The organism is Nocardia sp. NBC_00511 (assembly GCF_045161165.1).
In the GTDB taxonomy this organism is placed as follows: Bacteria; Actinomycetota; Actinomycetes; order Mycobacteriales; family Mycobacteriaceae; genus Nocardia.
This window is the reverse complement of the sequence record NZ_CP107849.1, coordinates 8770799-8869918: the sequence shown is the minus strand read 5'-3', so window position 1 is coordinate 8869918 and position 99120 is coordinate 8770799. Positions and strand designations below refer to the sequence as shown.

General features: G+C 67.3%; 91 protein-coding genes, 1 tRNA gene, 2 pseudogenes and 1 riboswitch (1 of these 95 running past the window's edge). Of the genes and pseudogenes, 44 read left to right on the top strand and 50 right to left on the bottom strand.

The annotated features are described in order from the left end of the window. Positions 1 to 216: 216 nt before the first annotated feature. The gene (locus OG300_RS41330) at positions 217 to 633 is read right to left on the bottom strand and encodes a hypothetical protein (RefSeq protein ID WP_405490774.1); all 417 of its coding nucleotides are present in this window, start codon (positions 631 to 633) and stop codon (positions 217 to 219) included. A gap of 123 nt (positions 634 to 756) precedes the next feature. On the opposite strand from OG300_RS41330, the gene OG300_RS41325 reads away from it, so the two are divergent. Continuing rightward, the gene (locus OG300_RS41325; protein WP_405490772.1) at positions 757 to 963 is read left to right on the top strand and encodes a DUF397 domain-containing protein; all 207 of its coding nucleotides are present in this window, start codon (positions 757 to 759) and stop codon (positions 961 to 963) included. Between the two features lies 1 nt (position 964). On the opposite strand, the gene OG300_RS41320 is transcribed toward OG300_RS41325, so the two are convergent. Continuing rightward, positions 965 to 1888, bottom strand: a complete 924-nt coding sequence (locus OG300_RS41320) for an AraC family transcriptional regulator (RefSeq protein ID WP_405490770.1) — start codon at positions 1886 to 1888, stop codon at positions 965 to 967. Between the two features lie 119 nt (positions 1889 to 2007). On the opposite strand from OG300_RS41320, the gene OG300_RS41315 reads away from it, so the two are divergent. Continuing rightward, complete coding sequence (locus tag OG300_RS41315) at positions 2008 to 2727, top strand: NAD(P)H oxidoreductase (RefSeq protein WP_405490768.1); 720 nt, start codon at positions 2008 to 2010, stop codon at positions 2725 to 2727. Positions 2728 to 2730: 3 nt separating this feature from the next. Here OG300_RS41315 and OG300_RS41310 read toward each other — a convergent pair whose 3' ends face one another. After that, complete coding sequence (locus OG300_RS41310; protein WP_405490766.1) at positions 2731 to 3222, bottom strand: nucleoside deaminase; 492 nt, start codon at positions 3220 to 3222, stop codon at positions 2731 to 2733. A 185-nt stretch (positions 3223 to 3407) separates the two neighbouring features. Further along, complete coding sequence (locus OG300_RS41305; protein WP_405490764.1) at positions 3408 to 4244, bottom strand: phosphoribosylaminoimidazolesuccinocarboxamide synthase; 837 nt, start codon at positions 4242 to 4244, stop codon at positions 3408 to 3410. A 186-nt stretch (positions 4245 to 4430) separates the two neighbouring features. Between OG300_RS41305 and pepN the strand changes: the two genes are divergently transcribed. The 4 genes from pepN (at position 4431) to OG300_RS41285 (ending at position 8899) form a co-directional block, all read left to right on the top strand. Beyond that, positions 4431 to 7022 (top strand): aminopeptidase N, encoded by a 2592-nt coding sequence (pepN, locus tag OG300_RS41300; protein WP_405490762.1) that lies wholly within the window; start codon positions 4431 to 4433, stop codon positions 7020 to 7022. A 211-nt stretch (positions 7023 to 7233) separates the two neighbouring features. After that, positions 7234 to 7623 (top strand): hemophore-related protein, encoded by a 390-nt coding sequence (locus tag OG300_RS41295; RefSeq protein ID WP_405490760.1) that lies wholly within the window; start codon positions 7234 to 7236, stop codon positions 7621 to 7623. Between the two features lie 89 nt (positions 7624 to 7712). Then, positions 7713 to 8315 carry a ClpP family protease gene (locus tag OG300_RS41290; protein WP_405490758.1) on the top strand — a complete coding sequence of 201 codons (603 nt, stop codon included), beginning with the start codon at positions 7713 to 7715 and terminating at the stop codon, positions 8313 to 8315. Beyond that, on the top strand, positions 8312 to 8899 hold the full coding sequence (locus OG300_RS41285; RefSeq protein WP_405490756.1) for a ClpP family protease: 588 nt from the start codon (positions 8312 to 8314) through the stop codon (positions 8897 to 8899). The genes OG300_RS41290 and OG300_RS41285 overlap by 4 nt, the downstream gene beginning before the upstream one ends. Positions 8900 to 9188: 289 nt before the next feature. Here OG300_RS41285 and OG300_RS41280 read toward each other — a convergent pair whose 3' ends face one another. The 5 genes from OG300_RS41280 to OG300_RS41260 form a co-directional block, all read right to left on the bottom strand. Then, a complete protein-coding gene (locus OG300_RS41280; RefSeq protein WP_405490754.1) occupies positions 9189 to 9647 on the bottom strand; it encodes a helix-turn-helix domain-containing protein in 459 nt (152 codons plus the stop codon). A 242-nt stretch (positions 9648 to 9889) separates the two neighbouring features. Further along, entirely contained in the window at positions 9890 to 10333 is a 444-nt protein-coding gene (locus OG300_RS41275) for a DUF5130 domain-containing protein (protein WP_405490752.1), read from the bottom strand. A gap of 10 nt (positions 10334 to 10343) precedes the next feature. Then, complete coding sequence (locus tag OG300_RS41270; RefSeq protein ID WP_405490750.1) at positions 10344 to 10622, bottom strand: hypothetical protein; 279 nt, start codon at positions 10620 to 10622, stop codon at positions 10344 to 10346. Between the two features lie 77 nt (positions 10623 to 10699). Beyond that, entirely contained in the window at positions 10700 to 12289 is a 1590-nt protein-coding gene (locus OG300_RS41265) for a glycoside hydrolase family 13 protein (RefSeq protein WP_405490748.1), read from the bottom strand. 154 nt (positions 12290 to 12443) lie between these two features. After that, positions 12444 to 12857 (bottom strand): globin, encoded by a 414-nt coding sequence (locus OG300_RS41260; RefSeq protein ID WP_405490746.1) that lies wholly within the window; start codon positions 12855 to 12857, stop codon positions 12444 to 12446. A gap of 259 nt (positions 12858 to 13116) precedes the next feature. On the opposite strand from OG300_RS41260, the gene OG300_RS41255 reads away from it, so the two are divergent. Next, a complete protein-coding gene (locus tag OG300_RS41255; protein ID WP_405490744.1) occupies positions 13117 to 13851 on the top strand; it encodes an HNH endonuclease in 735 nt (244 codons plus the stop codon). Between the two features lie 38 nt (positions 13852 to 13889). Here OG300_RS41255 and OG300_RS41250 read toward each other — a convergent pair whose 3' ends face one another. Then, entirely contained in the window at positions 13890 to 14465 is a 576-nt protein-coding gene (locus tag OG300_RS41250; protein ID WP_405490742.1) for a helix-turn-helix domain-containing protein, read from the bottom strand. A 73-nt stretch (positions 14466 to 14538) separates the two neighbouring features. Between OG300_RS41250 and OG300_RS41245 the strand changes: the two genes are divergently transcribed. Continuing rightward, positions 14539 to 15387, top strand: coding sequence for an AzlC family ABC transporter permease (locus OG300_RS41245; RefSeq protein WP_405490740.1), 849 nt, complete (start codon positions 14539 to 14541; stop codon positions 15385 to 15387). A gap of 14 nt (positions 15388 to 15401) precedes the next feature. Continuing rightward, a complete protein-coding gene (locus OG300_RS41240; RefSeq protein WP_405498857.1) occupies positions 15402 to 15701 on the top strand; it encodes an AzlD domain-containing protein in 300 nt (99 codons plus the stop codon). 63 nt (positions 15702 to 15764) lie between these two features. Here the strand turns inward: OG300_RS41240 and OG300_RS41235 are convergent, their stop codons facing one another. The 7 genes from OG300_RS41235 to OG300_RS41205 form a co-directional block, all read right to left on the bottom strand. Further along, positions 15765 to 16439, bottom strand: a complete 675-nt coding sequence (locus tag OG300_RS41235) for a hypothetical protein (RefSeq protein ID WP_405490738.1) — start codon at positions 16437 to 16439, stop codon at positions 15765 to 15767. A 14-nt stretch (positions 16440 to 16453) separates the two neighbouring features. Beyond that, entirely contained in the window at positions 16454 to 16903 is a 450-nt protein-coding gene (locus OG300_RS41230) for an acyl-CoA thioesterase (RefSeq protein WP_405498856.1), read from the bottom strand. Positions 16904 to 16944: 41 nt separating this feature from the next. After that, a complete protein-coding gene (locus OG300_RS41225; RefSeq protein WP_405490736.1) occupies positions 16945 to 21849 on the bottom strand; it encodes an NAD-glutamate dehydrogenase in 4905 nt (1634 codons plus the stop codon). Between the two features lie 568 nt (positions 21850 to 22417). Next, positions 22418 to 24094, bottom strand: coding sequence for an energy-dependent translational throttle protein EttA (gene ettA, locus OG300_RS41220; protein ID WP_405490734.1), 1677 nt, complete (start codon positions 24092 to 24094; stop codon positions 22418 to 22420). A gap of 10 nt (positions 24095 to 24104) precedes the next feature. Beyond that, entirely contained in the window at positions 24105 to 24551 is a 447-nt protein-coding gene (locus OG300_RS41215) for a single-stranded DNA-binding protein (RefSeq protein WP_405490732.1), read from the bottom strand. A gap of 120 nt (positions 24552 to 24671) precedes the next feature. After that, positions 24672 to 25616, bottom strand: a complete 945-nt coding sequence (locus OG300_RS41210; protein ID WP_405498855.1) for a threonine/serine dehydratase — start codon at positions 25614 to 25616, stop codon at positions 24672 to 24674. A gap of 11 nt (positions 25617 to 25627) precedes the next feature. Continuing rightward, on the bottom strand, positions 25628 to 27667 hold the full coding sequence (locus OG300_RS41205; RefSeq protein ID WP_405490730.1) for a cytochrome c oxidase assembly protein: 2040 nt from the start codon (positions 27665 to 27667) through the stop codon (positions 25628 to 25630). Between the two features lie 200 nt (positions 27668 to 27867). On the opposite strand from OG300_RS41205, the gene OG300_RS41200 reads away from it, so the two are divergent. The 3 genes from OG300_RS41200 (at position 27868) to OG300_RS41190 (ending at position 31120) form a co-directional block, all read left to right on the top strand. Further along, positions 27868 to 27941, top strand: a tRNA-Arg gene (locus tag OG300_RS41200). 369 nt (positions 27942 to 28310) lie between these two features. Next, positions 28311 to 28814 (top strand): hypothetical protein, encoded by a 504-nt coding sequence (locus OG300_RS41195; RefSeq protein WP_405490728.1) that lies wholly within the window; start codon positions 28311 to 28313, stop codon positions 28812 to 28814. Positions 28815 to 29062: 248 nt separating this feature from the next. Continuing rightward, the gene (locus tag OG300_RS41190) at positions 29063 to 31120 is read left to right on the top strand and encodes a flavin monoamine oxidase family protein (RefSeq protein ID WP_405490726.1); all 2058 of its coding nucleotides are present in this window, start codon (positions 29063 to 29065) and stop codon (positions 31118 to 31120) included. Positions 31121 to 31369: 249 nt separating this feature from the next. Here OG300_RS41190 and OG300_RS41185 read toward each other — a convergent pair whose 3' ends face one another. The 6 genes from OG300_RS41185 to OG300_RS41160 form a co-directional block, all read right to left on the bottom strand. Next, positions 31370 to 31915 (bottom strand): YceI family protein, encoded by a 546-nt coding sequence (locus OG300_RS41185; protein ID WP_405490724.1) that lies wholly within the window; start codon positions 31913 to 31915, stop codon positions 31370 to 31372. A 184-nt stretch (positions 31916 to 32099) separates the two neighbouring features. Then, positions 32100 to 32585: a cupin domain-containing protein gene (locus OG300_RS41180; RefSeq protein ID WP_405490722.1), complete on the bottom strand. Its 486-nt coding sequence runs from the start codon at positions 32583 to 32585 to the stop codon at positions 32100 to 32102. 86 nt (positions 32586 to 32671) lie between these two features. Continuing rightward, complete coding sequence (locus OG300_RS41175; protein WP_405490720.1) at positions 32672 to 34129, bottom strand: MFS transporter; 1458 nt, start codon at positions 34127 to 34129, stop codon at positions 32672 to 32674. Between the two features lie 2 nt (positions 34130 to 34131). Beyond that, the gene (locus OG300_RS41170) at positions 34132 to 35808 is read right to left on the bottom strand and encodes an AMP-binding protein (protein ID WP_405490718.1); all 1677 of its coding nucleotides are present in this window, start codon (positions 35806 to 35808) and stop codon (positions 34132 to 34134) included. A 78-nt stretch (positions 35809 to 35886) separates the two neighbouring features. Further along, positions 35887 to 37347: a class I adenylate-forming enzyme family protein gene (locus OG300_RS41165; protein ID WP_405490716.1), complete on the bottom strand. Its 1461-nt coding sequence runs from the start codon at positions 37345 to 37347 to the stop codon at positions 35887 to 35889. Positions 37348 to 37525: 178 nt separating this feature from the next. Further along, a complete protein-coding gene (locus OG300_RS41160; protein ID WP_405490714.1) occupies positions 37526 to 38383 on the bottom strand; it encodes an LLM class flavin-dependent oxidoreductase in 858 nt (285 codons plus the stop codon). 241 nt (positions 38384 to 38624) lie between these two features. Here OG300_RS41160 and OG300_RS41155 point away from each other — a divergent pair, with 241 nt between their 5' ends. From OG300_RS41155 to OG300_RS41130, 6 genes are all read left to right on the top strand, one after another. Next, positions 38625 to 39050 carry a hypothetical protein gene (locus OG300_RS41155; protein ID WP_405490712.1) on the top strand — a complete coding sequence of 142 codons (426 nt, stop codon included), beginning with the start codon at positions 38625 to 38627 and terminating at the stop codon, positions 39048 to 39050. A gap of 59 nt (positions 39051 to 39109) precedes the next feature. Next, positions 39110 to 42391, top strand: coding sequence for a BTAD domain-containing putative transcriptional regulator (locus tag OG300_RS41150; protein ID WP_405490710.1), 3282 nt, complete (start codon positions 39110 to 39112; stop codon positions 42389 to 42391). A gap of 122 nt (positions 42392 to 42513) precedes the next feature. Further along, on the top strand, positions 42514 to 42672 hold the full coding sequence (locus OG300_RS41145) for a hypothetical protein (RefSeq protein ID WP_405490708.1): 159 nt from the start codon (positions 42514 to 42516) through the stop codon (positions 42670 to 42672). Positions 42673 to 42758: 86 nt separating this feature from the next. Then, positions 42759 to 43418: a hemerythrin domain-containing protein gene (locus OG300_RS41140; protein WP_405490706.1), complete on the top strand. Its 660-nt coding sequence runs from the start codon at positions 42759 to 42761 to the stop codon at positions 43416 to 43418. A 5-nt stretch (positions 43419 to 43423) separates the two neighbouring features. Continuing rightward, positions 43424 to 43978 (top strand): TetR/AcrR family transcriptional regulator, encoded by a 555-nt coding sequence (locus OG300_RS41135; RefSeq protein ID WP_405490704.1) that lies wholly within the window; start codon positions 43424 to 43426, stop codon positions 43976 to 43978. Between the two features lie 16 nt (positions 43979 to 43994). Beyond that, a complete protein-coding gene (locus OG300_RS41130) occupies positions 43995 to 44756 on the top strand; it encodes an LLM class flavin-dependent oxidoreductase (protein WP_405490702.1) in 762 nt (253 codons plus the stop codon). A 357-nt stretch (positions 44757 to 45113) separates the two neighbouring features. Here the strand turns inward: OG300_RS41130 and OG300_RS41125 are convergent, their stop codons facing one another. From OG300_RS41125 to OG300_RS41115, 3 genes are all read right to left on the bottom strand, one after another. After that, on the bottom strand, positions 45114 to 45518 hold the full coding sequence (locus OG300_RS41125) for a hypothetical protein (RefSeq protein ID WP_405490700.1): 405 nt from the start codon (positions 45516 to 45518) through the stop codon (positions 45114 to 45116). Between the two features lie 68 nt (positions 45519 to 45586). Then, complete coding sequence (locus OG300_RS41120) at positions 45587 to 46057, bottom strand: ricin-type beta-trefoil lectin domain protein (RefSeq protein ID WP_405490698.1); 471 nt, start codon at positions 46055 to 46057, stop codon at positions 45587 to 45589. Between the two features lie 719 nt (positions 46058 to 46776). Continuing rightward, positions 46777 to 47205 (bottom strand): Hsp20/alpha crystallin family protein, encoded by a 429-nt coding sequence (locus tag OG300_RS41115; protein WP_405490696.1) that lies wholly within the window; start codon positions 47203 to 47205, stop codon positions 46777 to 46779. Between the two features lie 153 nt (positions 47206 to 47358). Here OG300_RS41115 and OG300_RS41110 point away from each other — a divergent pair, with 153 nt between their 5' ends. Both OG300_RS41110 and OG300_RS41105 read left to right on the top strand, forming a co-directional pair. Further along, the gene (locus tag OG300_RS41110; protein WP_405490694.1) at positions 47359 to 47688 is read left to right on the top strand and encodes a MerR family transcriptional regulator; all 330 of its coding nucleotides are present in this window, start codon (positions 47359 to 47361) and stop codon (positions 47686 to 47688) included. A 39-nt stretch (positions 47689 to 47727) separates the two neighbouring features. Further along, positions 47728 to 48078, top strand: a complete 351-nt coding sequence (locus tag OG300_RS41105; RefSeq protein WP_405490692.1) for an STAS domain-containing protein — start codon at positions 47728 to 47730, stop codon at positions 48076 to 48078. Positions 48079 to 48167: 89 nt separating this feature from the next. Here OG300_RS41105 and OG300_RS41100 read toward each other — a convergent pair whose 3' ends face one another. Together OG300_RS41100 and OG300_RS41095 are read right to left on the bottom strand one after the other, a co-directional pair. After that, positions 48168 to 48497, bottom strand: a complete 330-nt coding sequence (locus tag OG300_RS41100) for an alpha/beta fold hydrolase (RefSeq protein WP_405490690.1) — start codon at positions 48495 to 48497, stop codon at positions 48168 to 48170. A 533-nt stretch (positions 48498 to 49030) separates the two neighbouring features. Continuing rightward, positions 49031 to 49978, bottom strand: a complete 948-nt coding sequence (locus OG300_RS41095) for an SGNH/GDSL hydrolase family protein (protein WP_405490688.1) — start codon at positions 49976 to 49978, stop codon at positions 49031 to 49033. 203 nt (positions 49979 to 50181) lie between these two features. Between OG300_RS41095 and OG300_RS41090 the strand changes: the two genes are divergently transcribed. Further along, on the top strand, positions 50182 to 51093 hold the full coding sequence (locus OG300_RS41090) for a D-alanyl-D-alanine carboxypeptidase family protein (protein ID WP_405490686.1): 912 nt from the start codon (positions 50182 to 50184) through the stop codon (positions 51091 to 51093). Positions 51094 to 51153: 60 nt separating this feature from the next. Here the strand turns inward: OG300_RS41090 and OG300_RS41085 are convergent, their stop codons facing one another. Then, positions 51154 to 51921 carry a hypothetical protein gene (locus tag OG300_RS41085; RefSeq protein WP_405490684.1) on the bottom strand — a complete coding sequence of 256 codons (768 nt, stop codon included), beginning with the start codon at positions 51919 to 51921 and terminating at the stop codon, positions 51154 to 51156. Between the two features lie 593 nt (positions 51922 to 52514). Between OG300_RS41085 and OG300_RS41080 the strand changes: the two genes are divergently transcribed. Both OG300_RS41080 and OG300_RS41075 read left to right on the top strand, forming a co-directional pair. Beyond that, complete coding sequence (locus OG300_RS41080) at positions 52515 to 53705, top strand: 4-hydroxybenzoate 3-monooxygenase (RefSeq protein ID WP_405490682.1); 1191 nt, start codon at positions 52515 to 52517, stop codon at positions 53703 to 53705. A gap of 18 nt (positions 53706 to 53723) precedes the next feature. After that, complete coding sequence (locus OG300_RS41075) at positions 53724 to 55400, top strand: methyltransferase (protein WP_405490680.1); 1677 nt, start codon at positions 53724 to 53726, stop codon at positions 55398 to 55400. A gap of 45 nt (positions 55401 to 55445) precedes the next feature. On the opposite strand, the gene OG300_RS41070 is transcribed toward OG300_RS41075, so the two are convergent. Then, positions 55446 to 55697, bottom strand: coding sequence for a hypothetical protein (locus OG300_RS41070; RefSeq protein WP_405490678.1), 252 nt, complete (start codon positions 55695 to 55697; stop codon positions 55446 to 55448). A gap of 61 nt (positions 55698 to 55758) precedes the next feature. Between OG300_RS41070 and OG300_RS41065 the strand changes: the two genes are divergently transcribed. Further along, the gene (locus tag OG300_RS41065; protein ID WP_405490676.1) at positions 55759 to 56373 is read left to right on the top strand and encodes a TetR family transcriptional regulator; all 615 of its coding nucleotides are present in this window, start codon (positions 55759 to 55761) and stop codon (positions 56371 to 56373) included. A gap of 15 nt (positions 56374 to 56388) precedes the next feature. Here OG300_RS41065 and OG300_RS41060 read toward each other — a convergent pair. Next, positions 56389 to 56589, bottom strand: a pseudogene (locus OG300_RS41060) (MFS transporter); the annotation flags it as partial. A 66-nt stretch (positions 56590 to 56655) separates the two neighbouring features. On the opposite strand from OG300_RS41060, the pseudogene OG300_RS41055 reads away from it, so the two are divergent. Both OG300_RS41055 and OG300_RS41050 read left to right on the top strand, forming a co-directional pair. Then, a pseudogene (locus tag OG300_RS41055) lies at positions 56656 to 56787 on the top strand (AraC family transcriptional regulator); the annotation flags it as partial. An 87-nt stretch (positions 56788 to 56874) separates the two neighbouring features. Then, the gene (locus OG300_RS41050; protein ID WP_405490674.1) at positions 56875 to 58011 is read left to right on the top strand and encodes a pyridoxal phosphate-dependent aminotransferase; all 1137 of its coding nucleotides are present in this window, start codon (positions 56875 to 56877) and stop codon (positions 58009 to 58011) included. Here the strand turns inward: OG300_RS41050 and OG300_RS41045 are convergent, their stop codons facing one another. Both OG300_RS41045 and OG300_RS41040 read right to left on the bottom strand, forming a co-directional pair. Next, positions 58012 to 58248, bottom strand: a complete 237-nt coding sequence (locus tag OG300_RS41045) for a hypothetical protein (RefSeq protein WP_405490673.1) — start codon at positions 58246 to 58248, stop codon at positions 58012 to 58014. A 101-nt stretch (positions 58249 to 58349) separates the two neighbouring features. After that, on the bottom strand, positions 58350 to 59870 hold the full coding sequence (locus tag OG300_RS41040) for a helix-turn-helix domain-containing protein (RefSeq protein WP_405490671.1): 1521 nt from the start codon (positions 59868 to 59870) through the stop codon (positions 58350 to 58352). A 170-nt stretch (positions 59871 to 60040) separates the two neighbouring features. Between OG300_RS41040 and OG300_RS41035 the strand changes: the two genes are divergently transcribed. Both OG300_RS41035 and OG300_RS41030 read left to right on the top strand, forming a co-directional pair. Then, on the top strand, positions 60041 to 60829 hold the full coding sequence (locus OG300_RS41035) for an FAD binding domain-containing protein (RefSeq protein WP_405490669.1): 789 nt from the start codon (positions 60041 to 60043) through the stop codon (positions 60827 to 60829). After that, positions 60826 to 63615 carry a molybdopterin-dependent oxidoreductase gene (locus OG300_RS41030; protein ID WP_405490667.1) on the top strand — a complete coding sequence of 930 codons (2790 nt, stop codon included), beginning with the start codon at positions 60826 to 60828 and terminating at the stop codon, positions 63613 to 63615. Before OG300_RS41035 ends, OG300_RS41030 begins: the two co-directional genes overlap by 4 nt. Positions 63616 to 63654: 39 nt before the next feature. Here the strand turns inward: OG300_RS41030 and OG300_RS41025 are convergent, their stop codons facing one another. Both OG300_RS41025 and OG300_RS41020 read right to left on the bottom strand, forming a co-directional pair. Continuing rightward, positions 63655 to 64068, bottom strand: coding sequence for a DUF6636 domain-containing protein (locus OG300_RS41025; RefSeq protein WP_405490665.1), 414 nt, complete (start codon positions 64066 to 64068; stop codon positions 63655 to 63657). 128 nt (positions 64069 to 64196) lie between these two features. Beyond that, positions 64197 to 64916: a hypothetical protein gene (locus OG300_RS41020; RefSeq protein WP_405490663.1), complete on the bottom strand. Its 720-nt coding sequence runs from the start codon at positions 64914 to 64916 to the stop codon at positions 64197 to 64199. Between the two features lie 275 nt (positions 64917 to 65191). Continuing rightward, positions 65192 to 65371, top strand: a riboswitch (M-box (ykoK) riboswitch). A gap of 358 nt (positions 65372 to 65729) precedes the next feature. Here OG300_RS41020 and OG300_RS41015 point away from each other — a divergent pair. Beyond that, the gene (locus OG300_RS41015; protein ID WP_405490662.1) at positions 65730 to 67496 is read left to right on the top strand and encodes an NRAMP family divalent metal transporter; all 1767 of its coding nucleotides are present in this window, start codon (positions 65730 to 65732) and stop codon (positions 67494 to 67496) included. A 41-nt stretch (positions 67497 to 67537) separates the two neighbouring features. On the opposite strand, the gene OG300_RS41010 is transcribed toward OG300_RS41015, so the two are convergent. The 4 genes from OG300_RS41010 to OG300_RS40995 form a co-directional block, all read right to left on the bottom strand. After that, the gene (locus OG300_RS41010) at positions 67538 to 69163 is read right to left on the bottom strand and encodes a hypothetical protein (RefSeq protein WP_405490660.1); all 1626 of its coding nucleotides are present in this window, start codon (positions 69161 to 69163) and stop codon (positions 67538 to 67540) included. Positions 69164 to 69269: 106 nt separating this feature from the next. Next, the gene (locus OG300_RS41005) at positions 69270 to 69545 is read right to left on the bottom strand and encodes a hypothetical protein (RefSeq protein ID WP_405490658.1); all 276 of its coding nucleotides are present in this window, start codon (positions 69543 to 69545) and stop codon (positions 69270 to 69272) included. Positions 69546 to 69751: 206 nt separating this feature from the next. Next, positions 69752 to 70660, bottom strand: a complete 909-nt coding sequence (locus OG300_RS41000; RefSeq protein WP_405490656.1) for a LysR family transcriptional regulator — start codon at positions 70658 to 70660, stop codon at positions 69752 to 69754. A gap of 179 nt (positions 70661 to 70839) precedes the next feature. Continuing rightward, positions 70840 to 72546 (bottom strand): bifunctional metallophosphatase/5'-nucleotidase, encoded by a 1707-nt coding sequence (locus tag OG300_RS40995; RefSeq protein WP_405490654.1) that lies wholly within the window; start codon positions 72544 to 72546, stop codon positions 70840 to 70842. 189 nt (positions 72547 to 72735) lie between these two features. On the opposite strand from OG300_RS40995, the gene OG300_RS40990 reads away from it, so the two are divergent. After that, positions 72736 to 73941 (top strand): nitrate/nitrite transporter, encoded by a 1206-nt coding sequence (locus OG300_RS40990; protein ID WP_405490652.1) that lies wholly within the window; start codon positions 72736 to 72738, stop codon positions 73939 to 73941. 120 nt (positions 73942 to 74061) lie between these two features. Here the strand turns inward: OG300_RS40990 and OG300_RS40985 are convergent, their stop codons facing one another. The 4 genes from OG300_RS40985 to OG300_RS40970 are packed head-to-tail and all read right to left on the bottom strand — an operon-like array spanning position 74062 to position 77810. Next, positions 74062 to 75207 (bottom strand): LLM class flavin-dependent oxidoreductase, encoded by a 1146-nt coding sequence (locus tag OG300_RS40985; protein ID WP_405490650.1) that lies wholly within the window; start codon positions 75205 to 75207, stop codon positions 74062 to 74064. Positions 75208 to 75217: 10 nt separating this feature from the next. Beyond that, positions 75218 to 76213: an ABC transporter substrate-binding protein gene (locus OG300_RS40980; protein WP_405490648.1), complete on the bottom strand. Its 996-nt coding sequence runs from the start codon at positions 76211 to 76213 to the stop codon at positions 75218 to 75220. Beyond that, positions 76210 to 77034 carry an ABC transporter ATP-binding protein gene (locus OG300_RS40975; protein ID WP_405490646.1) on the bottom strand — a complete coding sequence of 275 codons (825 nt, stop codon included), beginning with the start codon at positions 77032 to 77034 and terminating at the stop codon, positions 76210 to 76212. Before OG300_RS40975 ends, OG300_RS40980 begins: the two co-directional genes overlap by 4 nt. Next, the gene (locus OG300_RS40970; RefSeq protein WP_405498854.1) at positions 77013 to 77810 is read right to left on the bottom strand and encodes an ABC transporter permease; all 798 of its coding nucleotides are present in this window, start codon (positions 77808 to 77810) and stop codon (positions 77013 to 77015) included. The genes OG300_RS40975 and OG300_RS40970 overlap by 22 nt, the downstream gene beginning before the upstream one ends. Positions 77811 to 77993: 183 nt before the next feature. Here OG300_RS40970 and OG300_RS40965 point away from each other — a divergent pair, with 183 nt between their 5' ends. The 3 genes from OG300_RS40965 (at position 77994) to OG300_RS40955 (ending at position 81398) form a co-directional block, all read left to right on the top strand. Then, entirely contained in the window at positions 77994 to 80150 is a 2157-nt protein-coding gene (locus OG300_RS40965) for a serine/threonine-protein kinase (protein WP_405490644.1), read from the top strand. Between the two features lie 98 nt (positions 80151 to 80248). Further along, positions 80249 to 80950, top strand: a complete 702-nt coding sequence (locus OG300_RS40960) for an SDR family oxidoreductase (RefSeq protein ID WP_405490642.1) — start codon at positions 80249 to 80251, stop codon at positions 80948 to 80950. Between the two features lie 28 nt (positions 80951 to 80978). Next, the gene (locus OG300_RS40955; RefSeq protein WP_405490640.1) at positions 80979 to 81398 is read left to right on the top strand and encodes a tautomerase family protein; all 420 of its coding nucleotides are present in this window, start codon (positions 80979 to 80981) and stop codon (positions 81396 to 81398) included. 115 nt (positions 81399 to 81513) lie between these two features. Here the strand turns inward: OG300_RS40955 and ectB are convergent, their stop codons facing one another. After that, on the bottom strand, positions 81514 to 82779 hold the full coding sequence (gene ectB, locus OG300_RS40950) for a diaminobutyrate--2-oxoglutarate transaminase (protein ID WP_405490638.1): 1266 nt from the start codon (positions 82777 to 82779) through the stop codon (positions 81514 to 81516). Between the two features lie 334 nt (positions 82780 to 83113). On the opposite strand from ectB, the gene OG300_RS40945 reads away from it, so the two are divergent. The 7 genes from OG300_RS40945 to OG300_RS40915 all read left to right on the top strand — a co-directional run bounded on the left by OG300_RS40945 (position 83114) and on the right by OG300_RS40915 (position 90334). Next, positions 83114 to 83917, top strand: coding sequence for an ABC transporter permease (locus OG300_RS40945; RefSeq protein WP_405490636.1), 804 nt, complete (start codon positions 83114 to 83116; stop codon positions 83915 to 83917). Continuing rightward, on the top strand, positions 83910 to 84725 hold the full coding sequence (locus OG300_RS40940; protein WP_405490634.1) for an ABC transporter permease: 816 nt from the start codon (positions 83910 to 83912) through the stop codon (positions 84723 to 84725). The genes OG300_RS40945 and OG300_RS40940 overlap by 8 nt, the downstream gene beginning before the upstream one ends. Next, positions 84722 to 85711, top strand: a complete 990-nt coding sequence (locus OG300_RS40935; protein ID WP_405490632.1) for an ATP-binding cassette domain-containing protein — start codon at positions 84722 to 84724, stop codon at positions 85709 to 85711. Before OG300_RS40940 ends, OG300_RS40935 begins: the two co-directional genes overlap by 4 nt. A gap of 400 nt (positions 85712 to 86111) precedes the next feature. Further along, a complete protein-coding gene (locus tag OG300_RS40930) occupies positions 86112 to 88883 on the top strand; it encodes a nitrate- and nitrite sensing domain-containing protein (protein WP_405490630.1) in 2772 nt (923 codons plus the stop codon). After that, positions 88880 to 89308 carry a roadblock/LC7 domain-containing protein gene (locus tag OG300_RS40925; RefSeq protein ID WP_405490628.1) on the top strand — a complete coding sequence of 143 codons (429 nt, stop codon included), beginning with the start codon at positions 88880 to 88882 and terminating at the stop codon, positions 89306 to 89308. Before OG300_RS40930 ends, OG300_RS40925 begins: the two co-directional genes overlap by 4 nt. Continuing rightward, the gene (locus OG300_RS40920) at positions 89305 to 89742 is read left to right on the top strand and encodes a DUF742 domain-containing protein (protein WP_405490626.1); all 438 of its coding nucleotides are present in this window, start codon (positions 89305 to 89307) and stop codon (positions 89740 to 89742) included. Before OG300_RS40925 ends, OG300_RS40920 begins: the two co-directional genes overlap by 4 nt. Positions 89743 to 89776: 34 nt before the next feature. Further along, the gene (locus OG300_RS40915; protein ID WP_405498853.1) at positions 89777 to 90334 is read left to right on the top strand and encodes a GTP-binding protein; all 558 of its coding nucleotides are present in this window, start codon (positions 89777 to 89779) and stop codon (positions 90332 to 90334) included. 355 nt (positions 90335 to 90689) lie between these two features. Here the strand turns inward: OG300_RS40915 and OG300_RS40910 are convergent, their stop codons facing one another. Then, complete coding sequence (locus OG300_RS40910; RefSeq protein WP_405490624.1) at positions 90690 to 90968, bottom strand: hypothetical protein; 279 nt, start codon at positions 90966 to 90968, stop codon at positions 90690 to 90692. Between the two features lie 504 nt (positions 90969 to 91472). On the opposite strand from OG300_RS40910, the gene OG300_RS40905 reads away from it, so the two are divergent. Continuing rightward, the gene (locus tag OG300_RS40905; protein WP_405490622.1) at positions 91473 to 92072 is read left to right on the top strand and encodes a DUF4254 domain-containing protein; all 600 of its coding nucleotides are present in this window, start codon (positions 91473 to 91475) and stop codon (positions 92070 to 92072) included. A 33-nt stretch (positions 92073 to 92105) separates the two neighbouring features. On the opposite strand, the gene OG300_RS40900 is transcribed toward OG300_RS40905, so the two are convergent. Genes OG300_RS40900 through OG300_RS40890 form a run of 3 tightly spaced genes read right to left on the bottom strand, consistent with a single transcriptional unit; the run spans position 92106 to position 94693 of the window. Further along, positions 92106 to 92450 carry a hypothetical protein gene (locus tag OG300_RS40900; RefSeq protein WP_405490620.1) on the bottom strand — a complete coding sequence of 115 codons (345 nt, stop codon included), beginning with the start codon at positions 92448 to 92450 and terminating at the stop codon, positions 92106 to 92108. Continuing rightward, positions 92451 to 93614, bottom strand: coding sequence for a fatty acid desaturase family protein (locus tag OG300_RS40895; protein WP_405490618.1), 1164 nt, complete (start codon positions 93612 to 93614; stop codon positions 92451 to 92453). A 14-nt stretch (positions 93615 to 93628) separates the two neighbouring features. Further along, positions 93629 to 94693, bottom strand: coding sequence for a ferredoxin reductase (locus OG300_RS40890; RefSeq protein ID WP_405490616.1), 1065 nt, complete (start codon positions 94691 to 94693; stop codon positions 93629 to 93631). A 171-nt stretch (positions 94694 to 94864) separates the two neighbouring features. On the opposite strand from OG300_RS40890, the gene OG300_RS40885 reads away from it, so the two are divergent. After that, positions 94865 to 95485: a TetR family transcriptional regulator gene (locus tag OG300_RS40885; protein ID WP_405498852.1), complete on the top strand. Its 621-nt coding sequence runs from the start codon at positions 94865 to 94867 to the stop codon at positions 95483 to 95485. Here OG300_RS40885 and OG300_RS40880 read toward each other — a convergent pair. Then, a complete protein-coding gene (locus OG300_RS40880; protein ID WP_405490614.1) occupies positions 95482 to 96828 on the bottom strand; it encodes an MFS transporter in 1347 nt (448 codons plus the stop codon). The two genes, OG300_RS40885 and OG300_RS40880, sit on opposite strands and share 4 nt — an antisense overlap. Positions 96829 to 96924: 96 nt before the next feature. Between OG300_RS40880 and OG300_RS40875 the strand changes: the two genes are divergently transcribed. Further along, positions 96925 to 97572: a Uma2 family endonuclease gene (locus OG300_RS40875; RefSeq protein ID WP_405490612.1), complete on the top strand. Its 648-nt coding sequence runs from the start codon at positions 96925 to 96927 to the stop codon at positions 97570 to 97572. Between the two features lie 24 nt (positions 97573 to 97596). Here OG300_RS40875 and OG300_RS40870 read toward each other — a convergent pair whose 3' ends face one another. Continuing rightward, positions 97597 to 98559 carry a helix-turn-helix transcriptional regulator gene (locus OG300_RS40870; protein ID WP_405490610.1) on the bottom strand — a complete coding sequence of 321 codons (963 nt, stop codon included), beginning with the start codon at positions 98557 to 98559 and terminating at the stop codon, positions 97597 to 97599. 121 nt (positions 98560 to 98680) lie between these two features. Between OG300_RS40870 and OG300_RS40865 the strand changes: the two genes are divergently transcribed. Then, on the top strand, positions 98681 to 99120 hold the 5' portion of the coding sequence (locus OG300_RS40865; protein ID WP_405490608.1) for a hypothetical protein. It continues 475 nt past the right edge of the window; the window shows 440 of its 915 coding nt (coding positions 1-440); its start codon is at positions 98681 to 98683; its stop codon lies off the right edge, out of view.

The window sequence follows — 99120 nt, the reverse complement described above, 5'->3', positions numbered from 1 at the left end:
ACCCGCGGCCGCCCTCGACAGGCCCGACCACCGCGAAGACCAGCGGTACCACCGCGACAGCCACATACAGTGCGATCCACCCGATCCCGCGAACCACCACCGTCACCTCCCGATCGAACGGGCATTCGGAGGCGCCACCGGCGCTCCCCCACGCTAACCGCGCCGGAGTCCGGACCGGGTCTCCCGCACGGGCGTGTCCTCAGACCGTCGTCTGGATCAGTCGGCGATAGTAGCGAGGGCGGCCGCCACGTACAGGTTGTCGACAGCGTGTAAAGCGTCGACGGAGGTTGGACGCAGGCCCGCATCGCCGCATGCGTCCAGAAGCCGGACATGCACTCCCCACGTCACCAGGGGCGGTTCGGCCAGCAAAGGCAGAAGTGGTTCGATGCGGCCTTCGAGGAGGGACACCGCCTCGAGTCGGATGCTCTCGCGAAGATCGTTGCGCGCCAGGTCGATCAACCGGTCGTCAAGCTCGCCGGGTGCAGTGTGGGCGGCACAGGTAGCCAGCGCCTCGTAGCCGCGGGTGCCTGCCACCTGGCCCGAGGCGACCAGATCCCATGTGAGAGCGGCGATCTCGGCCGACAGAGGAACGAATCGCAGGTTGTAGACGGCGGATTTGCGAACCCGGGGCAATGTACTTCGAGCGAGCGGCCGAAGTTCGGATGTACCGTGAAGCATTCGCAACGGTTCAACGCGCCGCTCTGGAATCCCGGCCCGCGAGGGACCTGATCCGCGAGATCGCAAGGGAGTACAGCAATGACCGGTGAGCTATCCGAAGCCCAGTGGTTCAAGTCGACATACAGCTCGGCGGGACAGGATTGTGTCGAGGTCGCCATGCTCGCGAATGACACCGTCGGAGTTCGCGACTCGAAGAACCCCTCAGGTCCGGCGCTGGTCTTCGCGCCCGGCATGTGGGATGCCTTCACCACCGGCATCCGCGATGGGCGATTCGACCAGCGCTGAGTCAGGCCGCGTTCGCGCGGAAGGCGGTGGGGCTCAGGCCTCGGTGGCGTTTGAAGGCGGCGCTGAAGCCGAAGGGGTCGGCGTAGCCGATGCGTTTGGCTACCTGGGCGACGGTGAGGTCGGTGTCGGAGAGTAGTTCTTCGGCGTCGTCCATGCGGCATTCGGTGAGGTAGCTCAGGGGTGGTTGGCCCATGACCGTGGTGAAGCGGCGGGCGAACATGGCTCGGGAGACGCCGCTTTCGGCGGCCAGGGAGGCCACCGTCCAGGGGGCGCCGGGGGTGGCGTGCAGGGCTTCGAGGGCCGGGGCGAGGACGGGGTCGTTGAGGCCGCGAAACCAGCCGGGGGCGGTGGGGCCGGACTGGGCGAACCAGGTTCGTAAGGTGCAGACCAGGTTCCAGTCCAGGAGGCGGTCGACCATGGCTTGGGAGCCCGCGCTCTGGTTGACGGCGGAGATGGCGGCCTCTTCGACCCAGCCGCAGGCCAGGTCCTCACTGATCACCAATACCGTTGGGAGGGAGTTCAACAGGCGTTCGTGGCGGCGGGCGGAGGTACGGTACGCGCCGACAATCAAGGCGGTAGCGTTTTCCTCACTGCCCCAGTGAATTCCGGAGAGATCCTCGCCTTCGCACGCGGAATCACCGGTGAAGCAGGCGATTTCGTAGTCGTAGCGGTCACCGGACGCCGAGTCGGGATGGTCGGCGACCAGAAACGGTTCGGGTCCGCGCACGAGGGCGGTGTCGCCACGGCGCAACGGAGTCGAAACACCCTCCGCCGAAAGCAGAGTCCCGCCGCCCCGCAAGACGGTGATCATGGTCAGCGGCGCCCGGTCGGCGAATCGGATGGTCCAGGGCGCGGGCAGCACCGCGTGCGCGACCACCGACCCTTCGGCCCGAATGCCGCTCAGCAGTTTGCTCAGTGGATCCACTCCACGAGCGTAGACGAATTCCTATCCATCAGAGCTTCTCACCCATGGATCGTCTACCGATCCGCCGGTGTACTGGTAGCAGCTCAACCGCAGCAGTCAACACCGATGGAGGAAAGACCTTGTCCCACAACGGCATCGACACCTCGGACCGTGACGTCACCGACCGGTCCACAGCAGCGGAACCCACCGCCCTGGTGGTGATCGCACACCACCGATCCGATTCCCTCACCGCCCACATCGCCCGGCGCACCATCCAGCGGCTCGAATCCACCGGTCACAAGGTGGACGTACTCGACCTGCGAGCCGAAGACTTCGACCCGCGCATGACCGCCGCCGACCAACCCGACTGGGGCAATCGCGACAAGCCCTACTCCCCCGAGGTCCACGCCCAGATGGACCGCGTCCTCGCCGCCGACCTCATCGTGGCCGTCTTCCCGGTCTACTGGGCCAGCGTCCCCGCCCTGCTCAAAGGCTGGATCGATCGCGTCTGGAACTACGGTTTCGCCTACGGCCGCAGCCGTCCCCGGTTGGCCGGGAAGCGCATGCTCTGGCTCGGCCTTGCTGGGGTGGCTGCCGCCGACCCGGTCGTCGACTTCCTCCAGCAGTCCTTGGAGGGTCAGCTGAATATGGGCATCGCCTACTACTGCGGCCTCGAATTCTCCACCGTGGGCCTGCTTCCGGACGCCGAGGAGCGTCGTCAGCGACTCAACTCCGACGGCACCTTGCAGATCGACGAGGCGACTGTAGGCGCGGAACGTGTAGCCCAGTACACGGCGCTGGAGCAGCGGGCCGAGGAGTTCCTCACCGATTTCCTCACCGCCACACCGGTTCTCGCCTGACGGTCAGTATTCGACGCGGTCGGCGAACTCGGACCACGCGGTGAACGGGGCGAGGCGAGAAGCGATGGGCCGGTGCGCGACTCGGATCGGCCACGTCGAACCCTCCTGTTCGAAAAGGCGATAGAAGGCAAGGTCGTCGAAGCCGGCGGCGGCCGCGTCGTGGCGGTCTGCCGCGTAGATCACCTCGTCGACTCGGACCCAAAGGGCGGCGGACATGCACATCGGGCAGGGCTCGCAGGAGCTGATCAGGACGCAGCCCTCGAGTGAGTAGCGGCCCAATTCGCGGCAGGCCTCACGGATGGCGACAACCTCCGCGTGTGCGGTCGGATCGAGACCGCTCACCACCTCGTTGACACCGATCGCCACTACTGCCCCGCCGTGCAGGATGGCGGCTGCGAACGGGCCGCCGCCGGAGGCCACGTTTCGGTTCGCCAGGTCGACGACCTCGGCCAGTCTCGGGTCGTCACCGGTGTCGGATTTTCGCAATTCGCCCACCAACCGATCTTCCTCGACGATGCGCCGATCGACCGTGAACACCGCGGCGCGGGCAGGTCGTCGGTGACGTCACCGATGTTCGGCGCTGTGAGCAGCCATGATTGCGGGCCGGTGTTGCGGGCGGGCGTGCGCGGTGTTCCCGCGAGGTAACCGGGGGGGCGATCCTCGTCACCCAATCCCGGGGATCAGGCCGAGACGCCGGTCCAGGTGTTGCCGGTGATCAGCTCGTACGCCTGCACGTACTTCTGACGCGTCACGTCGATGATGTCGGCCGGGATCTCGGGACCCGGGTACTCCTTGTTCCAGCCGGTGGACGTCGACCAGTCGCGGACGAACTGCTTGTCGAAGGACTTCTGCGCCCGGCCGGGCTCGTAGTCGTCGGCGGGCCAGAAGCGGGAGGAGTCGGAGGTCAGGACCTCGTCACCGACGGTGAGAACGTCACCGTCCCAACCCAGTTCGATCTTCGTGTCGGCGATGATCACGCCGTGCGCGGCGGCATGTTCCGCACCGCGCGAGTAGATCTCGAGGGTCAGGTCGCGCAGCTTCTCAGCGACCTCCTTGCCCTCCTGATTCACCACGTCGTCGTAGCTGATCGGCTCGTCGTGGCCCTCATCGGCTTTGGTGGTGGGGGTGAAGATCGGCTCGGGCAGCTTGTCGCCGTCGCGCAGACCCGGCGGCAGCGCGATGCCGGACACCGTGCCGGTCCGGTTGTATTCGGCCAGGCCGCCGCCGGTCAGGTAGCCGCGCGCGATGCACTCCACCTTCACCATCTTCAGCGGCTTGACCCGCACGCCGCGGCCCGCGAACTCGGCGGGCACATCGGTGGTCGACAGAATGTGGTTGGGCACATCGGCGAAGAACCCGAACCACCAGTTGGACAGCTGGGTGAGTAGCGCGCCCTTGTCGGGGATCGGAGTCGGCAGCACCACGTCGTACACCGACACCCGGTCGGATGCGACCAGGATCAGCGAATCGCCGTCCTCGTACAGGTCGCGCACCTTACCGGCGTGGATGTGCTTCAACGGTCCTCCTCGAACTGGGCGACTGGCTGCCGCGCAACAGCCTAGTCGGCGCGGGTCCGTGGCCGGGACGGCGGTCAGCAGCCTGCCCGACATGGCATTCTGGGCAAGGTCACGTCGGCGGACAGCGCAGCCCGCCGCGTCGAGTGCATCTGAACGGCACAGTTCTCCGAGAGCGAAGGAGCCCCCTTGTCCGAACCGAATCTCACCCGCGAGCAGGCGATCGAACGCGCCGCGACGGTCCAGGTGGAGAACTACAGGGTCGAACTGGATCTGACCGGACAGCCCACCAGCGCCGAGGCGACTCGCAGTGAGACCTTCCACACGAAGGCCACCGTCACCTTCACCGCCACCCCGGGCGCGCAGACCTTCATCGACTTCGTGGGCGCGGGCCTGCGTTCGGCGGTCCTCAACGGCGTCGAACTCGACATCACCGGCTACGACGAGTCGCAGGGCCTGACCCTGCCGAACCTCGCGGCCGACAACGAGCTCGTGGTCGAGGCCGACGGCGAGTACTCGCACACCGGCGAGGGTCTGCACCGCTTCGTCGACCCGACCGACAACAAGGTCTACCTGTACTCGCAGTTCGAAACCGCCGACTGCAAGCGCATGTTCGCCTGCTTCGACCAGCCCGACCTCAAGGCCACCTACGACATCGTCGTGACCGCACCCGAGGACTGGGAGGTCATCTCCAACGGCGCCGTCGTCGACACCCACAAGATCGGCGCCGTGCTGCGGCACACCTTCGCCACCACGCCGCGCATGAGCACCTACCTGGTCGCGCTCATCGCCGGACCGTACGCGAAATGGACCGACTCCTACCGTGATTCGCACGGCGAGATCCCGCTCGGCATCTACTGCCGCGCCTCGCTCGCCGAATTCATGGACCACGAACGGCTTTTCACCGAAACCAAGCAGGGTTTCGGCTTCTATCACACCAATTTCGGTGTGCCGTACGCCTTCGGCAAGTACGACCAGCTGTTCGTCCCCGAATTCAACGCGGGCGCAATGGAGAACGCGGGCGCGGTCACCTTCCTCGAAGACTACGTGTTCCGGTCCAAGGTCACTCGCGCCTCCTACGAGCGCCGCTGCGAGACCGTGCTGCACGAGATGGCGCACATGTGGTTCGGCGACCTGGTCACCATGAAGTGGTGGGACGACCTGTGGTTGAACGAATCCTTCGCGACCTTCGCGTCGGTGCTGTGCCAGGTCGGCGCAACCGAATACACCAACGCCTGGACCACTTTCGCCAACGTCGAGAAGTCCTGGGCCTACCGACAGGACCAGCTGCCCTCGACCCACCCGATCGCCGCCGACATCCCGGACCTGGCGGCCGTCGAGGTCAACTTCGACGGAATCACCTACGCCAAGGGCGCTTCGGTGCTCAAGCAGCTCGTCGCCTACGTCGGCGAGGAGCCGTTCCTGGCCGGACTGCGCGACTACTTCACCGAACACGCCTACGGCAACGCCACTTTCGACGATCTGGTGGGCGCGCTGGAGAAGGCGTCCGGACGCGACCTGTCCGACTGGGGCGCGCAGTGGCTCAAGACCACCGGCCTCAATATCCTGCGCCCCGACTTCACCATCGACGACGAGGGCAAGTTCACCTCGTTCACGGTCGTGCAGGACGGCGCGGCGCCGGGCGCGGGTGAGCGGCGCGTGCACCGTCTCGCCATCGGCGTGTACGACGATCAGGATGGAAAGCTGGTGCGCACCAAGCGCATCGAGATCGACGTCGATCCGGCCGAGCGCACCGACGTCCCCGAACTGGTCGGCGTCGACCGCGGCAAGCTGGTGCTGATCAACGACGACGATCTCACCTACTGCTCGGTGCGCCTGGATGCCGACTCGCTCGACACCGTGGTGGCGCGCATCGCCGATATCGCCGAACCGCTGCCGCGCACCCTGGCCTGGTCGGCAGCCTGGGAGATGACCCGGCAGGCCGAGATGAAGGCTCGCGACTTCGTGGCGCTGGTGCAGCGCGGCGTCGGCGCGGAGACCGAAATCGGCGTCGTGCAAAGGCTTCTCATGCAGGCGCACACCGCGCTCGGCTCCTACGCCGACCCGGAGTGGGCCCGCACCGAGGGCTGGCCCGCCTTCGCCGACCGGCTGCTGGAACTCGCGCGGGCCGCCGGAGCGGGCTCCGACGAACAGCTCGCGTTCGTCAACGCGCTCACCGGTGCGCTGCTGTCCGAGCAGCACGTGCAGGTGCTGCGGCAGGTGCTCGCCGGTGACCCGGAAGGCGTCGGCCTGGCCGGGCTGACCGTCGACACCGACCTGCGCTGGCGGCTCACCCAGTCGCTCGCCGCGGCCGGGGTCATCGACTCCGACGGCACCGAAACCCCGCTCATCGACGCCGAATTGGCACGCGACAACACCGCCGCGGGCCGCCGTCAGGCTGCCGCTGCCGCCACCGCGCGGCCGCAGCAGACGGTGAAGGAGACCGCCTGGCAGACGGTGATGGGCGATGACGCGGTGCCCAACATCACCGCCCGCGCCATCGTCGCCGGGTTCGCGCCCGCCGGACAGGCCGAACTGCTCGGCTCGTTCGTGGAACGCTACTTCGCCGACGTCGCCTCGGTGTGGGAGCGGCGCTCCAGCGAGGTCGCGCAGACCGTCGTGATCGGGCTGTACCCGCACTGGGCGGTCACCGAGGAAGCCGTCGCGGTCGCCGACAAGTTCCTGGCCGGGGAGCACCCGCCCGCACTGCGCCGACTGGTGATCGAGGGCAAGGCGGGCATCGAACGCTCGCTGCGCGCCCAGGCGTTCGACCAGCAGTAGGGCTACGACAGCACAACGCCGACAGCCCCTTCCGATGATCATCGGGAGGGGCTGTCGACTGTCCGAGGCCGGTCGCAGCACCCTGGCGGGTACGCGGTGCGGCGACTGAAGAGTCACTGAAGAACCCTCGCCGGAGAGGGCGTGGCGGGCCCGCACTCCGACATGATCGGTGCCGCAAGCGAAGTCACCGACCCGAATGAGGCCCACCACCATGACATCCTGGATCCGCCGCGCCGCGACCGCCGCCGCAGTCACCGGAATCTGCACTGCCGCAGTACTTTCCGCCACCGGCGTGGCGGCCGCCGATGACGACGACTCGCTGACCCGCTCGACCTGCTCCTGGTCGCAGATCGACGCCACCCTCCAGGACCAGGATCCCGTGCTGGCGCGGCTCATCGACGGCCACCCGGAACTCACCACGGGACTGAACGTCATGTACCAGATGCCGCCGGACACCCGGCCGGAATCGTTCATCCGCATCGTGTCCCAGCTCCCCGACGTCGCCGACCGCATCGATCAGATCCGCCGCGACCACGCGCCCGGCTCGGAACCGGTGCGCGCCAAGTTCGATCGCGCCGCCGACACCTGCCACCGGCACTGACCTGGCGCAACCCGTGACGCTGCTGTGAGCGGATCCGCTCACGGCAGCGTGGACGGACAACCCGGCCATCGGTGCGGCACCGTGAAGTCATGGCAGACAACAAGACTCCGATGTTCAACTGGCGCACCAGGGAACAGCTGTTCGGACGCCGGGTCCTCGTCCTCGACGGCGGCCTCGACGACGACAACGGCACGGTGCTGATGACCCAGCTGCTGACCCTCGCCGCCGAAGACCCCGACGCGCCGATCTCGCTGTGGATCCACTCCCCCGGCGGATCGGTGCCCGCCATGCTCGCCATCCGCGACGTGATGCGCCTCGTGCCCTGCGAGGTGTCCACCCTGGCGCTCGGATTGGCTTGCAGCGCAGGACAATTCCTGCTCTCCGCGGGTACCCACGGCCGCCGGTTCGCGCTGCCGCACGCCCGCATCCTCATGCATCAGGGCTCGGCCGGCATCGGCGGCAGCGCCGTCGAGGTCGAGGTGCAGGCCGACGACCTGCGCTACACCGTGCAGACCGTGCTCGGCCTCATCGCCGAGGACACCGGGCAGCCCTACGACCAGATCTTCGAGGACTCGCTGCACGACCGCTGGTTCACCGCGGAGCAGGCTCGCGAATACGGGTTCATCGACGGCATCGTGGACAACTTCCACCAGGTCGTCCCGCAACGACAGAAGCTGGGGATCTCGGCATGACGAGCTACACCATTCCCAATGTGATCACCCGGGATCCGCGCGGCGAGCGGATCATGGACGTCTACTCGCACCTGCTCAACGAGCGCATCGTCTACCTCGGCACCCCCATCGACGCGGGCGTCGCCAACGCCCTGATCGCCCAGATGCTGCACCTGGATTCCGAAGGATCCGGGCAGGAGATCAACCTCTACATCAATTGCGAGGGCGGCGACCTGTCCGCCATGCTCGCCGTCTACGACACCATGCAGCACATCACGTCCCCCGTCGCCACCACCTGCGTCGGCCAGGCCATCGCCGTCGGCGCGGTCCTGCTGGCAGGCGGCGCGAAAGGCCGCCGCAACCTACTGCCGCACGCCCGAATAGTCCTGCACCAGCCCGCAATCCGCGGCCAGGGCACCATCCCCGACCTCATCCTCCAAGCCGACGAAGTCGTGCGCATGCGCGGCGAAATCGAAACCATCCTCTCCCAGCACACCGGCCAATCCCCCGAAACCCTGCGCCGCGACACCGACCGCGACCGCGTCTTCACCGCGCAAACCGCCCTCGACTACGGCCTCGCCGACCAGATCCTGGGCCCACGCTGAATGCCGAACCTGCTGTGGCGCAGCACAACCCCGACAACCTGCGCCACAGCAGCACATCCCGACCCAGACCCCGCCGAATACCTGAATATGCAGTGACGCAACCCGACCCGGACCTGCGACGCAGGATGTCCGAGTCACCGCCGCAGTGGGGACTGTCACCAGGCAGTGATCGAAGTCCCGAAGGCGTCGGCTGTTTCAGCAGCCGCCTGCGCCGAGAGTGGCATTCGTGAGTGCGGCGTTCAGGGGCGGGTTTGTAGCCACGACGGCATAACCTCCGCGCCGAAGGAACTCAGGCTGCCAGCATGACCGGGGAGACTGCCAGCGGGGAGATCAGCGCGCGCGACGGCTGGGCCGGGCGGTGGCGGAGGAGGTCTTCGGCTACCTGGCGGGTGAGGTTGCCCAGGGAGGTGCCGAGAGCACCGGCCAGGGCGGCGATCATTTCGCTGGAGGGTTCCTTGAGGCCGCGTTCCACCTCGGACAGGTACTGGGGTGAAAGTCCGGCTCGGCCAGCGGTTTCGGTGAGCTTCTCGCCCTGCTCCAGGCGGAGGGCGCGGAGGCGTTCGCCGAGGGCCTCGCGCCAGAGCGGTTCGCGGGTCGGGCGGGCGGGTGGGGTCGGGACGCCGCGGAGTGGCGGGCGGGGTGAGTTGGCACCGCGCGGGGCCGCCGTGGGCGACGTGCCCTGGCGGGAGGGCCGGGGCTGCTCGTCGAGGCCACCGGGGATCGCCTGCAAACGCGGGTGCTCGGACATATTCCGAGCGTAAAGGCCGTCGGCCGGCGCGGGTGTGCCGATCTGCTCACAGCGAACGGACTATCCACTCAGCGAACGGTCGCTGTCACGTGGCCGGAGTGGATCGCCGATGCGGCACAGGAGGAATCCGCGATTCGAGGAAAGGCGCCGCCTCGGGGTTTGGGGGCCGAGCCCCCAAACGTCCCTTGGCTTTCAGGGCGCTGAACGCGCCTGGCTTTTCAGGGCGCGAAACGTGCCGAACGTCAGACGCGACCGATGGCGGCGGCCATCACGCGCACGGCCGACACCAGGCCGTCGATGAGCTCACCCTGGCGGAAGGAGCTGAGGGCGGCGGTGGCACCGAGCTGGCAGACCCGATCGTTGGCGCGTTCGGCGACATCGCGACCCGAACGAACCTCGACCGCATTGGTATTCGGGTCGACGGCGATGAGGACCGAGCGGGCAGCCTCAGGGGTCGACGGGAACAGCGTGTCCGCGCCGGTGCCGGAATCCGCGCCGAGATCACCGACGAAGATGTTGAACCGGACCTTGGTGGCGCGGGTGGCATCGGTGAGGGCGTTGTCCATGAGCAGCCGCTCACGGTCGCTGAACGGGGCTTCCTTGAAGACGTCGCCCGCCTCGTGCACGCCGGAGACCCGTCCGCTGACGGTGACCGCGTAGCCGTGAGGTAGGTCGGCCTCGTTCACCGCGGGCCAATTAGAACTTGCCACTTGCCCGGCCTCCGATCAGGTCCGCCGCGGCGGATTCGATAGCCGCATGATTGCCATGCGAGTCAGCAGTGTCGTGATGCCCGGAGCCGGTGACCTCATCGGTCGCGCTCCACAGCACGGGCGGCTGGGTCCACTTCGCACCGAGTTCATAGTGTTCCGGCTTCTTACCGGGCAGCGGCTTGCCGAGGAACGACAAGCCAGCGATCACCAGATAGATCGCGACCGGGATGCCGACGTAGATCAGCACTGTCTGGAGAATGCTCACGGCCCAACGGTAGTCGATGACGACGCGACTACTACGACCGGTAAGGGTCAGCGCGACCGTGTCGTAACAATCGCCTTTCACACCAGCCAGGCGGTCGAGTTTGCCGGAAGTTTCCGCGCGGTAATCGGAGTGCTGGCCAGCAACACCTCGCCCGCCGGAAGCAGAATCGGTGCGTCCGTGGCGTTCAGCACGCACAGCAACCCGCCGTCACGCCGAAAGGCCAGGCAGCCGGGCGGACTCGCGTACCACTCCACCCCGGCACCCGCGAATTCCGGCCGCACGGCCCGCAATTCGATCGCCATCCGATACAGCGACAGCATCGAGTCCAGCCGCTCGAGCTGCTTCTCCACCGTCAGCGCCGCCCACTCCGGCGGCATCGGCAACCACGGCCGGCTCGTGGTGAATCCGAACGCCGGCCGCTCCCCCTCCCACGGCAGCGGCACCCGGCAACCGTCGCGGCCGCGCTGCGTGTGGCCCGACCGCTCCCAGGTCGGATCCTGCAGCGCCGACTCGGGCAGATCGTCCACATTCGGCAGGCCCAATTCGGCGCCGTTGTAAACGAATACGGCCCCCGGCAACGCCAGTTCCAGCAGGATCATGGCGCGCGCCCGGGCCTGTCCGACCGCGCCGCCACCGTAGCGGGTGACCTCACGCTCGATATCGTGATTCGACAGCGTCCAGGTGGCGCTCGCGGACGCCAGCGCCACCGCCTGCAGCGAGTTCTCGACGGCCGCGCGAATCCGGTCGGGGTCGAAAGGCGTCTCGGCTAATCGGAAATTGAACGCCAGATGTAGTTCGTCGGGTCGCAGATATTCGCTGAATCTTGTGTTGTCGTCGACCCACACCTCGCCGATGGCGACCGCGTGCGGGTACTCGTCCATGACCCGGCGCAGACGGCGGTGGATCTCGTGCACGCCGGGATTGTTGAAGCGCGGATCGTTGTCGTCGTGCGCCAGCAGGCGGGTCTCGACGTTTTCCATGTCCGGCAAACCGGGTGGTTTCGCCATGCCGTGCGCGACGTCCAGGCGGAATCCGTCCACGCCGCGATCGAGCCAGAACCGCATGGTGTGCTCGAAATCAGCGGCGACCTCAGGGTTTTCCCAGTTCAGGTCCGGCTGCTCGGGCGCGAAGATGTGCAGGTACCACTGCCCGGGTCTACCGTCCGGTTCGATCACTCTGGTCCAGGCCGGACCACCGAAGATGCTCGGCCAATTGTTCGGCGGCACAGCACCGTCCGGGCCGAGACCGTCGCGGAAGTGATACCGCGCCCGCTGCGTACTCCCCGGCCCGGCCGCGAGCGCCGCCTGGAACCAGGCATGCTGATCACTGGTGTGATTGGGGACCAGGTCCATGGTCACCCGCATGTGCCGGTCGTGCGCCTCGTCGATGATCTTGTCCATGGCCGCGAGACCGCCGAAGAGCGGATCGATATCGCGGGGGTCGGCGACGTCGTAGCCGCCGTCGGCCATCGGCGAACGCATCACCGGACAGATCCACAGCGCGTCCACGCCCAGCAACTCCAGGTAGCCGAGCTTGTCGCGCAGACCACCCAGATCGCCCACCCCGTCGCCGTTCGAGTCGGCGAAGGAACGTGGATAGACCTGGTAGAACACTGCCGACCGCCACCAGGACACCGGTGCGGAGGCAGCCTCGGACCCGGTGTTCATCTCCCCATCGGTGTGTATCACAGCGGTAATGGTGCCAAAGCACAGCCACTTTCGCGCGCCCGACGGCGGGACTTGTCCAGTTTCAGCAAATCATCAGCTGCCGCAACGACCGACCGGAAACCCTGTGGGCCGCATCGGCTTCTGCGCCACGAATTCAGAAAGGCGAGTTCACGAGCGAATCGGCGGCCATCTGCAGGTAGTTGAGCAGCTGCTGCCGGTGCGCGTCGTCGAGCACCGCGGGTTCGATCTCGGCGACCGCGATGTGCATGGCCCGCAGCCACGCGTCCCGCTCGATCGGCCCGATCCGGAACGGGTGGTGCCGCATCCGCAGCCGCGGGTGGCCGCGCTCGTCGGAGTAGGTGCGCGGGCCACCCCAGTACTGCTCCAGGAACATGCGCAGCCGACGCTCGGCCGGGCCCAGATCCTCCTCCGGATACAGCGGGCGTAGCACCTCGTCCTTCGCCACCTCGCGATAGAACGCAGCGACCAGCCGATCGAAGGTCTGGGCGCCGCCCACCGCGTCGTAGAAGGAGATCGCTGTCTGCTCGCCGGAAGTCACGGGGCCCATTCTGCCGTGTCCCGCACACCGCGCGCTCCGCTCGGCCGAGTTCGCACCCCAATGCGCCTCAAACTGTCCGCTGACCTGCGTGAATGAGGCCCATCGGTACGGTGGTGGGGCAGGCGGCGCAATCGTCACGTCATGTTCATCCGAATGTGCCCGGCAATGTCGTGAAAGAGATGGCAATGCGCGCGATTCCATGGTCAACTGGGTGGCAGTCTGGCGAAATACCACACAATCGGACGAATACGAAACCGGGGTATGGTCCATGAAGCAGCGGCACGGTGCCCGAGAGGCGCGGACGCATCGACAACTCCAGCCCGCCGACGTCCACAATCGTGGGTCGGGGGCTACTCCGCTGCACTTACTGTCGTCCGAACATTCTCATTCCGAGCACCATCCGGGCGCGCATCCCGAGCCGTCCCATCCGGGCGAGCATCGTGACCATGCGCATCATCATCCGCCCACCGCAGCGCCCGTTCCCGCCTGGGCCAAACGCCGCGTGCTGCTGCTGAACGCCACCTATGAGCCGCTGACCGCCCTGTCCGCTCGCCGCGCCATCGTGCTGCTGATCTGCGACAAGGCCGACACCGTGCACGACAACCCGGAGGGTCCGGTCGTGCATTCCGCCGGGACCTCGGTGGCGCTCCCCTCGGTGATTCGACTACGAACCTATGTGCGCGTCCCCTACAAGGCACGGGTACCCATGACCCGCGCCGCCCTCATGCATCGTGACCGCTACCGCTGCGCCTACTGCGGTGGCAAGGCCGAAACCATCGACCACGTGATTCCGCGCAGCCGCGGCGGCGCGCACTCGTGGGAGAACTGCGTCGCCTCGTGCGCACCGTGCAACCACCGCAAGGCAGACAAACTCCTCAGCGATCTCGGCTGGGCGATCCACCACCCGATGGTGGCTCCCAAGGGCCCGCACTGGCGGCTGCTGTCGGCGACCTCGGACCTGGATCCGACCTGGCTGCAGTACCTGGGCGAAGGCGCGGCCTGACACTGTGGATCATATTGAGCGACAGGAGATTTCAGCGATCAGCTGTATTCGCTGACGAGCATCGCCCAGGTGCCGGGCTCCAAGGCTTCGAAGACGTGGGGCATGTCGCCGGGGTAGCAGATGTAGTCGCCCGGGGTGAGTTCCACGGGCGCATCGGCGGGACCGACCTTCGCGCGGCCCACGCACAGGACGACATGTTCGACGACGCCACGGCTGTGTGGATCCGACTCGCGAGGATGGCCGGGTTCGGCCGTGAGACGGTAGATATCGCGGCGGACTGCGGGCGGTGACGCGGCCAGCAGGGCGATTCGATAGTCCGACTGGCCGGACGCCAGCGCGGGCGCCTCACCCGCGCGAATGACCTGCACTTGCGGGCTGGGCGGGTCCAGCAGGCGGGAAAACTGGATGTCCAGCGCGATACAGAGCGCCCAGAGGGTCTCGATGCTGGGGTTGCCGCTGCCCGATTCCAGTTGGGACAGAGTGGATTTCGCGATTCCGGCGCGCCGCGCGACCTCGGTCAGCGAGAGCCCGGAGCGGGCTCGTTCGCGGCGCAGGGCGGCGGCGATCGCCTCCTGGGGAGACGCGGGGGCGGAGCTGTCGGACTGCGGCGTCATGATGGGCTCACATTACCGGGACCACACGCCACCCCTTTGACGAACCCGGGTCCGTGCGTTCATTATAGAAAACATGCGTTCGGCATGGCGAACACTCGATCGGGGTGTACTCACAGCAATCGCGGCGATCTGCCTGGCAGTCGCCATGATCGGCGTGTCCTACGGGGCCACCGCCGTGACCTCGGGATTCCCGGTCTGGCTGCCGATGCTCATGAGCCTCGCGGTGGTGGCGGGCGGCTCGGAATTCGTGTTCATCGGCATCCTCACCGCGGGTGGCGGCCTGATCGCCGCGGTACTGGCCGGTCTGCTCGTGAACGCCCGCCACGTCCCCTACGGCCTCGCGGTCCCCGACGTGGTCGGCACCGGCTGGCGTCGCCTGCTCGGCACCCACGTCATGAACGACGAATCCGTCGCCATGGCCCTCGCCCAGCCCGACCGCGACCGCCGCCGCGCCGCCTACTGGATCTGCGGCCTCGCCGTCCTGACCGCCTGGCCCCTCGGCGCCGCCATCGGCGCGATCCTCGGCTCGGTAGTCCCCGACCCCAACGCCTTCGGCCTCGACGCCGTCTTCCCCGCCGTCCTGTTCTCCCTGATCCTCCCCGCCCTGCGCGAACCCCTCACCCGCACAGCCGCTCTCGCCGGAGCCGCCATCGCCGCCGCGACCACCCCCTTCCTCGGCGCAGGCCTCCCGGTGCTATTGGCCCTCATCGCGATCCTGCTGGTCGTCCGCCGCGCGGGCACACCGACCGATTCGTCGAACGAGGACGCGCAGCCGGGCGAGACCGCCCACGAGACAGCGAACTCGAGCGCCGGTGAGCGCGCTTCGAAATCCGACATCACGCCGCTCAACAGCACCACGACCGAGTCATCGAGTGGTGGCGACCTCGTTCCCGCAAGAGCTCGCGAGCAGGTCCCGTCGTGACCAAAGCACTGCTGATGGGTGCGATGGCATTGGCCGCGGGCACCTTCCTGTTCCGTTTCGCGGGGCCGGTCCTGCGGAGTCGAATCAAGATCTCGCCCCGCACTGTTCGGCTGCTGGAGATCGCGTCCGTGGTGCTGTTGACCGCGCTGGCGGTCACCACCCTGATGCCTTCGCACAGCGGTCAGTTCGGGTGGGCCTTGCCCGCAGGTGTTTTCGTCGCCGCGGTGCTGACGTGGCGGCGCGCGCCGCTGCTGGTCGTCATTCTGTCGGCGGCGGCGGTCACGGCGGGGCTGCGCCTGCTCGGCGTGCACTGAGCTGCTGCGCGATTCCGGAAAGCGATGCCCGCCATAAATATTTCGCGGCGGGCATTCACCTCGTCAGTGGGAGAGCAGGGGCAGGGCGGGGCCGCGGCGGCGGGCTACCGAGCCGTAGCGGGCGTCGAGGCGGAGCCAGGTGCGGGCGGCTCGGACTCGGACTATCTCGTCTACCGAGATGCGGCGGGAGTCGGTCTTCTCGCCGCCGTGGGGGATGAAATCCATGGCGGCCAGGGCGAATACGACTCGCATGGGGACTTCGACCTGGTCGCCGCCGCCGGAGACGGTGAGGACCGTTTGGTCGAGGAGGGCGGCGGGTGGGCCGTGGCTGCTGCCGTGCTCCTGCGCCAATTCCGCACCGCGCTCGGCCAATTCGACCAGCATGCGGGCGGGGACGTCCTCGACGTGGACGAAACCGGACTCGGGTGGCAGCGCGCCACGCCAGGCCGAATCCATGGCGAAGCCCAGGCCGAAGGCGGTGGCGCAGTCCGGTCCGTGCAGACCGGCCAGCACCATGTCGCCCGACACCGTGACGTCGTCCATGCCGAGCTGGGCGACGACGGTGCGTGCGGCCAACGCCTCGAATCCGGTGGTGGCCCAGGCCGACACGAAGCGCTCGCCGCGACGCCGCAGCCGGATGACGGCCGCGGGGTCGAGACGCAGGGCATGGGTGACGAAGGTGGCCAGGTTCTCGCGTTCCGCCGGATCCGGAACGAGCAGGGTCAGTTCTCCCGACACGAGCTATCGCTGGATCAGTCGTTCAGCCACAGCGCCAGGTAGTCGCGCTCGGCCGTGCTGAGCCGACGCAGCCGCTGGGTGTCGATGTCGAAGGCCGCGAGCTGGGTGGAGGCGACCACCGCCGGCGGGGAGTCGGGAGCCGCGCCCGCGGCCCGCACCTCGTAGCCGACGGTGAAGTCCACCGCACGCAGCCGATCGATCCACATGGACACGTCCAGCGGTGAATCCTCGTGCCGCAGCTGACCTTTGTACTGCACCCGGAGGTCGGCGAGCACGCAGCCGGACCGCAGCTTCACGGTCGGCCGCTCGTCGAGGAACAGCCACGGGATACGGGCCTCCTCCAGCAGCGTCACCATGCGGGCATGGTTGATGTGCTGGAATGCGTCCATATCCGACCAGCGCACCTCCACCTTGGTGTGGAAGCGCTTGGGCTGCCCGGCCGGCTCGGGTTCCCCCAGGCTCAGCGCGGGCGCCTTTCCATGGCCGTTCAGCGATCCGACACTCGTCAACGCGGTACCTCCGATTGCGCACCCACCCCGCTCACCATGCTGCGCACCTGTCGCGCCGCAACCGACAGCGTGGCCAGGTCGTGGGTTCCGGACTCGAACAGCTCCGACAGGGCGCTGCGGGCGCGCCCGAGCCGAGACTGGTTTTTCGACTCCCAGTATGCAATTTTCTCCTCGGCCGTCTCCTCCGGGTCACCCGCGGAGAGCACGTCGAGGGTCAGCGAGCGCAGCGAACCGTACATGTCGTCGCGCAACGCGAGCCGGGCCAGTGCGTGCCAGCGGTCGCCGCGTTCCAGGTGGCTGACCGCCTGCAACAGCCAATCGATCTTGAGGTGATCGTTGAGCGCGTAGTACAGCGCACCGACCTCCTCGCCGCTGCGATCGGTGATATCGGCGATATCGATCACATCGAGCAGCGGGAACAGGTTCAGCAGGCCGAAGACCTCACTGGCCAGCTCCGAGGGCGCGCCCTGACCGATCAGCGACTGCGACTGCTCGTTGAGGATGTCGATGTGGTGGCCGCGCAGCCAACCCGGCACCTTCGGCGAGAGCGAACGCACGCCCCGCGAGTACCGGTTGATCTCGGCACCGACCGCGATCGGCTGCGGCCGGTTGTTGAGCAGCCACCGCGAGGCCCGGTCCAGAGTGCGCTTGGTCTCGAGCTCCAGGCCGTCCTTCATGCTGGTCGACACGTCGGCGGCGCGAATGCGATCCCACACCGAATGCAGCCCGAAGATCTGGGTGGCGGCGGTGAAGGCCCGCACCGAGTCCGAGGCGGTCGCGCCGATCTCCTCGTTGAGGCGGTGCGCGTAGGTGATGCCGCCCAGATCCACCATCTCGTTGACCAGCATGGTGGTGGTGATCTCGCGGCGCAGCCGGTGGCGCTTGATGGCGGCGCCGAAGCGGGTGCGCAGCGGTGTCGGGAAGTAGTCGATCAGCCGTCCGGCGAAGTACGCGGTGTCGGGCAGATCGCTGGCCAGCAGGTCGGTCTTGAGCGAAAGCTTCACGTGCGCCATCAGATTCGACAGCTCCGGCGAGGTGAGCCCGGTGCGCTGCTCCTGACGCTGCTTCATCTCGACATCACTGGGCAGCGCCTCGAGCTCACGGTCCAGGCCGCGGCGATCCTCGAGATTCTCGATGACACGCTGGTGCACATTGAGCATGCGCGGCGCCTCGGCCCGCGACATGCCCATCAGATAGTTCTGAGAGACGTTGTCCTGCAGGACGAGTGCGGACACCTCGTCGGTCATGGAGGCCAGCAGCGGATTGCGTTCCGCCGGCGGCAGTTCGCCGCTGGAGACCACGCCGTCGAGCAGGATCTTGATATTGACCTCGTGGTCGGAGCAGTCCACACCGGCCGAGTTGTCGAGGGCGTCGGTGTTCATCTTGCCGCCGTTGCGGCAGAACTCGATACGGCCCAGCGCGGTCGCACCGAGGTTGCCGCCCTCGCCGATCACCTTGACGCGCAAGTCGTTCCCGCTGATGCGGATAGCGTCGTTGGCCTTGTCGCCGACGTCGGCATTGGTCTCGCCGCTGGCCTTGATGTAGGTGCCGATGCCGCCGTTCCACAGCAGCCCGACCGGCGATTTCAGAATGGCCTTCATCATTTCCGGCGGCGACAGCGCGGTGATGTCGGCGGCCAGGCCGAGCACCTCGCGCACCTGATCGCTGACGGGGATGGACTTCACGGTGCGGTCGTACACGCCCCCGCCCGCGCTGATCAGGCTGCGGTCGTAGTCGGCCCACGACGAGCGCGGCAGCGCGAACATGCGCTCGCGTTCGGCGAAAGACGTTGCCGCGTCCGGGGTCGGGTCCAGGAAGATGTGCCGGTGGTCGAACGCGGCCACCAGGCGGATGTGCCGCGAGAGCAGCATGCCGTTGCCGAACACGTCACCCGACATGTCACCGATGCCCACCACCGTGAAGTCCTCGGCCTGGGTGTCGATGTCCATCTCGGCGAAGTGCCGCTTCACGCTCTCCCACGCGCCCTTGGCGGTGATGCCCATCGCCTTGTGGTCGTAGCCCACCGAACCACCGGAGGCGAAGGCGTCACCGAGCCAGAAACCATAGGAATTGGCAACATCATTGGCGATATCGGAGAACGTCGCGGTGCCCTTGTCGGCGGCGACCACCAGATAGGTGTCGTCGCTGTCGCGGCGCAGCACACGGGCGGGCGGCACCACCGCGCCGGTCGCGCGATCCACATTGTCGGTGACGTCGAGCAGGCCCGAGATGAAGGTACGGTAGCAGGCCACACCCTCGGCCTGCAGCGCCTGCCGGTCGGTCACCGGATCGGCGGTGGCGGCCGGGGGCTGCTTCACCACGAAGCCGCCCTTCGCGCCGACCGGCACGATCACCGCGTTCTTCACCGCCTGCGCCTTGACCAGGCCCAGGATCTCGGTGCGGAAGTCCTCCAGGCGATCCGACCAGCGCAACCCGCCACGCGCCACCGGACCGAAGCGCAGGTGCACGCCCTCGACCCGCGGCGAGTAGACGAAGATCTCGAATTGCGGCCTCGGCTTGGGCAATTCGACGATCTCCTGCGGTTCCACCTTGAACGACAGGTAGTCCCGCGATCTGGCCTCGGCGTCGGTGACGTAGTAGTTGGTGCGCAGGGTGGCCTTGATCAGGCCGAGGATGGCGCGCAGGATGCGGTCGGCGTCCAGGCTCACCACATCGTCGATGCGGTGGCGCACAGCGGCTTCCAGACCGGCGGCATGCTCGGCGTTGGCGGAGTCCGGATCGAAGAGGGCGGCGAAGAGGTCCACGAACATGTTCGCGGCCTCCGGGTACGCCAGCAGCACGCGGGTGATGGCGGCCTGGCTGTACGGGAATCCGGCCTGCTGCAGGTACTTCGAGTAGGCGCGCAGGATGGCGACGGTGCGCCAGCCCAGTCCGGCGCGCAGCACCAGTTCGTTGAGGCCGTCGGCCTCGGCGCGGCCGTACCAGAGCGCCTCGAAGGCCTCGGTGAAACGCTCACGCAGACCGCGCACCTGGGCGTCGAGCGCGTCGAGGCGACCGGCGGACTCGATGAGCTCGGCATCCATATTGCGATCCAGGGCCGCGCGCAGCAGTTCCGGACGGGCCAGCAGGCCGAAGTCGTACACCCACTGCTCGGGCCCGCCGTTGTCGAACTCGAGCTCGTGCGGGCGCTCGTCGATGACCTCGACGCCCAGGCTCTGCAGCAGCGGCAGCACCTGGCTCAGCGAAATGCCGCTGCCACCGATGTAGAGGGTGAAACGCCAAGAGCCAGGGGCGGAATCGGCCCAGCGGTAGAAGTGCTGGTCGATGCCGCCGTCCTGCAAACCCTGCAGGCGGACGATGTCGGCCACCGCGCGGGTGGGGTCGAAATCCTCCTTGTAGCTCTCCGGCAGAGCGGCGGCGTAGTGCTCGACGACGGCCGGGTCCAGCACCGCGGAGGTCGAGACCTCGTCGCGCAGATGGTCGTCCCAGGTGCGACTGGCCTCGGCCAGCAGATGCTGGATGCGCAGGCGGTTGCTCTCGGAGGTGTCGACGACCTGGCCCTCGTCGGGCAGGCGGACCGTGAAATAGACGCTGGCGAGGTCACTTTCGGAGACGCGCGCCGAATAGTCGATGGAGATGCCACCCAGTTCTCGAACCAGGATGTCCTGCATCTCGAGGCGCACGCGGGTGGTGTAGCGGTCCCGCGGCAGGTAGACCATGCAGGCCACGAAGCGGCCGTAGCTGTCCTTGCGCATGAACAGCCGAACCTGGCGGCGCATACCGACATTCAGCACGGCGCTGGCGGTGCGGCGCAGCGCCTCGCTGTCGGAGGAGAACAGTTCGGTGCGCGGGAAGGACTGGATGACCTCGAGCATCTCCTGGCCGGAGAAGGACTCCAGGTCGAAACCGCTGGCCTCGATGAGGGTGCGGACCCGGCGTTCGATGACCGGGATGTCGAGCACGTTCTCGTGCAGCGCGGTCACCGTGAACACGCCGATGAACAGGTGTTCGCCTGTGACAGTTCCGGATTCGTCCATCTCAGCGACGCCGACGAAGTACGGGTACACGGCCCGGTGCACGGTGGCCGGGACCAGACCCTGGGTGAGCATGATCAGCGGCTGGTCGCCGCTGTTGTCCGGAACCCGGAAGTCGGTGCCCACATTCGGGCGCAGTACGCCGAGGCTGGTCTCGGGCACGATGATCGACTTGGCCCGGCCGTTGACGGTGTCGCGCTCGTAGCGCGCGTACCCGAGCACGGTGAAGTGGCCATCGGCCAGCCAGCGCAGCAGGTTCGCGGTATCGGTGAGATCCGTTGCGGCGAACGGGGATTTACCGGCCGCGGCGGCGGCGTCCAGCTCACCGGCGACGCGCGCCTGCGCCTCGCGCATGGGCTCGGTGTCCTCGATGACACGGCGGACATCGGTGAGCACGTCCGGCAGCGAGGCCTCGATCTGCGCCAGCACGGCGGGGCTGGTGGCGGGGTGCAACTGCAGGTGCATCCACGACTCACGCAGGCCGGTGGCACCATTGCCGTCCACCTCGTGCGGGACGGCGGATTCCAGGTTGCCGTCGGCGTCGCGGGTGACCTCGAAGATGGGGTGCACGACCTCGCTGAGGCTCACGCCCATTCGGGTCAGCGACGAGGTGACCGACTCGACCAGCAGCGGCATGTCCTCGGTGACCATCTGCACGGCGACGCCGAGTCCGGCTTCGTCATCCGCCTGGTACACACGGACATTCGCGGTGCCGGGGGTGCGCTGGACGGCGAGATCGACGTGGCAGCGGAAGATGTGGGTCGATGTCGCGGGGATGGCGCAGTCCGCGTCCCCCGCGTCGACGTGTCGAAAATAGGCCTCCTCGAGGGATACGAGATCGCCCCGCAAAGACGCGGGCAAACTCGCAGCCCAGGCCGCGCTGGACAATTCGGACGAGACCGTCATTTCGCCAACTCCCTCGGATCCTGTTCCGTAACCAAGCGACGCCGGTCCGAGAGTAGCTGTGCACCCGATGTGCCGGGCTGAATTCCTCTCAATGCCGCGCCGCGTCTCACAATACGGACGAACCAGACGGTTCAGCCACCGTCGTGTCTGTCCGAAATCGCCAGGTCGAATCCGACAAAGCTTGGAACGAAACGGATTTCACGCACAAATGCGAATGCGAAACCGTCGAGTTCGCTGTTCGATAGCCGTTCACCTGGGCGGTCGCGGCACGCCATCTGGCGAACCTTGAGCGGTCCAGCAAACAACTCCCAGCCGACGCGAGAGTGACCCAGCGAGAACTTCGCGTAAGCCGTGAGGAACGAGACAACCCTCGGCTGTCGAACAGTGAGGTGAGTGGCGCACCCGTGCGGGTGTGCCGTACGCCCCGCGCAGACGCTACTCGGCGTCCGGAGCGCCTATCGCGCGACCCACCCGGGAATGGGAAGGGCACTTGACAATCACGGCATTCCGGAAGCCCCCGCCCGGTGGACCGGACGGGCGCTACGCCGAATCCGTCTGCGGCGGAGGATTATCCGCGCGTCAGCTTGCGGTGGGTGACCCGGTGCGGGCGAGCGGCTTCCAGGCCCAGACGCTCGATCTTGTTCGCCTCGTAGGCCTCGAAGTTGCCCTCGAACCAGAACCACGAAGCCGGGTTGTCGTCGGTGCCCTCCCACGCCAGGATGTGCGTGCAGGTGCGGTCCAGGAACCAGCGATCGTGGGAGATGACCACCGAGCAGCCCGCGAAGTTCTCCAGCGCGTTCTCGAGCGAACCCAGGGTCTCGACGTCGAGGTCGTTGGTGGGCTCGTCGAGCAGGATCAGGTTGCCGCCCTGCTTGAGGGTCAGCGCCAGGTTCAGGCGGTTGCGCTCACCACCGGAGAGCACACCGGCCTTCTTCTGCTGATCCGGGCCCTTGAAACCGAACGCGGAAACGTAAGCGCGGGAAGGCATTTCCACATTGCCGACCTGAATGAAGTCCAGGCCCTCGGAAACGACCTGCCAGACATTCTTCTCCGGGTCGATGCCGCCGCGGTTCTGGTCGACGTAGCTCAGCTTGACCGTGTCACCGACCCGGACATTGCCGCTGTCCGAGGTCTCCAGGCCGACGATGGTCTTGAACAGCGTCGACTTACCGACACCGTTGGGCCCGATGACGCCGACAATGCCGTTGCGCGGCAAGGTGAACGACAGATCCTTGATGAGCTGACGGTCGCCGAAGCCCTTGTCCAGGTGCTCGATCTCGACGACGACACTGCCCAGACGCGGACCGGCCGGGATCTGGATCTCCTCGAAGTCCAACTTGCGCATCTGCTCGGCCTCGGCGGCCATTTCCTCGTAACGACCAAGGCGCGCCTTGTTCTTGGCCTGCCGCGCCTTGGCACCGGAGCGGACCCAGGCCAACTCCTCCTTGAGGCGCTTCTGCAGCTTCTGGTCCTTCTTGCCCTGCACCTCGAGGCGGTCGGCCTTCTTCTCCAGGTAGGTGGAGTAGTTGCCCTCATAGGGGAAGGTGCGGCCGCGGTCGAGCTCGAGGATCCACTCCGCGACATTGTCGAGGAAGTACCGGTCGTGGGTGACGGCCAGCACGGCGCCCGGGTAGGAGGCCAGGAACTGCTCGAGCCACAGCACAGATTCGGCGTCGAGGTGGTTGGTGGGCTCGTCGAGCAGCAGCAGGTCGGGCTTGCTCAGCAGCAGCTTGCACAGCGCGACACGGCGGCGCTCACCACCGGAGAGGTTGGTGACCGGCTCGTCCGGCGGCGGGCAGCGCAGCGCGTCCATGGCCTGCTCGAGCTGGGAGTCGATATCCCAGGCGTCGGCGTGGTCCAGGTACTCCTGCAGCTGGCCCATCTCTTCCATGAGCTCGTCGGTGTACTCGACACCCATGAGCTCGGCGACCTCGTTGTAGCGGTCCAGCTTGACCTTGACCTCGCCGAGGCCTTCCTCGACATTGCCGCGCACGGACTTTTCTTCATTGAGCTGCGGCTCCTGCATGAGGATGCCGACCGTCGCGCCGGGCGCGAGCCACGCGTCACCGTTGTTCGGCTGGTCCAGTCCCGCCATGATCTTCAGCACACTGGACTTACCGGCGCCGTTCGGACCGACGACGCCGATCTTGGCGCCGGGAAGGAAGTTCAAGGTCACATTGTCCAGGACGACCTTGTCGCCATGCGCCTTTCGCACCTTGATCATCTGGTAAATGAACTCAGCCATATCGGCAAGCCTAACTGTGTGTAGTAGCGGGTTCTCCGGCAGTGTCCGCATCGGTGGACGGCCGTTCGACGGGTTCGGGACGCGGACCGGCCCCAAAGGATTTGCGCTGCACCGGGGCGAGGCATCTGCCCAGGTCCGGACCCAGTGCCAGGGCACGCATCTCGAGTTCGCAGCGTTCGGAGCCGTCGCGCGCGGTGTACTCGTTCGAGCGCAGCTGACCATAGGCGATGACCGGGTCGCCGCGCTGCACGGACGCCTCCACCCCCTCGATGAGCCGACGCCAGCAGCTGACCGTCAGGTACAACGTGCCGCTGTCCACCCAGGTTCCCGTGGACTGATCGAACCGCCGCGAGGTGCTGGCCAGCCGAAAACTCAAGACCTGCTCCCCATTCTGGAGCTGACGCCGCGACGGATGGGTGACCACCCGGCCGATGACCGCGGTATTCGCCTCGTACATCCCCGTCCCCCTTGCTGATTCGCCGAAGTCGAGCTGTTCGTGCCTCCAGCGTGAACCTGCCCGGCGACGGACGACAGCCGTTTTCCAGCGGGTGGGGATAACTTCCGAGGTTGTGAACAGCTAGAGAGTCGCAAGGTCGGTGTTGGCTCCGCACAGCACGATCACCGGGCGCTCCCCCGGCGCGGGTATGTACGCGCCACTCTGGATCGCGGCCACCGCGGTCGCTCCGGCGGGCTCCACCACCAGGCGGAACTCCCGCCACAGGTATTCACGCGCCATCACGATGGCGTCATCGGTGACCAGCACCGAACGCACCGCATAACGCTGTGCCACCTCCATCGCGATATCGCCGATCCGGTTGGCGCCCAGCGCGTCCGAGGCCACGCTCGACACGTCCACATCCACCGGCCGGCCCGCCGCCAGCGCGGCGTGCAGCGTCGGCGCGCCCTGCGGCTCGACCCCGATCACCCGCCCGCGCAGACCCAGCGCGACCGCCACCCCGGCGACCAGTCCCCCGCCGCCGACAGCGACCAGCACCGGTGGCCGCCCGCGCACCTGCTCCTCGATCTCGAGGCCGACCACGCCCGCGCCCGCCACGATCGCGGGCAGGTCGTAGGCGTGCAGCGCCATCGCGCCGCGCTCCTCGGCGAGCTTGCGCGCGTAGCGGTTGGCCTCGGCGTAAGTCGTTCCGTGCCAGAGCACTTCGGCCCCGTGCGACCACATCGCCGCCACCTTGGTGTGCGAGGCGGACTCGGGAACCACGACGGTGCAGGACATTCCACGCAAAGCACTCGCCAAAGCCGCTGCGATACCGGCATTTCCGGCCGAAGCCAGCACCACGCTGTCGCGACCGTCGCTGGACTGCAACAGCGCGTTGAGGCAGCCGCGCACCTTGAAGGTCCCGCCGTGCTGCAGATGTTCGAGCTTCAACGTCACCGGCACCGGGCCGCGCGGGCCCAGGATGTCGGTGTGGAAGACCGGGGTCTTGCGGACCATACCGCGCAGCAGCCGACGGGCCTGACGCACATCGGATCGGTAGAGCCGCTTGACTTTCCGGGTCGCCATGGCGACGTCGTTCACTTGCGTACCTCTCCGTCGCGCCGGGCGAGCTCGGCGAACATGGCGTTGTACGCGGTGAGATCCGCGCCATCGTCACGGTCGGCCGCCCGGTCGGTCCGGGTCGCCAGCTTGGCGTCACTGCGCGACCACTGGATCAGCAGCGCGAGCATCACCACCACCAGCGGTATCTCACCGCTGGCCCATGCGAGGCTACCGCCGGTGTGCTGATCGGAGAGCAGATCGCTGTTCCAGCCGAGGCCGAGACTGCGATAGAACCAGCCGCCCATCACGGTGTCCATACTCATCAGCGCGATACCGAAGAAGGCATGGAACGGCAGCGAACCGAACACCATACCCAGCTTGGTGAGCGGCTCCACCGTGCGCGGCTTGGGATCGATACCGATCACCACCCAGTAGAAGAGGTAGCCGCTGAGCAGGAAGTGCAGGTTCATGAAGATGTGCGCGCCGTGCGTACCGACGAACTTGTCGAAGATGCCGCCGAGATAGAGGGCGTAGAAGCCGGCCACGAAGAACACCGCGGCCACCACCGGCTGAGTCATGAAGCGCGACACCGGGTTGTGCACCGCGGCCAGAATCCACTCGCGCGGACCGGGTGGCTGATCTCGACCGGCCGGTTGGATCGCTCGCAGCGCCAGCAGCACCGGGCCGCCGAGCGCGAACAGGATCGGCGCCAGCATCGACAGCATCATGTGCTGGGCCATGTGCACGCTGAACATGGCCGGGGCATAGCGGCCGATACCCGAACTGGTGGCGAGCAGCATGGTGAGGCAGCCCGCCATCCACGCGATGATCCGGCCGACCGGCCAGGCGTCGCCGCGCTTGCGCAGCCGCAGCACGCCGCGCAGATACACCACCGCCAGCACGATGGCGAGCGTGCCGAACAGCAGGTCGAAACGCCAATCGAACAGCAGCCGGGCCACGGTCGGCGGTCCGGCCAGGTTGTAGCCGATCTCCACCTCGGTGGGGGTGGGCACCTCGCGCAGATCCGGCGGCGGGGTGCGGCCGAGGCCGACGGCCAGGCCGACGGTCGCGGCGAAGATGAGAGCCTCGACGCCCGCGAATCGGATCAGGGCGCCGCGATCCTGCGGGTCCTTCTCCAGATCGGGAATGGCTCGCTTGCGCTGCAGGAATCCGATGACGCCGAGCAGCACCAGCGCGGCGGTCTTGGCCAGCACCAAGCGGCCGTAATTGGTGCTCAGCAGGTCCGACACCGGCACGCGCACATAGGCGTTGATCACACCGCTGATCGCGATGACCACGAACGATATGGTCGCCACTCGCGAAAACCGACGGGTCGCGAGCGCGGTGTATTTGCCATCGCGCAACGCGTAGGCGAGCACCGCGAACAGGCCGCCCACCCAGCAGCAGGCCGAAAGCAGGTGCAGGATCAGGCTATTGGTGGCCAGGTCGTGCGCGCCGCCCGCCGAGGAGTGCCCGGTCAGCGCCACCGGCAGCAGCGACAGCACCGCCAGCCACAGCAGCACCGGCGTCCACCCCCACCGCAATGCCACCCGGCACCCGATCGCCAGCGCCACCACCATGAATACGGTGAACCGCCACGACCCCGCCACCTCGACCTTGTCCGCGGCACGCCACACCGCCTCGGGTCGCAGCGAGTCCAGAAACGGTTGCCCGGTGGTGTCCGACAGCGTCAACGGCACCAACAGCGCCGCCGCACCCGCCCACACCAGCGCCGCGTTCCCCGCCCGCCGCAACGCCCGATAACCGCCGACGTCCAGCAGCCCGTCCTTCTGCGGGGGCACGAAGAACGCCGCGAACAACAGTGAACCAACGGTCAGGGCGGCCGCGAAATCCGATACCGCCCGCACCGCCGGCAACCCATAAGTGGTCAAAGGCCCAGGATCCGGAATCCCGAGCAGCGTCAACGCCTGCGCCGCCGACAACCCGACAACCAGCGCCGCCACCATCGCGGCCGCAGCCCCACCCAGCGCCGTAACCGCCGCGAACGTCACCCCGGAACCCGAACGAATAGCCCGAACGTCCGTTGCTCCGGCCGGGTCCTGCGCTGACGACATACGCTCAGGGTAGTTCGGAGCGGCGGTCCGGACTCCCCTGGGGTTTACCGACCCCGGGTCCGCACAACCCCCCCGACGCGCCGAACAGTTGCTACACGACCGACCTTTCCTCATCTGGACGCTCGCTATACTTAACGCGCTGGACACCGAGATCGATTTGGGTCAAGGTGTTTGGTGCCCGCATCACCGATGCCCGCACTGCCTCCGTAGCTCAGTTGGATAGAGCAAGGGCCTTCTAATCCCTAGGTCGCAGGTTCGATTCCTGCCGGGGGCGCTTCCGATCCTGACCATATCCCCAGGTCAGGTGAGGTACCCACATCAAGTACCCCACCACCGGATCATAGAAACCCCAGGTCGCGGGTCGCAGGTTCGTTTCATAGGGGGTTGCTGTCAGCTAGCACCCCAGCTCAAGGGCCTGTTTTCAGACCACACCAACCAGCAGAACAATCTTCCACCACATCAGCGATAGCCGGTGCTCCATCCCGAGTTGCCGCCCGAGACGACCTCCACTCCGGATCTTCCGAACGAACCCATAGCCGCTTCGAACCACGCTCAATGCGGCAATTCAGGATGGGGCGGCTCACAGCCCAGCGCGCGGAGTGCCACCCAGGCTTTCGATCGTGCTCAGAGTAGATTTCTGCTGGTGACACGGCCGTGGCTGTTTCGGATCACGCGAATCATTGGTCAGGTGAGCTGGTGGGTGTTCGTCGTGGCTGTCTTGCTCGGTGAGGCCACCGCAGCCGGACCGATGACGTCGGCGCTCGTCGATCGCCAGGGCTGCCTCCCTAGTGATTCGGTTCAGCGACTGTGCGTCTCGACGACGGGAGCCGGGGGGACCCTCGCATCTCATACCATGGATCCCTATATGACGGCGGCGCTCGGGCTCGTCGTTCTGGCGGCGCTCACTGAGGCGGTAGTAGCCGGGCGGCTTGTGCCAGGACTCGTCACTGTGGCGGCCCCCATCCTGGCAGCCGTGATGATCATCAACACCCTGCATCGAAACTGGTGGTGGCAGGATGGGCTCGCCGCAGCCAAGTCCCTCTCCATCATCGTGACTGCCATCGCGATTCGTGAAGTGTGGGCACGCTTTCTGGCGCCTGGCATCGAGACTCGAGGTTCTGACACGTCCACTGCTCCGGAACGCTGACAGACCCCTACTTCGAATGCCCTGAACTCGGCAGTTGAGGATGCTTGGAAGCGCTGGCGGCCAACCAATTTAGACGGCCGACCAACGCGCGGGTCGCGGCAGAATAGTGCATCCCTTCGACGAAACTCGCGGTGCGGGCTGCGGCCATTCGTATACCTGCGGCGAGCCCGGTATGCGACTGAGGACCAGACCGTCGAAGTCCGTTCCATTCGCGATCGGCAGGCGCGTGGACCTGGGAGACGAAGCGTGTGTCCACCTGCAAGCAATCGGATCTCGCGGCGAATAGCGAAGACGAGCTTCTCGAACACTTCTCTTGCCTTGATAGACGGTTCCGGCGCTGGCGATCTCTCCAATTCCTCGAGCATGCCGGAATGGCTGGTCGAGTGACGGTTCGTAGACGTGGTGGCGCGGACAGGAGAGGTTTGCAGAATATTTGCTATAAATCTGCTGATGTCCGCCAAAAATTTTCCTCTAGCTGCTTTCGGAATGAAGGGACCCACAGAGGTATGCCGGAACCGATGATCGGGCGACGCGGGTTCCTCACGGTGGCTGGTGCACTCGCTGCCGGGGTGGCCGCAGGCGGTTTTCGCGCGCCGGTCACCTCTGCGGTGCCAGCCACAGCCAGCGGCAATGTTCGCGACACCTGCGAGGAATTGGCTCGTGAGATGCTGCAAGTTGGTGATACCCACTCGGATCTGACGTTGGATTACCTGAAGATCCTCATCGATCACGGGTTGCCGAAAGCCGCCGCTCCGAAGAAGGTCGTCGTGGTCGGTGCCGGACCGGCGGGTTTGACGGTCGCGTGGTTGCTGAAGAATGCCGGGCACGAAGTGACCGTGCTGGAGGCCAATAGCAATCGCACGGGCGGGCGGGTCAAGACATTCCGGGGACGGTTCGACGACAAACGGCTGTATGCCGAGGCCGGTGCGATGCGGCTGCCGGACAGTCATCCAATGGTGCTGGCGCTGTGCGACAAACTCGGTGTGAAGCGCAGGCCGTTCCACAACAGCGACGTGTTGCCCGACACACCAAATCCTAGTGTCCCGCCGCCAGTTTCATACAAGTCATTTACCGGCGAGACGTGGACCAACCACACCGGCGGTCCCGCATATCGTCTGCCCGCCGGAGCCGGACGCACGCTGATCCGGGTCAATGGCGACCGCGTGACCCGTGCTGGTTACGCCGCCGACCCGGCTCGGATCAATAAGGCTTTCGGCGGCGCGGCGTTAACCACCACGACCCGCGCGGCCCTGGACGCGGCGGTCGGAAAGTACGCGGTGCCCGCCGATCAGCCGATCGACAAGCAGATCTCCGGCTGGACTTCGCTGTTCACCGACTACGAACCCCTTTCGACCCTCGAATTCCTGACCCGTCAGGGCTGGGAGCTACCGCAGATCCAGGCCGTGGGCACCCTCGAGAATCTGACCTCCCGGCTGCACTACGGCGTCATCCCGATGCTTGTCGACCATGCCCTGATTCGGCCCGACGCGACCTACTGGGAAGTCGAGGGTGGTACCGCCACCCTGACCGACGCGCTGACTGCGGCACTCGGGCCGGTGATCTGCATGGGTCGGCAGATGACCCGACTGGAGCAGACCGTCACGGGGGTTCGGGTCACCACTGTCGGAGAGTACGACCGGGATGACGTCCCCAGCGGCGTCCCCGATTCCACCCAGACCGTTGACGCTGACTATGCGGTGGTGGCAATTCCCTTGAGCGCCATGCGATTCTGTGAGTTCGAACCGGCCCTGTCCTATGCCAAGCGCCGCGCGGTCACCGAGACCCATCAGGATGCCGCCACAAAGGTGCTGCTGGAGTTCAAGACACGGTTCTGGGAACAGGGTGAGCACGGTTTCCGTGGCGGCGGCTGCGTCACCGACAACCCCAACCGATTCACCTACTTCCCCTCCCATGTCGAGCTGCCCGACGGCGGCGACCAGCCTGCCGGTGGTGTGGTGCTGGCCAGTTACACCTGGTCCGACGATGCCCTGCGCTGGGACTCACTCACCGAGGACGACCGTGTCGAGCGGGCGCTTCGAGGAGTGTCGGACCTGTTCGGCACCGACACGGTGCTGGAGGAATTCACCGGGGTCGGGTTGTCGCAGAGCTGGATGCAAGCCCACTACGCCCTCGGCGAAGCGGCCATTCCTATGCCCAACCAGCTGACCGAACTGCATCGGGCGACCCGCACCGTCGAGGGGCGAGTGCATTTCGCCGGCGATCACACCACCCTCAAACCGGCCTGGATCGCGGGCGCGCTGGAAAGCGCCGTGCGGGCCGCACTCGAAGTGCACGCGCGCAACTGACCCAATCAGTTCGAATTCGTGGTCTGCTGGCAACAACATCAGAGCGCTCACGACCACACCGCTGCCGAGGCGAAGAGCGTGCTCGACACCTATCGGTCCGCTGCCGTCATGCCCATGCCACAGCGGCAGCAGGTGCGCGACCACCTGGGTCAGGTGATCGACGCGGAGTGGCCGCTCATGCAGAGCCAGAGCCGACTCAGGGACACCGCCGCCGGCACCCTCCTGTCCGTGCGCGATCGATCCGATCGATCAGCTTTGCAGGGCGACCTCGATGCCGAGAGTCAAGGTGATCTTGTCGCCGATCACGGCGCCGCCGTCGGCTAGGGGCATGTCGATGGTGATGCCGAAGTCGCGGCGGTTGATGACGGTCTTGGCCTCGAAGCCCGCGACCGGGCCCTGACCCTGACCGGGATTCACCCCCAGGAATTCGACCTCCAGGGAGACCGGCCTGGTGACACCGGCGATGCTGAATTCGCCGTCGACCACGAAATCTTCACCCTTGACGCGGAATCCGGTGGATTTGAAGGTGGCGAGGGGGAAGTTCTCGGCGCTGAAGAAGTCGGCGGTGCGCAGGTGAGCGTCGCGCTGCGGGTTGTCGGTTGTCACCGAGTCCACGCGGATCTCGGCCTCGGCACTCGCGGAACCGTCCTCGCCGATGATGAGATTGCCAGAGAAGTCAGCGAAGCGGCCGCGGACCTTGCTCACCATCATGTGACGCACCGAGAATCCGAGCGTGGAATGTGCCGAATCGATTGCCCAGGTGCCAGCGGTCAAGGCGGTCGTGGTGGTGGTCATGAAGTGCTCCTTGGGTTTTGGAAGATGCGGCGGCCATATCCATAACTAGTGGATACGGCAACCAAATGAACGTGAGAGTGCGTGAGAGTATTCCGGTGGCCGTCGCGCCGGTCGCATCGCACGTGACGAGATCGCCGGGGCCGCTTACCTTCCCCTGGTCCACCGAGTTTCCTCGGAGCACAGGTCAGTTCCAGTCGGACCAGATCGGAGGCGGACCGACGACGATGACGCCGTAGCTTTCGAGGAAGTCCATGTGCTTGTCGTCTTCTCGCGCCTCGGCGGCGCCGATGCCCTTGAAATAGCCTTCGATCGCACCGGGCGTATTGCCGACCAGGATTTCGGCCTCCTCGGTGATGGGCTGGAAGGTGTGCGGGATATTGCGCGGCCCGTAGGCGAATGCGCCCGGACCCGCCTCGGTGATGACGCACTCCGGCAGGGAGTAACCGCCGATCCAGAAGCGGACCCGGCCCGAGAGAATGACCCAAAACTCGTCTTCCCGGGTGTGGTAGTGCAGCGGTGGCGCACCTTCCGGGGTGGCCTTGGCGCGCATGACGGTGAGAGCGCTCGCAGTCTCGTGCTCCGACAGCACCTGTTCGAAACCGCCGCTGTAGTAGCGCGTCTCGGGCTGGGTCCAGGGGGCGCGAACTCCGACGGGGCCTGCGTAAACCATCGTGATGTCCTTTCGAAGGGGTACGTCTTCCGGAGCAAGGACACCAATCCGCTGTCAGCAACGAATCAGTGTCCGATCACCGCGCCTCAACGTCTCCGGTACGCCGCCGCGGCCGCCAGGATGGCGACGACGGCAAGTCCGCCACAGGCTAGGAATCCCACCGCGAAGCCATGGGACAGTGCCTCCCGCAATGCACCGTGCGACGCCGCATCAGCGGACGACCGCCGCCGGGTGGCCTGCGTTGCGATCGTCACCAGCGCCGCCACCCCGACCGTGCCACCCGCCTGCTGTGCCGTTCCGAGCACCCCGGACATGACTCCCGAAGCGGCCGAGGGTATTCCATCGATTGCCGACAGCGTGACGCCGACCGTGACGCAACTGACCGCGAAACCGAGCAAGATCAATCCGGGTAGCAACATCAGGTAGGAATCGCGCACATGTGTCGCCAACCAGATCGCGACGCCCAGATAGCCGACCGCGCCCCCGACCATCAATGGCTGCGGACCGGTCCGCACCACCAGCTGTTTGGCGATTCCCGCCGCCACGAGCATGGCCAATCCGCACGGCAGGAACGCCAAACCTGTTTGCAGTGCCGAGAATTCGCGCACGTCCTGCATGAGACGGGTGCCGAAGAACAGGATCGGATACAGGCACCCGTAGCTTGCCGCCATCGTCACGATCGCCGCGCCGCGCACGCGATCCGACAGCAGGCCGAGCGGCAACATCGGTGCGGCAGCATACTTCTCGACCGCACGGAGGATGAGCGCCAGCAGGCCCGCCGCCGCAAGAAGCGTCACCGTCAGCGGCTCCGTCCAGCCGTGCATTCCAGCGCGAATTGCCCCGTAGACCAGACAGGTCAGCGCCGCCGTGCCGATCACCGCGCCCGGTAGGTCCAGTCCACGAGACCGCGCGCCCCTCGCGGCAGGCAGCACCGGTCGGGCCACCATCAGCAGCAGGATTCCCACGGGCACATTGACGAAGAAAACCCATCGCCACGAACCGAATTCGGTGAATACCCCGCCGAGCAGCTCACCGCCGATCGCTCCCAGCCCGGCCATCGCCGCATACAGCGTCATGGCGCGCTGCCGACTCGGCCCCTCCGGGTAGAGCACCGTCACCAGGGAAAGTGCCGCCGGTGCGACGGCGGCAGCGCCAAGGCCTTGCACCATGCGGCCGACGAGCAGCACGGCGGGAACCGTCGCCACCGCGGCGACCAGCGATCCGACAGTGAATACCGTGATACCGAGGACGAACATGCGGCGGCGGCCGAAGAGGTCTGCGGCCCGGCCGCCTACCAGCAGGAGCGCACCGAACACCAGCGTGTAGGCATCCACCACCCACGCCAGCCCGGAATCGGAGAATCCCAGCCCGTGCTGGATCGACGGAATCGCGATATTCACGATGGCCACGTCCAGCACGACCATGAACTGCGCGAGACAGATGATCGGTAATGCCCACCGGTGCAAGTGATCAGACGAAGTCGAGGTCTCGGGCCGCGCGCCGGGCACCGGCTGCGACAACTCGTCGAGATCGGGATATTTCATGGTCATACCGCCTTGGCGCTGAACGCCGCCCGATAGAGCTCGCGGCAAGCGCCCCGACGCAACTTGCCGCTCGTGGTCACCGGGACAGCGCCATGCGCTACGAACTGGATATCGATGAGCGCGATGTCGTGCACCGCCGCAACGGCCCGCCGCACGGCGTCCGCCACCTCGTCTTCGTCTGCGTCACCGGCGATTTCGGCCATCAGTACGGCGTTGCCTGCAAGCGAGAACACCGCGCAGGCATGGGATCGGATCGCTGGATGCGCCGCGGCGGCCGTCCGCTCCACATCGGCCGGAAGATGCCAATGTCCTTCCAGCACAAGCAGATCCGCGATGCGGCCCAGCACGAACAGTTCACCGTTGATCAAGCAGCCGAGATCCCCGGTCGGCAGCCAGCGGACACCGTCGAGCACGAAACCGAGGCTTCCGGTCGGCCGCCACCGGCGACCATTCATGTCCGATCGCGACTCGGGCGTGATCCAGTAGCGCCGCGCGACACTCGGTCCGCTCAGCAGGATCTGGCCGATCCGGCCGTCCTCGACCGGGGTAGCGGTTCCCAGACCGGCGATCATCACCGGGACGCCGGGGCCGGGGCGACCACTGGACACCACAGCCACGGCGTTCTCGCCGCCTTCCCGTAATACACCGCGGGCCAGGCCCTTTCGGTCCGCGTGCAGGACGACCGGTGATGCGCCCGGCGGCGTGATGCACACGTGCACTACCGCCTCCGCAAGCCCGTAGCCGGTATTGAGCACCTCCACGGGCAATCCCGCGTCGGCGAAACCCTCGACGAACGCACGCATGGTGGCCGGATCCAGGGCCTCGGCCGCGATCCGCGCCAGGCGCAGCTGCTCCAGCCGCATGTCACCGCGCTGCTCGGCCGGTATGCGCCGCAACAGCATCCGGTAGCCGAATTCCGGCAGCGCGATCATCGTGGCGGCGCGTTCGGACACCACCCGCAACCATCCGGCGGGGTCGGCGACGAAGTTCTGCGGTTGCGTCAGCAGGGCTTCGCAGCCGTCGAACAGCGGTTGCAGGACTTGGCTCACCAGACCGAGATCGTGGAACAGCGGCAACCATCCCACCAGGCGATCGTCGGGTGTGATCGAGTGATCGGCACTGGACAAGCGCAGGTTGGCCAGAATGCTCGCGTGGGTGTGCATCACGCCGCGCGGAGATCCTGTTGTGCCGCTCGTGTATTGCAGGTAGGCCACATCAGACGACCGGATTTCCATAGGGACGTACGGAGCCGGAATTGATGGATAGTCGTCCTCCCCCAGTTCGTCCGTCGTGACGGACGCGAGTCCCGACCCTTCCAGCAAAGGTCGCCATTCCCCCACTGTCAGTACGAGTTCCGGCGCGCAGTCCGCGACAATGGCGGCGAATCGTTGGGCCATCACCCCGGGCACGGGCGGTGGGGCCGGCACCGGAATCACGCCCGCGTACAGGCATCCGAAGAACGCTGCCACGAATTCCGGGCCGGTCGGATAGACCAGCAGCGCCCGGCTGCCGCGCGGTGCGCGATCGCGTAGTGCGCTCGCGACCAGCCGGGCCGCGGCATCCAGTTCCGCCAGCGTCGGGGAGCCTGTCTGCCGATCCAGGAAGATCAGCAGCCGGGTGTCCGGCCGGGATCGGGCGCGTTGGGTGAGCATTTCGGTGAGAGTGTCGACTTCGTGCATGGCCCCAGCACAGCGCCCACCGATCAGCATCCGGTCCGCATCCGATAAGCGCCGTTCCTCGACACCGGCGGACACTGTTCAGTGCGTGCGCACGGCGTCGGCCGGGAACCTGCGAGCCCGCAGCGCAAGCTTGTCGACCTTGCCGATTGCGTTGTGCGGCAGTTCATCCAGCAGATCGATGAAGTCGGGTCGCTTGTATTTGGCCAGGCTGCTCGCGCAGAGTGCGATCAGCTCCGCCGCGGTCGTCCACGCGCCCGGTCTCAGCACCACGAAAGCCGTGGGAATCTCACCGTATTTCGGATCCGGTGCACCGATAACCGCCGCCTCGTAGACGGCCGGGTGGGCAGTGAGGATGTCCTCGATCTCCTTGGGGTAGATGTTCTCACCACCTCGGATGATCATGTCCTTGATCCGACCAGCCACGATCAGATAGCCGTCCTCATCGAATCTGCCGATATCGCCGGTGTGCAGCCAGCCGCCTCGCAACGCGTGTGCTGTCTCGTCGGGCCGATGCAGGTAGCCGCGCATGACATGCGGTCCGGCGACGGCGATTTCACCGAGCTCGCCCCGGGCCGCCAGCGCGTCGTCCGGCCCCAAGATCGCGACCCGCTGTCCCGGAAACGGCAGTCCGACGGTGCCGGCCTTGCCGATGCCCTGTGGCGGATTGAGCGTCACTCCGCAGGTGGTCTCCGAAAGCCCGTATCCCTCACAGATTTTGATGCCGAACCGCGCCTCGAATCCAGTCAGCAGCTCGGCGGCTGCGGGCGCGGCACCACATATCGCCAACCGCACCGAGGAGATGTCTGCGGTGACCTCGGGCGGTAGCGCCGCCAGCATGGCGAAGATGGTCGGAACCCCGGAGAAATAAGTCGGGCGCACGATCTCGAGCGCCCGTAGGAAGCCTCGCGGTTCGAAACGGCCGTGGATGGTGACTCTGCCACCGGACCGCAGCGGCGCCAACACGCTCACAACAATGCCGTTGACATGGAACAGCGGCAGAATCAACAGTGCGTGATCGCGCTCGTCGAAGCTGAGGAAACCGTCCGCCATCACGTGCATAGCGATCAGATTGACGTGATCGAGCATGACGCCCTTGGGTTTTCCGGTCGTGCCGCTGGTGTAGATCAGCAATGCCAGTTCCGCTTCCATCGCTGGGGCGATGTACTCGACGTCGGCCGTGGCGAATTCGGCCACCTCGAGAATCGGCGCAGCCAATGCGATCCCATCGACGACCACCACGGCAGCCCCCGAATCGGCGATCTGATACTCGGCCTCGGCGGCGGTCAGCGCCGGATTGATCGGGGTGACCGCGGCGCCGAGCCGCCACGCGGCGAACATCAGCACCACGAACTCGACTCGATTGCCCAGCATCAAAGCCACCACATCACCCGCGCCGACCCCTCGCGCAGCCAATACGGCTGCGGCACGGCGCGTTTCGATGAGGAATTCGGCATTGTCCAGGGCCCGGTCGTCGTCGGCGATACAGGGCAGATCGGGCGATCGAGCGGCTCGTAGCTCGGGTAGCTCGGCGTAGTGCATGGTCGTCCTTCGTCCAGTGGCGCCGCCTGATACAGCGCCATCGTGGCGCTATTGCACCGAGCACCGATCACCGTCCGATCAGTATTCGTTCACCTCGCCGGTCGATATCGCCCGGATGCGCTGACCCAGCGTTTCAGCGTCGCGATGCAACGCCGACCAAATCACCACCGCAACAGGCCTACAGCACCACTTCGGCGAGGCGACGCACGTCGTCCAGCTGGTCGGTGCCCGGGTTGAAGATCAGCTCGTCGACGCCGAGGTCGGCGTAGATCTGGAGGGTTTCACGCAGCGCCGCGGGTGTGCTGTTGACGCCGGTGGCCATGAAGTCGGCGCGCTGCGGATCGAGGCTCGCGTAGTAGTCGCGGACATTCGCGCGGCCTGCGTCCGGATCACCGAATGCGAAGTAGCTCACGCCGACCAGCCGGGGCTCGCCGTCGCGGTCGGCTTCCTGCCAGGCCCTGCGGGCCTGCTCAAAGGAGTCCGCGACCAGCTGCGCGGGAGCGGCGGGGCCGATGTAACCCTGTCCCGAGCGGGCCATACGCGCGTAGGCCGCCGGTGCGAAAGCACCGAACAGCAACGGGATCTCGCGGGTTCCCTGCGGCACCGCGGGGTTCTCCCCGCCAACCGCGTGACCCTGCCACACCCGTCGGTACACCTCGATGTCGGCATCGAGCCGCCGCCCCCGCCCGCGGTGGCCGCATCCCTCCGCCACGAAGTCATCCGCCCGCTCGTCGGTGCCGACACCGAGACCCAGTGTGAGCCGGCCACCCGAGATGCCATCGATGCCCGCGATCTCCTTGGCCAGCAAGGTAGCCGGCCACACCGGGCCGAGCAGTATGTGGCTGAGCAGGCCGATGCGAGTGGTAGCGCCTGCCGCGGCGGCCAAAGCCACCGTATCCATGACACCCGGATACGCAATGCGGCCGGTTGTGCCGAGGGTCGCGAAGCCCGACTCCTCGGCTCGCACAGCCCATTCCGGGATTACGGTGGGACGTAGGTCGCGTACCTGATTGGGGAGTCCAATTCCGATTTTCATCTCTTGGTCCTTCGTGTTGGAATCCGCCGTGCTGAGCCGTCGGCGTATCGGTCAGGGAAGTGGCCGCTGGTTCAAGGACATCCGGCGGTGATCACCGGCGAGTAAGCATCCGATCACCGCTCCCTGCACACTGGACGATTCGATGCTGATTGCCCCCTGATCGCACGCGGCCACGATGACCGCGTCCCGGTCGCCCGGACCGGGACGTCAGGAGATGAGAATGCGCTTCACCCCTTCACCAATGGCTTCCGCACCTCGCCGCCGAATGCTCGCGACGTTCGCCGGTCTCGGCCTGCTCACGAGCATCGTCGGCACCGGATCCGCCACGGCAGTGCCCAGTACCGGTTCGGGAGGCGTCTCCGGACAGTGCGCCGGACCGGCTATCGCGCGCGTCTGCGTCGACACCGACCTGACGCGGGGCACGGTCGAGTACTGGGGCTACACCAGTTACCCCGATGGCGACCGCTGCAACCTGGTGTTGCAGCTGATGGACGGCGATTGGCCGGTATTCACCACCCCGTTCGCCTGCGGGACCGGATTCCAATCGCATACGCCGGGAGGTCTGGCCAATCCGGCCGCCGGGCACAGCTACCACGCCGAAATGCAGGTGCACTGGTCCGACGGCCGAGTGGACCACTACTCGAGCCCGAGCGTGACCTGGAATTGATTCGATCCTTCTAGCGCGGATTCACGCTCCCAGGAAGCGCTCCGTAAACTGTTGCGCAAATGTTGCGCTTCAAGGTGTTGGGAACGTTCGAGGTCACGCGGGGTGAGGGTGCGCTGGAGATGCGTCCCCGGCATCGGGAGGTGCTGGCGCGGTTGCTGATCGCGCGGGGGCGGGCAGTTCCGGTGGATGTCCTGGTCAGTGAGATGTGGCCGGACGCACCGTCGACCAAGGCGCTCGGAACGCTGCAGACCTTCGTCGCTGATCTACGGCGGATACTCGAGCCCGAACGGGCACCGCGGACACCGGCCCGCATTCTGGTGAGCATTCCACCGGGCTATGCCCTACGCATCGACGACGACGCGGTCGACGCCTGGCGTTTCGAACAGCTCGTACGGGGTGCCGACGACACTGGCGACGCCCCGCACGAGTCCCTGGCGCAGCTCGACTCCGCGCTCGCGCTGTGGAAGCGCGGGCTGCCGTACGTGAGCCTGACCGACATCCCGTGGGTATGCGGCGAGATCACCCGGCTGACCGAACTGTGGTCACGCGCGGTCGAACGACGCGCCGAACTGGCGCTGCAGCTGGGCCGCGCCGCCGAGGTCGTCGCGGATCTGCGCGAGTACACCGCCGACTACCCCATGCGCGAGGAAGGCTGGCGGTTACTCGCCACCGGGTTGTACCGCTCGGCGCGACAGGCCGAGGCATTGGACGCCCTGCGACAAGCCCGCCGAACGCTGGCCGATGAGCTGGGTATCGACCCGGGGCCCAGGCTTCAACAGCTCGAAGCCGACATCCTCGGACAGGCAACATATTTGGCGCCGGACACGGGCTTATATCTGGCGTCGAGCACGGCCGTGCGGACGGAACCGGACCACCAGTCCCCCACTGCGAGGCCGACTTCGGATCGGACAACGCAGCCGAAGGCCGAGTCGGGGACTCTGATCGGCCGCGACGAGGAACTCGCCACACTGCTGTCCGCGGCGGAAGAGGTTGCGGCGGGACGGCTTCGGGTCGTATTGATCGCCGCCGAGCCAGGTGGCGGGAAGACGGCGCTGGCCACCGAGCTGACTCGGCGCCTCATCGCGGATGGCTGGCTCACGGTATGGGGCCGCTGCCCGGAAGTCGAGGGCATTCCGCCCGGCTGGCCGTGGGCCGAGATCCTGCACGACCTAACTGGGGCCGGATTCGCGCTAGCTCCCGACGCGGCGCGGGCACTGGCTCCCCTGATCGACGGCACGACTGCCGACGGCGACGCCGGCACCGCAAGGTTCCGCATGCACCGCGCCCTCGCCGCCGAGATCGCCGCGGCGGCGTCACACCATCCGCTGTTGATCGTGCTGGACGATCTGCACCGCGCCGATACCGAATCTTTGACGCTGTTCGCCCGAATCGCTCAGGAAAGCAACGATATTCCCGTGCTGCTCGTCGGCACGTACCGACCACAGGAGGACACTCCGGCCCTCGCCGAAACGATCGCGCGTATTGCCCCCGGCGCCCCGGTGCGACTCGAGCTGACCGGTCTCGACGTCGACGCGATCGCCCAGATCGTCGCGACCAGTGTCGAGGTCGGCGAAACGACACTGCACGCGATTGCCGAACGCACCTCCGGCAATCCGTTCTTCGTCCAGGAGACCGCCCGCCTGCTCGCCTCCGAGGGAACCCGCGCCTTGTCGAAAGTACCCACGGGCGTGCGCGATGTCGTCATGCGCCGGGCGGCGCTGCTGCCACTGGACACCCAGGTTCTACTGCACCGCGCCACCATTCTCGGCCGCGAGATCGACGTCGACGTACTCACCGCCATGGCCGAGGGCACATCCGAAGATGCCGTCATCGACGGACTCGAGGCCGCGGTGCTGCTCGGACTGCTCGAGGAGACAGCCAGCGGCGACCTCCGATTCACGCACGTGCTGATCCGAGAAACCCTGTACACCACCATCTTCGGGATACGCCGCAGCAGGTGGCACGCGCAGGCCGCACAGGCCATCGAGGCCGTCCGGCCGAACAACGTCACCGCGCTCGCCCACCACTACCTGGCTGCCGGCACCCAATGGTCGGACGCCGCAGCCCGGTATGCCCGCGCTGCCGCGGAATTGGCCGAGACCCGTTTCGCGCACTCCGATGCCATCCGCTGGTGGCGGGCGGCCCTCGGTGCCGCCGATCAGACACCCGGATGCGACCCTCGGCGTCGGCTCGAACTCGTCATCGGGCTCGCGCGCGCACTCGCCCTGTCCGGCGCGGCCATGGAAGCCCGTGACTATCGCATACAGGCGTTGGAATCGGCTGTGGCACTGCATGACCCGGAGCTCGCGGCGCGAGTGATCGCAGCCTTCGAGGTCCCGATGTTCTGGACCGACGGCGACTACGGCAGTGTCTCGGAACCAGTGGTTCGACTGCTACAGCAGGTGCTCGACGGCCTGGCGCCGGGTGACAGCGACGACCGCTGCACCGTGCTGATCCACCTGTCGATCGAACTCCTCGGCAGCGGTGACGATCAGGCAGCGCGCTTGGCCGCGGACGCCGAACAGATGGCGCGACGCCTGAACCATCCGAGACAGCTCGTGCAGGCACTGAACGCTCGCTTCCACAGCGAATACCACCACGCCGGGCTCTCCGCCGAGCGCGCCGAAATCGGCGCCGAACTGCTGGCAGTAGCGCAGCGGCACGAGATGGGGATGGCGCAGGCCCTGGGCCGCTACTTCCTCATGTGCGGCCACGCGGGCACCGGGGCTTTCGACGTCGCGGCCGGACACGCAGACGCCTTGCGCAAGCTGTGCATTCGCTACGACCTGCCGCAGGGCGTGCGGCTTGCCGACCTCTTCGATGCGCTATGGCTGCAAAAGCAGGAACGACGCGCCGAGTCGGAGCACGCCTATGCGGTCGTCGCCGATCAGCTCGCCGAGGCCGGGTTCTGGGGCATCGTGCATTCACTGCGGACCTACTCGCGATTCTCCCGGCTCTGGGCGCAGGGAAGAGCCGGGGACATGGTCGAGGAGTTGCGCGAATTCCATGAGGAGACACACGCTCTCGGACTCACGGCGTGGGCATACGCGCTGGCGCTGATCGAATCCGGCCGTATCGAGGAAGCCCGCACGGTCGCTGAGCGTGCCGAACTCATTCGCCGCGATTACATGTTCGAGGTCCAGATGGGACTGCTCGGCACAGTCGGAATCGCCCTGGACCGCGCGGACTGGGTCGAACTCGCCTATCGCGAACTCCTTCCCGCCGCAGGCAACGACGCCGGAGCGGGCGCCGCGTGGATGAGCCTCGGCCCGGTATCGGACTTCCTGACCAGGTTCGCGGCCTACCTGAACGAACCAGCCGCCACCCTGATCGGGGGCTGATCGGGGCCTGATGTTCGGTCCCCAGCGTCACAACGGGTGTATGCCTAGACGACACGCACCCATGGATTACCCTCCTCCGCACGGCCTTTCGCTACGCACCACACCGGCCCGGCGCCGTTGACGTGAACGCGTTCACCGACCGCGCGCACGATGACCGCAGCGTGTTCACCTTGTTCGTGAACTTCACCTTCAGCCATCCCGTGCTCACCGCGCGCAGCGCGGCCCTGCGCGACCACAGCCGCCGCGGCAATCTCTTCTGGCCGCCCCGCCGGCCGCACTGATTCGGCACTGATCGGCGGCTGAGCAGTCCGCCGCACCATGACATTCACCGAGCGCGAACACCCGCGCCGACAAGGAGGAGAGAACTATGCCCCCGGTCGCCGATCTCAGGCCCGACGTGCAGGACATGATCGTGGTACACCGCAACTTCCGGCACCAGTTCACACACGCGCCCGAGCTCATTCGTGGACTGCGAGAAGGTGATACGGCACGAATCCGATTGGTCATCGACCATCTGCGCTTCGTGCTGACCGGACTGGAGGCGCATCATGGCAGCGAGGACGACCTGCTGTGGCCGAAATTGCAGGAACGGGTCATCCCGCTGCCCGAGTCGATCTCGCGGATGGAGGACCAGCATCACCAGCTCGATGTCCTCACCGCGAAACTTACTGCGACACTGGATGATTTGGCCGTCCATGTCGAACCCGGGCTACGAGAGAAAGCTGCCGAATTATGCCAGGAGCTGGCATTGGTGGTGGATGCGCACATGACCGAGGAAGAAGAGACGATCCTGCCGCTGGCCGCCGCGCACCTCACCGCCGCCGAATGGGATGAACTTGGCGAACGCGGGCTGGCGAAGCTACAGAAGAAAGACCTGCTGCCCGCGCTGAGCTCCCTGCTGGCCATCGCCACTCCCGAGGAGCGAAAGGCGTTCCTCGCCAAGGCGCCCGCGCCGGCGCGGCTATTGTGGCGGCTCGTCGGCCGCCGCGCCCACGCCCGCAGCGAGGCTCGGCTCTACGGAATCTGAGCGGCGTGCTCGAACTGATGCCGGTGCGGCGCGCGGACGGCGCCCGGAATGCCGCGCGCATCGTGTCCGCCGCTCGGCAACTCATCGACGAGCGCGGCAGCGACCTTGTCCTTGACGAGGTCGCGCGGCGCGCCGGAGTGGGCAGCCCGACGCTCTACCGCAATTTCCCGGCCCGGCCCGACCTGCTGGCGGTCGTCTATCAAGACGAGGCCAACGAATTGATCGGGCTCGCAACAGAACTACTCGACGCACCGGATGCCGGGACCGCGTTGTTCGCCTGGCTGGATAGCTTCGCCGATCATGTGGGTTCCCTACCGCCACTGGCACTCGCGGTCACCGGGTGCACTCCGGAGCATCCGGGACCGATCTTCGAGCGCTGGTATGCCGCGCTCTCCGTCGCGGCAACCGGTTTGCTCGACCGCGCACAGGACAGCGGCGCCGTTCGCACCGGAATCGACGCCACCGGGCTGCTGGCACTGGTCGGCACAATCGCCGTCCTGGATCCGCGGCACTACCAATTCCGCCCCATGGAATTGATTCGCGGCGGCCTGACCACCTGAGCACAGGAGAATACGAATGCAGATCGGTTTCGCACTGCCGCAGTTCGGAGGGCAGGCACGCACCGGTGGCGCGGTGGCCCGATTCGCACGGGAGCTCGAAGCCGCAGGCGCACACAGTCTTTGGGTCGACGACCGACTACTGGATCCGCTCGTCCTGCTGGCCGTGGCCGCAGGCGTCACCGAACGTGTACGACTGGGCACCAATGTCCTCGTGGCTCCGCTCTACCCGCCGGCCATGCTGGCACAGCAGCTCACCACCGTCGATGTCCTGAGCGCAGGCCGATTGACCGCCGGATTCGGAATCGGCTCGTTACCGGAGGCGTACCGGGTGGCCGGGGTTCCATTCCATGAACGCGACGTGCGCCTCGAGGAGACTCTGGACGCTTTGGAAGCCATCTGGAGCGTTCAGACGCCGCGCCCGCCAATCCATCTCGCGGGCGCCACCCCACAAAGCCTCGCCCGCATCGGCCGACGCGCAGACGGTTGGCTACCGGTGCTACCCGTCCCCACCCCGCTGGAACAATATGGCCACCTCCTCCAGCAGCGCGAAACCGTCGTCCGCGCCGCGGAAGCAGCCGATCGCGACCCGAACGCCATCGAGACAACCATCCGAATCAATGCCACCGCCGGAACACCCCTGCAGGACATAGCCGAAGCGGTACACCAACTCTCCGACCGCACACTGTTCGACACCGTGCTCATGGACCTGCACGACGCAACCGACAGTACGGACCATGCCCTGGACGCCACCCTCCACCTACTGGAGCTACTGAGCTGACGAAATGCTCGCGGGCTTGCCCGGGGGGCACGTGATCCAGTTTCGCTGTACCCGGGTGTGGGGGTAGAACTCTCTGCACTCGGCATGTCAGTGCGTTGATCATGCTCGGTGGGCATCCCTTCGGAATGGCCGACAATGACGCACCACAGGATCCTCCACGCCGCGGGGGCCACCGACAGCAACCACCGAGTGCAGAGTTCGAGATCGTGATCGCCGAAGGCGCCGATGGTGAAGCGCTGGCGCGACGCCAAGCCGAGGTGCTGTGGGAGATCACCAAATGGCAGGCATCGCGACAACACCAGCCGCCCAGAACCTGAATACGCGACGCTTCCGCACGGAGATCAATACCGAGGCACCCTAGCGCCGACTGCTCAGGACGAAATCGGCTTCGATGACCAGCCTCCCAGCGAGAAGATGCTGGTCGGTCCCGTTCCCATCTATATCGTGCCCTGCCGGGGGCGCCACGCAGATGGGACCACGATGGTCCCGTTCTGCTGCAAGCGACAGCCCGGCACCACCCCGTCCGGTGGTGCCGATGCGATTGGGCGTTGCCACCGACGCCTGCCTGGCTGCCCGATATGTGACGGCGGCGGTCTGGCCGACAAGCGTGATCCGGTAGGTCACCCGGTGATGGGTCTTGTTGGAGAGGACCTCCAGTCGAAGGGCTTCGAACACGGTGCGGGCCAGCGATTCCGGCACTTCTTCCACCGGTGTGTACCCAATCGGCAGGAGATCAATCAGCTCGGGGTTCGGGGCTGTCACCTCGGTGGCCTCGAGTTCCTGGAGTCTCGCGGCCAGACAGGAATTTGGTTCGAGTGTTCAGCCCGCCGTCACCACTGCTGCGCGGGTCCGCCGTTGCACGGGATGACCTGAACGACGCTCGTGAGGGTGCTGCCCTCGAGGGTTTGGCCGTCCAGACACATCGCTCCGTCGAGGCCATTGTGGAAAGTGTTGCCGGGGCCGGTGAACCACTCCTGCACGAGGCCGCCGTTGCACGGGATGACTTGAGCGACTCCGGTCAGGGAGATGCCGTCCATTGTCTGCGCGTCGAGGCACATACCTGGGTTGAGGCCGTTTCGCAGGCTGTTGGCGGATCCGTTGATCCACTGCTGCGCGGGCCCACTGTTGCAGGTGATGACCTGAGCGACCCCCGTCAATGTGACACCGTCCATCGTCTGCGCATCCAGACACGTGCCCTGAACGAGCCCATTGACCAGCGTCATACTCGCCGCCGAAGCCGACGGCGCGCAGATCACCATTGCCGCGGCGGCCAGCGCGGCCCCTGTCGCGAGCACCCGCACCGGCTGCCGACTCCCCCACGAACCGTCCGCCGACTGACGCACTCGGGAAAAACGCGACTTCTTCATATCGTCCCCTCCGCATCGCATCCCGCATCCCGGAGCGACTTCCGTTGTAGCCGAACATCTTCCGTCCGACGCGATACGAAAGTATCCAGGCCAGCTTTCAAGATCCTTAACAACTTTCACGGGCCCGACCCGCCCGATCGCACTCGACATCGTCGTTTTGCCATGCTGTAGGCGGGGAAGTCCTCGTCATCGAGGTAGCCTGCCCCGCCGGTGGGTGTCGTATCCGGTTGCCGCATAACACCTCTCACGGTTTTCCAACGGCGGCAGGCCCCGGCGCGGGTGCGCCGGGGCCTGGAATCCACGTATACGAAAAGAGAACGACTCATCAGCCCCTGTGGGCCGATGCTGTACCGCGCGTCCAACATGTCTCGGGATGCGCGACGGGTATCGGGTTACTCAGTGGCCACCTCCATGTGCGTCGGGTACTGCTTGTCAACCAAGGTCCTCGTCGTGCTCACCGCCCCCTCCGGCGGCCGGTCCAGCCGCGGGGGTTCGGCCGGATTCTCGTCATCGCCGGAGGGGACGGTTGCATACCTCTTACCAGGCAGTTCACCTGCCCAGCCACTCGATCTCCCACTTGAACGACAGTTAAATTACACACTACAACCGGGAATGTCTACAGGTTCCAGTGCATATTTTTCATTGAGTCCGGATCAGGCGTTGATCACCTGGCGTTCGGATTCGGGTGCGGGACGGGCGATCTCGATCTTGCGGGGCTTGGCCTTCTCCGCGACCGGGATCGCTAGGCGCAGCACACCGTCGCGGTAGTCCGCGCGGATCCTGTCGGTGTCGAGGCTCTCGCCCAGCACCAGCTGCCGGGAGAAGACCCCGCGAGGGCGTTCGGCCGCGAGCATCGACCGGCCGGGGTCCAGTTCCGGGCGCGAGGCCCGCACGGTCACCACATTGCGTTCCACATCCAGATCCAAGGACTCGGGATCGATACCCGGCAGGTCGAACTCGACGAGGAACTGATCGTCCTCACGCCAGGCATCCATCGGCATCGCCGCGGGTCGGGCCGCGGTGCCGAACACCTGCTGCGTCAGGCGATCCAGGTCACGGAAGGGATCAGTGCGCATCAGCATGGTCGCCACCTCAACTCACTCCATTCTCGATAGTCGCTTCACCAGATAACCTCTGCCATCTGGCATAGATATTATTTAGCACTCTGTACAGGTGACCGCAAGTGTCCGCACGAGGTAATCTGTCGAAGTAGGACGACACAGACAGGAGCGCCGATGCGCCCACCACCCGACCGCACACACCTGCCCCGCGCCGGGCAGGCGGTGTACGCGATCTCCGTGGCCGCGGAACTGGCCGGAATCGGGGTACAGACCCTGCGTCTCTACGAGCAACACGGCCTGATCACTCCCATCCGCAGCGCGGGCGGCACCCGCCGCTACAGCGGCGACGACCTCGCGCGCCTGCAACGCATCACCGACCTGGCCGAGCAAGGAGTCAACCTCGCCGGCATCGGACGCATCCTCGACCTCGAAGACACCAACGCCGCGCTCACCGACGAACGCGACCAACTCCGCGCCGACACCCCCCAACCGCGCACCCCCTGACCACGAGCGCGAAGCGAAACCTCGCGAAGGGAGCCCCCGATGCACGAGCCCGACCCGACCCGGCTCCTACAGGTGCACGTCGACACCGAGGACCCGATACCGGTACTCACCGCGACCGGCGAAGTCGACCTCGTGTCCGCACCCGTCCTGGAACGGGCCCTGCGCCACGCGCTGGAACAGGCCCCGCGCACCGTGGTGCTGGACCTGTCGCAGGTCACCTTCTTCGCATCGGTGGGCATCGCCGTGCTGATCACCGCCACACGCAGCTGCCCCGAACCGCTGCGCATCGTGGCCCCCTACCCGGTGCGACGCCCGCTCGAAGTCACCGGCGTCGCCGAACTGTTCGCCCTCTGCGACAGCCTCGACACCGCACTCACCAGTACCGTTTAACGAGCATCAGCCGTTCCGCAGGTGGTGGGTGAGTGCTGCCGTCCCGGGCTGATCGCACCGGGACGGCAGCGTCGGATGAGGATGTGGTGTCAGCCGCGGAGTTGCCGGAAGAAGGCGCGGATGTCGTCGGCGAACAGATCGGGAGCTTCGAAAGCGGGGAAATGCCCGCCCTCGGCATGCTCACGGAAGAAGGCGACGCTGTCACCGGCGCCGAGCAGCCTGCGCACGAACGGGTCGCTGTAGAACAGTGACTGGCCTTGAGGCACAGCCGAGGTATCGCCCCAGCCGGGATTTTCGGCGTGGGCGATCTCCCAGTAGAAGTCGGCCGCTGCGGGCCCGGTGCGAGTGAACCAGTACAGGCTCGCGGTGATCAAGACGTTGTCGCGGCTGATCGGTGTCGCCGGGTTGGCCCACTCCACGAACTTCTCCGCGATCCAGGCCAGCTGCAGGATCGGAGAGTCGGCCAGGCCCGCCGACAGAGCGTTGGGCTCAGGTCCTCCCCGACCATGCCGACCTGGAGCCGGTCACCGTGGGTGTGAGCGCCGATCACCCGCTCGGGCAGCAACATCGCCACCCGGCCGGTCACACCGGGGGGTCAGAACCTGTCATATTCACCTCCCGCCGCGCCAGGCAAGGTGGTCCGCCGAGGTTTGTCTCGATCTGCTCTGCGCCTGTCTGCGATCTTCGATGCATCCCGACGACGCGGAGGTGCGGCAGTCGATCGTCACCGTCGTGCTACGACAAATCTCGACGGCGCCAGCCTTCCCGACGGGTTCATTCGCCCTGACCTCGATCCCCAATCTGCTCATGCCGGTGGGATCGAGTGAATTTCCTGGAAGTCGCGCGGCTCGCCTGACCGGCGTTCCGCACGAGTAATAGGAGAACTCGCAAACGGAGCGCCGGTCGCATCTATATGCCGGGGCGCGTACCCGGGGGCTGGGTTGGGCGGAAATCAGTTGGCCGCAGCGGGGGTGGTCAGGTACTGCTGCAGTGCCGTTGCCACTGCGGTATCACCCTGCAGAGTCGGGTGGCCCGGTTGGCCGAAAACGTCTGGGCCCGGGGTGAATATGCCGTTGAGCCAGGGGTCGGGGGTGCAGAGGCCGTGGCCTGCTGTGGCGGCGGCGGTGTCGAAGTAGTCGACGCCGAGTAGGGCTGCGCCCTCTTTGGGGGCGGTGCGGAGGCTGTCGAAGACGTCGGTGATGGCGCCTGCGTGGGGGACGCCTACCGGGACGCCCAGGACTCCGACACATGCCGCGTCGCTGCCGGGGGTGTGGAGTTCCTGGTAGCCCACCAGGACGATTCGGGCGTTGGGGGCGTAGTAGCGGATGTAGGTGATGATGTCTTTGAGGTTGGTGGCGTAGTCCTGGCCGGTCATGAGGATCGGGGGGTTGCCGTCGGTGGCGGCGTCGGCGGTGCTGCAGCCTTGGAGGACGTTCAATACGCAGGGGACCAAGGCGTTTTGGGCTTGGTGGTCGGCGCCCCAGGCGTCGTTGAGGCCGAATTGGAGGAGGACGGCTTTGGTTCGGGGGCCGAAGGCGCCGTCGGCGGCCGCCTGGCGGGCTTCGGTCAGAGCGGTCCAGTAGTGGTCTTCGCCGTGGCGGTACATGTAGGCGCCTACACAGGAGACGTCGTCGATGTCGTTGGGTCCCAAGTTCATTCGCTGGCCGAGCTGGGTGGGCCAGGAGGTGGCGAGGTGGGTGCAGGCGACGCCGGCGGGTTGTGCCTGCATGGTGGCGAGGGTGGCGTTGGCGGTGTTGGAGTCGCCCATGACGACAAGTGACCTGCCGGAGTCCGCGGCGGGGGCGGGTTCGGTGTCCGCTTCGGCTGCCGGTGCGGTGAGGCTGGTCATCAGCACCGCCCCTCCGAAGGCCATTGCGACGGCGGACAGAATGCGGCTCATGGGTCCTCGTGATTTCTAGCGATATGTGAAGCGATGCCGTTTCGGGTCGCCAGATCTTAGCGTGAGCCGCGACGGCACCACCGGCGTTCCGGACATCAATGGGTGATCTCGCCGAGATCCGCGCCGCGGTCGCGGTTGCCGGAGTGCCGACCCGGTCGGTTCAATACCGCTGATCAGCGACGATGGCATGCAGAATGTCGCGTATGCGGATATTTGCCCGATCGTTGCAGACTGTCGTGGCCGGGGTGCTGGTCGTGATGGTCAGTCAGGGTGTCGAGGCCGGACCGGCGGCGGGTGCGCCGCTTTCGCTGCCGTGGCTGAACTCCGAACCCGAGGGGGTGCGGGCGCCGGGGGCGGCGCTGGCCGATGGGGTCACGGGAACGATGCTGTGGTCGCGGGAGGCGCACACGCCGGTGCCGATCGCGAGCATCGCGAAGGTGATGACGGCACTGGTCGCGATTGCCGGGGGCGATCTCGAGCGGGCGGTCACCGTGCCGGCGGAGAGTATCGCGTACTGCGTGCGAAACGACGGGAGTAGCGCGGGGCTGACGGCCGGGGAGGTGCTGACCACGCATCAGTTGCTCTACGCGATGCTGCTGCCGTCGGGATGCGATGCCGCGTACACACTGGCCGAGGCATACGGGCCGGGGCAGGACGGATTCATCGGGCGGATGAACGAGACGGCGCGGCAAATGGGTTTGGGGCAAACGTATTTCGCGGATCCCAGTGGGCTGCCGGTGCCGACGGACGGTGCCACGTTCTCCACGCCCGCCGATCTGGTGGCGCTCGGGCTGCGGGCGATGAGCGTGCCGGTGTTCCGGGAGGTCGCGGGGGCGCAGTTCTACCATTTGCCCGCAGGGCCGGGGAATCGAGATCACGTGTGGGAGACCACGAACAAGCTGCTGCGGAGCTATCCGGGAACGATCGGCATCAAGACGGGCACCACCGATGCGGCGGGGGCCTGCCTGCTGTTCGAGTCGGTGCGGGCGGGCATCCCGATGATCGGTGTGGTGCTGCACAGTTCGGCGGGTAGCGGCGCGGTCGCCAAGGAGGATGCCGAGCGCATCCTCGACTGGGCCTATGACCCGATCTTCACCGCCCTGCCGATCGGCTGACGAGCTCGCCGACACAGCTCCACGCCTGCCCCGGAATACGTTCCGCGGCAGGCAGATCAATCAGATCGCGGCCTGCAACGTGCTGAGGAAGTCGTTGACGGGAGTGGCGAGAGCGCCGAGGGTGGCCGGATCCGCGGGCGGCATGGACTTGATCGCCGAGCGCAGGGACGTGACGGTGGCGTCGGCAACCGCGGCCACCGGCTGCTGGGGCGGAGTCGCCTGCTGCGGCGGAGTCGCCTGCTGTTCGGTGCCCGCGCCCATCGCGCCACCGACCGTGGCCCCGATGCCCGCGCCGATTCCCGCACCCAGCACGCCCGCGCCGACGCCTTCGATCGCGCCGCCGACGACGCATCCGATCGCACCGCCCGCGACGCCGCCGAGTACGGAGGCCACACCGACGGTCGGTGCGCCACCGACGATCGCACCGATCACGGCACCGGCGGCAATGCCTTTCGCGCAGCCCTCCAGCGCGAACGAACCACCGATCGCCGCACCCGCGAGCCCACCCAGCCCACCACCGATGATGGTGGAAGCCGTTCTGCGAGTGGCATCGTCACGAGGCACGCCCATACCGTCGTACGCGGCGCTGATCTGAATCATGGCCCCGTCGACCGCGGCCTGTGCCTGATCACGCTGCACCGGGTCAACCCAGTCGGGTAGCTCGACCGTAGTAGCGCCGAGGTTGAGCGCGTGTGGATCGGATGGCGCGGTGGCCGGCACCGGAGCGGCGTCCACCGGGTTCTCGGCGGCCGCGGCCATCGCCGGATGGCCTGCCGCGAAAACCACAGGCAGCACGGACAATACGGTGACAGCGTGTCTCGTAGCCATGGCCAACCCCCATGCAGTGATCACATTGTGGGGTCGAGACTACCGCAGAACCAGTGCCCGGCAACCGATCCGCGCGATTCCGCCCTGGATCCGCACCCATCGATGCGGCAGGGCCGCGCCGAATTCGACGCGTTCAGCGACAGCTTCCAATTCCGCTGAGCATTCCGATGCCGGACGTGGTCTGAATCGCCTCCGGTGGCCGGATCGGGTTCCGCTGCCCGACGGCACCGAAATGGCTTGGGGAAGAACTCAACCCGCAGCATCACATTCGCGATCCGATGGCGGGGAGTGGCCATCTCCGTCGTGACTGAGCACTCGAGCTCACGAATTCCTCGGCCGTCGGCGCATTCCGCACACGGCCCGCGCGTCGCCGGGCCCATCGACCACGGTCGCCGGATTGCGTTCTCAACAAAGCGTTCTGCCACCGATGCAATATGCCGCCGAGCGGGGAATCGGCCGACAATCGGACGCCACACGATGCGGGAGCAAATACCGGGTTACCCCCGAGGCGGCCAGTAGCATCTGCGCCGAACGAAGGCTCACGGCACCAGTTCCCTTCCGGTTAGGACGTTTTCGTGAACAGCGCGGAGTCAATGTGGTGCAAATCGGACGTAATCGACAGTGAGGTAGTTGTATTGGGCGCCGGTCCAGCGGGACTGGTGCTGGCCAATTTGCTGTGTGCCGTGGGGATGCGGTGCACGGTATTGGAACGGCGGAGCCGGGAATGGGTCGAAAACCGGGCGCGGGCAGGATTTTTGGCACCGGACAGCGTCGAGGTGCTGCGCCGCCACGGACTCGCGGAGGGGTTGGATCGATACGGGAGCACGCATGAAATCTGCGAGTTTCGCGGCCCGGACCGGAAATTCGAATTGTCCTACGGCAGTTTGGGTTCCGGACGCCCGCATACGGTGTACCCGCAACAGTTGCTGGTTACCGATTTACTAGCAGAATTATTGCGACGTGGTGGGACAGTCGAATTCGAGACCACCGCCGAAGCCGTCGGCGATCTCGACAGCGACCGGCCCTGGGTGCAGACTCGCGACGCCGCGGGTCGGGTGCGGCGCCACACCGGGCAGTTCCTGGCCGGATGCGATGGCGCGCGGGGTATCGCGGCCGCCGCGGTGCCACCGCCCGCCGCGATCCGCGACCACGGGATCACCTGGCTGGCGCTGCTGGTCCAGGCACCACCGAGTTCCGCCAATGTGCTCTACGGCGTGCACCCGGAGGGCTTCGCGGGACACATGCCGCGCAGCGCCGACATCACCCGCTACTACCTGCAATGCGATCCGGAGGACACCCCGGAAAGCTGGAGCGAGCAGCGGGTCTGGGACGCGCTGACCCGGCGGCTCGCGGCCACGGATCAGGAGCCACTGTCGCGCGGTCCAGTCGTGGAGCGCAGTCTGGTTCGACTCCGGTCGGAGATCCGCGATTCGCTGCGGCAAGGCCGGTTGCTGCTGGCCGGTGACGCCTGCACCGCGATCAGTCCGTCCGCGGCCAAGGGCGCGAACCTGGCGATCATGGGCGCGGAACTGCTCGCCCGTGCTCTGACCGCCGCGCTGCGACACCACGATATGACCGCCGTCGACCGCTACTCGGCCGACTACCTGCCGATGATCCAACGCGCACAAGAGTTTTCGCACTGGATGATCGAACTGCTGCACCCGCCCGCCCCGGACGATCCGCAGGCCGCCTACCAGCGGGTCCTGCGCCGGGCCCGGCTCGACAGCCTGGCCACCTCACGACATCACCAGGACTTCTTCGCCGAAAACTATGTCGGTATCTGAAACCCCTCAGGAGGAAGCGTGACCCGCGCGCTCGCAGCGCACAGCCAGCTCGATGCGATCGACGTCCACCACTTGGCCGAGGCGGCGAACTTCGCTCGCGCCAATGACACGGAGTCCGTTCTCGCCGCGATGCTGCCCACACTCACCGAGGTCGGACGGTCTGCCATCGCGGCACGCTGCCGGTTCTCGCACACCGCGGTCCTGGTGTTCCCACAGGATCTGGACGAATTGACCACGGCCCTGGGCGAACAGGGCCTCACTCCCGGACCCGCCATTCCGAGCATGGTGGTCCGGCATCGGCTGGCCGCCCGCTACGGCCGACCCGCCGATCAGCTCGAGGTGCGGATCGTGCGGGCACCGGTGGCCGGCTCGGACGGCACCGACCGGGTGCTGGAGATCTTCGCGCTCACCGCGACGCCCGAGACGGCGGATATCGCGGTGGCGGAACGGATCTCGCAGCACGAGCAGCATCTGGCGCTGGATGTGGAGGGCATCGACGCGGTCGAGCTCGCCGGTCTGCGCGCCCTGCTGCTGCGGCACGGCCGGATGCGCAGCGACGGCGGGGGCTACAACAGCCACGAGGACGCCACCGTGCTGTACTTCCGCACCACCGCCCCGGACAGACCGTACCGCCGCCTCGAATTGCATGTCACCGGTGCGCGTTCCAGCCTGCTGGCGGCGCATCGCGCCGAATCCCACGATCCCGCCACCCAGCTGCTGCGCCTGCTGACCGGCGCGTGGGCGACGCAGGCCCTGGCCACCACCGCGCGGCTGGGGGTGGCCGATCAGCTGGCCGCGGCACCGGGCGGCACGGTGGCCGAGCTGGCGCGGACCACGGGCACCGATCCCGGCAGCCTGCATCGGCTGCTGCGCTATCTGGCCGAACTCGAGATCGTGCGGCCGGCCGGGGAGGGGTTCGAACTCACCGATACCGGTGCGCTGCTGCCCACTTCGGCCGTGCGATCGCTGCATCCGCTGGCACGGCTCTACGGCGGCGCGTTCTACGAGTCCTTCGCCCACCTCGACCATTCGGTGCGGACCGGTCGCGCCGGTTTCGACCGGCACTTCGGGCAGCATCATTTCGACTACTTCTCCGAAACCCCGGAGGGCGCCGAGCTTTTCGATACCGCGATGGCGGCCAGTGCGGCCATCTTCGGTCAGGTCGCCGAGCTGATCGACCTGGCCCAGGTGCGCACCATCGTCGATATCGCCGGGGGCAACGGCACGCTGCTGTCGAGTCTGCTGCGCAACGCGCCGCAGGCGCAGGGTGTGCTGCTGGAGCGGCCGACCGCCTTGATCACCGCGCGCGCGGCGCTCGAGCGTGCGGACTGCCTGTCCCGATGTGAGCTGGTGGCAGGCGATTTCACCGCCGCGATACCGGGCGGCGGTGATATCTATCTGCTGTCGCGGGTGCTGCACGACTGGGACGACGACCAGTGCCGCGGCATTCTCGCGCAGTGCGCGGCCGCCATGCCCGCGCACGCACGGCTCTACCTCATCGAGCGACTGCTGCCCGACGATGAGACGCCGTCGCTGGCACCGGCCTGGGACATCCACATGCTCTGCAATGTGGGTGGCCGCGAACGCACGGCGGCGCACTACGGTGAGCTGCTCGCCACGGCCGGACTCGAGCTACGCGAAATCCATTGCCTCCCGCTGGATTTCGCCATGCTCGAAGTGGTGGCCTCGAGCTGACCAGCGAACGCTGCGGGCCCGTCCGGGGACGGGCCCGCAGTGCTGTCAGCGCTCGGTGTCGACCGCGAGATAGCCGAAGCGGTTCACCGCCGCGTGATGATGGCCGTCGACGCTGGTGATGACGACCTCGACCGGGTTGGTGAGCGCGATGGCGCAGTACTTGCCGCCGTCGGGCTGAATGCTGACCGACAGCAACCGCTGGCCACTGGCCTGCTGCCACTCCTCCATGACGGCGTACAGACCCTGCATCGAGGTGTGCTCGAAATAGGCGAGATTGCTGCTGTTGGTGACCGTCATGAATTCGACTCTTCCCGTGCTGATTCCGCTGAGCCTGGTATTTCCACCCTAGAGTGTTCGCGTGATCGCCGACGCTCGCCTACTGCTCATGAATGCCGCCGAGCAGCTCATCGCGCGGCACGGGTACGCGGCGCTGTCGCTGCGGCAGGTCGGCGTGGTCGCCGGGCAGCGCAACAATTCCGCGGCGCAGTATCACTTCGGTACCAAGGACGCACTGCTCGAGGCGATCATTACCACCCGGTCGGAGCGCGGCGAGCGCCGTCGCCGCCAGCTGCTTGCCGAGTTGGATCCGGAGCGGGTGACGGTGCGGGCGGTGGTGGCGGCGCTCATTCTGCCGGGAGCCGAAACCCTCGCCACCGCAGGCTATCCCAGCTGGATCGCGCGTTTCACCGATCGGATGATCACGGATCTGAGCCTCGGGCTGATCGAGCCGCGGTGGGCGGGGTATTTCGTGGGTGCGCGCCAGGCCGGGGTGCTGCTGGAGCGGGCGCTGCCCGGACACGATCCGCGGGTGGTGCAGCATCGGCTGTCGATGTTCATCGTGCTGGCGGCGCGCGCCTTCGCGCATCTGGAGGCGCAGCAGGCGCGCGGGGTCGAACTCGGGGTGGACGCCATCCATCGCACCGCCGACGATCTGATCGATATGGGGACCGTGCTGCTCGGCAAACCGGATTGAGCAGCACGACAACACCTACGCCGCGGACGGTTCCGGCAGGAACACCGCGAGCGCGACGGCCAGCACCGGGACGACGCACAGCGCGGTCAATACCGCCTGCGGGCCATGACGATCAGCGAGTACACCCAGCGCCGGGACGAACAGCCCACCCGCGCTGACCGCCAGCCCCAGCGTGACACCCGCGGCCGTCCCAGGTTTGGTGGGCAGATAGTCCTGCCAGCCGGAAACCTTCGCCACCAACGCCTTTCGCGCCTGCCGCTGCTGATACCGCCACAGCACGAGCTCCTCGCCGACGGTCTGTCCGTCTCGGTGGTCGCGCACCGTTGCGGCTGGTCGTCGGCCAGCGCCTTCATCGACGTCTACCGCCGGGCTCTCGGCCATACCCCGGGCGCGCGCGAACCTGCCGCCGGTTGACACCGCTGACCGGGACCCGCCGGTTCGTGCCAGCGCGGGCCCGGGGCGCAGCGGCTAGTATCCGGGCACGGGAAAGGCGGCGAGCGGATGCTGGTTGAGCGATTGCGCCCCCACAACACGTCGGTGTTCGGGGAGATCTCGCGACTGGCGGTCAAGCATGACGCAATCGATCTGGGTCAGGGTTTTCCCGACTACGACGGCCCGGCGGCCATGCTGGAGATCGCGCGCGACGCCATCTCGGGTGGGCTGAATCAATATCCACCGTCGCTCGGACAGCCCGGGTTGCGCGCGGCGATCGTGGCGGAGCGGGCGCGCCGCCTGGGCGGCGAGTACGACGCGGACGGCGAGGTCGTGGTCACCGCCGGGGCCACCGAGGCATTGACGGCCGCGGTACTCGGGCTGGTGGAACGCGGCGACGAGGTGGTGCTCATCGAGCCGTTCTACGACTCGTATGTGGCGGCGGTCGCGATGACCGGAGCGACGGTGCGCACGGTGGGGATGGTGCCCGACGGCGGCGGTTTCACCCTGGACGTCGACGAGTTGCGCCGGGCGGTCGGTCCGCGCACCCGACTGCTGGTGGTGAATTCGCCGCACAATCCGACGGGCGCGGTGCTGGACCGCCGGGATCTCGCGTTGATCGCCGAATTGGCTTGTGCGGGAGACTTTCTGGTGATCGCCGACGAGGTGTACGAGCACCTGGCGTTCGATCCGCGACAGCATCTGTCGATCGCGTCGCTGCCGGGCATGCGGGAGCGCACGATCGTGGTGTCCAGTGCGGCAAAGACTTTCAACGTGACGGGGTGGCGGATCGGTTGGGCGCTCGGGCCCGCCGAGCTCATCGACGCGGTGTACGCGGCCAAGCAGTATCTGTCGTTCGTCGCGCCGGGACCCTTCCAGCCCGCCATCGCCTACGCGCTCACCCACGAGCAGCAGTGGGTGGCGGCCGAGCGGGCGGCGCTGCACGAGAAATACCGGTTCATGTCGACGGCCCTGCGCGAACTGGGCTTCGATGTGAAGCGCAGTCAGGGTGGGTTTTTCGTGTGCGTGGACATCGGTTCGGACGGGACCCGGTTCTGCCGGGAGCTGCCCGCGCGGCTGGGGGTGGCCGCGATTCCGGTGGCGGCGTTGGCCGAGCGGTCGCACTGGGACACCCTGGTGCGCTTCTCCTACTGCAAGCAGGACGCGACGCTGCGCGAGGCGGTCGACCGGTTGCGCCGGGCCTGACTACTGGTCGGCGAGCTTGCCCGCCGGGTAGCGCAGGTGGTCGGCGGCGGTGGCCTTGATCCGCCACTTCATCACGTTGACGACACCGAAGATCGCGGCGGCCACCATGATGGTGAGCAGGAAGCGCTGATCGCGCGGATCGAGGACGGCCAGCAGGCCGAGACCCAGCACGAAGGTCGCGATATTGATGGTCGCGAAGGTAACGCGCTGGTTGGGGTTCAGTGCACTCGCTGCCATTGCGACTCCTCGGATCACTTTCTTCGCCACTGAAGCTGACCCTTTCGACGCTAACAACGCCGCGGCGGCCCGCTAAGTGACAAACGCCCTCGGCCCGCGACTCACCCCGCGCGGCGTACCGGCACGGCGGCATCCGCGCCGAGCAGCAGCGCGGCCCGCAGATCCAGGCGGTCGTCGAGGCGGGCGAGATTGCGTCCGGTGAGCCGTTCGATCCGCTCGATGCGGTAGTGCACCGTGTTGACGTGCACGTAGAGCGCTTCGGCGGTGCGCGTCCAGGATCCGTTGTGTTCGAGGAAGGCGGCCAGGGTGGTGCGCAGGGCGGCATGTGAGTCGTCGCTGTCGAGCAGTGCGCCCAGCACCCGGGTGCGGAAGATGTCGCGGACCGGATCGGGAACTCCGGCGAGGAGCTCCGGCAGGGTGGCGAGGTCCTCGGCGGCGAGCAGGCCGCAGCGCAGGGTGCGGGCGGCGCGCAGCGTGTGCGCGGACAGGGTGCGGGCGGCGGTCAGGTCGGTCAGTTCCACCGGCGTCGAAATGCCAACGGCCAGTGTCGAATCCGAGTCACACGATTGGACGATCGCGTGTCCGGAGCGCAGGCGGTCGAGCAGGTTCGGGCGATCCGGGACGACGGCGAGGGCCTGCTCGCCGTCGAAGACGACCGGGAACGGGTGCTCGTCGACGTGGGCGAGCAGCTCACGCAGCGCGGCGGCCCAGCTCCCCGGCCGGTGCGCGGCCGTCGCCGCACCGATCAGCCGGTACGGCCCGGGCACGGACAGTTCGAGGGCGTCGATATCGGCGACGGTCGGCGCTTCGGCGACCGGCGCGAGCAGTCGCAGCACCGTCTCGGTGGCGGCGCGTTCTCGTTCGTCACGCTCCGCGAGCGCGCGATCGCGATACCCGCGCAGCACGTCCGCGATCTCCTGCACCAGCCGCGGCGGTGCCTGCGATCCCGCGGGCAGGTGCAGATACCAGCCGTCGTAGGCCGAATCCGCCACGCCCACCGGCTGATTCGATTCCGATGCGGTGCGCAGTTCGCGGCGGATGGTGGCGGGTGCGGCCGGGCCGGTGCCGGTGGAGTGCGCGAGGGTGCGCCCGGTGACGGTGACCAGCGCGCAGGGCAGTCCACCGAGCTGAGCGCCGATCTGGTCGAGCAGAGTGTGCGCGGGTGCGCCGTCGTGCACCAGCTTGGCCAGGGCCCGCCGCTCCCGATCGGGCAGCGAATGATGCTCGGACATGGACAGATCACCCCAGCGCCGGAGATAGATGGCGTCGGTGATGGTCCGGAAGGTGATGTCGGGCGGCACGGCCAGCAGCGGGATCCGCTGTTCACGGCAGGCGCGCACGATGTCGTCGGGGACGCCGCCGTGCCGCGCGGTCCCGGCGACCAGGGCGACGGCACCGGCCGCGCGCAGGGCGGCCACGAATCGGTCGGCCTTGCCGCGGCCGCCGCGCGGTGTCCACCACACCAGGCCGCTCAGCACCACTTCGCCGGATTCCAGGTACGAGGAGGGGTCCTGCAGATCGGTGGCGGTGACGCCGCTGACCTCGTGCCGCAGCAGCGCGGTCTCGCCCCACACCAGTTCCAGGTCGAGTGTCTCCAACCGAAGCAGGTCATCTACCCGCATGATCTGCTCCTTCCGCGCAATCCACCCCGACTGCCGTATCGCATCGTAGAGGCGTCCATGTCGCGATTACGACCTTCTTGGTCGATCAACCGAGGATACGCAGCCCGCCGCCGGATTTTCCGTACGCGGCAGCCGATGGCTTCCCCGGACGCGGGCATTTGAATCGAAGAATGGACCTGAACACCGTGGTCGAGGTGTGCGACGCCCGCTACCACCGCGATTGGCAGACCGGCGACCGCTGGCTGGGCGGGGGCACCTATCTGTTCTCCGAACCGCAGCTCTCGACCCGGCGACTGGTCGATCTGAGCCGCACCGGGTGGACGCCGCTGCGCCGCCTGCCCGACGGCGGTCTGGAGATCGCGGCCACCTGCACGGTGGCGCAACTGTTCCGCGGCACCGAGTATCCGCTGTTCCAGCAGTGCTGCCACGCCTTCCTGGCCTCGTTCAAGATCTGGAACATGGCCACGGTCGGCGGGAACCTGTGTAATTCGCTGCCCGCCGGGCCGATGATCTCGCTGACGGCGGCGCTCGACGGTGTCTGCCTGCTACAGGCACGAACCGGGGTGCAGCGGCGAGTTCCGGTGGCGGACTTCGTGATCGGCGCGGGCATGAACGTGCTGGCCCCGGGCGAGCTGTTGCGGTCGGTGACGTTGCCCGCGGCCGCGCTGGCTCGGCGCACCGCGTTCCGGCAGGCGTCGCTGTACGGGTTCGGGCGCTCGGCGGTGCTGATCGTCGGTACCCGGGATCGCGACGAGTCGCTGCGCGTCACCATCACGGCGTCCACCACGCACCCGTTCCGCATCTATTTCCCGTGGCTGCCCACCCGGGACGAGCTGGCGCGGGCGATCGAGCGGACGGTGCCGGACACCGCCTGGTTCGACGACATCCACGGCCTGCCGGAGTGGCGCAGGCATATGAGTTTCCGTCTGGCCGAGGAGATTCGGGAGGAACTGGCATGAGCTTCGAGATCCAGGTCAATGGACAGCAGTTCGACGCGGAGCCGCGCGCGGGCCAGTGCCTGCGCACCTACCTGCGTGATCGGGGCTGGTTCGGTGTGAAGAAGGGTTGCGACGCGGGCGACTGCGGCGCCTGCACCGTGCACGTGGACGGCGCGCCGGTGCACAGCTGTCTGTTCCCGGCCTTCCGCGCCGACGGCCACTCGGTGACCACCGTGGAGGGTCTGGCCGAGGACGGTGAGCTGCATCCGGTGCAGCAGCGCTTCCTTGACGCGCAGGGCTTCCAATGCGGTTTCTGCACAGCGGGTTTCCTGATGACGACGGCGGCGCTCACCGAGGAGCAACGGCAGGATCTGCCGCGGTCGCTGAAGGGAAACCTGTGCCGCTGCACCGGATATCGGGCGATCGAGGACGCCGTGCGTGGCGTCTGCCACACCACCGAGCCGGAGGCGGGCACCGCGGTCGGTCAGAACATGGGCGCGCCCGCGGGCCCGAAGGTGGTCACCGGCACCGCCCGCTACACCTTCGACATCGAAGTGCCCGGGCTGCTGCACATGAAGCTGCTGCGTTCCCCGCATCCGCACGCGCGGATCCTGGATATCGATGTGTCCGAGGCGCTTTCGGTACCCGGCGTGCACGCCGCCTTCACCCACCACGATGCCCCGCAGCGACTGTATTCCAGTGCGCGACACGAGCATCCGGAGGAGGATCCCGACGACACCCGGGTGCTCGACGACGTGGTCCGCTATGTCGGCCAGCGGGTGGCCGCGGTGGTCGCCGATACCGAGGGCGCGGCCGAGGAGGGCTGCCGCCGGATCAAGGTGGCCTACGAGGAGCTGCCGTTCGTCCTCGATCCGGAGGAGGCGATGCGCCCGGGTGCGCCGCAGGTGCACGTGAAGGATGCCGCGACCGCGCGCATCGCCCGCCCGGAGAACAACGTGGTCGGCGAGGTGCACGGCGAAATCGGGGATATGGCAGCCGGTTTCGCGGAGGCCGCGGTGGTCTACGAGCAGACCTTCCAGACGCAGCGGGTGCAGCACGCCAGCCTGGAGACGCACGGGGCGGTGGCCTGGTACGACGACGATGGCCGTCTCACGGTGCGCTCCAGCACGCAGACGCCGTTCCTGACCCGGCGCGCGCTGTGCACCCTCTACGATCTGCCACTGGATTCGGTGCGCCTGGTGGCGGGGCGGGTCGGCGGCGGCTTCGGCGGCAAGCAGGAGATGCTCGTCGAGGACATCGTGGTGCTGGCGACGCTGAAGCTGCGGCGGCCGGTGAAGCTGGAATACACACGCGCAGAACAGTTCTACGGCACGACCACCCGGCACCCGTTCACCGTGCACATCAAGGCGGGAGCGCGCGCGGACGGACGACTGTCGGCGTTGCAGCTGCGGGTGGTGTCCAATACCGGCGCGTACGGCAACCACGGGCCCGCCGTCATGTTCCACTCGGTCGGCGAATCCATGGCGGTGTACCGCTGCCCGAACAAGAAGGCCGACGGCTATTCGGTGTACACCAATGCCGTTCCGGCCGGGGCGTTCCGGGGTTACGGCCTCGGGCAGGTGGTGTTCGGCATGGAGTCGGTGATGGACGAGTTGGCACGGCGCGTCGGCATGGATCCGCTGGTCTTCCGGGAGCGCAATATGATCGGCCCCGGCGAACCCATGGTCACCCCGGGCGGGCACGAGGAAGACTTGCACATCGCCAGTTACGGCCTGGACCAGTGCTTCGGCATCATCCGTCGGGCGCTGGCCGAACCCTTCCCGGACGCCCCAGCTGGCTGGCTGACCGGCAGCGGCGCGGCCCTGTCCATGATCGCGACCGGCCCGCCCGGCGGCCACTACGCCGACGCCCGGGTCACGCTGCTGGCGGACGGTTCCTATGATCTGGCCGTCGGCACCGCCGAATTCGGCAACGGCACCACCACCGTGCACCGGCAGATCGCGGCGCAGGAGCTGGGCACCATCGGCCCGCGCATCACCATCCGCCAGTCCGACACCGATGTGGTCGGCCACGACACCGGCGCGTTCGGTTCCACCGGAACCGTGGTCGCGGGCAAGGCGACGCTGTTCGCCGCCCGCAAACTGGCCGACCTGCTGTGCGCCACCGCCGCACCGCATTTGGGCGTGCCCGCCGAGGCATGCGTGCTGACCGCCGATTCCGTGCGCAGCGGCAACCGCCGCGTTTCCCTGCCGGTGCTGCACGCACTGGCCGTCGAGCAAGGCGAAACCCTTGCCGCGGAAGGTCATTGGGGCGGCACCCCACGCTCGGTCGCCTTCAACGCCCAGCTGTTCCAGATCGCCATCGATCCGGACACCGGTGAGATGCGCATCCTGCGCAGCGTGCATGCCGCCGACGCCGGTGAGGTCATCAACCCCATGCAGTGCCGCGGCCAGGTGGAGGGCGGCGTCGCACAGGCTTTGGGCGCAACACTTTTCGAAAACGTCCGCCTCGACGAACGCGGCGAGATCACCACAGCGGCCTTCCGCCGCTACCGCCTCCCCGGCTACGCCGACGTCCCCCGCACCGAGGTCACCTTCATGCGCACCTCCGACGCCATCGGCCCCCTGGGCGCGAAATCCATGAGCGAGAGCCCCTTCAACCCGGTGGCTCCCGCCCTGGCCAACGCCCTGCGCGACGCCACCGGCATCCGCTTCACGGATCTCCCCCTCACCCGCGACCGCGTCTGGCAGGCCCTGCACCATCGCCGGACCCGCACCCCCGCGCGGCCGCAGCCCACGCCGACCCGTCAGGAACTGGCGGCACTCACCGAGTATCGAGTCGAGTGAGTTCGGAAGTCACTGTGGTGCAGGCGATTACCGCCGGGATCAGCCGATGTCGTAGGCCTGGCGAGACAGCCGGAACATGTGGCCGTAGCCCGTGCACTGCACGTAGTCGACGGTGCTCAGGCAGGTGACGGGTCCCTCGGTGATGCTGGCGCCGTAGGGCAGGATCACCGCGGTCGGGCCGACCAGACGGTCACCGTGGCAATTGAATCGGGCGCCGCTGGCATCGAGTGAGACGCGGTCGCCGTAGGCGAGGTGGCATTCGGCGGGGCGGGCGGGCGAGATGTAGTCGTGGTTGGCGATCTCGCAGGCGGCGCCGGTGTTGCCGACTATGCATTCGACATTGCCTGAGGGCGACTGGAATTCGGCCGATGTCGCCTCGGCGTGGGCGAGGCCCGCGCCGGTCAGCGCGAACAGTGCGGCGGTGGTGGTGATGAGACGAATCGGAAACTTCATGGTTGTGCTCCCCCCGGGACAGAACGGTGTCACCCATTCATCGGTGAGACCGGGCGGAACGATAACGCGGAAGACGCAACCCCGGTCGCGCCCTCATCGGCGCGACCGGGGTTGCCCACCGCCAGCGGCTACTTCGTCGGAGCCGGGGTGAACGGTTGGTTGATGGTGGTGAAGTACTGCACGGCCGCGGCGATCGCCACCGGTGCGGTGACCAGGATCATGCCGCCGATCGCGCCGAGCGCACCCATCGCGGCGGCACCGGCCAGGCAGCCGACGACCGCTCCGGGCAGGAAGAAGAACAGGCCGCCGATGATGCCGGTGGCGAGACTGACGCCCGAGCCGACGGCGATGCCGCCCAGCGCGCAACCGACGGCCGCGCCGCCGAGACCGCCGACCAGGGTGCCGATGGTGGCGCCGATGGCGATGGTGTCCTTCATCCGGTTCCAGGCCGCCTGCTCACGGTCGTACGGGGTCTTCCAGGGGGCGGTGTCCTCGAAGGGCAGGGCGACGGGCTGGTACGACGCGTGCGACATGTCGAACAGCGGGGTGAGCGTCGCGGTGTTGTCGCGGATCGCGGCGGAGATGGGGAAGACGAAATCGTCTACACGGAAATTGAGCTGGGTTCCAGCAACCACGTTTCCATCGGGGGCTTTGATGGTGAAGACACCATTGTCGACAGCCATGGAACCGATATCGGTGGTAATGGTCGCGGCCTGATCGGTGGCCGACGCGGTGTAGTGGATTGCACCCACATCACCGGTTGCAGGCTGGGCATTTACAGCCCCGGTAGTGACGACAGTAACTGCGGCGACCATCGCCGTGATCGCAGCAAGACCCTTGACGCGCATGTGATTCACCTCAAATAATCGTCCTGCGTAATTGGAACACGTGCAGGTTCAGCAATTGACAAGCAAACTCTAAGTTCGTTCTCAGGCCCTGAGCAATGGACGAATGTCCTTTAGTGACTCGTTGCACATATGAGCGCCCGGTTCCTCGCAAAACGGACATCAATATGGGCAGATGACCGGCTGGTAGTCGGAACCCGCTTGCGGCACAAGGGATTACAAGGAACCGACCGGCTTGGATTTGACTTATCCGTAGGGCAGGCTCACCATTGCCCGAGTCAGCACCTCGCTAGGCGAGGCTCCTGTACGAACACAGGCCACTGATCCGACGACGTCGAGAGACGCCCAGGGTTAGGACAGATCACCCCGGATTAAGGGGTGATCCGAAGTGGCTTCCCCGGGCCGCGAGCCCCCGGATACGTCGTGCAGTGCCGAAGCTCTGACGAGAGGGGTGCGAGGCTACGCCGTCGCGGCGTGGCCGCGTTTCCCTCTTGCCGCGCGTGGTCGGACAGCAGGTCTTCGTCACGAGGACACAGGCGACGTCCCCGAACGTCACGGCGGCAAGGAGGTGAGGGACGAACAATGAGTTCCGGCGATAGTCCGTATCCGAAACCGGAGTTCCCTGCCCCGACGTCCCCGGCCCGCCGTCTTCCGGTCGCCGCCTGACCCGTTCCACGCCGCACCCCCCACCGGTGTTCTCGCACCGATCGAGTGGTTCCCGCGTGCCCCGGGCCGGTCGTGTCGCGCCCGAAATCGGTTGCCGCCGGGCGCTTTCCGCACGCCCGCGCACCTGATGATGAAAGCGAGAGAAGCGCCATGGCCTTCTTCGCGAACGGCGCCAGCCGCCGCACCGCAACCGTTCCCGCCGCGGTCACCCCCGCCGTGACCGCCCCCTCCGAGCCCACCGGCGCCGTCATGGACAGCGCGCACGTCGGCGATATCGTCGGCGCGCTGGGCAGCATCGGCCGCCACGACACCCTCGAAGGTCGTTCCCGCAAGCAGCGTTTGCGCATGCTGCTGGCGATCATGGGCCCCGGCCTGATCGTGATGGTCGGCGACAACGACGCGGGTGGCATCGCCACCTACGCGCAGGCCGGGCAGAACTACGGCATGGCCCTGGTCTGGACGCTGGTGCTGCTGATCCCGGTGCTGTACGTGAACCAGGAGATGGTGGTGCGGCTGGGCGCGGTGGCCGGGGTCGGGCACGCGCGGCTGATCTTCGATCGCTTCGGAAAGTTCTGGGGCGCTTTCAGTGTCGGCGATCTGTTCGTGGTGAACGCGCTGACCATCGTCACCGAGTTCATCGGCGTCTCGATGGCGCTGAACTACTTCGGGCTGCCCAAGTGGGTGTCGGTGCCGCTGGCCGCGGTGCTGCTGTTCGCCATGGTGGCGGGCGGCTCGTTCCGGCGCTGGGAGCGTTTGCTGTTCGGCTTGATCGCGGTCAACGTCATCATGTTCCCGCTGGCATTCCTGGTGCACCCCAAGGCTTCTCAGGTGGCGCACGGATTCCTGCCGTCGTTCCCGGGCGGGCTGAACTCGACGCTGCTGCTGCTCATCGTCGCCATCGTGGGCACCACGGTCGCGCCGTGGCAGCTGTTCTTCCAGCAGTCCAACATCGTCGACAAGCGCATCACCCCGCGCTGGATCCGCTACGAGCGCATCGATCTGTGGATCGGGATCGTGGTGGTGATGGTGGGCGCGATCGCGATCATGGCGGCCGCCGCCTTCGGGCTGGCCGGGACCGACGCGGCCGGGAACTTCGCCGATGCCGGTGCGGTGGCGCGGGCGCTGCACGATCACGCGGGTCCGACGGTGGGCGCGCTGTTCGCGATCCTGCTGTTCGACGCCTCGCTGATCGGCGCGAACGCGGTCGGGCTGGCCACCACCTACGCGCTCGGCGACACTCTGGGCAAGCGGCATTCGCTGCACTGGAAGATCAGTGAGGCGCCCGCCTTCTACGCCGGTTACGCCGCGCTGCTGGCGCTGGCCGCGGCGGTGTCGTTCAGCCCCGACCACGTACTGGGTCTGCTCACCCAGGGCGTGCAGGCGCTGGCCGGGGTGCTGCTGCCGTCGGCCACCGTCTTCCTGGTGCTGCTGTGCAACGACCGGGCGGTGCTCGGTCCGTGGGTGAACACGGTGCGGCAGAACATCGTCGCCGGCGTCATCGTGTGGTCGCTGGTGCTGCTGTCGCTGGCGTTGACGGCGGCCACCTTCTTCCCCGAACTCACCACTCGCACACTGGAATACAGCTTCGGCGGCGGCGTGCTGGTCGGCCTGCTGGGCGGGGTGGGCATGCTGATCGCCTGGCAGCGCGGCCGCCGCCGCGCCGTCGAGCGCACCGCGCAGGAGTTCGGCAACCTCGATCCCGATCAGGTCGAGGAGCTCAACGCCACCTCACTGACCCGGGCCGAGCGCAAGGCCATCATCCAGGCCGACCGCGACACCTGGCGCACCCCCGCGCTCGCCACCCTCCCCCGTCCCACCTTCTCCCCCGCCCGCACGACCGGCATGCTCGCCCTGCGGGGCTACCTGCTGGTCGCGGTGATCCTGGTGGCGGTCAAGATCGCCATGGCGATCGGCTGAGCCGAATCACCTTCCGGCTGAGCCGAGTTCGGGTGACCGGCTCAGCAGGTGGGCGGGATGTCGGCGAGATTCACACCCGCGTAGGTGGCGGCGGCCCGGCAGTCGACGGGCCTGCCGTCCAGTGTGAGCTGGTCGAGATCCATTGTGGCGCTGCCGATCCGGCCGCCGCTACTGGTGGCTCGCAGGAGTTCCTGCTGGGTCGCGGCGACGGTGGTGCGGGTGATGGAGCCGTGCAGGACGGCGGTGTCACCGACATTGGTGACGCTGATGCCTTGGGCCGCAGCGCCGTTGACCACGGTGTCGTGGATGTCGAAGGTGAGCTGCGCGGTGCTGGGTTCGGATCCGGCCGGGGTGTAGGCGATCAGGCCGATGCCGTCGGCGCTGCAGTCACCGAGGTCGGAGTCGGCGATGGTCAGGTTCGTCTGCGCGGTGCGGCCGAAATTGGTTGTCACCACGCAGGTTCCGAGATTGGCCGGGACCAGGCCGTTCAGGATCGCGCCGGGAAATTCGGAGTGGTGGGCACGGACGTTCTCCAGGGTGAGCGACTGGTGGGCGCCTCCGCTGCTGAGGTTGTAGTTCTCGATGACGTCGCCGCTGACATTGTCGAAGGTGCTGTCCACCACGCGGACCCGGCTGTCGGGGCTGCCGTCGGTGGTCACGTATTCCAGGCCGTTGGCGGAGAAGTTCCCGTACCCGTTACGGAAGGTGTTGCCGGACACGGTGATATCCATGCGGGCCCGCCCGGCCGCGTTGAGGAAGACGCCCTCGCTGTCGGCCATGGCATTGAGCGGTGAGGTTGCGGGCGTGGCGATCTCGGTCTCGGTGTTTCCCCCCAGGTTGCCATCGAGCTGGGCATCGTCGGTGGCCTGCACGCCGAGTGCCAGCACCGAGAGCTTGGCCAAGCCGAGGTTGATCGAACGCATGGTGTTGTCGTGTACTTCGGCGGTGACCCGACTCGTGCCGAAGGCGCGGACGTCGATGCCGTCCCCGCAGGCGGTGTCGTGGACCGCATTGCCCTCGATGCGGACTTCGCCTGCGGCACTGTGGAAGTCCGTCATGATCGCGGCCCAGCCGTTGTTCAGAGTGAGGAAGTTCGGGATCGGTCCGACGGCCAGGCCCAGCGGCAGGGTCGGCGGCAGGCCGAAGGGTCCGATGATGAATCCGTCGGCGCACTGCTGGTTGGTGGCGCTGACGTCGTTGCCGGTGATCCGCACGTCGGCGGCGTCGCCGCCGTAGATGCCGCCGCGCCGGGCACCGCCGATGACGAGATTGCGCACCTCCGCCCCGGGCGCGAGACGCACCGCGTCACCGTCGTTGCCGGGGGTGGTGTTGGTGACGCGTGGCAGCGGAATGCCCTCGGCCGCACCGATCACCGCCGGTCCGTCGCCGACCAGGTGCTGACCGGGTTTGAGCGCGATGCCGCCGTCGAGCGCGGCGGCGGCGGCCTGCACGATGATGGTGTCGCCGGGCCCGGAGGCGGCTTGCGCGCGAGCGAGGGATTCGAAGGGCGCGTCGGCGCTACCGGTGCCGGTGGCGGGCGCCCCGGCGCGGACGTACCAGGTGCTCGAATCCGGTTCTGCCACAGCGAATGCGGTGGTGTGCGCACCGAATGCCAGCGCGACGGCCAGCAGCGTGGTGGTGCGGGCGGCAGGGACGTTCTTCCTCATGCTGCCCGACCATGCCAGGTGGCGCGGCTGCGGCCATCGGGCAAATTGCCAGGATCGAACGGTCTTTCCTGGCTGTACGACCAAGATTTCTCGGTCGCGCGGACGATTACAGCTCGTCGAGCTCCGGAATGGGGGGCAGGACCGGCTCGGGCCACTCCTCCAGGGTCGCCACCTGCAGGTGGATGTAGGCCGCGATGCGGTGGCGGGCCGAGGACGGGAGTCGCTCGATATCGGCCGCGCTCAGGACGTGTGCGCCGAACGAATGGGGCTGTGGCGCTTCGGTGTCAGGCGATTCGGGAACAACCTCTAGATGTGGCCGCGAAGCAGTCACCGGGACGTCTGGCTCACCCGGTTCTGCGGCAGCGGCGGCGGTTCGCACCATGTCGTGACCATAACCCTTTGATAACACTCGCGGGAGCCGTTGGCGCACTTGAGCCTTCGCACTGCGAATTCGGCGAAGGCGTTGTAGACGATGTACGAATGTGCTGGCAGGCGGGTGAGCCGCCGAAATCGGGCAGGCTTGCGCCGGAAGATTATGGTGATGGGAGTCACTCTGTCAACAGTTCGGACAAAACTCCCAGCGAATGCTCAAACGGGGCGGCGCGCAAGGGCATACAGGTCACGCGCCGGACCGGTCGGTTGTTGTCCGAGCGGCCAGACGGCACGCAGCTGCCGTTCCAGATCCAGCCCGGTAACCGCAGGTGAGACCAGGCTGCCCTCGGCCAGTTCGGTGGCGACCGCCAGCGAACTGAGCACCGCCGGACCGATCCCCGCGGCCACCGCCGTCTTGATCGCCGTGGTCGACGACAACTCCAGTGCCACATCGGGTTCCCACCCGGGCAGCTGCCGGCGCATGACCCGTTCGAACGAGTTGCGGGTGCCCGAACCGGACTCCCGGTAGATGAGGGCGGTCCCGGCCAGCTCCCGCACATCGATCTCGGCGCGCCGCGCCCAGGGATGCCCGGCCGCGACCACCACGACGAGCCGGTCCCGCGCCACCACCTGACTTTCCAGGCCCGGCGGCAGCAGCGGGCTCTCCACGAACCCGATCCCGGCCCGGCCCTCGAGCACCGCCTTGGCCACCTCGGCCGAGTTGCCCGAGATCAGCGCGATCGAGGTCTCCGGCATCCGAGCCCGCAGTCCCACCAGCCATTTCGGGAACAGGTACTCCGCGACGGTCTGACTGGCCGCCACCCGCAGCCGCGAATCCCGTTGCGCCCGCAGCGTGTCGATCCCGGCGTCCAAGCGCGTGGCGGCGTCCACCACATCGCGCGCCCACTCCGCGATGAGCGCGCCCGCCGCGGTGGGCCGTGACCCGAGCGTGGTCCGCTCCAGCACCGGCACTCCGACCAGCTGCTCGAGATACCGGATGCGCGAGCTCGCCGACGGCTGACTGATGCCGTGCGCCTTGGCCGCCCGCCCGAGACTGCCCAGTTCGATCACCGACAGCAGCAGATCGAGGGCGGCCAGGTCAGGGACCCGCGGGGACAGGGGCATAGGTCGAGTCTATGTGGCAGTCGCGCCGCGGCGGACTCCGCCACCGGCATGTCGCCGTGACCGGCGGGATTGCCACGAAGGGCGCCCTGACCAAGGGCGCACAATCCTCGCATCCCGACCGGAAGGGATGAACGGACAGCACTTCTGGTGTATACGTCAGCGCTTCCCGTACCTGGGGTTCAGCGCTTCTCGATGCGGGCCGTCGGCGGCTGCACCGACCCCCGCGATTGCAGGTACGACTCCAGCGCGTCCAGATCGATCGGACCGACCTGGGTGCCGCCGCCCTGCTTGAACACGGTGAACCCGTCTCCGCCGGAGGCCAGGAAGTTGTTGGTCGAGACCCGGTAGGACACGGTCGGGTTCAGCGGCTGGTCGCCGATGCGGACGCTGTCGGCGATCACCTTGTGCCCCTTCTCCCCGGTCGCGGTGTACGCGTAGGTGATTCCGGCGACCGACAGCACCGCGGGCTTGCTCACGTTGTCCCACTGCTGTTCCAGCAGATTCAGGATCTGCTGCCCGGTCAGCGCCAGCGACACCACCTGGTTGCCGAACGGCTGCACGGTGTAGGCCTGCGCGTAGGTGATGGCGCCGCCGGGCAGATCCGCGCGCACCCCACCGGGATTCATGAAGGCCGCCACCGTCTGCGCGGGCCGCATGGCGTCGAGCATGGAGTCGGCGATGAGGTCACCCAGTGGTGAGTCGCCGTCGCGGTCGGGGGCGCTGGGCAGTGGGCCGGTGGAGCTGCCGATCACCCGTTCGGCGCGCGGCTTGGATTGTGCGGCAAAGAAATCCACCAGGGTGGTGGTGGCCGACGCGGGCGCGATGTCGCGGGTGACGACCCGGTTGACCGCCTTCGCGTCCACCTTGCCGTCGTGGAAGCGCAGCGTGACATCGGTGATCAAGCGGCCGAAGGATTCGGCCTGGGTGACGACCTTGCCCGCGATGGTGCAGTTGTAGGCCTGGTGGCTGTGCGCGGTGAACATGACGCTGACCGCGCTGTCGGTCTTGTTCGCCAGCGCGCTGACATCGGGTGAGATGTCGGCGCAGCCGTTGTAGTCGACCGGTTTGCCGTGGGTGTTCTGCGCGCCGCCGTCGTGCAGCAGGGCGATCACGGTCTCGGCTCCGGCCGCCTTCACCTCGGGCACGTACTTGTTGATGGCGTCGGCCTCGTCACCGAAGTGGTAGCCCCGAATGCCGTCCGGCATCACGATATTGGCGGTGTCGGGGGTGACGACACCGATCACGCCGATCTTGTGGCCGCCGACCTGGAGCATGGTCCAGGGCTTCGTGGCGGGCGGCAGCGCGCCGTTGCCGTCGGTGACGTTCGCGGCCAGGTACTGGAACTTCGCGCCGGTGAACGGTTCTCCGGGCGTGCACCCGTCCGAGGCGCAGCCGCCCTGCTGCAAACGCCGCAATTCGCTGACGCCGTGGTCGAATTCGTGATTGCCGACCGAGGAGACGGCGGTGCCGATCGAATTGAGGAACTCGATGGTGGGGTCGTCGTGGAACAGGGCGGAGATCAGCGGACTGGCCCCGACATTGTCTCCGGCCGCGACCACGGCGCTGTCCGGGTAGGCCGCCTTCAGCTTGGCCAGGTGCGCCGCCAGGTAGGCGGCACCGCCCGCGTCGTAGGAGCCGATCTTGCCGTTGGACCCGTCCGGCGGTTGCAGGTTCCCGTGCAGGTCGTTGATCCCGAACAGATGCACCTCGCCGGGCTGGGCGGCGGGGAGGTCGTTGGTCGAAACCAGCGGCACCGCAGGGGAAGCGGCGGGCTTCGCGGGCTCACCCCCGCCGCCGCACGCGGCCACCAAGGCCACGGTCACTGTCAGTACCAACCCGCTCAGCGTGACCCGCATCGGACCGGGCACCCGTCGACGACCGTTCATAACCGTCGACTCTGGCAGATCCCGTTGGCGCGGGCACGACGACCAGGTGAACTGAAATACCCCGCGCGCCGGGCATTATCGTGATCGTCGGATACCCGCAGGTCAGCCCGGTGCCACGGAAAATACCCACAGCCGAGGCGTGTTTCGCGTCTTCTGGTGGGCGAATTGCGCCCCTGTTAGACAGAATTCATGACGGCAAGGAATCTGACGCTCGCGACGGCGGCGTTCGCGCTGACCTTCTGGGCGTGGAATCTGATCGGCCCACTCTCCTCCTCATACACCAAGATGCTGCACCTGTCCGCGGGACAGACCTCGCTGCTGGTGGCGACTCCGGTGCTGGTGGGATCGCTCGGGCGCATCCCGGTGGGCGTGCTCACCGACCGGTTCGGCGGGCGGCGCATGTTCGCGGTGATCTGTCTGCTCACCATCATTCCGGTGATGTTCGTCGGGTCGGCGAATTCCTTTGGCAGCCTGCTGTTCTGGGCGTTCCTGCTCGGCGTCGGCGGCACCTCGTTCGCGGTCGGCATTCCGTTCGTGAACAACTGGTACGAGGCGTCGCGGCGCGGGTTCGCGACCGGTGTGTTCGGGGTCGGCATGGGCGGCACCGCGCTCTCGGCGCTGCTGACCCCGCGCCTGGTCGAACACCTGGGCCGGATGACCACGCATCTGATCATGGCCGCCGCGCTCGCCGTGATGGGTGCGGTGATGCTGCTGTTCAGCAAGGACTCCCCGAAGTGGAGTCCGGCCACCGAACCCGCGCTGCCCCGCATCCGCGAGGCGCTGCGGATGCGCGCGACCTGGCAGGGCGCGTTCCTGTACGCGGTGGCGTTCGGCGGTTTCGTGGCCTTCTCCACCTACCTGCCGACGGTGCTACACAACGTCTACGACTTCGCGCAGTCCGACGCGGGCATCCGCACCGCGGGCTTCGCCATCGCCGGTGTGCTGGCCCGACCGGTGGGCGGCATGCTCTCCGACCGGGTCGGCCCGGTCCGGGTGCTGATCGCCGCGTTCGCCGGTGTCGCGCTGATGGCTGTGCTACTGGCATTGGAACTTCCGGCCGAACTACCGGCGGGGGCGACCCTGGTGGTGATGGCGTTCTTCCTCGGGCTCGGCACCGGCGGCGTGTTCGCGCTGGTCGCCAAGTTGGTCGAACCGGCCCGCGTGGGCACGGTCACCGGCCTGGTCGGCGCGGCCGGCGGTCTGGGCGGCTACTTCCCACCGCTGGTGATGGGTCTGACCTTCGCCCGCACCGATACCTATACCCTCGGTTACCTGCTGCTCGCCGGCACTGCCGCCGCCGCGCTGCTGTTCACCGTGACCCTGCGTCGTGCGGTCGCGCCCCCCACCCATGCCGATGCCGCGGTCCGGGCCGTGGCATCGAGGGCGCACCACTGATCCCTCCGACGCCGGGGTCATCCGGATGCGGCCGCCGCGCAGCCTCTTCGCGGCGGTCGCATCCCGAACATGAAGGAGCGCAGTCGGTCTCGACCGACTGCGCTCCTCGTTTGTCAACTGCTAGCTGCTGGCCGCTCCTGCGAACGGGATGGCGGGGGCGGGCTCGTGGCGGCGATTCGGGTGCTTCCACAGCCCCTTTCGCTCCAGGATCGGCAGCACGCCCTCACCGAACCAGTACGCCTCCTCGAGATGCGGGTAGCCCGACAGCACGAAGTGGGTGACGCCCGCCTTCGAGTACTCGATGAGCCGTTCGGCGACCTCGGCGTGCGAGCCGACCAGCGCGGTGCCAGCGCCGCCGCGCACCAGGCCGACCCCGGCCCACAGGTTGGGGGCGATCTCGAGCCGATCGGTCTTGCCGCCGTGCAGTTCCGCCATCCGGCGCTGGCCCTCGGACTCGCTCAGCGCCAGTGCGGCCTGCACGCGTTCGATATCGGCGGGATCGATACCGGCCAGCAGCCGGTCGGCCACCGCCCATGCCTCCTCGGAGGTGTCACGGGAGATGACGTGGATGCGCAGGCCGTAGTCCAGCTTGCGGCCCTGATCCACGGCGAGCCCGCGAATCCAGTCCAGCTTGCGGCTCACCGCGAGCACCGGTTCACCCCAGGTGAGATAGGTGTCGGCGTAGCGGGCCGCGACCGGACCGGCCGGGCCGGAGGAACCACCGAAGAAGACCGGCGGCACCGGGTCGGGCCGGTTGGACAGCAGCGCGTTCTCGACGCGAATATGCTCGCCCTCGAACGTGATCGGCTCGTGCGAATTCCACAGCGACTTGACCACGTGCAGGAATTCGCCGGTGCGCGCGTAGCGGGTCTCCTTGTCGGCGAAGTCGCCGTAGGCCGCCTGGTCCTTCGGCTCGCCGCCGGTCACCACATTGATGAGCAGCCGTCCCCGCGAGTGCCGCTGGAAGGTGCCCGCCATCTGCGCGGCCAGGGTCGGGCTCATCAGCCCGGGCCGCAGCGCCACCAGGAACTTCAGCGTCTCGGTGGTCTCGACCAGCATGGCGGTGGTCAACCACGCGTCCTCGCACCAGGATCCGGTCGGCGTGAGCACGGCCTCGAAGCCGTTGGTCTCGGCGGCCGCGCCGATCTGGTTGAGGTAGTGCAGCGACGCGGGCCGGTCACCCGACATGGGGGTGCCGTGACCGCCGACCACCAGGCCGCGCGAATCGCCGGAGGTGGGCAGGAACCAGTGGAACGACAGGCTCATTCGGGGACTCCTAGGAGGTGAATCGGTCGTTGAAGCGGGTGTCGACGAAGTCCTTGATGTTCACCTTGCCGGGGATCAGTTTGGCGTCGGAGAAGGCGTCGGCGACCTGCTGTTCGGCGGTGATGGTGGCGTCGTCGAGCGGATGATGGTTGTACACAGCGCGTTTCACGGCGGTCAGGGTGACGTCGTAGGGAACGCCGGTGATGCTCGCGGACTGCTTGGCCCAGTCCTCCTGGTGGTCCTTGATCCAGGTCTGGGCGCGCTGGATGCGGACCAGCAGATCGCGCACCGCGGCCGAACTGGCCTTGTTCTCCAGGGTTTTGGTGCCCGCGACGAAGAACGAGTCGGGCTTCACGTAGCCGGTGGCGTCGACCAGGATCTTGTTGCCGTCGGCCTGCGCCTGCGCCACATACGGATCCCACACCGCCCAGGCGTCGATGCGACCGGTGGACAGCGCGGCCAGCGCGTCGGCGGGCTGCAGGTATTGCGGCTCGATGTCGTTGAAGGTGAGGCCGTTCTTGGTCAGCACCGACAGCAGGTGGTAGTGCGCGGAACTGCCCTTGGTGACGGCGATCTTCTTGCCTCGCAAGTCCTTCGGATCCTTCAGGGTGGAGTCCTTCGGGATCAGGATGGCCGAGCCCTGCGCACCGGAGTCATAGGCTCCGACGATCTCGATGCGGGACTTGGCGGCCGCCGCGAACACCGGCGGGGCATTGCCGACGCCACCGAAATCGATGGATCCGGCGTTGATCGCCTCCAGGATCGGCGGGCCCGCCGTGAACTGCGCCCAGTCCAGCTTGTAGGGCAGGTCCTTGGTCTGACCGGACACCTCCAGCAGGGCCTGCAGCGCGGAACCCTTCTGATCGCCGACGTGCAGGGTCACCTGTGAAAGGTCAACGGAGCCATCGGCGTTCACCCCCTTGCTGTTGTCGCTGCCGGAGCTGCACGCCGCGGTGACGAGAGCCGTGGCGACCGCGACAGCGGCAATCAGACGTCTGGAGATCATGGGTGTCCTTCCGGGGTGACACGGTCGTGCTGAGCGACGCCTAGTTCGGCGAGCAGTTCGGCGCGCAGGGCAACGAATTCGGGATGCTCGCGGCGGCGGGGGCGGGGCAGGTCGATGGTGATCTCACGGGCGATGCGGCCCTCGGCGAGCACCAGCGCCCGGTCGGCGAGCAGCAGCGCCTCGTCCACATCGTGGGTGACGAGCAGCACGCCGGGCCGATGCGAGGTCCACAGATCCAGCACCAGGTTGTGAATCGTGATGCGGGTCAAGGCATCCAGCGCGCTGAACGGCTCGTCGAGCAGCAGCAGATCGGGATCGCGGACCAGGGCGCGGGCCAGGGACGCGCGCTGCGCCTCACCGCCGGAGAGGGTCAGCGGCCAGGCGTCGCCGCGTTCGGCCAGGCCGACCTCGGCCAGTGCCTCCCGCGCGGCGGCCTTCGCATCGCGGCGGCGCAGACCGAGAGTGATGTTGTCGCGCACCTTCTTCCACGGCACCAACCGCGGCTCCTGGAAGGCGACGGCCACCTCACCGGTGACGGTGAGCTCGCCGCCGGTGTCCCCGTCGAGTCCGGCCAGCGCGCGCAGCAGCGTGGACTTGCCCGAACCGCTGCGGCCGAGCAGGGCGACGAACTCGCCGCGGCCGATGTCCAGGTCGAGGTCGTGCAGGACCCGGCGTTCGCCGAAGTCCTTGACCACACCCCGGATTCGGGCCACCGGTTCGGCGCTGACCTCGGGTGCGGTGACGACCGAGAGGTGCGACGGACGCTCCTCGATATCGGCCGGGGCCACCTCGGGAAGGGTCACAGGAAGCTGCGTCGCCATGTCAGCGCTCTCCTCTCGATCAGACGGACCAGTGCGTCGGTGAGCAGACCGAGCACGCTGTAGACGAGCAGGCCGACGACGATCACGTCGGTGCGCAGGAATTCGCGGGCGTCGTTGATCATCTGGCCGAGACCGGCGTCGGCATTGACCTGCTCGGCGACGATCAGCGCCAGCCAGGCCACGCCGAGGGACTGCCGCAGGCCCACCAGGGTCTGCGGCAGCGCGCCGGGCAGCACGATGTGGCGGATCAGCTCGAACCGGCTCAGCCGCTGCACCTGCGCGAGCTCGGCGAGTTTGCCGTCCACACTGCGGATTCCGGCAAAGGTATTGAGGTACAGGGGAATCGCCACGCCGAAGGCGACCAGCACGATCTTGGGCAGCTCACCGATGCCGAACCACAGGATGAACAGCGGGATCAGGCCGTAGAAGGGCAGCGTGCGCAGCATCTGCAGCAGCGGGTCGACCAGGTACTCCCCGATCTTGCTCAACCCGGCGACCAGCGCCAGCCCGATCCCGAATACCGCCCCGATCACGAAACCCACGGCGGCCCGGCGCAACGACACCGACAGCGCGTGGGTGAGGGTGCCGTCCTCGAGCAGGTCGACGGCGGTCCGCACCACGGTGAGCGGCGAGGCGAGCAGCCGTTCCGGCAGCACCCCCGTCGCACTGGCGAGCTGCCAGAGCACCACGACCAGCACCGGACCGGCGAAACGCGCCAGCACGGCGGCACTCGGCAGCAGCGACCGGACCGCAACGGGCCTGGCCTGCACGGCAATTGACGACACGACAGCACCTCGGTGGGACGGGGGACGAGGGCGGTCGAGGGCCTTCGCCCGCCACGCTGCAACAGTGCCGTCGCTCGGTCGCCTCGTCACCGGTTGTAATCCGTGTGATTCTTGAACTCCGCGGGGAGCGCGACTGCCACAATGGACCCGCGACGAGGACCCGGGGGACGACCGATGAGCAGTCCGCACGAGCCGCTCAGCACCGGATCGACGTTCGGGCCCTACCGGCTCGACCGGCTGATCGGGCGCGGCGGCATGGGCGAGGTGTTTCAGGCCTACGACACCGTCAAGGACCGCACGGTGGCGATCAAGGTGCTGCCGGAACGGCTGGCCCAGGATCCGGTGTTCCGCCAGCGTTTTCAGCGCGAATCCCATGCCGCCGCCCGGCTGCGCGAGGCGCACGTCATCCCCATCCACGACTACGGCGAGATCGACGGCCGCCTCTACATCGACATGCGGCTGGTGGACGGCGACTCGCTGCGGTCGCTGCTGCACCGCGCCGGATCGATGCCGCCCGAACGCGCGGTCGTCATCATCGAGCAGGTGGCCTCGGCCCTCGACGCCGCCCACCGCGACGGCCTGCTGCACCGGGACGTGAAGCCCGACAACATCCTGCTGACCCACGAGGGCTTCGTCTACCTGGTCGACTTCGGCATCGCCCAGTCCGTCACCGACGAATCCCTCACCCAGACCGGCGGCACCGTCGGCTCCTACCGCTACATGGCCCCCGAACGGTTCTCCACCCGCGAACTCGGCCCCACCGCCGACGTCTACGCCCTGGCCTGCGTGCTGTTCGAATCCCTCACCGGCACAAAGCCTTTCTCCGGCGAGACGGACGCGCAGATCATGCGCGCCCACCTCTTCGACCCCATCCCCCGGCCCAGCCTGGTGCGCGCCGCCGTCCCCGTCGGCTTCGACGCGGTGGTGGCGCGCGGCATGGCCAAGAATCCGGACGAGCGCTACAGCAGCGCAGGCGAATTGGCCGCCGCCGCGCACGCGGCACTGGGTGAACCGGTGACCGGCGAGACCGGGGCGGCGCGGGCACGGGCCGCCACGGTCGGTGAGGCATCGGCTCGCGAGCCGCTGACCACGACCGCGGACAGTGAGCCCACCGATGTCAGCCAGCCCGCGGGTCCGGCCGCGAACATCGCTGAGCGGCAACCCGATTCGACAAGCTCCGATCCCGGAACCGGAAGCTCGGTCGGCACCGGGACCGGGCCGCAGCCGCTGGAGAACACCCCGACCGACACCGGCGCGACGTCTCGACCACCCACCGGCTCACGTCTGCGACGAGTGTCAGCTCTCCTCGGTGCGCTCGTCCTGGTGTGCGCCGCACTGGGTTTCGCGGGCTGGGAGTTCGAACACCGCACCACCTCGGGTAAGGCCGTCGGCGATGCTTCGGCACTGCGCGGAGCGGATATCGGCCTGCTCTCGCTGAGCACCTGGGCCGGATACCACCGCGCCAACTGCTTTCACGGCGACCCTGATCCGACGGCGCTGGCGTACCTCCTCTGCAAGGCGAATCCGGCGGCCTATGCCCCGACCGCGCGGTTCATCGAGTTCCGCACCGCGGCTGCCATGCACGACTTCTACACCACCAATGTCCTCAGGGTCTTCGGAGCCACGAATTGCGCGGGCGGCTCGGCCGGCACCGACGCTCCGACGCTGTCCAACGGTAAGGAGGTGGGCCGCAAGGCCTGCTACCTCGACAAGACCTCCGCGCCCTCGCCGCCGCTGCCCGCCATGGCGGTGACCAGTGAGGAGAACTTCGCGCTCGCGGTGTACATCTGGAACGCCGACGAAACCGCGGTCCGCGACCAGTCCGCGCGCCTCGACCTGGGCCAGTTCCGTAGCAAGGACAGTCCGAAGGACCCCGACTTCTACACCGACGCGGACCGCTACCTGCTGCAGCACATGGGCGACGACTACACGACCGCCAACTGCATCCACGATGATCCGCCGATGGGCGGGGCGACGGCGATCCTGGACTGCGCGACGCCCGCCGCCACCCCGAGCGTGTCGTTCATCGGCTTCGCCGACCGCAATTCAGCGAACACCATCTACCAGGCCCAACTCGCTCAGAACCCCGGACACAGCTGCGGAAACCCCACCGGCTCCGACGACATCTGGCGGCGGAACAACGCCCCGGTGGGCCGCTTCTTCTGCATGTCCGACAAGACCGAGGACCCCAACCGCCCGATGATCCTCGCCGTGCACGACGACCTCCACCTGCTCGTCATGATCGACGCCGAACGATTCGACACCCCCGACAACGGACCCAAAACCGAAGCCGCACTGCTGACCTGGTTCCAGAAGTACTTCGTGAGCTGAACCTCGTCCACGGCTCCACCCCCGCCCTGTCGCAACCCGGCCCAGTTGGCTATAGTTTTATATAGTCAGATGGTCGCGAATGAATCAGGAAGGTCGAAATGACGACAATCGAGGGTGCGGTCGTACTGGTGACCGGCGGACAGCGGGGACTGGGCCGGGCATTCGCGCAGGAGTTCCTGCAACGGGGCGCGGCCAAGGTGTACGTGACCGCACGCAAGCCGGACCCGAGCGACGATCCGCGGATCGTGCCGCTGCCGCTGGAGGTGACCGACGCGGATTCGGTTGCGGCCGTGGCGGAGCGGGCCGGGGACGTGAGCATCGTGGTGAACAACGCCGGGGTGCTGCGGTCCGCGTCACTGCTGCACGGCGAGATGGCGGATGTGGTGGAGACCTTCGAGACGAATGTCTTCGGACCACTGCTGGTAGCACGCGCGTTCGCACCGATCCTCGCCGCGAACGGCGGTGGGGCGCTGGTGGATATCCATTCGGTGCTGTCGTGGAGTTCTGGCGCGGCGGCCTACGGGGCGTCGAAGGCGGCGCTGTGGTCGATCACCAATTCGCTGCGGATCGAATTGGCGGGGCAGGGGACGCAGGTGGTGGGCGTGCATCTCGGGTTCGCCGATACCGACATGGTGAAAACCATTGCCGCGCCGAAGATCAGCCCGGCCGACGTGGCCGCCGCCGTCGCCGACGGACTCCAACAGGGGGCCGCTGAAGTGCTGGTGGACGAGTTCACCCGGCAGGTGAAGGCCTCACTGTCCGGACCCGTCGAAGGACTCGCACTGAACTTCGGCCGCTGAAAATCACACTCGGACAAAGGAATCCACCATGCCGCTGTGGCACATCTATCATCCGGCCGACACTTTCACCGCCGAGGACAAGCAGAATTTCGCCAAGGACATCACCGCGTACTACGCGCGCGTCGGACTGCCGGAGTTCTACGCGGTGGCGCTGTTCCACGAGATCGCGGCCGACTCCTTCTATGTCGGCGGCGTATCGATGCCGTCGGTGCGAATCACCATCGACCACTTGGCCCGTCAGCTCGACGATCCGGATCTGCGCAAGAAGATGACCGCGCGACTGCACGACCTGATGGCTCCCTACACCCATGATCGGGGCCTGCATCTCGAGTTCAATATCAACGAGGTGCCCCGGGACACCTGGATGATCGGCGGCCAGTTCCCACCGCCGCCGGGCAGCGATATCGAACGCGGCTGGGCCGAGACGAACAAGCCGATCCCGTACTGAGGGGCCGAAATAGGTGGTGCCGGGTTCCCTCCGCAGCTGGGAACCCGGCACCGAGTCGGCACCGGTGTGGGCGGTGACCGACATCTGGGGGACGCGCGCTAGTGCGCGTCGCGGATCAGTGCGCTTCCCGCACCATTTCGACGGCGCGGGTGAGAATGCCCAGGCCGTGGGTGATTTCGTCATCGGTGACGGTGAGCGGCGGCAGCAGCTTCACGACTTCGTCCACCGAGCCGGAGGTTTCGACCAGCAGCCCCATCTCGAAGGCGTGGCGGCACACCTTGGTGGCCTGCGAGGCGTCCTCGAAGACCAGGCCCTGCACCAGGCCGCGGCCGCGGGTGGACAGGCCGTCGAAGGTGTCGCTCAGCGCGGCCAGGTGGGTGTGGATGCGCTCGCCCTTGGCCAGGGTCGCGGTCTCGAGCCGGTTGTCGGACCAGTAGTGCCGCAGCGCCACCTCGGCGGTGATGAAGGCGGCGTTGTTGCCGCGGAAGGTGCCGTTGTGCTCGCCGGGAGCCCACTGGTCGAGTTCGCGCCGCATCAGCACCAGGGCCATGGGCAGGCCGTAGCCGCCGATGGACTTGGACAGGGTGACGATGTCGGGGGTGATGCCCGCGATCTCGAAGGAGAAGAACGGGCCGGTGCGGCCGCAGCCCATCTGCACGTCGTCGACGATCAGCAGAATGCCGCGCGCCGCGCACAATTCGGACAGCGTGCGCAGCCATTCGGCGCGAGCGACATTGACGCCGCCCTCACCCTGCACGGTTTCGACGATGACGGCCGCGGGCTTGTCCAGGCCCGAGGAGCTGTCGTCGAGGGCACGGCGCATCCATGCCAGATCCTCCGCCTCCTCGACGTACCCGTCGTAGGGCATCGGGGTGGCGTGCACCAGCGGGACGCCCGCACCGGCCCGCTTGGCGGCATTGCCGGTCACCGACAGCGCGCCCAGGGTCATGCCGTGGAAGGCGTTGGTGAAGTTCAGGATGGTGGTGCGGCCGGTGACCTTGCGCGCCAGCTTGAGCGCGGCCTCGACGGCGTTGGCTCCGGTCGGGCCGGGGAACTGCACCTTGTAGTCGAACCCGCGCGGCACCAGCAGCAGGTCGCGGACGGTCTCGAGCAGGCGGCGCTTGGCGACCGTGGACATGTCCAGGCCGTGGGTGATGCCGTCGCCGACCAGGTAGTCGATCAGCGCCTGCTTGAGCACCGGGTTGTTGTGCCCGTAGTTGAGCGTGCCCGCACCGGCGAAGAAGTCGAGGTAGTCCTTGCCGCTCTCGTCGGTGAGCCAGGCGCCGCGGGCGGTGTCGAACACCGTCGGCCAGGAACGGCAGTAGCCACGCACATTGGACTCGAGTCCTTCGAAGACGGTCGTCTCGGAAATGGTGGTCATCGGCGTTCCTAGCGTTCGCAGCAAAGTGAAACGCTGACGTTTCTATCATCAGGAGACGCCCGGGGGAACCGTTTTCGGCGAATCGAGCCGGAAGATCCGGTGAACGGGCCGCGGCGACCCACGTCACAACGGAACGGCGCCGAGCATAACCGACGCAATACCCCCTGCGTCCGTTTCGAGCAAATCGTCTTGGCTGTACCTTTTAGCCGATCCGCGAGCGATCGGACAGCTACCGATCCCGGACTGCCGCAGCCGATTCCGAATCGGGGACCAGCACAATACTGGCAAACTTCCGATTGCGAGCGGCCGACCACCCCCGTAGTGTCAACCACTTGTGCGCGCCGACGTGGGGGTCTACTGGCAGCTGGTCAAGGCGGGATTCCGCAGACAATCGCACTACCGGCTCGCCATGCTGGCCGGACTCATCACCAATGTGGTGTTCGGATTCGTCCGGGCATCGGTACTGATGGCGGCGGTACACGCCAACAGCGGCTTCGGCGGCTACGACCGCGGCACCATCGGCGCCTACACCTGGCTCTCGCAGGGACTGCTCGGCGCCATCGCGTTCTGGACACTGCCCGACATCGTCGAGCGCATCCGCACCGGCGACGTCGCCATCGACTTCCTGCGGCCCATCGACATCCAATTCGCCCATCTGGCCGAGTATCTCGGCCGGGCGCTGTGCACGCTGCTCCCCCGCGGCGTCCCCAGCATCCTGATCGGCACCGTCACCTTCGGACTCGCCTTCCCCACCACCGCGAGCACCTACGTACTGGGCGCGATCAGCCTGCTGATCGCCATCGTGCTGTCGTTCCTGTCCATGTTCGCGGTGAGCCTGGCCGGTTTCTGGCTCATCGAAACCCGTGGCCTGCGTGCGCTGCACATGATCTGCGGCACCTTCCTGGCCGGACTGTTCGCCCCCATCCACCTGTTCCCGGGCTGGTTGCGCGCCGTCGCCTACGCCACCCCGTTCCCATCCATGCTGCAGTGGCCCATCGATGTGCTCTCCGGCCGGACATCCGGGCTGGCGGCGGTGGGAATCGTTGTCGTGCAATGCTTCTGGCTGGCGGTCCTGGTGGGCCTGGGCCAGCTGCTGCTGCGGGCCGGACGCCACAAGCTGGAGGTACAGGGTGGTTGAGACGCGGCCCGCACGGCTCGAGCCCTACCGCGCAGTGCTGGGATCACGGCTGCGCGCCCAGCGGGCGTATCCGCTGTCGTTCGCCACGGATCTGGTGAGCGCCTTCCTGATCGGGCTCGTCGAGTTCGGCGAGATGTGGGTGATCTTCCACAATGTGCCGCGCCTGGGCGGGCTCGACCTCGACGGCATGCTGCTGCTGTTCGGTTTCAGCAACACGTCTTTCGCGATCGCCGACATGTTCGTCGGCCACGCCGACACCCTGCCCACGTATATTCGAATGGGCAAGCTCGACGCGTTCTATCTGCGTCCGCAACCACTGCTGCTACAGCTCATGACAAGCGATATCCAATTGCGCCGGGTGGCGCGCATCGCCGTCGCCGCCACCGTGCTGGCATTCGGCCTGGCGCGCAACGACATTGCCTGGACGGCCGGGAACCTGGCACTGTTCACCCTGACGCTGATCTCCGGAATCGCCATCTTCGCCGGGCTTTTCGTGTGTGCGGCCGGGGTGCAGTTCTTCCTGATCGACGGTGCGGAACTGACCAACTCCTTCACCTACGGCGGGTCGTACGCGTCCATGCAACCGACCTCGGTCTTCCCGACGCCGATGAAACTGGTGTTCGGCTTTCTCGTACCGGTCGCCTTCACCTCGTACCTGCCGGCGGTCGCGCTGCTCGGGGAACCCGGCACCGCGCTGCTGCCCGCCTGGCTGGCGTGGGCGTCCCCGCTGGCCGCGCTGTGGGTGTGGGCGGCCGCGCTGTTCTCGTGGCGAATCGGAACCAAGCACTATCAGGGAGGCGGCGGGTGAGCGACCCGATCATCGACATCGACCGGCTGACACGCACTTTCGTGCTGAGCCGCAAGGAAGGCCGCTGGCGTCGACGACGGGAACTCATCACCGCCGTCGACGAGATGAGCTTCAGCGTCGAACCCGGCGCGGCGGTCGGCTACATCGGCGCGAACGGCGCGGGCAAGTCCACCACCATCAAAATGATCACCGGCATCCTGGTGCCCACCACCGGGCGGCTGCGCACCTGCGGTCTGGACCCGGTCCGGCAGCGCCGCGAGCTGGCAAGCCGGATCGGCGTGGTGTTCGGGCAGCGCTCGCAGCTGTGGTGGGATCTGCCGCTGCGCGAATCGTTCTCGATCCTGGCGGCCATCCACCGCCTACCCCCCAAGGCCGCCGCCGCGCGCACCCGGGAATTGATCGACCAGCTCGAAATGGGCCACACCCTCGACACTCCGGTGCGGCAGCTGTCGCTGGGCCAGCGGATGCGCGCCGAAGTGGCTGCGGCCCTGCTGCATTCGCCGGAACTGGTGATCCTGGACGAACCGACCATCGGCCTGGATGTGCTGTCCAAGCAGCGATTACGTGAGTTCCTGCGGCACGAGCGCACCCAGCGCGGCACCACCCTGCTGCTCACCACCCACGACATGGGCGATATCGAGCGGCTCTGCGATCGGGTGCTGGTGGTCGATCACGGCAAGCTGGTCTACGACGGATCGCTGACCGGACTGGGCGCCACCGTCGGCGCGCAGCGGGTGCTGACCGTCGACCTCGCCGAACCCACCGCGGACCTGACCGATCTCCCCGGCGCGAAGCTGCTCGGCAGCGAGGGCGCGGGGATGCGGCAGCGGCTCGCCTTCGACACCGAGATCACCACGGCCGCACAGCTGCTCACCGCGGTCTCGGCCCGCGCCGAGGTCCGCGACCTGTCCATCGAGGAACCCGATATCGAGGATGTGGTGCGCCGCATCTACGAGGCGGCGGGCTCGGGCTCCCTGGCCACCTGATCCGGCGAGAACCGGTCAGTTCGCAATTGCGAGTAATGAGAAATCGAAGAACGCTATCGCGGCGACCGTCGAAATAGGCGACGGGCACCGGAGCTTTTGTTCATCCCGATGTTTCCGGCGCGACGCGAAGATCACATCTGCTTCTCACCGATCGTGACGAGATTTGTCGTAGCGCTCGCCCGGGCAGTTCCGGTAACCACTTCAGCCCCATTCGAATTGCGACCCCCGGTCACGTGTGCGATGTTGCAGGGAATTCTCCGTGTGCTCACCTCCGGGTCGGCACCGCAGCCGACCCACAGGAGCGAGCAAGATGGTGCGTCCGGCGAAATTGTTGCCGCTGGGTAACATAAAGCTCGCCCCGCCAACGGAATTGATCCGGCCGCGCACTATTCGGGCGCGATTGCGCCGAATTCTGCTGGTATCGATCGCACTGGTGGTCGCGCTGCTGACCGTCATCATCGCCGGTGAGGTCGGCCGCTACCGCGACACCGGCGACGCCTCCCGCGCGGTGAATCTGGCGCTGGCCGTTCAGGATCTGGTGCACGAGGTGCAGCGCGAACGCGGCCTCACCAACGGTCTGCTCGGCGGCGACACCTCCGCCCGCCAGGCCGTGGCCAACCAGCGCATGGCCACCGATTCCGCGCTGCGCGGACTCGAGTCCGCGCTCGACGCCCAGCCGCCCGGCGCCGACCCGGTGCGCACCGCGCTCGGCCAGTTCTCCGCGGTCAGCGCCAACCGCGCCGACGTGGACGCCCGCCGCATCGACCGCTCGGCGTCGTTCACCTTCTACACCAACGCGATCGCCGCGCTGAACCAGACGCGTCCCGGTCCCGGCCGCACCCAGGACACCGCCCTGTTCCGCGGTCTGCAGACGCTCTACGCGCTCGGCGACGTCAAGGAGTACACGGCGCAGGAGCGCGGATTCCTCAACGGCGTCTTCGCCGCGGGCGGCTTCGCGGACGGGGAATACGTGCAGTTCCTCGACATTCGCGCCGCCAAGCAGGCCGCCGTCGCCGCCTTCGAACGCGACGCCACCCCCGATCAGCGCTCCCGGCTGGACGCGGCCATGAGCACCGACGAGGCACAGCGGTCGGCCGACGCGGAGAACCTCGCCATCGCCGCGGAACACGGTGCGTTCGCGCAGCCGGTGAACCCGGGCGACTGGTGGCGCGAGATGACCTCGGTGGTGGACGGGCAGCGCACCGTGCAGCGCGGCATCGGCGGCGACATCGAGCACCGGGCAGGCGAATTGCGGCGCAATGCCGAGATCGTGCTCGGCCTCTACCTGCTCGCCGCGGCGCTCGCGGTCGGGGCCGTGATCGCGCTGGTGGTGGCGACCGTGAGCGCCATCGTGCGGCCCCTCGCCGATCTGGCCGAGAAGGCCGACCTGGTGGCCGGGGAGCGACTGCCCAATCTCATCGCCGCCTGGCAGGATCCCGACGCCGACGACCCGGAGCCGCCGGAACCGGTGCACCTCGACGAATCCGCCGGGGAGGAGATCGTTTCCGTCGCGCACGCGCTCGATCGCGTGCAGGCCACCGCCTACGAGCTGGCCTCCGTGCAGGCCCGGCTGCGCCGCAACACCACCGAGTCGATGGCCAACCTGGCGCGCCGCAACCAGAACCTGGTGCGCCGCCAGCTCGGCCTGATCAGCGATTTCGAACGCGAGGAACTCGACCCCAACGCGCTGTCCAACCTGTTCGAGCTCGACCATCTCGCCACCCGCATGCGCCGCAATGCCGAGAGCCTGCTGGTGCTGGTCGGCGAATCCAGTCCGCGCCGCTGGGCCGAGCCGATTCCGCTCAGCGACGTCATCCGCGCCGGACTCTCCGAGGTCGACGACTATCGCCGCGTGGTGCTGCGCCGCGTCGACGAGGTCTCCATCGCGGGCGCGCATGTCAGCGAAATCGCCCACATGCTGGCCGAACTCATCGAGAACGGCCTGTCGTTCTCCCCGCCCGACCTCGAGGTCGAGATCTACGGCCGCCGCTTCGGCGCCCGCTACATGGTCGCCGTCGTCGACCACGGCGTCGGCATGCCGCCCGACCAGCTCACCACCGCCAACGCCCGCCTCAGCGGCGAAGCCGACTTCCTGGTCGCCCCCACCCGCTTCCTCGGCCACTACGTCGTCGGCCGCCTGGCCCGCCGCCTGGACATCGAGGTCGAACTCACCGTCTCCCCCACCACCGGCGTGGTAGCCCGCCTCCTGCTCCCCGCCACCCTGCTCGCCGACCCCGGCGACCACCTCCCCGACCTCCCCGAAGACGCCAAACACGCTGCCACCAACCACCTCTCCGCAGCCGACGCGATGCCCGAACCAACCCGAGGCCGGCACAGCTCAGCGCAACCCGCCGCACTCGACACCGTCCTGGACGGCAAGACCTCGGTGGCGCCGCCACCGCGAGGCCTCACGGTCCTCACCGAGGTGATCGCCCCGCAGACAAGCGGCGCGACCGAACAGCTCGGCCGCCCCGCCGCCCGCAGCGCCTCCACACCGGTCAAGCTCGTCCCGCCACCCGAGCCGAATCCTTTCGACGACAACGGATCCGACTCGTCTCACGCTGCCGAGAGCGCACCGCAGCCGGTACCCGATTCGATCCTCGGCGACCCGAGTGCCGGTGACGAGGCCGGCCGGGTGCCCGCAACCATCGGCTCGACGCGTTTCGACACGATCGATCTGGTCCCGATCACCGACCCGGGCACCGACAGTGGTCACGGGCCTGCCCGATCCGGGGCGGCGGCGCGCGCCGACCGCACTCCGGCGGGTCCGGCCGCGGACGCGGATTCCGCCGTCACACAGCAGCTTCCGGCCGCGTCACGCATCACCTCCGGGGTGACCGGCGCAACCGGCCAGGGCGGACAGGCGACGGGCGACGGTGGTGCGAACGGGGCGGTCGTTTCGGCAGGTGTACCGGAGGTGCAACGTACGCGAAACGGTCTCGTCAAGCGCACCAGGAAGACTCGCGAGGATTCGGGTGCGGCACCGGTTGCCGCGCCGACGGTGAGCGGACCGCCGACCGCGGAACGCTCACCGGACACCGTGCGCAACATGCTGACCGGATTCCGGGCCGGGCATCAGCGTGGATACGGGGAGCCGACCGTCGGTCACGGCGGCGAGCCGACCGTCGGAATCGGCGCACCCGGAACGAACACACAGGAGGAACCCAGGTGACCACCCACTACACCGACACCGATCCGCACACCTTCAACTGGCTGCTCGCCGACTTCGTGCGCACCACCGACGGCGTGCGCGACGCCGTCGCCGTCTCCTCCGACGGCTTGCTGATGGCGATGTCGTCGGGGCTGGACCGGACGGGGGCCGACCGGCTGGCGGCGATCGTCTCCGGGCTCACCAGCCTCGGCCGAAGCGCCTCGCGCAGTTACGATTTCGACGGCCTGCGCTTGATCATGATCGAGATGGGGCGCGGCTTCCTGCTGGTGTCGGCGATGACCAACGGCAGCTGTATCGGCGTCATCGCGGGCAACGACGCCGATGTCGGCCTGGTGGGCTATCAGATGGCCGTGCTGGCCGATCGCGCGGGCGCACTGCTCACCCCGGCTCTCATCACCGAACTGCGAGAGTCGCTGAGCCGATGAACGATTCGCACCGGCTGCCGGACGCGCGCATGATCGCGCTCAATCACCCCGCGGGGTGGTCGGATCCGGCGCTGCCCGAGAACCCGGCGCGGGCATCGGGTTTCGGCGTGACCGAGGAGCAGGTGGTGCGCCCGTTCATGATGACCTCCGGCCGCACCACCCCCGCGGTCGAGGGCCTGCGCATCGAGACACTGGTGCGGGCCACCCCCGGAGCCGTCTCCACGCCACTGCGTTTCGAGCTCGAACGCGTGGTCAGGCTGTGTCAGCGGCCGTACTCGATCGCGGAAATCGGTGCGGCGCTGCGGGTGCCGGTCGGGGTGGCGCGAATTCTGGTGGGCGATCTGGTGTCATCCGGTCACGTTTCGGTCGGCGCGACCGATGAACTCTCGACCGCCGCTCTGGAAAGGATGCGGGACCTTGTTGCGAACCTCTGAAAACACCGGCCGACCGCTGCTGCAGGCCTCCTCGGTGAAAATCGTTGCCAGCGGCGGATTCGGCGTCGGCAAGACCACATTCATCGGCGCCGTCTCCGAGATCGAGCCGCTCACCACCGAAGCCGCCATGACCGAGGTGGCGGTCGGCATCGACGATCCCGGCCAGGCGACCGGCAAGACCACCACCACGGTGGCGCTGGATTTCGGTCGTATCACGCTGGATTCGAAGCTGGTGCTCTACCTGTTCGGCACTCCCGGCCAGGCCCGCTTCGAATTCCTCTGGGACGACCTGCTCGACGGCGCGCTGGGCGGCGTGATCCTCGTCGACACCGGCCGGGTCGAGGACTGCTATCCGGTGCTGGACTTCTTCGAACGACGCGGCACCCCGTTCGTGGTGGCGGTCAACCGTTTCGAGAACGGCTCACGCTTCGACCTCGACGAGGTGCGTGAGGCGCTCGACCTCGGGCCCGCCGTCCATCTCATGGATTGCGATGCCCGCGACCGGGAATCGGTGAAGCTGGTGCTGGTGGCGCTGCTCGAACAGATCCTGCGCTCGCGCCGCTCCCCGGCGCTGGCGGGGCAGCCGGTCTGAGCGGGTCCGGACACAAAAACGCCCCGGGTGCCGGACACCCGGGGCGATCAGCCCGAAAACCCTTCGCTCAAACGCGAATTAGCGGCCGCCGAAAGAACCGGTGAAGAGGGTGTTGAGGATACCGCTGAACGCGGCGCTGCCGGTGTTGAACAGGCCGTTCAGGGCGGCGGAACCAGTGTCGATGATAACCGGGATCATTTTTCAACCTCTCAGTAGTGGTTTGTCGCCGTCCGGGATCTCCGTCCGGCAACGCGACCCACAGTGCCCAGGCAGCCTTAACGCGGCCTTGCCTGTAGCTGAGAGATTGCTAAATTCGACTGTGCGACGTGTCACATTAGATGCGGACGACCAGTCTCTACTGCGGGGGCGCCCCGCTCGCCGAGTACAGGCTCACCTCACCGTCCTCCCCCAGAAACGCGTTGACCAGCATCGTTCCGCTGGAACGCATTTCGTCGACGTCCGGTGCGGCCGTCGTGATGGAAATCTGCGGGAGCGCAGCCCAGTTGACGACGTAGCGATCCGGCGGGCCGTTGTCGTCCGACAGGTGCGCCACCCGGAATACCGACACCGTGCGGCGAACAATGAGATTGCGGACGACTTCGGCAATTCGCTCGGGGTCTTCCAGCGCGAACATGAAACCGAATCGCAGCTCCGGAGAAGACGCGTATGCGGGCACGAATATCGAGGCTAACGGACTGCGGCGGGTCGCGCCCCCGGCGCGCCGCAATGTTAGCTATTCATAAGCCTCGGTAACCGCATCGCCCGGCGAACAGGCGACGTCCGGGTCGACGAGTGCCCTCGAACCCGTCTCGCAAACCCCCGCGCAGGTGTCGATCCGCCTACAACCGCAGCGGCCATGTGACCGTCTTGTAATGCTGTATAACAATTTTCAGGCAGGTTCGCCGATCACGCGCCGGATGGTTGCGCTCCCCTCGCGCCCGCGCTTTCCTGAATATGTCCCGCATTTCGGACAGTCTTCTCACCGCATCGTCGCGGATTTCCCGGTTACTTCACCGTGTCAATGGTGGTGGGCTGTTGCGTTCCGGGTGCGGGGCTGCGCCGGAGCCGAGGGGAGCCCCTCCCCGAAACCCCCTCGGCCCTGGCGCATCCACACATGCGACGGCCGAGGGTGGGACACATGTCAACCGATTACAACGCTGCGGGATTCGGGGCCGAACTCCCCTCTCCCGCAACGCTGTTGCGCGCTTTCCGGGAACCTGTCAGCGATGTCGGACGCGACCACGCGGTCCTCGACTCCGCCCACGAACTGGTGCGCTGCCACGAGCAGCGACAGCGAGCCCTGGAAGCCGCGCACGCGCGCGAGGCCACCCCCGACGACGTGGCCGACTGCAGTCACCGCATCGACACCATCGACGAACAGCGCGCCGACCTGGTGGCGCGCATCGACGAGTGGGTGGCGGCCAATATCCCGCACCGCTCCGGAGCCTCCCTGCACACCGAGACCCTCGGCGCGGTCATCGACCGCATGGCCGCGAAATGGGTTGCCGCGCAACAGGCTCTGGGCGTACCCGAACCCGCTGCGCGGCAGCAGTCGAAAGGCGCCGACGGACGAAACCGGCGACGGGCCATCGCCCATCGCATCAGCGAGGACCGGCCGCACCGCGTCGTGGACACCGAAGCCCACCTGCAGTGGTACCGGCTCGCCGAGCTCGCCGACGGCTACCGGGATCTGATCACCGAGGTGGCGCAGCATCGCAGGCGGTTGCCCACCTGGTGACCGCGCCACCCGGTCAACGGCTCGATCGCCCGCTCAGCGCGGGTCGACGACCTCGGCATCGATGACGTCGCCGGGCAGCCGCTCACTCGGGACGACCGGCTTCGTTGCCGAGAAGTCCTGTGCGGGAGCGGGTTCCGGAGTCTCGTCGTCGAAGTCCTCGTCCTCGAGACCCGCGTCGGCGCGCTGGGCGGCGGCGTCGCGCTCGGCGGCGGCCGCGGCCTCACGCATCTCGATGGCGTCGGTGATCCAGTCACCGATCTCGCGGGTCACCTCGGCGACGGTGCCGGTGATGATCGACGCGATGGCGCCGACGTGCCGGGCCCCGGACGAGGTCAACTCCTGGATCAGATCCTTGTTGCTTTCGAATTTGGAGATCATTCACACGCCCACTTCTGTTTGCGGCACCGCGCTCGCCTGCCCCCTGCGCATCACGATAACACCCGAATCGGACGAATTCTTGACCAGGAACGGCGGCAGCGCGAGCTTGAACAGCTTGCCCCACACCGAACCGATCTGCGCCGAGAACGACCCGGTGTTGTAGGGCAGACCGTGCTTCTCACACAGCGCCTTCACCTCGGGCGCGATCTCCGGGTACCGGTTGGCCGGCAGGTCCGGGAACAGGTGGTGCTCGATCTGGTGCGACAGGTTGCCGGACATGATGTGGAACAGTCGGCTGCCGTCGATATTGGCCGAGCCCAGCATCTGACGCACGTACCATTCGCCCTGGGTCTCATCGACGCACTCGTCCTCGGTGAACGTCTGTACGCCCGACGGGAAGTGCCCGCAGAAGATGATCGAGAAGGTCCACAGGTTGCGCACGATATTGGCGGTGAAGTTCCCCGCCAGCGTGGACAGGAACAGCGGGCCGGTCAGCGCCGGGAAGACCACGTAGTCCTTGAGCACCTGCTTGCTGGCCTTGCGCCACTGGCCCTTGACCAGCGACTTGATATCCGACCAGCTGCGCTTGCCGCGCACGATGTTCTCGACCTCGAGGTCGTGACCCATCACGCCCCACTCGAAGGCCAGCATCAGGAAGAAGGCGTACACCGGGTTGCCCAGCCGCAGCGGGTTCCACGGCTGCGCCTCGTCGATGCGCAGAATGCCGTAGCCGATGTCGCGGTCCATGCCCAGGATGTTGGTGTAGGTGTGGTGCATGTAGTTGTGCGAGTGCCGCCACTGGTCGCCCGGGCAGACCGTATCCCATTCGAACACACGGGAATTCAGGGTCGGCTCACGCATCCAGTCGTACTGGCCGTGCATGACGTTGTGCCCGATCTCCATATTGTCGAGGATCTTGGACACGCTCAGCGCGGCGACGCCGGCCAGCCAGAACGGCGGCAGGAAGCCCAGGTACATCAGGCCGCGGCCGGTGATCTCCAGGCCGCGCTGGGCCTTGATGATCGAGTAGATGTAGTCGCGGTCGCGTTCGCCCAGATCGGCGGTGACGCGGGCGCGCAGGGCGTCGAGTTCGCGGCCGATCTCCTCGACCTGCTCGACGGACAGGACCAGCGGTCCGGTGGTGGTGGTTTCGAGAATTGTCATGATGGTCCCCTGACTCAGATAGCGATGTCGACGTCCCCGACGGGGGCGCTGATGCAGAGCTGGATGTCCTGATCCGGATCGGCGTCCAGCTCGCCGGTGCGCATATTGCGGGTGCACCCGGTGCGCTTGACCGCGGTGCAGGAGAAGCAGATCCCCATGCGGCAGCCGTACTCCGGGGTGAGACCGGCGGATTCGGCCTGCTCGAGCAGGCTGACACCGGTATTGGCGGCACTGACGCCGCTGGTGGAGAAGCTGACCTCGCCCGTGACGTCGGCCGGGTCGACCGGCGCGGCGGTGAGGGTGAACTCCTCCATGTGCAGGCGGTCGGTGAGCTGCTCGGCCTCGTACACCGTGCGCACCGCCTTCATGAGTCCGCCGGGGCCGCACAGGAATGTCTGCGCGGTGGCGAACCAGGGTGCGAGGCGCTCCAGCTCGTCGTAGCTGAAGTTCGGGTCCTGCTGGAGTTCCGGGTAGAGCAGTTCGACCCGGAAGTTGCCGTGCTGCATGGCGAGCGCCTCGAGCTCGGCGCGATGCGGCACCCATTCCGGCGAACGGTTGTAATGCAGGAACAGCACCTCGCCCGGGTAGCCCTCGTTGGCCAGCGTGCGCAGCATGGACAGCACCGGGGTGATGCCGCTGCCGCCGCTGAGCAGGATCACCCGTTCCGGCCGCACCTCGGGCAGGTGGAACACGCCCGTGGCGGGTGCGAGGTCGACCACCATGCCGGGAATCGCGTTCTCGTGCAGGTAGTTCGAGACCAGCCCTTCCGGGTGGGCCTTGATGGTGAGTTCGATGTGGCGGTCACGCCGGTTCTGCGCGTTGACCGGTGAATAGCAGCGGTTGTGGCGCACGCCGTTGATGACCACGCCGACCTGCACGTACTGCCCGGCCAGGTGTCCGGCCCACTGCCGGTTCGGCCGCAGCGTGAGGGTGACCGACCCGACCGCGCTGCGTCGCACGTGGGTGATCTCGCCACGCATGGCGCTCAGAGTCATGGTGGGGCGCACCAGCTCCAGATAGCGATCCAGCGGATGCGGGGTGGTCAGTGTCTTCTGCACGAGGTCGATGAGTCCGACCATGCGAGCCTCCTGTCGCGTCGCCCGGGCTGGGGCGGCGCCTTCGCGGTGTGCCTCAAGTTCAGTGCACATCTGTACACTGAGATAGTCTGCCTGGTGAAGTACCAACAGTTCAACCGGCTGTTCGTGTGACCCACACGACATCTCGCGACAGGAACGAATGTGAACGCATGTATGCTCATCGACGTGAGCGAGCAGGCAGCAACGCGCGTCGAGCGCAAGGAACGCACGCGCGCCGCCCTGCTCGACGGCACCCTCGCCCTCGCTGCGGACCGCGGTTTCGCCGCGCTGTCCCTGCGTGAGATCGCCCGCTCGGCAGGCATCGTCCCGACCGCCTTCTACCGGCACTTCACCTCCCTCGACGAGCTCGGCACCACCCTGGTCGAGGAGGGCGTACGCCAATTGCGGCTGGCCCTACGGGAAATGCGCCGCACCCCCAACGCCACACTCGCCGAAACCGTGCGCTTCGTGTTCGAGCAGGTCGACGGCAAGCGCGACCTGTGGGGGTTCCTCATTCGGGAACGTCACGGCGGCTCCGCGGCACTGCGGGTCGCGATATCGGTCGAAATGCAGCTCATCGAACGGGAATTGGTGGTCGATCTTTCCCGGGTGCGCGCCTTGGACTCGTGGTCGCCCGATGATCTGGAGCTGGCGGCGGACCTCATCGTCTCGACCGTCGCGGACCGGATAGCCGATTATCTGACCGCTGAAACCCGGGAACAGCCGCGAATCGTCGACCGCGCGGTACTACAGGTGCGGCTCATCGCCCTCGGCATGGGAGTGTGGCGGCCCTAGCGGCCGCGCAGATCGTCCCCGCGTACCGGCAGCAACAGCATCAGACCCACGATCAACACCAGCAGCAGGCCGATGATGCCCGCGCGCTCGGCGTCGAAGGCCCACACGAAGAAGCCGAAAAGTGTTGGAGCGAGAAAAGATACGGCACGACCGGTGGTCGCGTAGAGGCCGAAGAGTTGCCCCTCGCGGCCGGGTGCCGCCAGCCGCGCCAGGAACGAGCGCGCCGAGGCCTGCGCCGGACCGACGAAAACCGTGAGCAGCAAACCGAATATCCAGAACATCAGCGGCCCCGACACCACCAGCAGGAAGCCGCCGAACACGATCATGCCCAACAGCGACACCACGATCACCGCCTTGGGACCGAGCCGGTCATCGAAGCGGCCCGCGACCACCGCCCCCAGTGCCGCAACCACATTCGCGGCGATGCCGAACAGCAGCACGTCGGCGTCCGCGATGCCGTACACCCGCACCGCCAGGATCGCGCCGAAGGTGAACACGCCCGCCAGCCCGTCCCGGAAGATGGCGCTGGCCACCAGGAACCCGACGGTGCGGCGATCGGCATGCCAGAGTTCGCGCACGTCCCGGAACAGGATCCGATACGAGCGCAGGAACGATCTCCCCGGCACCGCCGCACCCGGATCCGCCTGCGTCCGTGGCACTTCCGGCACCACCAGGAACAGCGGCACCGCGAACGCCGCGAACCAGACCGCCGCCAACACCGCCACCAGCCGAATATTCAGCCCGTCATCGATCGGCAGGCCGAAAAGCCCACGGGTGTCACCCTTTCCGGCAATGAACCCGAAGTAGCAGATCAGCAGCAGGATGATCCCGCCGAAGTACCCCATGGACCAACCGAACCCGGACACCCGGCCCACGGTCGCGGGCGTCGAGACCTGCCGCAGCATCGAGTTGTACGGCACATGCGCCAATTCGAAGCAGGTAGACCCCACCGCCAACAGCGTCAGCCCAACCCACAGATAGTGGTAGTCCTCCCGCACGAAGAACATCCCCGCCATCAACACCACCGTGACGGCAGTCAAAACCCCCAGCGACAGTTTACGTTTCGCCGTCGCATCGAACCACTGCCCACTGACCGGCGCGGTAACCGCCACCACCAGCCCCGCAGCCCCCAACGCCCACCCCAACCAGGAACTGGCCGAAATCCCACCCGGCAAGTCCTTCCCCACCTTGTCGGTGAGATACACCGAGAACACGAACGTCAGAATCACGGCATTGAACGCAGCCGCCGCCCAATCCCAACTCCCCCAGGCCAGCACCGCCGCCCGCCCGGTCGCCTGCCCGATCGTGCTCTCTCCGCCGACTTCTCCCGAGCCCTCGGTCATGCAGCGCACAGTAGGCGACCCGAGCCCGCTCGGCATGGCAAACCACTCCGGCGCGGTAGCCTTGTCGTCACGAGACACGGCAGGAGGTAGACCGCGATGTCAAATCCGTCAGCCGATGCCGTGCCGTTGCCGGAGCGAATGACCTGGGACGAACTCAATGCCCTGCCCGACGAACAGGCAGCACGGATAGAGCTGGTCAAAGGACGTCCAGTGTGGGTCAGGACCGGCCCACCGGAGCACCAGCGATTTGCTACTCGGGTACGCAACGCGCTTGAGGTATGCGCACGAGAGTCCATGCGGGAGCGGCTCGGCGACTGCTGGCAGGTCGATACCGAAACAAATGTCTTCCTGAGCCCGGCCAAGGATGACTTCCTGACCCCCGACTTCATGCTGTACCACTGCCCCGACGAGCCGTGGACTCCGATCTTCGCCCCCGACGTGCTGATAGTCGGCGAGGTGCTGTCACCGTCGAATCACATTCGGCAGATGCTCGCCAAACAGGCCCGCTACGCGGACGCCGGCATCAGCGAGTACTGGGAAGTGATCCTGGACCGCGCGGGCCGTCGAATCGACACGGTCCTGACCTACGCGTTGTCCACACCCGGCGGCCTCCCCGAAGGTGTGACCCCGCTGCGTCCCCAGCAGTATGCGCTGGTCGGTGAGTGGTCACCCGATGTACATCCGGCCATCGAGCTGACCTACCCGTTCCCCATCGTGCTGAATTGGACCGACCTCGAATACTGAGCACGGCGCGACTACGGCCGACGCTCAGGCACGGACTCCGCCGTGTACCTGCTCGAAATGCTCGGTCCACGGTTGCTGGCGTTCTTCAGTGGTCATGGCGAGCAATCGGTGCAGCTTGTCCCAGGCGTCGGCCTCGGCTGGCGTCCAGATCTGTACCCACGCACCGGCGATGGAGGGTAGGGACATGCTGGTCATGTACATCTCGAGGTCGCCGATGGCGAGGTTGCGGATGATTCTGGTGCGGCCCAGGGGCAGTGCTACATCGTTGCGTGCCCAGAGTTCCGCGAAGTGTGAGCTCTGCTGGACCAGATCATCGATGAACCGAACCCATTCGGGGTCGCCGAGATTGCGGGCGTACGCCGACCGTAGGTAGCCGACCATGCGGGCCAGGTGGTCGGGGTGTGAGTAGGACGGGTACGGGGTGCAGCACTCCGCGCCGAGGAACGCCTTGCGCAGGACATTGCGCGAGCCGGTCATGAACGTCGGATACATCACCTCGTAGGCGTTGTTGTTGGCGAGCACGTCGTACTTGGCCGACATGAGGATGGCGGGCAACGGATTCAGATGATCGAGGATGGTCTGTATTTCCTCGTGGATCGGTTCCGCCACCATCGCAACCGGCGCGGTCGGCACATCCGCCAACCGGTACAGATGCGAGTGCTCCGCACCGTCCAGGGCCAGCGCCCGCGCGATCGCATCCAGCACCTGCACACTGCAATTGATGTCGCGCCCCTGCTCGAGCCACGTGTACCAGGTGACCCCCACCCCGGCGAGCTGCGCCACCTCTTCCCGCCGCAACCCCGGCGTCCGCCGCCGCGAGCCGGCGGGAAGCCCCACGTCCTCGGGCGCGATCCGCGCCCGCCGCGACTTCAGGAACGCCGAGAGCTCCTCTCGCCGCACCTTGCGCACTGCCCGCGAATTCCCATTGCGCGCAGCCGCTTCCGTGACGATCTCCGGGAGATCACCGACGCTCGATCCCGACACCATCCCTACATCATGACCGCCCCCGGCACTGGTATCCAGGTGGCATCAGTACCCGGATGAGCGGCTCCTCAGCACCGGAACCACGGTTCCCGCCCAGGCTGGAGGATTGCTATAGCGTGTGACGATGCCCAGGCTCTCCGACGTCCTCCGCGACGGCGCGCTTCGGGTGGTGCGCAGCTTCGGACGCGTTGCGGAACATGACGCGTCCGCGCTGCACGGCCGTGCCGACAGGCTCGGCGACGTCGCCGAAAGTGCTGGAGAGAACGACCTTCGGATCGCGAAGACGGTCGATCGGGCAGACGGGTCGGCGGGCCAGCCGCGCCGGATCGAATCGGACGGTCGGCCACCGATCGCCGTACCGGATCTCTCGTCGGTGCCGGGTGTGGATGAACTGCTGCGGGTCCCTACCCTGGACAATCGCTGGCTGCGCGAACAACTTTCCGGTTTGGAGCAGCGGTACGGCCCCTACCGAATGCGGATCACCGACGCGTCGTACTTCGGCCCCAAGACTTCCGGCGGCCCCGCGGTCACCGGCTTCAGATTCAACGGCGACATCGTCGACGA

What these genes read in the sequence shown, in the direction of transcription:
- OG300_RS41325 (WP_405490772.1), top strand. Translation starts at nt 757, where the DNA reads ATGACCGGTGAGCTATCCGAAGCCCAGTGGTTCAAGTCGACATACAGC.
- OG300_RS41295 (WP_405490760.1), top strand. Translation starts at nt 7,234, where the DNA reads ATGACATCCTGGATCCGCCGCGCCGCGACCGCCGCCGCAGTCACCGGA.
- OG300_RS41290 (WP_405490758.1), top strand. Translation starts at nt 7,713, where the DNA reads ATGGCAGACAACAAGACTCCGATGTTCAACTGGCGCACCAGGGAACAG.
- OG300_RS41285 (WP_405490756.1), top strand. Translation starts at nt 8,312, where the DNA reads ATGACGAGCTACACCATTCCCAATGTGATCACCCGGGATCCGCGCGGC.
- OG300_RS41280 (WP_405490754.1), bottom strand. Translation starts at nt 9,647, where the DNA reads ATGTCCGAGCACCCGCGTTTGCAGGCGATCCCCGGTGGCCTCGACGAG.
- OG300_RS41265 (WP_405490748.1), bottom strand. Translation starts at nt 12,289, where the DNA reads ATGAACACCGGGTCCGAGGCTGCCTCCGCACCGGTGTCCTGGTGGCGG.
- OG300_RS41260 (WP_405490746.1), bottom strand. Translation starts at nt 12,857, where the DNA reads ATGGGCCCCGTGACTTCCGGCGAGCAGACAGCGATCTCCTTCTACGAC.
- OG300_RS41255 (WP_405490744.1), top strand. Translation starts at nt 13,117, where the DNA reads ATGAAGCAGCGGCACGGTGCCCGAGAGGCGCGGACGCATCGACAACTC.
- OG300_RS41250 (WP_405490742.1), bottom strand. Translation starts at nt 14,465, where the DNA reads ATGACGCCGCAGTCCGACAGCTCCGCCCCCGCGTCTCCCCAGGAGGCG.
- OG300_RS41245 (WP_405490740.1), top strand. Translation starts at nt 14,539, where the DNA reads ATGCGTTCGGCATGGCGAACACTCGATCGGGGTGTACTCACAGCAATC.
- OG300_RS41240 (WP_405498857.1), top strand. Translation starts at nt 15,402, where the DNA reads ATGGGTGCGATGGCATTGGCCGCGGGCACCTTCCTGTTCCGTTTCGCG.
- OG300_RS41225 (WP_405490736.1), bottom strand. Translation starts at nt 21,849, where the DNA reads ATGACGGTCTCGTCCGAATTGTCCAGCGCGGCCTGGGCTGCGAGTTTG.
- ettA (WP_405490734.1), bottom strand. Translation starts at nt 24,094, where the DNA reads ATGGCTGAGTTCATTTACCAGATGATCAAGGTGCGAAAGGCGCATGGC.
- OG300_RS41215 (WP_405490732.1), bottom strand. Translation starts at nt 24,551, where the DNA reads ATGTACGAGGCGAATACCGCGGTCATCGGCCGGGTGGTCACCCATCCG.
- OG300_RS41210 (WP_405498855.1), bottom strand. Translation starts at nt 25,616, where the DNA reads ATGGCGACCCGGAAAGTCAAGCGGCTCTACCGATCCGATGTGCGTCAG.
- OG300_RS41205 (WP_405490730.1), bottom strand. Translation starts at nt 27,667, where the DNA reads ATGTCGTCAGCGCAGGACCCGGCCGGAGCAACGGACGTTCGGGCTATT.
- OG300_RS41185 (WP_405490724.1), bottom strand. Translation starts at nt 31,915, where the DNA reads ATGACCACCACCACGACCGCCTTGACCGCTGGCACCTGGGCAATCGAT.
- OG300_RS41180 (WP_405490722.1), bottom strand. Translation starts at nt 32,585, where the DNA reads ATGGTTTACGCAGGCCCCGTCGGAGTTCGCGCCCCCTGGACCCAGCCC.
- OG300_RS41175 (WP_405490720.1), bottom strand. Translation starts at nt 34,129, where the DNA reads ATGAAATATCCCGATCTCGACGAGTTGTCGCAGCCGGTGCCCGGCGCG.
- OG300_RS41170 (WP_405490718.1), bottom strand. Translation starts at nt 35,808, where the DNA reads ATGCACGAAGTCGACACTCTCACCGAAATGCTCACCCAACGCGCCCGA.
- OG300_RS41165 (WP_405490716.1), bottom strand. Translation starts at nt 37,347, where the DNA reads ATGCACTACGCCGAGCTACCCGAGCTACGAGCCGCTCGATCGCCCGAT.
- OG300_RS41160 (WP_405490714.1), bottom strand. Translation starts at nt 38,383, where the DNA reads ATGAAAATCGGAATTGGACTCCCCAATCAGGTACGCGACCTACGTCCC.
- OG300_RS41155 (WP_405490712.1), top strand. Translation starts at nt 38,625, where the DNA reads ATGGCTTCCGCACCTCGCCGCCGAATGCTCGCGACGTTCGCCGGTCTC.
- OG300_RS41150 (WP_405490710.1), top strand. Translation starts at nt 39,110, where the DNA reads ATGTTGCGCTTCAAGGTGTTGGGAACGTTCGAGGTCACGCGGGGTGAG.
- OG300_RS41140 (WP_405490706.1), top strand. Translation starts at nt 42,759, where the DNA reads ATGCCCCCGGTCGCCGATCTCAGGCCCGACGTGCAGGACATGATCGTG.
- OG300_RS41130 (WP_405490702.1), top strand. Translation starts at nt 43,995, where the DNA reads ATGCAGATCGGTTTCGCACTGCCGCAGTTCGGAGGGCAGGCACGCACC.
- OG300_RS41115 (WP_405490696.1), bottom strand. Translation starts at nt 47,205, where the DNA reads ATGCTGATGCGCACTGATCCCTTCCGTGACCTGGATCGCCTGACGCAG.
- OG300_RS41110 (WP_405490694.1), top strand. Translation starts at nt 47,359, where the DNA reads ATGCGCCCACCACCCGACCGCACACACCTGCCCCGCGCCGGGCAGGCG.
- OG300_RS41105 (WP_405490692.1), top strand. Translation starts at nt 47,728, where the DNA reads ATGCACGAGCCCGACCCGACCCGGCTCCTACAGGTGCACGTCGACACC.
- OG300_RS41095 (WP_405490688.1), bottom strand. Translation starts at nt 49,978, where the DNA reads ATGAGCCGCATTCTGTCCGCCGTCGCAATGGCCTTCGGAGGGGCGGTG.
- OG300_RS41090 (WP_405490686.1), top strand. Translation starts at nt 50,182, where the DNA reads ATGCGGATATTTGCCCGATCGTTGCAGACTGTCGTGGCCGGGGTGCTG.
- OG300_RS41085 (WP_405490684.1), bottom strand. Translation starts at nt 51,921, where the DNA reads ATGGCTACGAGACACGCTGTCACCGTATTGTCCGTGCTGCCTGTGGTT.
- OG300_RS41080 (WP_405490682.1), top strand. Translation starts at nt 52,515, where the DNA reads ATGTGGTGCAAATCGGACGTAATCGACAGTGAGGTAGTTGTATTGGGC.
- OG300_RS41070 (WP_405490678.1), bottom strand. Translation starts at nt 55,697, where the DNA reads ATGACGGTCACCAACAGCAGCAATCTCGCCTATTTCGAGCACACCTCG.
- OG300_RS41050 (WP_405490674.1), top strand. Translation starts at nt 56,875, where the DNA reads ATGCTGGTTGAGCGATTGCGCCCCCACAACACGTCGGTGTTCGGGGAG.
- OG300_RS41045 (WP_405490673.1), bottom strand. Translation starts at nt 58,248, where the DNA reads ATGGCAGCGAGTGCACTGAACCCCAACCAGCGCGTTACCTTCGCGACC.
- OG300_RS41040 (WP_405490671.1), bottom strand. Translation starts at nt 59,870, where the DNA reads ATGCGGGTAGATGACCTGCTTCGGTTGGAGACACTCGACCTGGAACTG.
- OG300_RS41035 (WP_405490669.1), top strand. Translation starts at nt 60,041, where the DNA reads ATGGACCTGAACACCGTGGTCGAGGTGTGCGACGCCCGCTACCACCGC.
- OG300_RS41030 (WP_405490667.1), top strand. Translation starts at nt 60,826, where the DNA reads ATGAGCTTCGAGATCCAGGTCAATGGACAGCAGTTCGACGCGGAGCCG.
- OG300_RS41025 (WP_405490665.1), bottom strand. Translation starts at nt 64,068, where the DNA reads ATGAAGTTTCCGATTCGTCTCATCACCACCACCGCCGCACTGTTCGCG.
- OG300_RS41020 (WP_405490663.1), bottom strand. Translation starts at nt 64,916, where the DNA reads ATGCGCGTCAAGGGTCTTGCTGCGATCACGGCGATGGTCGCCGCAGTT.
- OG300_RS41015 (WP_405490662.1), top strand. Translation starts at nt 65,730, where the DNA reads ATGGCCTTCTTCGCGAACGGCGCCAGCCGCCGCACCGCAACCGTTCCC.
- OG300_RS41010 (WP_405490660.1), bottom strand. Translation starts at nt 69,163, where the DNA reads ATGAGGAAGAACGTCCCTGCCGCCCGCACCACCACGCTGCTGGCCGTC.
- OG300_RS41005 (WP_405490658.1), bottom strand. Translation starts at nt 69,545, where the DNA reads ATGGTGCGAACCGCCGCCGCTGCCGCAGAACCGGGTGAGCCAGACGTC.
- OG300_RS41000 (WP_405490656.1), bottom strand. Translation starts at nt 70,660, where the DNA reads ATGCCCCTGTCCCCGCGGGTCCCTGACCTGGCCGCCCTCGATCTGCTG.
- OG300_RS40995 (WP_405490654.1), bottom strand. Translation starts at nt 72,546, where the DNA reads ATGAACGGTCGTCGACGGGTGCCCGGTCCGATGCGGGTCACGCTGAGC.
- OG300_RS40990 (WP_405490652.1), top strand. Translation starts at nt 72,736, where the DNA reads ATGACGGCAAGGAATCTGACGCTCGCGACGGCGGCGTTCGCGCTGACC.
- OG300_RS40985 (WP_405490650.1), bottom strand. Translation starts at nt 75,207, where the DNA reads ATGAGCCTGTCGTTCCACTGGTTCCTGCCCACCTCCGGCGATTCGCGC.
- OG300_RS40980 (WP_405490648.1), bottom strand. Translation starts at nt 76,213, where the DNA reads ATGATCTCCAGACGTCTGATTGCCGCTGTCGCGGTCGCCACGGCTCTC.
- OG300_RS40975 (WP_405490646.1), bottom strand. Translation starts at nt 77,034, where the DNA reads ATGGCGACGCAGCTTCCTGTGACCCTTCCCGAGGTGGCCCCGGCCGAT.
- OG300_RS40965 (WP_405490644.1), top strand. Translation starts at nt 77,994, where the DNA reads ATGAGCAGTCCGCACGAGCCGCTCAGCACCGGATCGACGTTCGGGCCC.
- OG300_RS40960 (WP_405490642.1), top strand. Translation starts at nt 80,249, where the DNA reads ATGACGACAATCGAGGGTGCGGTCGTACTGGTGACCGGCGGACAGCGG.
- OG300_RS40955 (WP_405490640.1), top strand. Translation starts at nt 80,979, where the DNA reads ATGCCGCTGTGGCACATCTATCATCCGGCCGACACTTTCACCGCCGAG.
- ectB (WP_405490638.1), bottom strand. Translation starts at nt 82,779, where the DNA reads ATGACCACCATTTCCGAGACGACCGTCTTCGAAGGACTCGAGTCCAAT.
- OG300_RS40920 (WP_405490626.1), top strand. Translation starts at nt 89,305, where the DNA reads ATGAACGATTCGCACCGGCTGCCGGACGCGCGCATGATCGCGCTCAAT.
- OG300_RS40910 (WP_405490624.1), bottom strand. Translation starts at nt 90,968, where the DNA reads ATGTTCGCGCTGGAAGACCCCGAGCGAATTGCCGAAGTCGTCCGCAAT.
- OG300_RS40905 (WP_405490622.1), top strand. Translation starts at nt 91,473, where the DNA reads ATGTCAACCGATTACAACGCTGCGGGATTCGGGGCCGAACTCCCCTCT.
- OG300_RS40900 (WP_405490620.1), bottom strand. Translation starts at nt 92,450, where the DNA reads ATGATCTCCAAATTCGAAAGCAACAAGGATCTGATCCAGGAGTTGACC.
- OG300_RS40895 (WP_405490618.1), bottom strand. Translation starts at nt 93,614, where the DNA reads ATGACAATTCTCGAAACCACCACCACCGGACCGCTGGTCCTGTCCGTC.
- OG300_RS40890 (WP_405490616.1), bottom strand. Translation starts at nt 94,693, where the DNA reads ATGGTCGGACTCATCGACCTCGTGCAGAAGACACTGACCACCCCGCAT.
- OG300_RS40885 (WP_405498852.1), top strand. Translation starts at nt 94,865, where the DNA reads ATGCTCATCGACGTGAGCGAGCAGGCAGCAACGCGCGTCGAGCGCAAG.
- OG300_RS40880 (WP_405490614.1), bottom strand. Translation starts at nt 96,828, where the DNA reads ATGACCGAGGGCTCGGGAGAAGTCGGCGGAGAGAGCACGATCGGGCAG.
- OG300_RS40875 (WP_405490612.1), top strand. Translation starts at nt 96,925, where the DNA reads ATGTCAAATCCGTCAGCCGATGCCGTGCCGTTGCCGGAGCGAATGACC.
- OG300_RS40870 (WP_405490610.1), bottom strand. Translation starts at nt 98,559, where the DNA reads ATGGTGTCGGGATCGAGCGTCGGTGATCTCCCGGAGATCGTCACGGAA.